The organism is Paraburkholderia lycopersici (genome assembly GCF_900096975.1).
Lineage (GTDB): Bacteria > Pseudomonadota > Gammaproteobacteria > Burkholderiales > Burkholderiaceae > Paraburkholderia > Paraburkholderia lycopersici.
Genome location: NZ_FMYQ01000001.1, coordinates 1 through 115,343, shown reverse-complemented (window position 1 = coordinate 115,343; position 115,343 = coordinate 1). Strand labels below are relative to the sequence as shown.

The 115,343-nt window shown below is 65.2% G+C and carries 92 protein-coding genes and 2 pseudogenes; 46 read left to right on the top strand and 48 right to left on the bottom strand.

The window, feature by feature from the left end; translation table 11 throughout:
- Positions 1–313: 313 nt before the first annotated feature.
- Positions 314–991, bottom strand: a pseudogene (gene hda, locus BLU17_RS00465) (DnaA regulatory inactivator Hda); the annotation flags it as partial.
- Between the two features lie 279 nt (positions 992–1,270).
- On the opposite strand from hda, the gene purM reads away from it, so the two are divergent.
- The 3 genes from purM to BLU17_RS00450 all read left to right on the top strand — a co-directional run bounded on the left by purM (position 1,271) and on the right by BLU17_RS00450 (position 5,430).
- A complete protein-coding gene (purM, locus tag BLU17_RS00460; RefSeq protein WP_091993033.1) occupies positions 1,271–2,332 on the top strand; it encodes a phosphoribosylformylglycinamidine cyclo-ligase in 1,062 nt (353 codons plus the stop codon).
- A 459-nt stretch (positions 2,333–2,791) separates the two neighbouring features.
- Positions 2,792–3,181 carry a DUF2946 domain-containing protein gene (locus BLU17_RS00455; RefSeq protein WP_091993030.1) on the top strand — a complete coding sequence of 130 codons (390 nt, stop codon included), beginning with the start codon at positions 2,792–2,794 and terminating at the stop codon, positions 3,179–3,181.
- Positions 3,182–3,267: 86 nt separating this feature from the next.
- The gene (locus tag BLU17_RS00450) at positions 3,268–5,430 is read left to right on the top strand and encodes a TonB-dependent copper receptor (protein ID WP_091993028.1); all 2,163 of its coding nucleotides are present in this window, start codon (positions 3,268–3,270) and stop codon (positions 5,428–5,430) included.
- Positions 5,431–5,449: 19 nt separating this feature from the next.
- Here the strand turns inward: BLU17_RS00450 and kynA are convergent, their stop codons facing one another.
- The 3 genes from kynA to kynB all read right to left on the bottom strand — a co-directional run bounded on the left by kynA (position 5,450) and on the right by kynB (position 8,377).
- Positions 5,450–6,397 carry a tryptophan 2,3-dioxygenase gene (gene kynA / locus BLU17_RS00445; protein ID WP_091993026.1) on the bottom strand — a complete coding sequence of 316 codons (948 nt, stop codon included), beginning with the start codon at positions 6,395–6,397 and terminating at the stop codon, positions 5,450–5,452.
- A gap of 10 nt (positions 6,398–6,407) precedes the next feature.
- Entirely contained in the window at positions 6,408–7,658 is a 1,251-nt protein-coding gene (kynU, locus tag BLU17_RS00440; RefSeq protein ID WP_091993024.1) for a kynureninase, read from the bottom strand.
- Positions 7,659–7,729: 71 nt separating this feature from the next.
- Positions 7,730–8,377: an arylformamidase gene (gene kynB / locus BLU17_RS00435; RefSeq protein WP_091993022.1), complete on the bottom strand. Its 648-nt coding sequence runs from the start codon at positions 8,375–8,377 to the stop codon at positions 7,730–7,732.
- Between the two features lie 140 nt (positions 8,378–8,517).
- On the opposite strand from kynB, the gene BLU17_RS00430 reads away from it, so the two are divergent.
- Positions 8,518–9,024 (top strand): Lrp/AsnC family transcriptional regulator, encoded by a 507-nt coding sequence (locus BLU17_RS00430; protein ID WP_091993020.1) that lies wholly within the window; start codon positions 8,518–8,520, stop codon positions 9,022–9,024.
- Positions 9,025–9,076: 52 nt separating this feature from the next.
- Here BLU17_RS00430 and BLU17_RS00425 read toward each other — a convergent pair whose 3' ends face one another.
- Positions 9,077–9,589: a flavin reductase family protein gene (locus BLU17_RS00425; protein WP_091993017.1), complete on the bottom strand. Its 513-nt coding sequence runs from the start codon at positions 9,587–9,589 to the stop codon at positions 9,077–9,079.
- Positions 9,590–9,770: 181 nt separating this feature from the next.
- Between BLU17_RS00425 and msrA the strand changes: the two genes are divergently transcribed.
- Complete coding sequence (gene msrA, locus BLU17_RS00420; RefSeq protein ID WP_091993015.1) at positions 9,771–10,319, top strand: peptide-methionine (S)-S-oxide reductase MsrA; 549 nt, start codon at positions 9,771–9,773, stop codon at positions 10,317–10,319.
- A 33-nt stretch (positions 10,320–10,352) separates the two neighbouring features.
- Here the strand turns inward: msrA and BLU17_RS00415 are convergent, their stop codons facing one another.
- The 3 genes from BLU17_RS00415 to pdxH form a co-directional block, all read right to left on the bottom strand.
- Positions 10,353–11,771, bottom strand: a complete 1,419-nt coding sequence (locus BLU17_RS00415) for a DUF72 domain-containing protein (RefSeq protein ID WP_091993013.1) — start codon at positions 11,769–11,771, stop codon at positions 10,353–10,355.
- Positions 11,772–11,892: 121 nt separating this feature from the next.
- On the bottom strand, positions 11,893–13,107 hold the full coding sequence (locus BLU17_RS00410) for an SAM-dependent methyltransferase (protein ID WP_091993011.1): 1,215 nt from the start codon (positions 13,105–13,107) through the stop codon (positions 11,893–11,895).
- A gap of 220 nt (positions 13,108–13,327) precedes the next feature.
- Positions 13,328–13,963, bottom strand: coding sequence for a pyridoxamine 5'-phosphate oxidase (pdxH, locus tag BLU17_RS00405; protein ID WP_091993009.1), 636 nt, complete (start codon positions 13,961–13,963; stop codon positions 13,328–13,330).
- Positions 13,964–14,159: 196 nt separating this feature from the next.
- Between pdxH and tcdA the strand changes: the two genes are divergently transcribed.
- A complete protein-coding gene (tcdA, locus tag BLU17_RS00400; RefSeq protein WP_091993007.1) occupies positions 14,160–15,032 on the top strand; it encodes a tRNA cyclic N6-threonylcarbamoyladenosine(37) synthase TcdA in 873 nt (290 codons plus the stop codon).
- 130 nt (positions 15,033–15,162) lie between these two features.
- On the opposite strand, the gene BLU17_RS00395 is transcribed toward tcdA, so the two are convergent.
- The gene (locus BLU17_RS00395) at positions 15,163–15,897 is read right to left on the bottom strand and encodes a Crp/Fnr family transcriptional regulator (protein ID WP_091993005.1); all 735 of its coding nucleotides are present in this window, start codon (positions 15,895–15,897) and stop codon (positions 15,163–15,165) included.
- Positions 15,898–16,612: 715 nt separating this feature from the next.
- Here BLU17_RS00395 and BLU17_RS00390 point away from each other — a divergent pair.
- Positions 16,613–18,163, top strand: a complete 1,551-nt coding sequence (locus BLU17_RS00390) for a mannose-1-phosphate guanylyltransferase/mannose-6-phosphate isomerase (protein ID WP_091993004.1) — start codon at positions 16,613–16,615, stop codon at positions 18,161–18,163.
- A gap of 37 nt (positions 18,164–18,200) precedes the next feature.
- On the opposite strand, the gene trxA is transcribed toward BLU17_RS00390, so the two are convergent.
- A complete protein-coding gene (gene trxA, locus BLU17_RS00385) occupies positions 18,201–19,049 on the bottom strand; it encodes a thioredoxin (RefSeq protein WP_091993002.1) in 849 nt (282 codons plus the stop codon).
- Between the two features lie 55 nt (positions 19,050–19,104).
- The gene (locus BLU17_RS00380; RefSeq protein ID WP_091993000.1) at positions 19,105–19,998 is read right to left on the bottom strand and encodes a pirin family protein; all 894 of its coding nucleotides are present in this window, start codon (positions 19,996–19,998) and stop codon (positions 19,105–19,107) included.
- A gap of 196 nt (positions 19,999–20,194) precedes the next feature.
- Here BLU17_RS00380 and BLU17_RS00375 point away from each other — a divergent pair, with 196 nt between their 5' ends.
- Positions 20,195–21,091: an EamA family transporter gene (locus BLU17_RS00375; RefSeq protein WP_091992998.1), complete on the top strand. Its 897-nt coding sequence runs from the start codon at positions 20,195–20,197 to the stop codon at positions 21,089–21,091.
- Between the two features lie 79 nt (positions 21,092–21,170).
- On the opposite strand, the gene BLU17_RS00370 is transcribed toward BLU17_RS00375, so the two are convergent.
- Together BLU17_RS00370 and tsaE are read right to left on the bottom strand one after the other, a co-directional pair.
- On the bottom strand, positions 21,171–22,778 hold the full coding sequence (locus tag BLU17_RS00370) for an N-acetylmuramoyl-L-alanine amidase (protein WP_091992996.1): 1,608 nt from the start codon (positions 22,776–22,778) through the stop codon (positions 21,171–21,173).
- The gene (tsaE, locus tag BLU17_RS00365) at positions 22,760–23,347 is read right to left on the bottom strand and encodes a tRNA (adenosine(37)-N6)-threonylcarbamoyltransferase complex ATPase subunit type 1 TsaE (protein WP_091992994.1); all 588 of its coding nucleotides are present in this window, start codon (positions 23,345–23,347) and stop codon (positions 22,760–22,762) included. Before tsaE ends, BLU17_RS00370 begins: the two co-directional genes overlap by 19 nt.
- 167 nt (positions 23,348–23,514) lie before the next feature.
- On the opposite strand from tsaE, the gene queG reads away from it, so the two are divergent.
- The 6 genes from queG (at position 23,515) to BLU17_RS00335 (ending at position 29,714) form a co-directional block, all read left to right on the top strand.
- On the top strand, positions 23,515–24,759 hold the full coding sequence (queG, locus tag BLU17_RS00360) for a tRNA epoxyqueuosine(34) reductase QueG (protein WP_091992992.1): 1,245 nt from the start codon (positions 23,515–23,517) through the stop codon (positions 24,757–24,759).
- 121 nt (positions 24,760–24,880) lie between these two features.
- Positions 24,881–25,366 carry a methylated-DNA--[protein]-cysteine S-methyltransferase gene (locus BLU17_RS00355; protein ID WP_091994131.1) on the top strand — a complete coding sequence of 162 codons (486 nt, stop codon included), beginning with the start codon at positions 24,881–24,883 and terminating at the stop codon, positions 25,364–25,366.
- Positions 25,367–25,376: 10 nt separating this feature from the next.
- Positions 25,377–26,357 (top strand): site-specific tyrosine recombinase XerD, encoded by a 981-nt coding sequence (xerD, locus tag BLU17_RS00350; protein ID WP_425434048.1) that lies wholly within the window; start codon positions 25,377–25,379, stop codon positions 26,355–26,357.
- A 55-nt stretch (positions 26,358–26,412) separates the two neighbouring features.
- Positions 26,413–26,904 carry a Cys-tRNA(Pro) deacylase gene (gene ybaK, locus BLU17_RS00345; protein WP_091992990.1) on the top strand — a complete coding sequence of 164 codons (492 nt, stop codon included), beginning with the start codon at positions 26,413–26,415 and terminating at the stop codon, positions 26,902–26,904.
- Between the two features lie 168 nt (positions 26,905–27,072).
- Positions 27,073–27,693, top strand: a complete 621-nt coding sequence (gene plsY, locus BLU17_RS00340) for a glycerol-3-phosphate 1-O-acyltransferase PlsY (RefSeq protein ID WP_091992988.1) — start codon at positions 27,073–27,075, stop codon at positions 27,691–27,693.
- 221 nt (positions 27,694–27,914) lie between these two features.
- On the top strand, positions 27,915–29,714 hold the full coding sequence (locus BLU17_RS00335) for a methyl-accepting chemotaxis protein (RefSeq protein ID WP_091992986.1): 1,800 nt from the start codon (positions 27,915–27,917) through the stop codon (positions 29,712–29,714).
- Between the two features lie 180 nt (positions 29,715–29,894).
- Here BLU17_RS00335 and BLU17_RS00330 read toward each other — a convergent pair whose 3' ends face one another.
- Positions 29,895–30,380, bottom strand: coding sequence for a YajQ family cyclic di-GMP-binding protein (locus tag BLU17_RS00330; protein WP_091992984.1), 486 nt, complete (start codon positions 30,378–30,380; stop codon positions 29,895–29,897).
- Positions 30,381–30,640: 260 nt separating this feature from the next.
- Here BLU17_RS00330 and murB point away from each other — a divergent pair, with 260 nt between their 5' ends.
- Complete coding sequence (murB, locus tag BLU17_RS00325; RefSeq protein WP_091992981.1) at positions 30,641–31,696, top strand: UDP-N-acetylmuramate dehydrogenase; 1,056 nt, start codon at positions 30,641–30,643, stop codon at positions 31,694–31,696.
- Positions 31,697–31,747: 51 nt separating this feature from the next.
- On the opposite strand, the gene BLU17_RS00320 is transcribed toward murB, so the two are convergent.
- On the bottom strand, positions 31,748–32,575 hold the full coding sequence (locus tag BLU17_RS00320; protein ID WP_091992979.1) for an EAL domain-containing protein: 828 nt from the start codon (positions 32,573–32,575) through the stop codon (positions 31,748–31,750).
- Between the two features lie 252 nt (positions 32,576–32,827).
- On the opposite strand from BLU17_RS00320, the gene hmgA reads away from it, so the two are divergent.
- Complete coding sequence (gene hmgA, locus BLU17_RS00315) at positions 32,828–34,177, top strand: homogentisate 1,2-dioxygenase (protein WP_091992976.1); 1,350 nt, start codon at positions 32,828–32,830, stop codon at positions 34,175–34,177.
- The gene (fahA, locus tag BLU17_RS00310) at positions 34,174–35,502 is read left to right on the top strand and encodes a fumarylacetoacetase (protein WP_176928875.1); all 1,329 of its coding nucleotides are present in this window, start codon (positions 34,174–34,176) and stop codon (positions 35,500–35,502) included. The genes hmgA and fahA overlap by 4 nt, the downstream gene beginning before the upstream one ends.
- A 77-nt stretch (positions 35,503–35,579) precedes the next feature.
- Here fahA and BLU17_RS00305 read toward each other — a convergent pair whose 3' ends face one another.
- The 4 genes from BLU17_RS00305 to BLU17_RS00290 form a co-directional block, all read right to left on the bottom strand.
- Entirely contained in the window at positions 35,580–36,737 is a 1,158-nt protein-coding gene (locus BLU17_RS00305; RefSeq protein ID WP_091992972.1) for an MFS transporter, read from the bottom strand.
- A 137-nt stretch (positions 36,738–36,874) separates the two neighbouring features.
- Entirely contained in the window at positions 36,875–38,059 is a 1,185-nt protein-coding gene (locus tag BLU17_RS00300) for an MFS transporter (RefSeq protein ID WP_091992970.1), read from the bottom strand.
- Between the two features lie 64 nt (positions 38,060–38,123).
- Positions 38,124–38,573, bottom strand: coding sequence for a hypothetical protein (locus BLU17_RS00295; RefSeq protein WP_143189147.1), 450 nt, complete (start codon positions 38,571–38,573; stop codon positions 38,124–38,126).
- Positions 38,551–39,351, bottom strand: a complete 801-nt coding sequence (locus BLU17_RS00290; RefSeq protein ID WP_091994126.1) for a crotonase/enoyl-CoA hydratase family protein — start codon at positions 39,349–39,351, stop codon at positions 38,551–38,553. The genes BLU17_RS00295 and BLU17_RS00290 overlap by 23 nt, the downstream gene beginning before the upstream one ends.
- Positions 39,352–39,470: 119 nt before the next feature.
- On the opposite strand from BLU17_RS00290, the gene BLU17_RS00285 reads away from it, so the two are divergent.
- Positions 39,471–40,001 carry a plasmid fertility inhibition factor family protein gene (locus BLU17_RS00285; protein WP_091992965.1) on the top strand — a complete coding sequence of 177 codons (531 nt, stop codon included), beginning with the start codon at positions 39,471–39,473 and terminating at the stop codon, positions 39,999–40,001.
- Positions 40,002–40,064: 63 nt separating this feature from the next.
- Here the strand turns inward: BLU17_RS00285 and BLU17_RS00280 are convergent, their stop codons facing one another.
- From BLU17_RS00280 to BLU17_RS00275, 3 genes are all read right to left on the bottom strand, one after another.
- Positions 40,065–41,072, bottom strand: a complete 1,008-nt coding sequence (locus tag BLU17_RS00280; RefSeq protein WP_091992962.1) for a LysR family transcriptional regulator — start codon at positions 41,070–41,072, stop codon at positions 40,065–40,067.
- 290 nt (positions 41,073–41,362) lie between these two features.
- Entirely contained in the window at positions 41,363–41,545 is a 183-nt protein-coding gene (locus BLU17_RS32975) for a hypothetical protein (RefSeq protein WP_176928873.1), read from the bottom strand.
- Between the two features lie 295 nt (positions 41,546–41,840).
- Entirely contained in the window at positions 41,841–43,076 is a 1,236-nt protein-coding gene (locus tag BLU17_RS00275; RefSeq protein WP_091992960.1) for an MFS transporter, read from the bottom strand.
- Positions 43,077–43,552: 476 nt separating this feature from the next.
- On the opposite strand from BLU17_RS00275, the gene xdhA reads away from it, so the two are divergent.
- The 3 genes from xdhA to xdhC are packed head-to-tail and all read left to right on the top strand — an operon-like array spanning position 43,553 to position 48,073.
- Entirely contained in the window at positions 43,553–45,082 is a 1,530-nt protein-coding gene (gene xdhA / locus BLU17_RS00270) for a xanthine dehydrogenase small subunit (protein WP_091992958.1), read from the top strand.
- A gap of 40 nt (positions 45,083–45,122) precedes the next feature.
- Entirely contained in the window at positions 45,123–47,489 is a 2,367-nt protein-coding gene (gene xdhB, locus BLU17_RS00265) for a xanthine dehydrogenase molybdopterin binding subunit (protein ID WP_091992955.1), read from the top strand.
- Positions 47,486–48,073 carry a xanthine dehydrogenase accessory protein XdhC gene (xdhC, locus tag BLU17_RS00260; RefSeq protein WP_091992953.1) on the top strand — a complete coding sequence of 196 codons (588 nt, stop codon included), beginning with the start codon at positions 47,486–47,488 and terminating at the stop codon, positions 48,071–48,073. The genes xdhB and xdhC overlap by 4 nt, the downstream gene beginning before the upstream one ends.
- A gap of 101 nt (positions 48,074–48,174) precedes the next feature.
- Here xdhC and BLU17_RS00255 read toward each other — a convergent pair whose 3' ends face one another.
- The 3 genes from BLU17_RS00255 to BLU17_RS00245 form a co-directional block, all read right to left on the bottom strand.
- The gene (locus BLU17_RS00255) at positions 48,175–49,197 is read right to left on the bottom strand and encodes a LysR family transcriptional regulator (protein ID WP_091992950.1); all 1,023 of its coding nucleotides are present in this window, start codon (positions 49,195–49,197) and stop codon (positions 48,175–48,177) included.
- Between the two features lie 155 nt (positions 49,198–49,352).
- Positions 49,353–50,006 carry a 2-hydroxychromene-2-carboxylate isomerase gene (locus BLU17_RS00250; protein ID WP_091992947.1) on the bottom strand — a complete coding sequence of 218 codons (654 nt, stop codon included), beginning with the start codon at positions 50,004–50,006 and terminating at the stop codon, positions 49,353–49,355.
- 80 nt (positions 50,007–50,086) lie between these two features.
- A complete protein-coding gene (locus tag BLU17_RS00245) occupies positions 50,087–51,565 on the bottom strand; it encodes a TAXI family TRAP transporter solute-binding subunit (protein ID WP_091992944.1) in 1,479 nt (492 codons plus the stop codon).
- Between the two features lie 472 nt (positions 51,566–52,037).
- Here BLU17_RS00245 and BLU17_RS00240 point away from each other — a divergent pair, with 472 nt between their 5' ends.
- A complete protein-coding gene (locus BLU17_RS00240; protein ID WP_091992941.1) occupies positions 52,038–52,388 on the top strand; it encodes a BON domain-containing protein in 351 nt (116 codons plus the stop codon).
- Positions 52,389–52,735: 347 nt separating this feature from the next.
- Complete coding sequence (locus BLU17_RS00235; RefSeq protein WP_091992939.1) at positions 52,736–52,996, top strand: hypothetical protein; 261 nt, start codon at positions 52,736–52,738, stop codon at positions 52,994–52,996.
- A gap of 26 nt (positions 52,997–53,022) precedes the next feature.
- On the opposite strand, the gene BLU17_RS00230 is transcribed toward BLU17_RS00235, so the two are convergent.
- Complete coding sequence (locus BLU17_RS00230; protein WP_091992937.1) at positions 53,023–53,811, bottom strand: sulfite exporter TauE/SafE family protein; 789 nt, start codon at positions 53,809–53,811, stop codon at positions 53,023–53,025.
- A 307-nt stretch (positions 53,812–54,118) separates the two neighbouring features.
- Here BLU17_RS00230 and rarD point away from each other — a divergent pair, with 307 nt between their 5' ends.
- Positions 54,119–55,006: an EamA family transporter RarD gene (rarD, locus tag BLU17_RS00225; protein ID WP_091992935.1), complete on the top strand. Its 888-nt coding sequence runs from the start codon at positions 54,119–54,121 to the stop codon at positions 55,004–55,006.
- Between the two features lie 157 nt (positions 55,007–55,163).
- On the top strand, positions 55,164–55,544 hold the full coding sequence (locus tag BLU17_RS00220; protein ID WP_091992933.1) for a DUF5594 family protein: 381 nt from the start codon (positions 55,164–55,166) through the stop codon (positions 55,542–55,544).
- A 67-nt stretch (positions 55,545–55,611) separates the two neighbouring features.
- Here the strand turns inward: BLU17_RS00220 and BLU17_RS00215 are convergent, their stop codons facing one another.
- The 4 genes from BLU17_RS00215 to BLU17_RS00200 form a co-directional block, all read right to left on the bottom strand.
- Positions 55,612–56,034: a YeeE/YedE family protein gene (locus BLU17_RS00215; RefSeq protein WP_091992930.1), complete on the bottom strand. Its 423-nt coding sequence runs from the start codon at positions 56,032–56,034 to the stop codon at positions 55,612–55,614.
- A gap of 1 nt (position 56,035) precedes the next feature.
- Positions 56,036–56,470, bottom strand: coding sequence for a YeeE/YedE family protein (locus tag BLU17_RS00210; RefSeq protein ID WP_091992927.1), 435 nt, complete (start codon positions 56,468–56,470; stop codon positions 56,036–56,038).
- Positions 56,467–56,811, bottom strand: coding sequence for an ArsR/SmtB family transcription factor (locus tag BLU17_RS00205; RefSeq protein WP_091992925.1), 345 nt, complete (start codon positions 56,809–56,811; stop codon positions 56,467–56,469). Before BLU17_RS00205 ends, BLU17_RS00210 begins: the two co-directional genes overlap by 4 nt.
- A 164-nt stretch (positions 56,812–56,975) precedes the next feature.
- Entirely contained in the window at positions 56,976–58,079 is a 1,104-nt protein-coding gene (locus BLU17_RS00200; protein WP_091992923.1) for an acyltransferase family protein, read from the bottom strand.
- Positions 58,080–58,359: 280 nt separating this feature from the next.
- On the opposite strand from BLU17_RS00200, the gene BLU17_RS00195 reads away from it, so the two are divergent.
- Positions 58,360–59,328 carry a quinone oxidoreductase family protein gene (locus tag BLU17_RS00195; RefSeq protein ID WP_091992920.1) on the top strand — a complete coding sequence of 323 codons (969 nt, stop codon included), beginning with the start codon at positions 58,360–58,362 and terminating at the stop codon, positions 59,326–59,328.
- Between the two features lie 28 nt (positions 59,329–59,356).
- Positions 59,357–59,533, top strand: a complete 177-nt coding sequence (locus tag BLU17_RS00190) for a DUF1427 family protein (RefSeq protein WP_091992918.1) — start codon at positions 59,357–59,359, stop codon at positions 59,531–59,533.
- A 60-nt stretch (positions 59,534–59,593) separates the two neighbouring features.
- On the opposite strand, the gene BLU17_RS00185 is transcribed toward BLU17_RS00190, so the two are convergent.
- On the bottom strand, positions 59,594–60,049 hold the full coding sequence (locus BLU17_RS00185; RefSeq protein WP_091992915.1) for a host attachment protein: 456 nt from the start codon (positions 60,047–60,049) through the stop codon (positions 59,594–59,596).
- Between the two features lie 304 nt (positions 60,050–60,353).
- Between BLU17_RS00185 and BLU17_RS00180 the strand changes: the two genes are divergently transcribed.
- Positions 60,354–61,028, top strand: coding sequence for a pyridoxamine 5'-phosphate oxidase family protein (locus BLU17_RS00180; protein WP_091992913.1), 675 nt, complete (start codon positions 60,354–60,356; stop codon positions 61,026–61,028).
- Positions 61,029–61,053: 25 nt separating this feature from the next.
- On the opposite strand, the gene BLU17_RS00175 is transcribed toward BLU17_RS00180, so the two are convergent.
- From BLU17_RS00175 to BLU17_RS00165, 3 genes are all read right to left on the bottom strand, one after another.
- Positions 61,054–61,188, bottom strand: coding sequence for an entericidin A/B family lipoprotein (locus BLU17_RS00175; protein WP_091992910.1), 135 nt, complete (start codon positions 61,186–61,188; stop codon positions 61,054–61,056).
- 211 nt (positions 61,189–61,399) lie between these two features.
- On the bottom strand, positions 61,400–62,503 hold the full coding sequence (locus BLU17_RS00170) for an MraY family glycosyltransferase (protein ID WP_091992908.1): 1,104 nt from the start codon (positions 62,501–62,503) through the stop codon (positions 61,400–61,402).
- A gap of 79 nt (positions 62,504–62,582) precedes the next feature.
- Positions 62,583–63,866: a glycoside hydrolase 5 family protein gene (locus BLU17_RS00165; protein WP_245746673.1), complete on the bottom strand. Its 1,284-nt coding sequence runs from the start codon at positions 63,864–63,866 to the stop codon at positions 62,583–62,585.
- Positions 63,867–64,533: 667 nt separating this feature from the next.
- On the opposite strand from BLU17_RS00165, the gene BLU17_RS00160 reads away from it, so the two are divergent.
- From BLU17_RS00160 to BLU17_RS00105, 12 genes are all read left to right on the top strand, one after another.
- Positions 64,534–65,598: a sugar transferase gene (locus BLU17_RS00160; RefSeq protein ID WP_091992904.1), complete on the top strand. Its 1,065-nt coding sequence runs from the start codon at positions 64,534–64,536 to the stop codon at positions 65,596–65,598.
- 228 nt (positions 65,599–65,826) lie between these two features.
- Positions 65,827–66,948 carry a polysaccharide biosynthesis/export family protein gene (locus BLU17_RS00155; protein ID WP_425434051.1) on the top strand — a complete coding sequence of 374 codons (1,122 nt, stop codon included), beginning with the start codon at positions 65,827–65,829 and terminating at the stop codon, positions 66,946–66,948.
- 7 nt (positions 66,949–66,955) lie between these two features.
- Positions 66,956–69,244 (top strand): GNVR domain-containing protein, encoded by a 2,289-nt coding sequence (locus BLU17_RS00150; RefSeq protein ID WP_245746672.1) that lies wholly within the window; start codon positions 66,956–66,958, stop codon positions 69,242–69,244.
- 262 nt (positions 69,245–69,506) lie between these two features.
- Positions 69,507–70,340 carry a methyltransferase, TIGR04325 family gene (locus tag BLU17_RS00145; RefSeq protein ID WP_176928871.1) on the top strand — a complete coding sequence of 278 codons (834 nt, stop codon included), beginning with the start codon at positions 69,507–69,509 and terminating at the stop codon, positions 70,338–70,340.
- A 267-nt stretch (positions 70,341–70,607) separates the two neighbouring features.
- Complete coding sequence (locus BLU17_RS00140; RefSeq protein WP_091992894.1) at positions 70,608–71,711, top strand: glycosyltransferase family 4 protein; 1,104 nt, start codon at positions 70,608–70,610, stop codon at positions 71,709–71,711.
- Positions 71,699–72,916 (top strand): glycosyltransferase family 4 protein, encoded by a 1,218-nt coding sequence (locus BLU17_RS00135; protein ID WP_091992891.1) that lies wholly within the window; start codon positions 71,699–71,701, stop codon positions 72,914–72,916. Before BLU17_RS00140 ends, BLU17_RS00135 begins: the two co-directional genes overlap by 13 nt.
- A gap of 92 nt (positions 72,917–73,008) precedes the next feature.
- Positions 73,009–74,382, top strand: a complete 1,374-nt coding sequence (locus BLU17_RS00130) for a hypothetical protein (RefSeq protein WP_245746671.1) — start codon at positions 73,009–73,011, stop codon at positions 74,380–74,382.
- Complete coding sequence (locus BLU17_RS00125) at positions 74,375–75,673, top strand: lipopolysaccharide biosynthesis protein (protein ID WP_091992889.1); 1,299 nt, start codon at positions 74,375–74,377, stop codon at positions 75,671–75,673. The genes BLU17_RS00130 and BLU17_RS00125 overlap by 8 nt, the downstream gene beginning before the upstream one ends.
- 130 nt (positions 75,674–75,803) lie before the next feature.
- A complete protein-coding gene (locus BLU17_RS00120) occupies positions 75,804–76,700 on the top strand; it encodes a glycosyltransferase family 2 protein (RefSeq protein ID WP_091994121.1) in 897 nt (298 codons plus the stop codon).
- A gap of 180 nt (positions 76,701–76,880) precedes the next feature.
- On the top strand, positions 76,881–77,975 hold the full coding sequence (locus BLU17_RS00115; RefSeq protein WP_143189146.1) for an acyltransferase family protein: 1,095 nt from the start codon (positions 76,881–76,883) through the stop codon (positions 77,973–77,975).
- 146 nt (positions 77,976–78,121) lie between these two features.
- A complete protein-coding gene (locus tag BLU17_RS00110) occupies positions 78,122–79,213 on the top strand; it encodes a glycosyltransferase family 4 protein (RefSeq protein WP_091992884.1) in 1,092 nt (363 codons plus the stop codon).
- A 33-nt stretch (positions 79,214–79,246) separates the two neighbouring features.
- On the top strand, positions 79,247–80,323 hold the full coding sequence (locus BLU17_RS00105) for a glycosyltransferase (RefSeq protein WP_091992882.1): 1,077 nt from the start codon (positions 79,247–79,249) through the stop codon (positions 80,321–80,323).
- A gap of 55 nt (positions 80,324–80,378) precedes the next feature.
- Here BLU17_RS00105 and BLU17_RS00100 read toward each other — a convergent pair whose 3' ends face one another.
- The 8 genes from BLU17_RS00100 to BLU17_RS00065 form a co-directional block, all read right to left on the bottom strand.
- The gene (locus BLU17_RS00100; RefSeq protein WP_091992879.1) at positions 80,379–82,145 is read right to left on the bottom strand and encodes a hypothetical protein; all 1,767 of its coding nucleotides are present in this window, start codon (positions 82,143–82,145) and stop codon (positions 80,379–80,381) included.
- A 340-nt stretch (positions 82,146–82,485) separates the two neighbouring features.
- The gene (locus tag BLU17_RS00095) at positions 82,486–82,959 is read right to left on the bottom strand and encodes a GtrA family protein (protein ID WP_091992876.1); all 474 of its coding nucleotides are present in this window, start codon (positions 82,957–82,959) and stop codon (positions 82,486–82,488) included.
- Positions 82,952–84,034, bottom strand: coding sequence for a glycosyltransferase family 2 protein (locus BLU17_RS00090; protein WP_091992873.1), 1,083 nt, complete (start codon positions 84,032–84,034; stop codon positions 82,952–82,954). Before BLU17_RS00090 ends, BLU17_RS00095 begins: the two co-directional genes overlap by 8 nt.
- A gap of 92 nt (positions 84,035–84,126) precedes the next feature.
- Positions 84,127–85,113, bottom strand: a complete 987-nt coding sequence (locus BLU17_RS00085) for a cupin-like domain-containing protein (RefSeq protein ID WP_091992871.1) — start codon at positions 85,111–85,113, stop codon at positions 84,127–84,129.
- A 40-nt stretch (positions 85,114–85,153) separates the two neighbouring features.
- Positions 85,154–86,431, bottom strand: coding sequence for an SGNH/GDSL hydrolase family protein (locus BLU17_RS00080; protein WP_245746670.1), 1,278 nt, complete (start codon positions 86,429–86,431; stop codon positions 85,154–85,156).
- A gap of 56 nt (positions 86,432–86,487) precedes the next feature.
- A complete protein-coding gene (locus tag BLU17_RS00075; RefSeq protein ID WP_091992867.1) occupies positions 86,488–88,839 on the bottom strand; it encodes a condensation domain-containing protein in 2,352 nt (783 codons plus the stop codon).
- 3 nt (positions 88,840–88,842) lie between these two features.
- Entirely contained in the window at positions 88,843–98,805 is a 9,963-nt protein-coding gene (locus tag BLU17_RS00070; protein ID WP_091992865.1) for a hybrid non-ribosomal peptide synthetase/type I polyketide synthase, read from the bottom strand.
- Between the two features lie 411 nt (positions 98,806–99,216).
- The gene (locus tag BLU17_RS00065) at positions 99,217–100,026 is read right to left on the bottom strand and encodes a 4'-phosphopantetheinyl transferase family protein (RefSeq protein WP_245746669.1); all 810 of its coding nucleotides are present in this window, start codon (positions 100,024–100,026) and stop codon (positions 99,217–99,219) included.
- A 625-nt stretch (positions 100,027–100,651) separates the two neighbouring features.
- Between BLU17_RS00065 and BLU17_RS00060 the strand changes: the two genes are divergently transcribed.
- Together BLU17_RS00060 and BLU17_RS00055 are read left to right on the top strand one after the other, a co-directional pair.
- Complete coding sequence (locus BLU17_RS00060) at positions 100,652–101,590, top strand: glycosyltransferase family 2 protein (RefSeq protein ID WP_091992861.1); 939 nt, start codon at positions 100,652–100,654, stop codon at positions 101,588–101,590.
- A 336-nt stretch (positions 101,591–101,926) separates the two neighbouring features.
- Positions 101,927–103,798 (top strand): HAD-IIIC family phosphatase, encoded by a 1,872-nt coding sequence (locus tag BLU17_RS00055; protein WP_176928869.1) that lies wholly within the window; start codon positions 101,927–101,929, stop codon positions 103,796–103,798.
- A gap of 65 nt (positions 103,799–103,863) precedes the next feature.
- Here BLU17_RS00055 and BLU17_RS00050 read toward each other — a convergent pair whose 3' ends face one another.
- The 5 genes from BLU17_RS00050 to BLU17_RS00030 all read right to left on the bottom strand — a co-directional run bounded on the left by BLU17_RS00050 (position 103,864) and on the right by BLU17_RS00030 (position 109,202).
- Positions 103,864–105,036 (bottom strand): hypothetical protein, encoded by a 1,173-nt coding sequence (locus BLU17_RS00050; RefSeq protein ID WP_091992856.1) that lies wholly within the window; start codon positions 105,034–105,036, stop codon positions 103,864–103,866.
- A gap of 100 nt (positions 105,037–105,136) precedes the next feature.
- Positions 105,137–106,567 (bottom strand): UbiA family prenyltransferase, encoded by a 1,431-nt coding sequence (locus BLU17_RS00045; RefSeq protein ID WP_425434047.1) that lies wholly within the window; start codon positions 106,565–106,567, stop codon positions 105,137–105,139.
- A gap of 150 nt (positions 106,568–106,717) precedes the next feature.
- Positions 106,718–107,143: a GtrA family protein gene (locus BLU17_RS00040; protein WP_176928867.1), complete on the bottom strand. Its 426-nt coding sequence runs from the start codon at positions 107,141–107,143 to the stop codon at positions 106,718–106,720.
- A complete protein-coding gene (locus tag BLU17_RS00035; protein WP_091992850.1) occupies positions 107,140–107,883 on the bottom strand; it encodes an SDR family oxidoreductase in 744 nt (247 codons plus the stop codon). The genes BLU17_RS00040 and BLU17_RS00035 overlap by 4 nt, the downstream gene beginning before the upstream one ends.
- Positions 107,883–109,202, bottom strand: coding sequence for an FAD-binding oxidoreductase (locus BLU17_RS00030; protein ID WP_091992848.1), 1,320 nt, complete (start codon positions 109,200–109,202; stop codon positions 107,883–107,885). The genes BLU17_RS00035 and BLU17_RS00030 overlap by 1 nt, the downstream gene beginning before the upstream one ends.
- 728 nt (positions 109,203–109,930) lie before the next feature.
- Between BLU17_RS00030 and BLU17_RS00025 the strand changes: the two genes are divergently transcribed.
- From BLU17_RS00025 to BLU17_RS00010, 4 genes are all read left to right on the top strand, one after another.
- The gene (locus BLU17_RS00025) at positions 109,931–111,724 is read left to right on the top strand and encodes a CHASE2 domain-containing protein (protein ID WP_176928863.1); all 1,794 of its coding nucleotides are present in this window, start codon (positions 109,931–109,933) and stop codon (positions 111,722–111,724) included.
- On the top strand, positions 111,721–112,116 hold the full coding sequence (locus BLU17_RS00020) for a hypothetical protein (protein WP_091992843.1): 396 nt from the start codon (positions 111,721–111,723) through the stop codon (positions 112,114–112,116). The genes BLU17_RS00025 and BLU17_RS00020 overlap by 4 nt, the downstream gene beginning before the upstream one ends.
- Positions 112,113–113,777, top strand: coding sequence for a M48 family metallopeptidase (locus tag BLU17_RS00015; RefSeq protein ID WP_091992841.1), 1,665 nt, complete (start codon positions 112,113–112,115; stop codon positions 113,775–113,777). Before BLU17_RS00020 ends, BLU17_RS00015 begins: the two co-directional genes overlap by 4 nt.
- Before the next feature lie 778 nt (positions 113,778–114,555).
- On the top strand, positions 114,556–115,035 hold the full coding sequence (locus tag BLU17_RS00010) for a hypothetical protein (RefSeq protein ID WP_143189145.1): 480 nt from the start codon (positions 114,556–114,558) through the stop codon (positions 115,033–115,035).
- Between the two features lie 102 nt (positions 115,036–115,137).
- On the opposite strand, the pseudogene sdhB reads toward BLU17_RS00010, so the two are convergent.
- Positions 115,138–115,343: pseudogene (gene sdhB / locus BLU17_RS00005) on the bottom strand (succinate dehydrogenase iron-sulfur subunit); the annotation flags it as partial.

Here is a 115,343-nt window from a genome sequence, read left to right as displayed (position 1 = left end):
CATTGTCGGTCGGTTTGGAGAACGGCGCGGACACCCCCGTGCGCGCCTGCAAGGCGGGCGCTTTCGGCGCCTCGTAAGGTTGGGCGGCGTCCGACCCGGCGGCAGGGCCTTCGGGCGCGCCGGCGGCAGGCGCGGGCGGATCGTCGCGCTCGACGGGCTGCGTTTGCGCTGCGTTGCCGCCGCCCTGATCTTCGGCTGGGCCGCCTCGCGTGGCCGGTTCGCCCGCATGGTCCGTTGCCGCTGGTTCTTCGCCGGATCGCCCGTCGTCCGCGGCCATCGTGCTCGCTGCGCTCACCAGATCGCCCACGCCGTTTGCAAGCATCGTGCGCAGCAGCGGCAGCGTCACCGCGCGCTTTTGCTCGAGCGAGAAGCGGTCGAGCGCGTCGAGCAGGCCCATGAGGCTCGGCATGTCGCGGCGGAAATGCGTGAGCAGATAGGCCGGCACGTCGTCGGCGAGCGCAATGCCGCGCTCGCGCGCCGCGAGCTTGAGGATGGCGGCCTTGCCTTCGTCGGAAAGCGGCGCGAGATGGAACACGAGGCCCCAGCCGAGGCGCGTGCGCAGGTCCTCGCGCACGGCGAGGCCCATGGGCGGCGCGTTGCCCGTCGCCACGAGCGCGCAGCCGGGGTAGGCGCGCACCTCGTTGAAGAGGTTGAAGAGCGCGATTTGCTGCGCGCCCGAGAGCGAATCGCAGTCGTCGATCGCGTAGATCGTCACGCGCGGATCGAACGTGAATGCGGCCAGTGCGCTTTGCGGCCCCAGATACCGCACATGGCCCGGCGGTGCTTCATGGGCCAGCGCCTGCAGCAGATGGCTGCGCCCGTTGCCGGGCTCCCCCCAGACATAGAACGTGCGATCGGCGATCGGGCCCGCCATGAGCGCCGCGTCCAGACCGCGCAGGCGTGCGACCAGCTCGGCATTGGCGCCGATATGGAAGTTGTCGAAAGTCGATGGCGGCGGGGTGCCGAGATCGAGCGTTAGCTGTCGCTGCACGGTGTATCAGGACGGAATCAGTTCTGGTAGCGCGCGCCCGCGAGATCACGGCGGGCATCACCGGGCCGCAGCCGCCGCCCGACGCCGGGGGCGAGCGCGTTCGCGGCCCACATGGGAGCCCGGCGCGGGTACGGCATGACAACGGGTGTGTTCTGCGACAAAACTCGGTTTCCGGTTGGGGGGCGGAGGCGTGCGCGTGCCAAATCTCGCTCCGGGCGCGGCGGCGGGGCGCCGTCAATCGGTTAAAATCGCATTTTACCGACCTTCTGGCGCTTCCCCATGAATCAACCGAAATCCGGCCCCGCTAATCAGGACCAAGGCCTCTCCTACCGCGACGCAGGCGTGGACATCGACGCGGGCGACGCGCTCGTCGATCGCATCAAGCCCTTTGCGAAGAAGACCCTGCGCGACGGCGTGATGGGCGGCATCGGCGGATTCGGCGCACTGTTCGAAGTGCCGAAGAAGTACAAGGAGCCGGTGCTCGTGTCGGGCACGGACGGCGTGGGCACCAAGCTGCGCCTCGCGTTTCATCTGAACAAACACGACACGGTCGGCCAGGATCTCGTCGCGATGAGCGTGAACGACATTCTCGTGCAAGGCGCCGAGCCGCTGTTCTTCCTCGACTATTTCGCCTGCGGCAAGCTCGACGTCGACACGGCGGCCACCGTCGTGAAGGGCATCGCGCAGGGCTGCGAACTGGCCGGCTGCGCGCTGATCGGCGGCGAGACGGCCGAAATGCCGGGCATGTACCCCGACGGCGAATACGACCTGGCCGGCTTCGCGGTGGGCGCGGTCGAGAAGAGCAAGATCATCGACGGCAGCACGATCGCCCCGGGCGACGTGGTGCTGGGCCTCGCGTCGAGCGGCATCCACTCGAACGGCTTCTCGCTCGTGCGCAAGATCATCGAGCGCGCGCAGCCCGATCTCGCCGCCGACTTCGACGGCCGCTCGCTGGCCGACGCGCTGATGGCGCCCACGCGCATCTACGTGAAGCCGCTCCTGAAGCTCATGGAGCAGATCACGGTGAAGGGCATGGCGCACATCACGGGCGGCGGCCTTGTCGAGAACATTCCGCGCGTGCTGCGCGAAGGCCTGACGGCCGAGCTGAACCACGCGGCATGGCCGCTGCCGCCGCTCTTCTCGTGGCTGCAGAAGCACGGCGGCGTGGCCGATGCGGAAATGCACCGCGTGTTCAACTGCGGGATCGGCATGGCCGTGGTCGTGGCGGCCGATCAGGCGGACGCGGCTGCGTCGCTGCTGGCGGCGGCGGGCGAGCAGGTATGGAAGATCGGCGTGGTGCGCGAGAGCAAGGAAGGCGAAGCGCAGACCGTGGTGGTTTAAGGGGTAGCCCGAAAGGCGGTCGTCCGCACGGTTGACGACCGCGCGACATCGGGCGGCAGCTTGCATGCTGCCCGCCCGCTTCAAGGGGGAGACCCCCACAAGAACCCGGCATATCGCGTGGCCCTCCCTGGCCACCGCCATCGTCTGCTCCCGCTTCGTCGAGGACTCGTCGTATTAGCGGCTCTAATTGCCGCCGTCATCAAGCAACACGCCGCGCGGGTCTCGAAAGGACGAATCGGAGTCTCGCGCGACCCGGTAGATCGCGACGCGCTCGCGGCGCCCGGGATGCAGGGATGCAAATCGTCTGGGGCGATGGGCAGTTGACTTGCATCAATATTACAAACCCATACGGTTTCGTTTCGTTTTCGGGCGCGCCAGAATGGCCGCGCTCGTGCGAGCCACTGAGCGTCCATCTCGTCTTTCCACCTGCCGCTGCACCCGGAATCCGTTCGTCATCTGATGTCCCGTCGCTCGAACCGTCTCACTGCCTGGCTGGGAATCCTCGCGATCCTGCTGGCCGTGTTCGCGCCGCTCGGGTCGCAACTGGCCGAGCGGGCCGCGCAGACCTCGCTGTCCGCCGAAGCCCTGTGCAGCGCCGCCGGACACGACGCGGCGCTTGCGCCCGGCAACGGGCATGCCGATGCGTTCGCGAGCCGTCTTGCCGCGCATCTCGATGCGTGCGGCTATTGCGGGTTGCTTGCGCATCTGCCGGCGCTCGGCTCCACGCCGCCTGCCGTGGCCGCAGGACCGTTCGGCCCGGATCTGCACGCACCGCAGCCACTGCCCGATCGCGTGCGGCGCGTGCGCTACCTGCGCCACCCATCGCGCGCACCCCCTCTCGACGCCTGATCGCGCCTCCTTTTTTCAGCTGATCGTCAAAGCTTCTCCGCTCGAACGCCTCGCGCCGCGCGGAGGGGCGCTATTGGGTTCGTCAGATGCTTATTTACATCGCTTTCTTGCGTGCGGCGCGGGTGCGCGCCGCCGTCGCTTCCCGTTTTCCGTTTCCTTCGCGCATCGCTCAGGCGGCGCTGTTCGCGCTCGCGTCGGGCGCAGCCATCTGCACTTCCATTGCGGCTCGCGCGGCCGAACCCGCCGGCGGCGACGCCGCCGATACCACCAGTGCCACCGCTGCCGCCAGCGTCATGCTGCCGACCGTGGAAGTCGTCGCGAGCCCGCTCGCGAACTCCCTGGTCTCGGTCACGGACCCGAAGACGCCGCGCCAACCCATGCCCGCGAGCGATGGCGCCGATTACCTGAAAACGGTCCCAGGCTTCACGGCGATCCGCAGCGGCGGCACCAACGGCGATCCCGTCCTGCGGGGGATGTTCGGCTCGCGCGTCAACCTGCTCGCGAACGGCGCGCCGACCCAGGGCGCGTGCCCAGCCCGCATGGACGCCCCCACCTCCTATGTGGCGCCGGAGAGCTACGACAAGGTGACCGTCATCAAGGGGCCACAGACGGTGCTCTACGGTCCGGGCGCTTCGGCGGGCACGGTGCTGTTCGAGCGCGACACGCCCCGCTTCGACACGACGGGCGCGCGCGTGGACGCGAGCGTGATGGGCGGGTCGAACGGACGCAACGACGAGAATCTCGAACTCGCTGCCGGAACGCCCGACGTCTATGCGCGCGTGAACGCGAACAAGTCGCACGCCCAGGACTACACCGACGGCAATGGCAAGCGCGTGCCGTCGGCGTGGGGCAAGTGGAACGCGGACGTCGCGCTCGGCGCGATACCCGATGCCGACACGAAGCTCGAACTCACCGCCGGCACCGGCAACGGCGATGCGCGCTACGCAGGCCGCGGCATGGATGGCGTGCGTTTCAGGCGCGACAGCGTGGGCTTGCGCTTCGAGAAGAAGAACATCGGCGAAGTCTTCAAACGCATCGAAGCCCAGGTGTTTTACAACGAAGCCGATCATCGTATGGATAACTACACATTGCGCACGCCGGCTACGGGGAGCATGCCGATGGCCTCCGACGTGCGACGCCGCACGGTGGGAGGGCGCGTGGCGGCCACCTTCGAACCGGGCGACCGGCTGCAATGGGTGGTGGGCATGGACGCCCAATCGAATGGGCTCGACTCGCGTTCGGCCATGGGGCTGCAGAGCCCGTCGTCGTTGCCGTGGTCGGCGTCCGCGACCTTGAGCGACTATGGCCTCTTCAGCGAGCTGACCTGGGACGCCACCGATCGACAACGCGTGGTTGCGGGGGCGCGTATCGATCGCGCGGCCGCAACCGACGAACGCGCGAGCATGAGCGGCTCGATGGGACTGATGCCGATGCCGAACCCGACCCACGACGACACGCGCGCCCGCGTGCTGCCGGGCGGTTTCGTGCGCTACGAGCAGACGCTGCGTGCGTTGCCGCTGACGTGGTATGCGGGGCTTGGTCATGTCGAACGCTTTCCCGACTATTGGGAACTCTTTTCGCCGACGCGCGGGCCGGCGGGCGCGACGAACGCGTTCACCGGCGTCGAGCCCGAGAAGACGACGCAACTCGATATCGGCGCACATTACCGCGGCGGCTCAGTGGATGCGTGGCTCTCGGCGTATGCGGGCTATGTCGACGACTTCATTCTCTTCACCTATGGAAGCGGAGCGAACGCGAATGCCTCGCAGGCCACCAATGTCAACGCGCAGATCATGGGCGGGGAACTCGGCGCGACGTGGCGGCCGCGGCCGGGCTGGAAGCTCGGTGTTTCGGCGGCGTATGCGTGGGGGCGCAACGTGGACACCGGTCAGCCTCTGCCGCAGATTCCGCCGCTCGATGTGCGCCTGAGCGCCGACTATGCGTGGCGTGGCTGGTCGGCGGGCGGGTTGTGGCGTCTCGTTGCGCCCCAGCGCCGGTACGCGCTGCACGAAGGCAATGTGGTGGGCCAGGACTTCGGGCCGAGCGCCGGGTTCGCTGTGGTTTCGGTCCATGCGCAATACGACGTCGACAAGCATACGCAGCTCTCGCTCGGCATCGACAACCTGTTCGACAAGGCCTATAGCGAGCATCTGAATCTCGCGGGCAATGCCGGGTTCGGCTATCCGGGCGGCACGCCGCTGATGGAGCCAGGACGGACGGTTTGGGGGCGCGTGCGCTTCAGGATGTGAGCACTGTTGCGCGCTTGCGTTACAGCACCGTCCGCACGTGCCAAAGCTCCGGGAACAGCACGACATCGAGCATCTTGCGCAGATAAGGCGCGCCGTTCGTGCCGCCCGTACCCTGCTTGAAGCCGATGATCCGCTCGACCGTCGTCACGTGGCGGAAGCGCCATTGGCGGAACGCGTCTTCGAGATCGACGAGCTCTTCGGCCATCTCGTACAGATCCCAGTGCTCCGAAGGATTGCGATATACCTCGAGCCACGCCGCCTCGACGCTCGCATCGTGGGCGGTGGGCTGCGTCCAGTCGCGCGCGAGGCGCTCGGGCGCGATCGCGAAGCCGCGCCGCGCGAGCAGGCGAATCACTTCGTCGTAGAACGAGGGCGCCTCCAGCGTCGCCTTCACTTGCCCGAAAATCTCGGGCCGGTGCTCGTGCGGCTTGAGCATCTGCTCGTTCTTGTTGCCGAGCAGGAACTCGATCTGCCGGTACTGATACGACTGGAAACCCGAGGACGCGCCCAGATACGGCCGCATCGCCGTGTACTCGGAAGGCGTGAGCGTCGAGAGCACGTTCCACGCCTGCACGAGCTGCTCCATGATGCGCGAGACGCGCGCGAGCTGCTTGAACGCGGCCGGCAGCGCGTCGCGGTGCACGTTGGCGAGCGCCGCGCGCAGCTCGTAGAGCGCGAGCTTCATCCACAGCTCGCTCGTTTGATGCTGCACGATGAACAGCATTTCGTTGTGATCGGGCGAGAGCGGATGCTGTGCGTTGAGCACGGAATCGAGCGCGAGGTAGTCGCCGTAGCTCATCGACTTCGAGAAGTCGAGCTGCGCGTCGTGCCAGCCTTCGCCTTTGGACGATACCGCCTGCGCCTGTTCGGCGGACGCCGCGCCGTGGCCGAACGGGCATCCGCCGCGCGCCGGGCCGGCGGTTTCGCCCGCGTCGGGCATACCCGGGACCTGCATGTGATCGTTCATCTGCCGCTCCTCAGGTTACCGCGCCGCGTTCGGCGAATTCGGGCTTGCGCCAGGACCCGGTGGCGAGCACGTCGCGCAGCGTCTCCACGGCATCCCATACGTCGACGTAGCGCAGATACAGCGGCGTGAAGCCGAAGCGCAGCACGCGCGGTTCGCGATAGTCGCCGATCACGCCTCGCGCGATCAGCGCCTGCATCACCTCGTAGCCGTGCGGATGCTCGAAGCTCACATGCGAGCCGCGCTGCGCGTGCTCGCGCGGCGTGACGAGCGTGAGACCGTATTCCTTGCAGCGTGTTTCGACGAGCTCGATGAAGAGGTCGGTCAGCGCGAGCGACTTGCGGCGGATGGCCTGCATGTCGGTTTGCAGGAACACGTCGAGACCGCACTCGACGAGCGCCATCGAAATGACAGGCTGGGTGCCGCAGAGAAAACGGCCGATGCCGTCGTCGGGGCGGTATTCGGGGTTCATCTCGAATGGCTTCTTGTGGCCCCACCAGCCCGAAAGCGGCTGCGAGAACGCATTCTGGTGGCGTTTCGGAACCCAGACGAAACCGGGCGAGCCCGGACCGCCGTTCAGGTACTTGTAGGTGCAGCCCACGGCGTAGTCGGCGTTCGCGCCGTTCAGGTCGACCGGCACGGCGCCCGCGGAATGCGCGAGATCCCACAGCGCGAGCGCGCCCTGCGCGTGAATGTGCGCGGTGAGCGCGCGCATGTCGTGCATCTCGCCGCTGCGGTAGTTCACGTGCGTGATCATCGCGACGGCCACGTCCTCGCGGATCGCCGCACGAAGCCCGGAAGGGTCATCGACGAGGCGCAGCTCGTAGCCGCGGTCGAGCTGCTCGATGAGCCCTTGCGCGATATACAGGTCGCTCGGGAAGTTCGAGCGCTCGGAGACGATCACGCGGCGCTTCGGATCGCGCGCGTTCTGCACGCGCAGCGCGGCGGAGAGCGCCTTGAACAGGTTGATCGAGATGGTGTCGGTGACGACGACTTCGTCGTCGGCCGCGCCGATCAGCTTCGCGAGCTTGTTGCCGAGGCGCCGCGGCATGGCGAACCAGCCCGAGCTGTTCCAGCTGCGGATGAGGCCTTCGCCCCATTCGGCGCCGATCACGGCCTGTGCGCGCGCGGCCGAGGCCGCGGGCGGCACGCCGAGCGAGTTGCCGTCGAGATAGATGGTTTCTGCCGCGAGCGTGAATTGCTCGCGCAGGGCGGCGAGCGGATCGGCGCGATCGGCTGCCAGGGCTTCGTTGCGGTTGTTCATATGCGTGGTTTCGTTGCTGGGCGGATTCAGGCGGACAAGCGGATCAAGCGGATCAAGCGGGAACGGATGTTTCAGCCGGCTGCGGCTGCGGACGGCAGCGCGCGCAGGACGGCGCGCACGGGGCTTGCGTCGAGCGTCGCGAACTTCAGCGGCAGTGCGATCAGTTCGTAGTCGCCTGGCGCGATTGCGTCGAGCACGACGCCTTCGAGTATCGCCATGCGATGCGCGCGGATGCGGCAATGCGCGTCCATCGTCTTCGATTCCTGCGGGTCGAGCGAGGGCGTGTCGATGCCGACGAGCCGCACGCCGTGCGCGGCGAGCAGGTCGACGGTTTGCGGCGCGACGGCGCAAAACGCGCTGTCCCAGCGGTCCTGCGGCGCGTGAGCATAGGTGCGCAGCAGCACGCGCGGCGGGATGCCTTGCAACGCGCTTTCCACATGCCTTGGCAGCACGAGCGGCGCGGCGCCCATGCAATGAATCACGCGGCACGCGCCGATATACGCGTCGAGCGGCACCGCGCCGATCGGCGCGCCTTCGGCGTCGTAGTGCAGCGGGGCGTCGGTGTGCGCGCCCGTGTGTGGCGAAAGTGTCACACGCGCGACGTTGACCGGCGAGCCGGCCTCCATGCGCCAGACGCGCTCGACGCCAACGGGCGTATCGCCCGGCCAGACGGGCGTTTCGGGATGGATCGGCGGTGAAATGTCCCAGATTGGTCTCATGTCAAAAGCGCGTCGTTTCTGCGTTGTCTCCTGTTGCTTCGAATGATAGGCAACCCCGCGCGAAATGTGCTTGCAAAAAAACGCCGCAAACTTCGGTTGTTGGCACATAATTTGTTACAAAACGGGAATGGAGACCAAATATGAACGCAATCTCGCTTGATGCTACCGATTGCCGTATTCTCGCCGTGCTGCAGAACGAGGGACGGATCAGCAATCTCGATCTGGCGGAGCGCATTTCGCTCTCGCCATCGGCGTGCCTGCGCCGTTTGCGGCTGCTCGAGGAGCAGGGCGTGGTGGAGCGATACCGCGCCAGCCTGAACCGGGAGATTCTCGGTTTCGAGATGGAGGCGTTCGTGCAGGTGTCGATGCGCAACGACCAGGAGAGCTGGCACGAGCGCTTCGTGACGGCGCTGCGCGACTGGCCGGAAGTGGTGGGGGCGTATGTGGTGACGGGCGAGACGCACTACCTGCTGCGCGTGCTCGCGCACAACCTCAAGCACTACTCGGACTTCGTGCTCAACAAGCTGTACAAGGCGCCGGGCGTGATGGACATCCGCTCGAACATCGTGCTCACGACGCTCAAGGTGGAGGCGGGCCTGCCCGTGGACCTGATCGCGCAGCGCGAGCCGAAAAGCACGCAGGCGTAGGGGCGCGCGAAAGGCGGCGTTTCACCGCGTAAGAAACTTTCGAGCGACGGTATCAGAGCGACTGGAGCTGGTGGAACGCGCCGCCGTGGAAGACGAGCGGCGAAGCGTTCTCGCCGTCCTCGCGCACGCCGCAGCGCTCCACTTCGCCGACGAAAATGACGTGGTCGCCTTCGTCGTAGCGGCTGCGGTTGTGGCACTCGAACCATGCGATCGCGCCGTTCAGCACGGGCATGCCGGTGTCGCCGGCCGCGTGCGAGACGCCCTCGAAGCGGTCGCCCTTCACGGTGGCGAAGCGCTTGCACAGGTCGAGCTGCGACGCGGCGAGCACATTGATCACATAATGGCTGTTCGAGCGGAATACGGGCATCGACGCCGAGCGCGTGGCAAGGCTCCACAGCACGAGCGGCGGACTGAGCGAGACCGAGTTGAACGAACTGGCCGTGATGCCGATGAGCTGGCCGTCGGGCGCGCGCGTTGTGATCACGGTCACGCCGGTGGCGAACTGGCCGAGCGCGCGGCGGAATGCGGCGGCGTCGAAATTGGGCGGGCTGGCGCGGCGGGTCATCGGCGCACGCCCTCACAGGCCAGGCGCGCGCGGGCGGCGGGAGCAGGGGTCGGGATCAACGTCATGTGGAAAATCGGCGAATTGTCACAATTTTAGCGGAAGCGGCGGATGGCGGGTCGCGCCGGCCGCCGCGCAGTCATTTCGTGGTCACTTCGCGGTCACGATCAAAGGAGCGAACAGCATGAGTCAGACAGTCGAAACGGCCACTCTCGGCGGCGGATGCTTCTGGTGCCTGGAGGCGGTGTATCTGCGCGTGGACGGCGTGGAGGCGGTGGAGTCGGGCTACGCGGGCGGCCACGTTGCGAACCCGGGCTACGAGCAGGTCTGCGACGGCGACACGGGCCACGCCGAGGTCGTGAACGTGCAGTTCGATCCCGCCAGGATCAGCTACCGCGAGATTCTCGACATCTTCTTCGCGATTCACGATCCCACCCAGCTGAACCGCCAGGGCAACGACGTCGGCACGCAGTATCGTTCGGTGATCTTTACGCACTCCGCGGCGCAGCGCGAGACGGCGGAACAGGCGATTCGCGAACTGGCCGCCGAGGGCGTGTACGACGGCAAGATCGTCACCGAGGTGCTGCCGCTCGACGGCAACTATTTTCCCGCCGAGGCGTATCACCAGAACTACTTCGCGCAGCATCCGAACCAGGGCTACTGCTCGTTCGTGGTTGCGCCGAAGGTCGCGAAGTTCCGGCAGAAGTTTGCGCACCGGCTCAAGGCGGAATAAGCGCCACGGGCGGCGCGGTTGCCGCTTCGCGCATCAGCGGTCTTTTTGTGCTTCTTGCCGCGCGCCGGGCGCGTGTTCATGCGCCGCGGCCCGCGCGGGGGACGTTTCTTCCGCCGCCGTTTCCCCGCGTAGCCGTTCCATCTCGTCCGCAATCGCCCGTGCGAGCTTCGCGCAGGTGAGCGGCGCCGACCCCTCCGCCTTGTTGTTCGTCGTAATCAGCACGGGCTGGCCCGCTATCGCATAGCGCGCGGCCAGTTCCGCGAGCGTGATGCGCGTGTGCGGGTCTTCGTCCACGAGCTTGTCGAACGGCTCGTAGCGCGCCTTCGCCTGCTCGTACTTGAAGCCGCTATGCAGGCTCCAGCGCACGATCAACGGGCCGGCCGGCGTTTCGCCGTCCATGAGCGCGAGCGCCGCGGCCTGGCGCAGCGGGTCCGGCATGCGCGCGTGCAGGCCCACGCAGTAGCGCACGCCCGCGGCGCGCAGCATGCGCACGAAGCGCGGCGTGAGGAGGATGGCGTCGCGGATTTCCACGGCGTAGCAGGGGCCGTCGCCGTCGTGGGCGGGCGCGGGCAGCGGCGGCAGCGCGGCGAGAAACGCGGAAAGCCGCTCGACGAAAGCCGCCGGATCGGCCAGAAGCGCATCGGGCAGCGGCGGAAACTGGAACACCAGCGCGCCCGCTTTCGTGCCGAGACCGGCGAGGCAAGGCTCGACGAACTCGCGCGCCGCAAGCTCGGCATTGAGAAAGCACGGGTTCGCCGAAACGGGCTCGCCGCGATCGCCGCGCACGCTGGCGTCGGTGACGAGCGCCGGCGCCTTGACGATGAAGCGGAAGTGGTCGGGCACCTGCTGCGCGTAACGCAGGTAGTCGGTGACGGTGAGCGGCGCGTAGAACGACCGGTCGATGCTCACCGAGCGCAGCAGCGGATGCGCGCCATAGGCAGAGAGGCCGTCGCGGGCGAGCTTCGACTGGTTGTAGTCGTCGCCGTAGACGATGCCGCGCCAACCCGGAAACGACCACGACGAGGTGCCGAGACGCACGCCCGCAGGCAGCGCGGCGGCAAGGTCGAGCGTGTCCTGCGTCGCCACGGCGGGCAGCACGCCGCGGCCGCGGCGCTTGGGCTTGTCGGCGGCGGCGGCGGGTTTCGAGGGCTTTGCGTGCGTCGCGCGGTCGCCGGACTGCCGCTCTGCGCCCTTCGCGTGCGGTTCGATTCCGGCGTCTTCATTGTCTGTCGCGCGCGCGGGACGTTTTGCTGCGGGCTTCGGCGCGGGCGCCGTGAAGCCGAACAGGTCGGGCTGCGGTTCGCCACGGGCTTCGGTCTTCGGCGCGTGGCGGCGCGTTGCCTGGTGCGCCGCGTCGCGGGCGGGATCGTACGGCGCTGCGCCGGGGGCGTCGCCGGACGGAGCGCCCGGGATGCCGCCAAACAGGTCGTGGCCGTCGTCGCGTTCGTTCATGCAGTTGCGTCGTGATGGCGGTCGTGGGGCGAAGCCGCTCGCATGACAGGCAAGCGCACGCGCGACTGCGGGTGGCAGCCGATTCGCTGGCGGCGCGGCGAACTCCGCACCGCCGCCTGCGTCAGAGCGGCTTCTCGTACATGTACCGGCGCGACCACGGCAGCGTTTTCGCGCTGCGGCCGGCCTTGCGGCAGACGATCTGGAAGATCGACACGTCGTCGTGCTCGAACGCGTACGCGCAACCCGCCAGATACACGCGCCAGATACGGAACTTCTCGTCGGCGACGAGCTTTTTCGCTTCCTCGGCGCGCGCCTCGAAATTCTCCGCCCAGATATCGAGCGTGTGCGCATAGTGACGGCGCAGGCTCTCCACGTCAACCGCTTCCAGGCCGCCGCGCTGCGCCGCTTCGAGCGCGAGGCCGATGTGCGGCAGTTCGCCGTCGGGGAAGACGTAGCGGTCGATGAACTCGCCGCCGCCGAGCGCGGTTTCGCCCGAATCGGCGTCCGACGAGGTGATGCCGTGGTTCAGGGCGACGCCGTCGTCGGCGAGCAGATCGTGCACCTTGCGGAAGTACAGCGGCAGATTCTTGCGCCCGACGTGCTCGAACATGCCCACGCTCGTGATGCGGTCGAACTGGCCCCGCACGTCGCGATAGTCCTGCAGGCGGATCTCGATGCGATCTTCGAGGCCCGCGGCTTTCACGCGCGCGGTGGCGAGATCGAACTGGTTCTGCGAGAGCGTCACGCCCACGCAGCGCGCGCCGAACTTCTGCGCCGCGCGCAGCACGAGCGCGCCCCAGCCGCAGCCGATGTCGAGCAGCGTCTGGCCTTCCTTCAACTGGATTTTCGTGAGGATGTGGTCGATTTTCTTGAGCTGCGCCGTGGCGAGGTCTTCGTCGCCGTTTTCGAAGTACGCGCACGAATAGACCATGTTCTCGTCGAGCCAGAGCTTGTAGAACTCGTTCGAGACGTCGTAGTGATACTGGACGGCCTGCTTGTCCGTGGACTTCGAATGCGTGAAATAGCGGCGCACGCGTGCAAGCTTGCTAGCGCTCGTCACGGTATTGCGCGCGAGCGAGTAGCTGATGTTGATGATGTCGGCGAGCTTGCCCTCGATGTCGATCTTGCCTTTCACATAGGCTTCGCCGAGGTTGTCGAGGCTCGGCTCCAGCAGGAGCGGCAGCGCCGACGCGCTATTGACCTTCAGCGTGATCCGCGGCGCGGCGAAATGGCCGAAATCGTATTGCTGCCCGCTCCATAGTACGAGGCGGGCGGGCAGGTTGGCCCTGGAGCGCACTTCTTCTGCCCACTGTGCGAGTTTCTTCTCCCAGAACATGCTTTTCTCTCCGTGTCAGATGAACGATGACTGCCCAACGACAAAGCGAATTGCGATGCGTGATGCCGGCGCGAAGCGGCGCGGCAAAAACGGGGTGACGCGGATGATGCAGACGAAGCAGGCGAGGCGGATACAGCAGGGAAGTGCAGGCAAGCGCGGTGAAACGGAAAGCGCGCTTCGCGCGGGCATCGGGGGCGACGCCCGCGAAGCGCGCATGCGCTCAGGGGGCGAGCCGCTCGATGCGCCACGCCGCACCGCTGCGCACGTAGCGGACGCGGTCATGCAGCCGTGACGGCCGGCCCTGCCAGAACTCGATGGCGTCCGGCACGACGCGGTAGCCGCCCCAGTGCGGCGGCCGCGGCGGCGCATCGCCATATTGCGCGGCGACTTCGCGCTCGCGCGCTTCGAGCGTCTCGCGGTTCGCGATCACGGCGCTCTGCTCCGACACCCACGCGCCGATGCGCGAGCCGAGCGGGCGCGAGTTGAAATACGCGTCGCTTTCCTCGGCGCTCGTGAGTTCGACCTTGCCTTCGATGCGCACCTGGCGCTCGAGCTCGATCCAGTAAAAGAGCAGCGCCGCGTGCGGATTGGCGGCCAGTTCGCGGCCCTTGCGGCTCTCGTAGTTCGTGAAGAACACGAAGCCGCGCTCGTCAACGCCCTTGATGAGCAGGATGCGCGCGGCGGGCCGCCCTTGCGCGTCGACGGTCGCCACCGTCATGGCGTTGGGCTCGGGCAGCTTTGCGTCGAGCGCCTGGGCAAACCAGGTCTGGAACTGGCGGATCGGATCGGGATCGACGTCGGCGACGTCGAGCGAGCCAAGCGAGTAGTTCTTGCGGAGATCGGCGAGGGTTGTCATCTTTTAGGCAGACGCTTCAGTGCGGACAAGTATATCGAAGAGGCGGCGATCGGGCGGCGATCAGGCCGCGATCAAGCGGCCAAGCGCGGGAGACGCGGCGCGGCACCCGGCTTCGTCCTGCGCGATCAGGCAAAATACGGGTCTTGCGAGGACCGTGACAGCAGCGAAACCGGTCCGCTTACGATTGCCTACCGTCATGTCCAGTACCCCGATTTCCCCTGCCGCCGGCTCCGTCGATCTTACCGCGAGCCCCGCCGCCGATGTTGCCGACCGGGCGCGCCGTTTCGGCGGAATCGCGCGGCTTTATGGCGCACCCGCGCTCGATGCGTTCGAGCGCGCCCACGTTGCCGTGATCGGCATCGGCGGCGTCGGTTCGTGGGTCGCCGAGGCGCTCGCGCGCAGCGCGATCGGCAAGCTCACGCTCATCGACCTCGACAACGTGGCCGAGAGCAACACCAACCGCCAGATCCATGCGCTCGACGGCAACTACGGCAAGCCGAAGGTCGAGGCCATGGCCGAGCGCATCAAGCTCATCGATCCTGCCTGCGAGGTGCGCCTCGTCGAGGATTTCGTGGAGCCGTCGAACTTCGACGCGCTGCTGGGCGGCGGCTTCGATTACGTGATCGACGCCATCGACAGCGTGCGCACCAAGACCGCGCTGATCGCCTGGTGCGTCGAGCATCGCGTGCCGCTCGTCACGGTGGGCGGCGCGGGCGGCCAGCTCGATCCCACGCGCATTCGCATCGACGATCTCGCGCTCACGATCCAGGACCCGCTGCTTTCCAGGGTGCGCAGCCAGTTGCGCAAGCTGCATGGCTTTCCGCGCGGGCCGAAGGCGAAATTCAAGGTGAGCGCCGTCTATTCGGACGAGCCGCTCATTTACCCGGAAGCGGCCGTGTGCGATATCGACGCCGAGGCCGAGCACGTCACCACGTCGCCGGGGCACCATGGGCCAGTGGGGCTCAACTGCGCGGGTTTCGGTTCGAGCGTGTGCGTGACGGCGAGCTTCGGCTTCGCGGCGGCATCTCACGTCCTGCGCGCGATCGCTCATCGCGCCGAGGTCCGCTGAAGCCCGATGCGACCGCGGCCCGTGGCGGTCTCGTTCGCGTCCTCTATCGACGCAAGCGGGCCGGCGCGCCGGACAACGCACGCTTCGGGCAGCGCCCGAAGCGCCCGGCCGAACCGGCCCGCATGCCGGCTTATTCGACGGTTTCCGCTTCGCGCAGGCGCGGCAGCAGGCGGTCGAATTCGCGGCGCACGAGACCGTAGCATTCGCACGCGCGCGCTTCGAGGCGCTGGCGATCGAGCACGCGAATCTTGCCGCGGCTGTGATGGATCAGCCCTTCGTCGTGCAGCTTGCCGGCGGCTTCGGTAATGCCTTCGCGGCGCACGCCGAGCATGTCGGCGATCAACTGCTGCGTCACGCTCAGATCGTTCGACTCGACGCGGTCCACTTCGATCAGCAGCCATCGGCACAACTGCTTGCTCAGCGAGTGGTGGCGGTTGCACGCGGCCGTCTGCGCAACCTGCGTGAGCAACGCGTGCATGTACAGCAGCATGAGGCGGCGCAGCAGGTCGGAGCGCGCGAACTGCTGCCTGAGCGCCTGCGCGCTCATGCGGTAGGCGAAGCCCGAGCATTGCACCTGCACGCGGTTGGGCATCGTTTCGCCACCGGTCAGCACGGGCACGCCGGTCATGCCCTCGCGGCCCACGGCTGCGATTTCCACCGAGCTGCCGTCTTCCATTGTCGAGAGCATCGAGATGATGGCCGTCGTCGGGAAATACACGTGATGAATGCGCTGGCCGCAATCGCAAAGCAGTTGTTCGGTGCGCAGATGAACGAGCTCGAGATGCGGCGCCATGGCTTGCCATTCGTGCGACGGCAGTGCGCCCAGCAGATGGTTGCCGTGCAGATCGGATTGAAGGGTCAACATGATCGGTCCTCGTGCGAAGCAGCGTGTGCCGCCTCCTGTTTTTTTCTGATTCCGGTCGACGAACTTGTTGTTATCGCCGTTGCCCGTGCGGCTCTGTGTTCGTCGTGCCGGCCCCATCGCCCCCATTGGCGTTTTCGACTGTCGGTATCCACGCCTGGGTGGCGCACTCTCCTTAGCAGGGCTTGTGCCAGGAAGAGCGAAAGCGAGAACGCTCGCGGCTGTGCGCGGCGCGGGCCATTTCGGCTGGGACGCAGTGCCGTATTATTGTTTCAGTTTTGTACAGCATCCCCGTGGCCGCGCTTGTGAAGCCGCTGAAATTTGACGTCGGCAACACGTTGATTCATTTGACTATTCAGGCCGTGCGCGCGGGTATTCCGAAATGAGTCCTCGCTGAAACATCGCCGGGCTGGCGTCCCGGGTGCGTTGCGCGCGCGCCTTCGAAGCGGCGCGGTTTTGATTCAGTGCCGTTGCGGGTCCGCCGCCGGCTTCGCAAAAACGTTCGGATGTGAAACATGGCGACGCGAGGCCCGCGCGACGCTTCGTGCGCTGCCGCACACAACGGCGGCCGGGCCTCGCGGCCCGATCGGAAACGGCATGCGTCGCGTGCGATCAATGTGGGTGCGCGTACAGATTCGGGCGCCCCGTCTTGCTCAAATGTTCCCCCATGCGCGACCGATAACGAGAGCACGCGCGTTTTCCGCGGGGAGCGACTTGCATGAACCACGACATGACACCCGCCGGCCTGATGGCCGTGGCCAACGAAAGCGAAGCCGAACTCATCGTTCAGCCCATCGTGCTCGCGGGCGGTTCCGGCACGCGGCTCTGGCCGCTTTCGCGCGAACACTGTCCCAAGCAGTTGATCGATCTGCTCGATGGCGAGTCGCTGCTCGAGGCGACCGTGCGGCGCCTCGACGGCGTGTTCCGGCATGCGGCCGGCGCGGCGCTGCCCGAAGCGGGCAAAGCGCTACACAAGGCGGTGCGCAAGGCGGCGCCGCTCGTCGTCAGCAGCGAGGATCTGCGCCATCTGACCGCTGACCGCCTCGGACGCAGCGGCATGGCCGCCCGCTTCGTGCTGGAGCCGCTCTCGCGCAACACGGCGCCCGCGCTCACGGCCGCGGCGCTCGCCGTGCGCGGCGACGCCGATCCCGTGCTCGTCGCAATGCCCGCCGACCACCTGATCGCCGATGGCGGCGCGTTCGCCGCCGCGCTCGAAGAGGCCGTGACGCATGCGGCGCGTGGCGCCATCGTCACGCTCGGCGTGCCGCCGCAGCGCGCCGAAACGGGGTACGGCTATATCGGCGCCGGCTTGCCGCTCGGCAGCAGCGGGGCGCGCAGCATCGAGCATTTCGTCGAGAAGCCCGATGCGGAGCGTGCAGCAGGCTATGTCGCATCGGGCGATTACCTCTGGAACAGCGGGATTTTCGTTGTGCGCGCATCGGTCTGGCTCGCGGCGATCGCGCACAGCCGGCCGCTCATCGCGGCGCAATGCGCGGCGGCGTTCGAAGCGGCCGCCGTCGACACCGACGGCACCGTGCATCTGAACCGCGATGCGCTCGCCGCCTGTCCGTCCGATTCGATCGACTATGCGGTGATGGAATCGGTCGGGGTCAACGCGCGGCTCGCGGGCGTGGTCGTGCCGCTGCGCTCGGGCTGGTCCGACGTCGGCGCGTGGGACGCCTTGTGGCAGGTTTCGAAGAAGGACGAGAACGGCAACGTCGCGCGCGGGCCCGTGCTGTTCGAGCACGCGACGGACACCTTCGCGCATTCGGACGGCCGGCTCGTCGCCTGCGTGGGCGTGCAGGGCGTGGTGGTGGTCGAGACGGCGGACGCCGTGCTCGTCGCCGCGAAGGAGCGCGTGCAGGACGTCAAGGCCGTGGTCAGCAGGCTGAAGGCGCAGCACAGCGAGGTGACGCGCCAGCACCGGCGCGTGGAGCGCCCGTGGGGCTGGTACGACTCGATCGATCAGGGCGAGCGCTTTCAGGTCAAGCGCATCGTCGTGAAGCCGGGCGGGCGCCTGTCGCTGCAGATGCATCACCATCGCGCCGAGCACTGGACCGTGGTGCGTGGGACCGCGCGCGTCACGCGCGGCGACGAAGTGCTGCTGCTCTCCGAGAACGAATCGACCTATATCCCGCTCGGCATGACGCACCGGCTCGATAATCCGGGCAAGACGGCGCTCGAGATCATCGAGGTGCAGTCGGGCTGCTATCTGGGCGAGGACGACATCGTGCGCTTCGACGATCAGTACGGCCGCGTCGAGGCGTGACGGCGACGAACAGGACGCCGTGCGGCTGCGCGGCGTCTCAGTTCAATGCCGCGCTCAGCTTGCGCCGCCATTCGCTCACGAGCTGCGGCTGATGCGCCGCGAGGTCGAACACCGAAAGCATGGTCTTGCGGCCCACGTCGTCGCGGAAGCTTCTGTCGCGCTTGACGATCTCCAGCAGGTGCTCGAGCGCGCCCGCATATTTGCGCCGCGCGATCAGCGCGTTCGCCAGATCGAAGCGCGCTTCGAGATCGGCGGGGTTGGCGGCCACCTGGGTTTCGAGCGCGTCGGTGGGCGGCAGGTCGGCGGCGGCGTCGAGCGCGTCGAGGCGCGTCTTGAGGGCGTTGAAGCGCGCGTCGATGCCCTGCGTGGTCTTCGGCGAAAGCAGATCGACTTCCTTGTGCGCCTCGTCGGAGCGGTTGTCGGCGAGCAGCATCTCGATCAGGTCCATGCGCACTTCGTCGTTGCCCGGATCGAACGCGAGCGCGGCCTGCAGCGCTTCGTAGGCTTCGTCGCGGCGGCCTTCGGCCAGCGCTTCCTGGGCGGCGCGGCGCGCGGCGTCGGCGCCGTCGGGAATCAGGCCGTCCAGGAACTGGCGCAACTGGCCTTCGGGCAGCACGCCGACGAACTGATCGACCGCCTGGCGGTCCGCGAACGCCACGACGTGCGGAATGCTGCGCACGCCGAAGTGCGCGGCGAGCTCCTGGTTCTCGTCGACGTTGACCTTCACGAGCTTCCATTTGCCCGCATACTCCGCTTCGAGCTTTTCGAGCATCGGCCCGAGCGTCTTGCAAGGGCCGCACCAGGGCGCCCAGAAGTCGACCAGCACCGGCGCGAGCGCCGACGCTTCGATCACGTCTTTTTCGAAAGTGGCGAGAGTGGTGTCCATTGCGTCCTCGTTGAGAAATCCGTTATGCCGCTAGTTGGGGACGAAACGCGCCGGTTCAATCGGCTGCGGGGCGCGGCTTCTTCTCCGGCAGCGCAATCCATTCCGTTTCGCCGGGCACGTGCCCCATTTCCTGGCGCGTCCAGGCTGCCTTCGCGGCTTCGATCTTCTCGCGCGAGCTTGCCACGAAATTCCATTCGATGAAGCGCTCGCCCTTGAGCCTCTCCCCGCCGAGCAGCATCACGCGTGCCCCGTTGGCGCTCGACAGCGTGACGGTTTCGTCCGGCACCAGCACGGCCATCGTGTGCTGTTCGAGCGGCGTGCCGTCGATCGCGAGATCGCCTTCCACGAGGTAGACGCCGCGCTCCTCGTGTTCCGCGTCGAGCGCGAATGCGCTGCCCGGCGCGAAGTCGGCGGCCACGTAGAGCGTGCCCGAAAAGGTTTCGACGGGCGAAGTCGCGCCGAACGCCGTGCCCGCGATCACGCGCATCGCGACGCCGTTGCGCTCGACTTCGGGCAGCGTCGCGGCGGCGTGGTGGAAGAACGACGGCTGCGTGTCTTCGTGATCGAGCGGCAGCGCGACCCACGTCTGGATGCCGTGCATGGTGTGGCCCGTGGCGCGGTCTTCGTCGGGCGTGCGTTCCGAGTGGACGATGCCGCGGCCGGCCGTCATCCAGTTCACGTCGCCGGGCACGATTTTCTGCGTCGAGCCAATGCTGTCGCGATGCATGAGCGCGCCGTCGAAGAGATAGGTGACGGTGGCGAGACCGATATGCGGATGCGGGCGCACATCGACGCCGGAGCTCGGCGCGAGCGTGGCGGGGCCCATATGGTCGAAGAAGATGAACGGGCCCACGAGGCGCGCCGCGAGCGCGGGCAGCACGCGCCGCACGTAGAGATTGCCGATGTCGCGTTGGTGAGGCTTGAGAACCGCTTTGATCGATGAGGACATGGACGCTTCCTTGATGACTCGTACGGCGCGTGGTCGCGGCGAAATCGGCGCGCCGGCAGGCCGCGCGCGGCTGGCGCCCATTCTAACCCCCGCCCCGACGGCGTGCGGCTTACGCGCGGGCCGCCCGGCGCGCCGCCCGGCGAGGCGGTAAGATTCCGATTCGACAAAAAAAGTTTGACCAAAAGAGGAGCAGGAGATGTCGCCGAAGGACTTGTTGCTCGCGCTCGTGGTGGTGCTCGCGTGGGGCGTGAATTTCGTGGTGATCAAGGTGGGGCTGCATGGCGTGCCGCCGCTCCTGCTCGGCGCGCTGCGCTTCATGCTGGCGGCGTTTCCGGCCGTGCTGTTCGTGAAACGCCCGCAGATGCCGCTGCGCTGGCTCCTCGCTTACGGCGCGACGATTTCGCTCGGGCAGTTCGCGTTCCTCTTCACGGCGATGTACGTGGGCATGCCCGCGGGTCTTGCGTCGGTCGTGCTGCAGGCGCAGGCGTTTTTCACGCTCGGCTTCGCGGCGTTCTTTCTGCGCGAGCGCTTTCACGCGCAGAACGTGATCGGTCTGCTGATCGCCGCGGGCGGCCTCGCGCTGATCGGCGTGCAGTCGATGGCGGGCGGCGCGCAGGGTATGACGCTTGCCGGCTTCGTGCTGACGCTGTGCGCCGCCTGCATGTGGGCGCTCGGCAACATCGTCACGAAGAAGGTGGGCAAGGTGGATCTCGTCGGCCTCGTGGTGTGGGCGAGCCTCGTGCCGCCGCTGCCGTTTCTCGCGCTTTCGTACTGGATGGAAGGCCCGCAGCGCATCGAGCAGGCGCTCTCGGGCATCGGTGCGGCGTCGGTGGGCGCCATCGTCTATCTGGCGTTCGTCGCGACGCTCGTTGGCTACAGCCTCTGGAGCCGCCTGCTCTCGAAGTATCCCGCAAGCCAGGTTGCGCCGTTTTCGCTGCTCGTGCCCATCGTCGGGCTGGCCTCGGCCTCGCTGCTGCTCGGCGAGCGGCTCACGTCCGCCGAGATCGGCGGCGCCGTGCTCGTGATGGGCGGCCTTGTCGTCAACGTGTTCGGCGGCTGGGTCAGGCAGCGCCTGGGCGTCGTGCGCCCGTAAGCCGTCCGCTCCATAAGACAACGCCGCGCGAGCCCGTGGGCGTGCGCGGCGTGTCCGGTTTGCGCCGGGCGGCCGGCGTTCAGGTCATGCGGCTCTTCGCGAGCGGCGGATTGGCCGCGAAATAGCGCTTGATGCCCTTGAGAATTGCGTTCGCCATCTTGTCGCGATAGGCGTCGTCGTTGAGCCTCGTCTCTTCCTCGGGATTGCTGATGAACGCCGTCTCCACGAGGATCGACGGGATGTCGGGGGCCTTGAGCACAGCGAAGCCCGCCTGCTCGACCGAGCCCTTGTGCAGCTTGTTGATCTCGCCGACTTCGTTGAGCACGAAGCCGCCGTAGCGCAGCGAATCGCGGATCTGCGCCGTCGTGGACATGTCGAAGAGCGCGCGGTTCACGGCGGCGTCGGCCGTCTGCACGCTGATGCCGCCAATCTGGTCCGACGAGTTCTCCTTGGTCGCCATCCAGCGCGCCGCGGCGCTCGAGGCGCCGTGCTCCGAAAGCGCGAACACCGACGAACCGCGCGCGGCCGGCGTAGTGAACGCGTCGGCGTGTATCGACACGAAGAGGTCCGCGCCCACGCGCCGCGCCTTCTGCACGCGCACGTTCAGCGGCACGAAAAAGTCGGCGTCGCGCGTCATCATCGCGCGCATGTTGGGCTGGGCGTCGATCTTCGCGCGCAGCTTCTTCGCGATGTCGAGCGCGACGTGTTTCTCGTACGTGCCCGCGCTGCCGATCGCGCCCGGGTCCTCGCCGCCGTGGCCCGGATCGATCGCGACGGTCAGGAGGCGCGTGGTGCCGCCCTTGCCGGACCTGGGCGCGGTGAAGCCGTAGTTGTCGTCGTCTGCGTTGCCGTTGTCGCTGTCATTGCCGTTGTCGTTCTTGCCGTCGTTTTTGTTGTCGCTTTTGTTGTCGTTACGCTGCGCCACGACGGGCGGCTTCGGCGCGGCAGGCTTGCCCGCACGCGCCGCGATCCCGGCCGGCGGCACCGGCGGCGCAGGACGCGGCGCGCTGGGCGACGGGCCCGCGTCGTTCTGCGCGTAGCGCTCGAAGAACGCGTCGCTGTTGTCGTGCGCGGGCGGCGTGTTGGGCCCCGCGAGCGTCGAAGGCGTGGCAGGCGGCACGCTGTTCTTCATCGCCTCGTGCGCGTCGAGCTGCTGCTGCTTGCGCTCGGTCTGCGCGAGCAGGTCCATGAGCGGGTCGGGCGCCACGGCGGGATAGAGGTCGAACACGAGCCGGTATCGGTACGAGCCCACCGGCTGCAGCGTGAACACCTGCGGCTTCACCGAGCCCTTGAGGTCGAACACCATGCGCACGACGTGCGGCTGGTACTGCCCGACGCGCACGGCCTGGATCTGCGGGTCGTTCGGCGTGATCTTGGAGACGAGGTTCTTGAGCGCGTCGTCGAGATCGAGTCCGTTCAGATCGACCACGAGCCGGTCGGGGCCCTGCAGCATTTGCTGCGAGTTCGCGAGCGGCTGGTCCGATTCGATGGTGACGCGCGTGTAGTCGCGCGCGGGCCACACGCGCACGCCGATCACCGAAGTGGCCCACGCGAGGCGCGGCACGGCAAGACCGAGCACGAGCGTGGAGGCGCCCGCCTTCAGGATCTGCCGGCGACGCCAGTTGTGCGTGGCGGTCGCGGCCGATTCGATCGAGCGGAACGGTTTGATTAACATCTTTCTAGACATGCCTTTCCTGATGCGCTGTATGCGTATGCGGTGAGCACGCGGCCTTCGCCGCTTGCATCGGGCTCGAGCGAGAACACGAGATCGGGCACGCCGAGGAGGCCGCCCGCGCGTTGCGGCCATTCGACGAGGCATACCGCGCCTTGCGCGAAATATTCGCGAAAGCCCGAGTCGGCCCATTCGGCCGGATCGCTGAAACGGTACAGATCGAAGTGATAGAGCTGGAGTTCCCCGTGCTTCGCGTCGCGGGCCGCTACCGTGTACGGCTCGACGAGCGTGTAAGTGGGGCTGCGCACGCGGCCCGTGTGGCCGAGTGCGCGCAATGCGGCGCGCACGAGCGAGGTCTTGCCCGCGCCGAGGTCGCCGTGCAGTTGCACGTGCAGGCCATGAAAAGGCGGCGCGCCGTGAACCTGCGCGCCGCTCGCGCGCAGCGCATCGAGCGCCTGCGCGAAGCGTGCGCCGAAGGCGTCGGTGGCGGCGGCATCTGCGAGATCGAAACGGCGCTCGAGAAGAACGTCTGCCGATGGATCGAGCGGAAGCGGCGCGTGGTCGTGAGCGGGCGTGTCGGGCATTCTCGTAAAATGACGTAATGAACCCCACGCATTCCCCGTCCAACTCCGCGCAGGCTTTGCGCGCGTCTTCGGAGGCGCTCGACCTCGCGTCCGCTCAGGCGCGTACTCAGGCGCGTGCTCAGGCACCTGCGCCGCGAGATTCGTCTGCGCCTGCTGCCGGGCAGGCCATGCCGCTCGACGAGGCGGCGCTCGCCGCGCTCGCGGCGCGCATCCGGACGTGGGGGCGCGAGCTGGGGTTCGGTGCGATCGGTATCAGCGACACCGACCTTTCCCATGCCGAGGCGGGCCTCGCCGCGTGGCTCGAAGCGGGCTGCCACGGCGAGATGGATTATATGGCCAAACATGGGATGAAACGCGCGCGGCCCGCAGAGCTTGTGGCCGGCACGCGACGCGTAATCACGGCGCGCATGGCCTATTTGCCCCTCGGCACGCTCGCGCCGAATGCGGCGGGAAAGACGCGCGAAAGTGCTTCGCAAGGCGGCCCGGATGGCGGTGACGGCGCTGGCACGAACGTCGCACGCGAAAGCGTCCACGCCGACTGGCGCTTGCGCGAGCACGCGCGCCTGGCCGACCCGCATGCGGCGGTCGTGTCGATCTACGCGCGCGGCCGCGACTATCACAAAGTGTTGCGCGCGCGCCTGCAGCAGCTCGCCGGGCGTATCGAGGCCGAGATCGGCCAGTTTGGCTTTCGCGTGTTTACCGACTCCGCGCCCGTGCTCGAAGTCGAACTCGCGCAGAATGCGGGCGTGGGCTGGCGCGGCAAGCACACGCTGCTCCTGCAGCGCGACGCGGGCTCGCTCTTCTTTCTCGGCGAAATCTACGTGGACGTGCCGCTGCCCACCGACGCCGACGACCCCGCCAGCGCCGCACCCGAAACGCCGGGCGCCCATTGCGGCAGTTGCGCGCGTTGCATCGACGCGTGCCCGACGGGCGCGATCACCGGGCCGTACCGCGTGGATGCGCGCCGCTGCATTTCCTATCTGACGATCGAGCTCAAGGGCAGCATTCCCCTGGAGTTGCGCGAGCTGATCGGCAATCGTGTGTATGGCTGCGACGACTGCCAGCTCGTCTGTCCGTGGAACAAGTTTGCCCAGGCCGCGCCCGTCGCCGACTTCGACGTGCGCCACGGGCTCGATTGCGCGAGCCTCGTCGACCTGTTCGGCTGGAGCTCGGCGCAGTTCGACGAACGCATGCAGGGCAGCGCGATACGGCGCATCGGTTACGAGAGCTGGTCGCGCAACATCGCGGTCGCGATGGGCAATGCGCTGCGCGCGACGCGTGAAGACGCGGGCAATGCCGGCGATGTCGCCGATGTTGCGCGCGAAGCCATCGTGAACGCGCTGCGCGCGCGTGAGCGCGACGAGTCGGCGCTCGTGCGCGAGCACGTGCGCTGGGCGCTCGAAGCGGCCTGAAGCGGCCTGAAGCGGCGGCGAACTGATGACGGCGGAGGCAAGCATGACCGATGACGCGCTGGCAATCGCGCGCGCGACGCGGCACCATGTCGGGCAACGTTCGCGCACGAGGGAGGCAACGATGTTCAACGCAGTGATCGATGCACCGTTCGGCAAGGTCGGCATCCGCACCGGCGGGCAAGCGGTGCGCGAAATCGTTTATCTGCCTGGGCACGCGGCGCGCGTCGAGCCCGATTGCGAACTCGCTTCGCGCGCGGTTGAACAGATCGAACGGTATTTCGAAAGCGCGGACGCGGCCTTCGACCTGCCGCTCGCCTTGCTCGGCACGCCGTTCCAGCAGCGCGTGTGGGACGGCATCCGCGCGATCGAGGCGGGCGACATGCTCACGTACGGCGAGCTCGCGAGGCGAATCGGCAGCGTCAGCGCGCGCGCCGTGGGCCAGGCGTGCGGCGACAATCCATTCCCGATCGTGATTCCATGCCATCGCGTGGTGTCGGCGAGCGGCATCGGCGGCTTTGCACATCACGGCGGCGACGGCTTCTTTCGCGACGTGAAGCGCTGGCTGCTCGCACACGAATGCTCCTCGAACCGGTTTCAACTGCGCTAACACGATGACGATGACGATGACGACAAATCCGCCGCCGCTCGTGGCGAACGAGGCCACCGAAGAGGGGGAGCACGCCCTCGAACCCGCCGCGGCCGAAGCGCTCGCGGCAAGCCTCGCCGCCATCGACACGTTCTGCGACGCGATGTGGCTCGAGCACGGCCTCTCGCGCAATACACTCGACGCATACCGGCGCGACCTGCGGCTCTTCGCGCAATGGCTCGCGCGCGAGCGCGCCAACGCGCTCGACACGACCCACGAAGACGATTTGCTCGCCTACAGCGCGCGCCGCAAGGACGACAAATCGACCTCGGCGAACCGCCGCCTGTCGGTGTTTCGCCGCTATTACGGCTGGGCGCTGCGCGAGCAGCGCGTGCAGTCGGACCCGACCGTGCGCATCCGCTCGGCGAAGCAGCCGCCGCGCTTTCCGTCCACGTTGAGCGAGGCGCAGGTCGAGGCGCTGCTCGGCGCGCCCGACGTCGCCACGCCGCTCGGCCTGCGCGATCGCACGATGCTCGAGCTGATGTACGCGAGCGGCCTGCGCGTGACCGAACTCGTCACGCTCAAGACGGTCGAGGTGGGCTTGAACGAGGGCGTCGTGCGCGTGCTCGGCAAGGGGTCCAAGGAGCGTCTGATTCCGTTCGGCGAAGAGGCGCACGCGTGGATCGGGCGTTACCTGCGCGAGTCGCGGCCCGCGCTGCTCGGCGCGCGCACGGCCGACGCGCTCTTCGTGACCGCGCGCGCCGAAGGCATGACGCGCCAGCAGTTCTGGCACATCATCAAGCGCCATGCGGCGGCCGCGGGCGTGCACGCGCCGCTCTCGCCGCACACGATGCGCCATGCGTTCGCCACGCACCTGCTCAATCACGGCGCCGATCTGCGCGTCGTGCAGCTTCTGCTCGGCCATAGCGACATCTCCACCACGCAGATCTATACGCACGTCGCGCGCGAGCGGCTGCGGCTTCTGCACGCGAAGCACCATCCGCGCGGCTGAAGTTTGCGCGGTCGGCCGGCACGGTCGTTGCAGGCTGCGCGATTACAATGCCCGGATGAGCAAAACGAAACATGTATCGGAAACGCCCGCCACGCAAATGCTGCGCCGCGCGGGCGTCGCGTTCGGCGAGCATCCCTACGGGTACGTCGAGCATGGCGGCACGGCCGAATCCGCGCGCCAGCTCGGCGTGGACGAGCATCGCGTGGTCAAGACGCTCGTGATGGAGGACGAGCACGCGAGGCCGCTCATCGTTCTCATGCACGGCGACCGCAAGGTGTCGACGAAAAACCTTGCACGGCAGATCGGCGCGAAGCGTGTCGAGCCGTGCAAGCCCGAAGTCGCGAACCGCCATTCGGGCTATCTGGTGGGCGGCACGTCGCCGTTCGGCACGAAGAAGACCATGCCCGTCTACGTCGAATCGACCATACTCGAGCTCGACGAAATCTGGCTCAACGGAGGACGGCGCGGCTATCTGGTGAGCCTCGCGCCCTCGGTGCTCACGTCGCTGCTCGGCGCGAAACCGGTCCAATGCGCGAGCGTCGACTGACGCGCGGGCCGCGCCTTGCGGGCGTTGCCCGTTGCTTCCCTGATTTACCCTGGTTTGCGACCGGCGCGCGGGCAGCGAGCGCCCGCGCTTCGGTAAAATGAGCGCCGTCGCGCGTCGCCGGGCGAACCAGCCCGGCGCGCATCGTTCCACCTCCTCCGGGTTTCGTGCATGTACAACCTGTTCGTCGCCGTTCTTGCCTATCTGATCGGCTCGGTTTCGTTTGCCGTGATCGTGAGCGCCTTCATGGGCCTCGACGATCCGCGCTCCTACGGCTCCGGCAATCCCGGCGCGACCAACGTGCTGCGCAGCGGCAACAAGAAGGCCGCGATCCTCACGCTGATCGGCGACGCGTTCAAGGGCTGGCTGGCCGTCTGGCTCGTCGCGCACTTCGGCCCGCGCTACGGGCTCGGCGATGCGGCCATCGCGCTCGCCGCGCTCGCCGTGTTCCTCGGCCACCTGTATCCCGCGTTTTTCCGCTTCAAGGGCGGCAAGGGCGTCGCCACGGCGGCCGGCGTGCTGCTCGCCGTGAATCCGGTCCTCGGCGCCGCCACGCTCGCGACCTGGCTCATCGTCGCGTTCTTCACGCGCTACTCGTCGCTCGCCGCGCTGGCGGCCGCCGTGTTCGCGCCGCTCTACTACGTGTTCATGTTCGGCCCACGCGTCGTCGCACTCGCCATTCTCGCCATGAGCGGGCTGCTGTTCTGGCGGCATCGCGCGAACATCGCCAAGCTCATCGCCGGCAAGGAGAGTCGCATCGGCGAGAAGAAGGCCGCTGGGGCGGGCAAGTAAAGGCGATTTGAGCCGCGGCGGCACCCACTGTGCTGCCGCTCGCCGTTCCTCCGATTATTCCCCTGATAAATCGCTCATCGCCGGGCATCTTCCGGCAAGTAGCGACTCAGGGCGCTTTTTCTGCGTGCGCGCCCTTAAGACCGCCGTGCGACCTGCCGTAAACCCTGATAGTTCCAGATCGGTTTTCGCAGGTTCCTCCTCTACCCACACGGCTTTCCTCCATGTTCTCTACCATCCGCGCGCGCATCGTCGCGCTTTGTGTGGTCATCGTCGTGTCCGCGCTCGCCGCGAATACCGCGCTCGACTACTTCGTCGCCGACTCGCACAACACGGAGTCGATCGACGGCATGCTCACGGCGCTCGAAGACAGCCATGCGCAAGGCGTCACCGACTGGGTCGCGGCGCACGTGAGAATGATCGATTCGCTGCAGGACGCCGTGCTCGGACCCGATCCCATGCCGGCGCTCAAGCAGATCGCGACGGCGGGCGGCTTCACGAACGTCTACGTGGGCTACGCGGACAAGACCTCGAAGTTCTCGGACCCCACCGGCATTCCGCCCGACTACGACCCGACCGTGCGCCCCTGGTACAAGCAGGCCGTGGCGGCCGGCAAGGCCGTCGTCACGCCGCCTTACGTGGACATCGGCTCCGGCAAGCTCGTAGTGGCGTTCGCGGAGCCCGTGATTCGCGACGGCGCGGTGAAGGGCGTGATCTCCGGCGACGTGGCGATGGACAGCGTGATCGCCAACGTCCGCTCGATTCATCCCACGTCCGCGAGCTTCGGCATGCTCGTGGACGCGAGCGGCGCGATCGTCGCGCATCCGGACCCGAAGCTCACGCTCAAGCCCGTGTCGGAACTCGCCCCCGCGCTGGCCGGCGATCGCCTGAACGCGCTGTTCTCGGCCAGCGCGCCGCTGGAGGTGGACGTAAACGGCGACACCAAGCTGATGCGCGCGCAAACGATTCCGGGCACCGACTGGCGCGTGGTCGTGGCTCTCGACCGTCATGATGCGACGGCGGCCATGCGCTCGCTTCTCACGGCGTCGCTCGTGGCGCTCGTGGTGATCGGCGTCGCGGCCGCGGCGATCGCGGCGGGCGCGACCGGCGTGTCGTTCCAGCGCCTTTCGCGCGTGCGCGACGCGATGGACGCGATCAGCACCGGCGAGGGCGATCTCACGAAGCGGCTGCCCGCCGAGGGCAACGACGAGGTCGCGCAGATCGCGCGCTCGTTCAACGCGTTCATGGACAAGCTGCGCGACGTGATGCGCCAGATCCGCGACGCGAGCGAATCGGTGCGCACGGCGAGCGACGAGATCGCGTCGGGCAACGTGGATCTGTCGGGACGGACCGAATCGGCCGCGGCGAGCCTCGAAGAGACGGCCGCCTCGATGGAGCAGATCACGGCGACGGTCGCGCAGTCGGCGAACGCGGCGCAGCAGGCCGACGTGACGGCGGCAACGGCTTCGCAGGCGGCTTCGCGCGGGGGCACGGTGATCGGCGACGTCGTGCACACGATGGGCGACATCGAGCAGGCTTCGGTCAAGATCGCGGACATCATCGGCGTGATCGACGGCATTGCGTTCCAGACCAACATTCTCGCGTTGAACGCGGCCGTGGAAGCGGCGCGCGCGGGCGAGCAGGGCCGCGGCTTCGCGGTGGTGGCGGGCGAGGTGCGCAGCCTCGCGCAGCGCAGCGCCCAGGCGGCGCGCGAGATCAAGGCGCTGATCGAATCGACGGTTTCGAGCGTGAGTTCGGGCTCGCAGCTCGTGCGCCACGCGGGCGCCACGATGGACGAGATCGTCGCGAATGTCTCGAACGTGACGACCATCATCTCCGAGGTGACGCACGCGGCCGACGAGCAGACGCGCGGCATCCAGGAGGTGAACCGCGCGGTGAGCCAGCTCGACGAGATGGTTCAGCAGAACGCGGCGCTCGTCGAGCAGTCGACGGCGGCGGCGGCGGCGTTGCGCGGTCAGGCAGCCAGTCTCGCCAATGCGGTGGGGCGGTTCAGGCTGGATTGATGCTGGAGAGGGCGATTCGCACCGCCCGATCGAAACCGGGCCCGTGAATCTCGAAACGCTGCCGGACACCGACGAGGTGCCGGCGTTGCCGGTAGTGACGGCGGACGAGGCGGGAGAAAAGCGGGTGTGAAGCAGAGGGCGTGAAGCAGCGGGGCGGTGCGGGCCGCCCCGCGGGATGCGTCAATCGCGGAAGTTGTTGAAGTCGAGCGGCGTATCGGTCACGTCCTTGCGCAGCAAGGCGATCACGCTTTGCAGGTCGTCGCGCTTGGCGCCCGTCACGCGCACCGCGTCGCCCTGAATGCTCGCCTGCACCTTGATCTTGCTGTCCTTGACGAGCTTCACGATTTTCTTCGCGAGGTCGCCCGACACGCCCTTCTTCACGGTGATGACCTGCTTGACCTTGTCGCCGCCGATCTTCTCGATCTTTCCGTAGTCGAGGAAGCGCACGTCCACATTGCGTTTGGCCATTTTCGAGACCAGCACGTCCTTCACCTGGCCGAGCTTGAAGTCGTCGTCGGCGAACGCGGTCAGTTCGCGCTCCTTCTGCTCGACGCGCGAATCCGAGCCCTTGAAGTCGAAGCGCGTGGAGATTTCCTTGTTGGATTGCTCCACGGCGTTCTTTACTTCGATCATGTTGGCTTCGCAGACGACGTCAAACGATGGCATTGCTTTCTCCCAAAAGTGCGAGCGGCGAACGGCGGCGCGACGGCGGCACAAAGCGCTGCGCAATCGATGCGCCCGCATGCCATGCCCGATTTCCGGCGGCGGTTCGCGCACTCGCTATAATCACGGACCGACGCCATTCTACCGGCGCCGTTGCGTTTGCCCAAGGCTGCCTGCGGCGCGGCCCGGCGTCCACTGGCTCCCCTGGCGGTTTGCCCGGCCTTTTTCCATCTGCTTTGCTGTCCGTGTTCCGTTCCTCTCCGATGCCCGTCCTCCAAACGTCCGTCGATTCGTCTCCCGTGTGGTTCGCCGCCGGCTATCCGCTGCGCGCGCACAACACGTTCGGCTTCGACGTGCGCGCGCGCTACGCGTGCCGGGTCGAGAGCGAGGCCGATCTTGCCGCCGCCGTGCGCGACCCGCGCGCGCAGGGCTTGCGCACGCTCGTGCTGGGCGGCGGCAGCAACGTCGTGCTCACGCGCGACTTCGACGGTCTCGTGCTGCTCATGGCGCTCGCCGGCAAGCGCGTCGCGCACGAGGACGGGCAGGCGTGGTACGTGGAGGCGGCCGCGGGTGAGAACTGGCACGAATTCGTGGCCTGGACGCTCGAAGCGGGCATGCCGGGCCTCGAGAACCTGGCGCTGATTCCGGGCACGGTGGGCGCGGCGCCCATCCAGAACATCGGCGCCTACGGGCTCGAGATGGCCGAGCGCTGCGTCGCGGTGCGCGCGATCGAAATGGCCACGGGCGCGCCTGTCGAATTCGATGCGCAAGCCTGCCGGTTCGGCTATCGCGACAGTTTCTTCAAGCGCGAAGGGCGCGAGCGTTTCGTCGTTACCTCGGTTGTCTTCCGTCTGCCGAAGGTGTGGCAGCCCAACGCGGGCTATGCCGATCTCGCGCGCGAACTCGCGCAGCGCAACGCCGGCGACTCGCCGCGCGCGCGCGCCGTGTTCGACGCGGTGGTGGCGGTGCGGCGCGCGAAACTGCCCGACCCGCTCGAACTCGGCAACGCGGGCAGTTTCTTCAAGAATCCCGTGATCGACGCGCCGCAGTTCGATTCGCTCGTCGCGCGCGAGCCGCAGATCGTTTCGTACCACCAGGCCGACGGGCGCGTGAAGCTCGCGGCGGGCTGGATGATCGACCGCTGCGGCTGGAAGGGCCGCGCGCTGCGCGCGGCGGCCGTGCACGAGCGTCAGGCGCTCGTGCTCGTCAATCGCGGCGGGGCGACCGGCGCGGACATCCTCGAACTCGCGCAGGCCATCCAGCGCGACGTGCTCGCGCGCTTCGGCGTGGCGCTGGAGCAGGAACCCGTCAGCCTCTAGGCACCAGGCTGCGAGCCGAGGCGCGCAGCCACGCCTGCGCCCTCACGACTCTCAAACCACCTTGTCCTGGGCCGCGAACACCGGCCCCTGCACGAAGCGCACGTCGTACTGCTGCAACTGCTCGAACTGCGCCGCATCCACCACGCGATTGAAGATGAGCGGAATGCGCAGCCGCGCCGCATAACTCACGAGCGGCTTCACCATCGAATCGCGCAGCGCCGAAGTCGCATCCATCTTCACGAAGTCGGGCCGCGCCATGTCCGACACCGAGAGAATCTGCCCGGCATTGGGCAGGTTGCCGGCCACCTTGAACCCATACCGCTGATAGCTCTTCGTGAGATAGCCGAGAAACGTGCGGTGCGCGACCGCAGCCGACGGCAGTTCGATCACGATGCGCCCGGGATTGAGCCCGAACGATACCAGCACGTTCGAAAAATGCCGTCCGTGGTCGTACTTCACGCTCTTCAGAAGCCGTTCGTGCACGCGCAGGAAGAGCAGGCCGTGCTGCTGGCCGCCCAGAAAGTTGATCGCATGAAGCGCGCGCACCATGCGGTCGAGCGCGACGAGTTCGGGATCGTCGAGCGCGTCGCCGAACGGGTCGCAAGGCGCGATCTGGCCGTCCTGTTCGCGCAGCGTCACCGCCTGATAGCCAAGCTCGTCGCCGAAGCGCGCGGCCGCCGCGATGTCGGCCGCGAGCGACTGGGCGCCGCTGTGCACGCTGATGTCGTAGATCGGCTCGTAGGCGCTCAATAGCTCGATGCCGCGCCGCTTCGCCACGGCTTCCTTGTCGTGCGCACCGCGGCCCATCGCGAGATGCTCGCCAAGAAACGGATGGTCGGCGGAGCGAGCGACGAGCTCGGGAATGGTCGGAGCGATCATGATGATGTGGCGGAGCGGGGATGAATGGCGCGAGCCCGGACTGAGGGCCGCATGACCCGATGGTAGCAGCCCGCAGCCGCGCCGGATGGTCTGATTGGTCATAACGTTATCGGCCGTGCGCGGCCGTTCTGGAGGCCATGGGTCGTGGGTCATGCGCCAGGGTATACACGTAATTTCACTAATCGTAATTCGTTTTACCATCCGTAAATCGCGTGGCGATATGTCACGGCCCGAGAACGTGGAGAGACAGCAATGAATGCACCCTTGCGCCACCCGACTGAAGTCCAGCACGGCTACATGAGCGGTTTCGCCAACGAATTCGCGACCGAGGCGCTGCCGGGCGCGCTGCCCGAGGCGCAGAACTCGCCGCAGCGCTGCGCCTACGGCCTCTATGCCGAGCAGCTTTCGGGCACGGCGTTCACCGCGCCGCGCTCGCACAACCGCCGCACCTGGTTCTATCGGATTCGTCCTGGTGCCGTGCATCAGCCGTTCACGCCGCTCGCGTCGAACATGAGCCGCAACGGCGCACCGCGCCTCGTCGCCGATTTCGGCGATGTGCCGCCCACGCCGCCCAACCAGTTGCGCTGGGACGCGTTGCCCATGCCGACCGAGCCCACGGATTTCATCGACGGCTGGGTGACGATGTCGGGCAACGGCTCGGCGGCCTCGATGAGCGGCTGTGCGATTCATCTGTACGCGGCGAACCGCCCGATGGTGGACCGCTTCTTCTTCAATACCGACGGCGAGCTGCTGGTCGTCCCGCAGCAGGGGCGTCTTTCGATCCGCACCGAGATGGGCCGGCTCGACGTCGAGCCGTTCGAGATCGTCGTGATTCCGCGCGGCGTGTGCTTCACGGTGGATCTGCCCGATGGCGAAGCGCGCGGCTACATCTGCGAGAACTTCGGCGCGCTGCTGCGCCTGCCCGACCTTGGCGTGATCGGCTCGAACGGGCTTGCGAATCCGCGCGATTTCCTCACGCCCGTCGCCGCCTATGAGGATCGCGAAGGCCAGTTCGAGCTCGTCACGAAGCTCAATGGCCAGCTCTGGCGTGCCGACATCGGCCACTCGCCGCTCGACGTGGTGGCGTGGCACGGCAACTACGCGCCCTACAAGTACGACCTGCGCCGCTTCAACACGATCGGCTCCATCAGCTACGACCACCCCGATCCGTCGATCTTCCTCGTGCTGCATTCGCCCACCGATACGCCGGGCGTCGATTCGATCGACTTCGTGATCTTCCCGCCGCGCTGGCTCGCGGCCGAGAACACGTTCCGTCCGCCCTGGTATCACCGCAACGTGGCGAGCGAGTTCATGGGCCTCGTGCACGGCGTGTACGACGCCAAGGCCGAAGGTTTCGTGCCGGGCGGCGCGAGCCTGCACAACTGCATGTCGGGCCACGGCCCCGACGCCGAGACCTTCGAGAAGGCCTCGAACGCCGACACGACGAAGCCGCACAAGGTCGGCGACACGATGGCGTTCATGTTCGAAACCCGCACGCTGATCCGCCCGACGCGCTACGCGCTCGAAACGAGCCAGTTGCAGGCGCATTACTACGAGTGCTGGCAAGGCCTCACGAAGTACTTCAATCCGGAGAAGCGATGAGCAGCACCATGACGGACGAACTCAAGGCGACGCTCGATTCCGCGCGCAAGAGCTGGATCGGGTCCGCGAACGACGCGCAGTGCGATTTCCCGATCCAGAACCTGCCGTTCGGCGTGTTTTCGAGCGATCGCGCAGGCGACCCGGGCTCCGCGAACGCGCGCGTGGGCGTGGCGATCGGCGACCTCGTGGCCGATCTGGCGGTGCTGCACGAAGCCGGGCTGCTGCGCCTGCCCGTCAACGCGCGGCAGGACGTGTTCGCGCGCCCGGCGCTGAACGATTTCATCGCGCTCGGCCGCGACGCGTGGCGCAGCGTGCGCGTGCAGCTTTCGTCGCTGTTCGCGCGCGAAACGGCCACGCTGCGCGACGACACGGCGCTGCGCGAACGCGCCTTCGTGAAGCTCGCCGATGCGAGGCTGCATCTGCCGGTGCAGATTCCCGGTTACACGGACTTCTACTCGTCGAAGGAACATGCGACGAACGTCGGATCGATGTTTCGTGATCCGAAGAATGCGCTGCTGCCGAACTGGTCCGAAATGCCGATCGGTTATAACGGCCGCGCTTCGTCGGTGGTGGTGAGCGGTACGCCGGTGCGCCGGCCGAATGGCCAGTTGAAGCTGCCCGACCAGGAGCGTCCGGTGTTCGGCGCGTGCCGCAAGCTCGATATCGAGCTGGAAACGGGTTTCGTCGTCGGGCGCGGCAATGCGCTCGGCGAGCCGATTGCGTGTGAGGACGCCGAGGATCACATTTTCGGCATGGTGCTGCTCAACGACTGGAGCGCGCGCGACATCCAGCAGTGGGAATACGTGCCGCTCGGGCCGTTCAACGCGAAGACCTTCGCCACGACGATTTCGCCGTGGGTCGTGACGCTCGACGCGCTGGAGCCGTTCCGCGTCGCCCAGCCCGCGCAGGAGCCGCAGCCGCTCGAATACCTGCGTCACGAGGGCCATCACGCGTTCGACGTTGCGCTCGAGGTGCGGCTGCGTCCCGAAGGCGCACAAGAGGCGACGACCATCGCGCGCACGAATTTCCGCCACATGTACTGGTCGATGGCGCAGCAGCTCGCGCATCACACCGTGGCGGGCTGCAATACGCGCGTGGGCGACCTGATGGGCTCGGGCACGATCTCGGGTCCGACGCCTGACTCGTTCGGCAGCCTGCTCGAACTCACGTGGAACGCGAAGCATCCGCTCGAACTGAAGAGCGGCGGCACGCGCGGCTTCATCGAAGACGGTGACGAACTCGCCCTGGCGGGCTGGTGCCAGGGCGATGGCTATCGCGTGGGCTTCGGCACGTGTGTCGGCAAGATCCTGCCGGCGCTGAAGTAGCAGTACTTCCAGGCGCGAAACAGAGCGGCCGATGCGCTTCGAACGCGCATCGGCTGTTTTTCGCCGGCGATGCGCCGCTATGCGCGCGCTCGCGCGAGCCCGTGCGAGCGCTCCCAGCGCAGCGCGCCGAGAAACACGAGCGCGCTCGCGAACAGCACCCACAGCATCGCGTCGCGCCCGGCGTGCTCCATCAACGCGCCCGTGATAATCGGGCCGCCGAAGCTCGCGGCGCTCCACGAGGCGCTCACGAGCGCGCTCGCGGACACGAGCGCGACGCCCTGGAAACGCTCGCCGCACGCGACGATCGCCAGCGTATAGATCGAGCCCGCCGCCGCGCCCAGCACGAAGAGAAGCGGCCAGCGCAGCCACGGCATATCGACGGCCAGCGGCAGAAGCGGCAGCAGCACCGCGACGGTTATGCCCATGAGCGCGTGCACGCGCTCGCGGCCGAGCCGGTCGGCGAGCCAGCCGATGGGGAACTGCATGGTCGTGTCGCCGAGCAGCACGGCCGAGGCGAACAGCACGGCCACTTCGCTGTCGATGCCGTGGCCCATGGCGAAGAGCGGCAGCAACGAAAGCGCGAGCGTGTCGAACAGCGCGAAAAACCCGGTGGCGACGACGAGCGCCGGCATTTTCGGCAGCACGTGGCGCCAACTGCCGTGCGGCTCGTGCAGGTCGGTTTGCTGCGGATTCGAGCGGATCGCGGCGAGCATCGGCAACGCGACGAGAAAGATCGCGCCGCAGATCGCGAAGCGCCACGCCGTATGGCCGGCGATCTGGCTCACGAGCACCGGGCCCGACATCTGGAACAGCGTGAACGTGGTCGCGTAGATGCCGACCACGCGGCCGCGGTTCGAGTCGTCGGCGAGTTCGTTGACCCACGCTTCGCCGATCGTGAAGAGCAGCATGAGCGCCGCGCCGCACAGCATGCGCAGCAGCGCCCAGAGCCACAGGTTGGCGCTCGTCTGCATCAGCGCGGTCGCGATGGCCACGGTCAGCACCGAGCCCACGATCACCTGGCGCGAGCCGAAGCGCGTGGAAATCCATGCCGTGAGCGGCACGACGGCGAGGCCGCCGAGCGCTTGCGCAGCCGTGAGCAGGCCGACGATGGCGGTGCCGTAGCCGGCGTCGGTGAGGGCGAGGGCGGTGAGCGGGAGTGTTGCGCCAGAACCGAGGCCGACCACGGCCACGCTCAGGATCAGCGCGAGGAAGTCGCGGGTGAGGACGGTTTTCATCGGGCGCAATGCTACTACGGGCCCGCGAAAAACGTGGCGCCGCCGCGCTTCGCGTCGAGTTGGCGTCTCCCGAGGCGCCGCGGCGGCGCCTCGGTGTCAGTGCGATGCAGGCGCTTTCGGGCCTGCATCGATTCGCGTCACGCGCAGGATGTCGGCCCCGCCACCGATACGCGCCGTCGCGCGCGCCGGTCGATCTGCGCCGACACGAGCGTGAGCGCGAGCGCCGCGAAGGCCGTCGCCACGCCCACCCAAGGCAGCGCCGTGAGCGGCGCGCCCGCGCTGATCGCCACGCCGCCAATCCACGCGCCGCCCGCGTTGCCGAGATTGAACGCGCCCTGGTTGAGCGTGGAGGCGAGGTTGGGCGCGTGGCTCGCGCGGTCGACGATCAGTATCTGCAACGGCGGCACGATCGCGAACGCGAGAATGCCCCAGACGAAGATCGTCGCCATGGCCGCGATCGGGTCGTGCATCGTCAGCGAGAACGCGGCGAGCACCACGGCGATCGAGGCGAGGAACGTGAGCAGCGAGCGCATGAGCTTCCAGTCGGCGAGCTTGCCGCCCAGCGTGCTGCCCACGGTGAGCCCGAGGCCGAACAACAGCAGCACGAACGTGACTTCGTGCGGCGAGAAGCCGGTCACGTCTTCGAGAATCGGCGTGATATAGGTGAACACCGCGAAAAGACTCGCCGAGGCCAGCACGCTCATGCCGAGCACCATGAGCACCTGCGGATTCTTCAGCACGCCGAACTCATGCACGAGGCTCGCCTTCTGCATCTCGATCTTTGCGGGCAGGCACACCTGCAGCGCCGCAGCCGCCAGGATGCCGATGCCCGTGACGGCCCAGAAGGTCGTGCGCCAGCCGGCGATCTGGCCGAGCGCGGTGCCGAGCGGCACGCCCAGCACGTTGGCGAGCGTGAGGCCCGTGAACATCAGCGCGATGGCCTGCGCGCGCCGGTTCGGCGCGACGAGCCCGGCCGCGACGACCGAGCCGATGCCGAAGAACGCGCCATGGCAGAACGCCGTGACGATGCGCGCGGCCATGAGGATCGAGTAGTTCGGCGCGAGCGCGCACAGCAGGTTGCCGACGATGAAGATGCCGATCAGCCGCATGAGCGCCTGCTTGCGCGGCACGTTGGCGATGGCGATGGCGACGATGGGCGCGCCGATCGTCACGCCGAGCGCGTAGGCCGAGACCAGCATGCCCGCCGCCGGAATCGAGACGCTCAGGTCGCGCGCGACGTCGGGCAGCAGACCCATGATCACGAATTCGGTGGTACCGATACCAAACGCGGCGACGGCAAGGGCGAGAAGGGGCAGGGGCATGGCGTGTGGCTGGCGCAGGAGGGCGACCGGTGCACGCACGCGGTCATTGTTATTAAGTCTTAAGTCAACGCGGAATTGTACTGAAACCTGACGCAACGCATGCGGCACGCTTTTCGTGCGCTGCCGGAAAGCAACAGTTTCGCGTACGCCGCGTCGCTCTTTGGCCAATGTTGAATGCCCTCGCGAATTTCGACGCGAGCAACCTGACTTGATGCCGAGGCTTTGCCAGCTCGCGCGCCCGGCCATCGTCGGGCGCGATAAGGCCGTGCGCGACCGTCGATCCGTAGTAGTTCGAAGGGCCCGTGTAGCCGAGCGCGACCTCGAAGTACGCGCGGCTGCGCACGAAGTCCTCGCCGTCGATGAGGGCGGCGGCGCGGATCAATTTCAATGGGGCGGATCGTGCGCGCGTGCCGCGAGTTCGTTGCGAGCGCGCCGGCTTGACAGCCGGCTGGTACGCGCGTTTCGCCCGGCTGACTAACCGTTGAAGGATTTCAAGGGTCCAACGGTTCGCCATGACGGCCCTCGCCTGCCGCGAAGCGCGCGGCGTGCGCGAGCCCTTCGTCGAACACCGCGCGATAGCCGAGCGCCCCTTCGCGGCGCAGCGCATCGGCGATATCGGGCAGCACGCTGTTTTCCAGTGCGGAGCGGCGGTCCGCGAGCAGCGCGGCCTGCGGCAGCGCGGCCAGTTGTGCGGCGAGCGCTTCGGCCGCCTCGCGCGCCTTGCCCCTGCCGACCACGCGATTCGCGAGGCCGAATGCGAGCGCTTCCTGCGCATCGACAGCGCGCCCCGTGAGAATCAGATCGAGCGCGCGCGACAGACCGATCAGCCGCGGCAGGCGAATCGTGCCGCCGTCGATGAGCGGTACGCCCACGCGCCGGCAGAACACGCCGAGCACCGCATCTTCCTCGACCACGCGCATATCGCAGAGCAAAGCCAGTTCGAGCCCGCCCGCAACGGCATGGCCCGACACCGCCGCGATCATGGGCTTGCCGGGCGTCATGCGCGTGGGACCGAGCGGACCTGGGCCGCTGCCGTCGGCGTGGATCTCGTTGCGCCGTTCGGGGTCGGCGAGCGCCGCGAGGTCCGCGCCCGCGCAGAACGTCCCGCCCGCGCCGTACAGCACGCCCGCGAGCCATGCGGAATGGCTTTCGAAGCGCGTAAAGGCTGCAACGAGCGCATTCGCCGTGGGCCTGTCGATGGCATTGCGCCGTGCCGGCCGGTCGAGCACGATAGTTGCTACATGTTCTTGCGCTTCGATGCGCACGTGCTCGCCAAAGATTTCGATGGTCATGTGCGTCTCCTCGATGCGGCCTGCATTCGTCATAAAAATTTCATGGTCCGTCCGTAGCTTAGGCCGGTTTCAATTTCGTGAATCGCGTTTCCACCCCCGCACGCATGCAATCGATGTCCATGTCCAGCCTCAAATCCGTTTGGGATTCCTCGCCGTCTCCTGCCTCTGGACCCTTGTGGACCATTCCGTTGACCGGTCACGACACCTACGATCACGTGCGCCTGAAGCGCGTATTCACCACCGACGGCACGCGCCATGAAGTCGTGATCGTCGATCTGCACAAGCTGCTTGTCTGTGCCGACCGCGACGACACCGATTACGTGCTCAAGCCCGTCGACGACTGGCATAGCGGCAAGGTGCGCGGCATTCGCGAATTTCTCGACCCCGACAACGAGCGCGTGCCGCAAATGCCCTACGTGACGATTTGCAAACGTCGCGCGGCGGGGCTCGCAGGGTGGCTCGGTCTCGCGCACGAAGGCGTGGTTGCGTTTCGCAACGGCCAGCATCGCGCACGCTACCTCGCCTGGGCGGGAGCGTCGTGGCTGCCGGTGGAAGTACACGAACGCGAAGCGGTGCTGCTGCGCGAGCTATGCGGCGCCGCAGACATGGGCGTGTTCGGCTCGCTCGACGGCGGCGTGCCCCGGTTCTGATGCGCGTACCGCACCTTCGCTAGCCGTCGGGCGCTTGCCGTGCGGCTGCGGCGCGGCCGCGGTTCAACTCCCGCTCATCGCGCGCAGGGCGGCGCTGCCCGTGACGACGTTCAGCGGCCGGATGGACGCGCTGGCCGACGGCGACGTCGGATTCGCCGCGGCGCGTGCGTCGCCCGCATTTTCGAAATGCACCACCGTGTAGTCGACGAAGCAGCGCGTCTTTGCGGGCAGATACCGGCGGCTCGGATAGACGATCGACATGCGCGCATCGGGATCGTCGATCTCATAGTCGGGCAGGAGCCTGCGCAACGTGCCGGCGGCGAAGTCGTCGGCCACGAGCGATGCGGGCACGATCGCCACGCCCATGCCGGCCAGCGCCGCGAGCCGCACCATCAGCATGTTGTTGACGGCGTAGCCCGGTTGCAGCGTGACGTGTTGCGCGCGCTCGCCGGGCCGTGCGAACTGCCACGTCGCGCTGCGTGCCTCGGGCGGCAGCGCGACCGCCGCATAGTGCGCGAGCTGCGCGGGCGTGTGCGGCTCGCCATGCTCGGCGAGCCATCCGGGTGAGGCGCAGGGCACGAAGGTCGTGGTGCCGAGCGCGTGCGCCACGAACTCGCCGTTGCGCGCGGGCACGGCGCCGACGATACCCACGTCGAAGCCGTCTTCCACGAAATCGACGTGCCGCTCGGCAAGCGTGAGGCGCACGCTCACGCGTGGATAAAGGCGCCGGTAGCCGTCGATGAGCGGCGTGAGCGAGGCGGGCGACAGCGCGCCCGTGGCCACCACGCGCAGCGTGCCGCTCGGCTCGCTTTCCGTATGCGTGACGCTGCTCTCCAGATGATCGAGTTCTTCGAGCACGCAGCGGCAGCCTTCCAGATAACGCAGGCCCGCCTCGGTGAGCGCGAGATTACGCGTGGTGCGGTTGATGAGACGCGTGTTCAGGTGGGCCTCGAGCATCGCAACCGAGCGCGTGACGAGTGCGTTGGACACGTCGAGTTGCTGTGCCGCGCGACGAAAGCTCTGTGTTTCCGCAACCCTGACGAAGACGCGCATGGCGTGTATCTGGTTCATGTCTAACCCCGCATGCTCAATGCATGGACCGGTTGAGGGACACTGCAACTGCCGAAGACGAGAGAAACGAAGTGAAATGCGCAGCGAATCACGGCGTCGATAATCTGACAAAAATAATATTGACGGTGGTTGACAATTACAATGCCTATCTTGTCGGGAGGCAGCATTTCTCTTTTGTAAAATATTCAATACTCATCCGGCATGAGAATTGAATGACGAAATATTGCGCTGCCTTTTTTGCATTCAAACCGGTGTATCACGGATTGCGGAAATCGAATCCGTTGCGTGTCTCAGGGTTTGTCATGAACCGCGCCCGTTTTCAGCAGGTTGCGAGTCGCCGCGGTCTGCGAATCCGTCGGGACTGCATACGTCGCGCATGAGCGCGCATGGTGATTTTGTTGCTGCACGAAAGCAATGCTGCGAATTGGATGAATAAAGAAGCGCATTGGCCGTGCATGTTTTTTAATGTGCATTCGGGCTCATTTTCGAGCCGGTTTCCGATCTGACTAAAACGTAAATCGTCAGACCAGAATGATCGTCGAATTGCTGAAGTCGCAACCCGCAATTGCCCTGTTCGCGAGCATGGCGCCCGACCTGGGAACCCGACCTGAGTACATCGCTTTCCCGCTCTTCATCCGCTGCGGCGCTATTACGCGGCGACCAGCGAAAGCCTCGTTCCGAACGCGTCAGGAAGGGAAGTCGGGGGAGGCCGCATCCCGGCGCTCGAAGTCCGGGCCGCATCCGGCGGGGTATGCCGGGTGCGGTTTTTTATTCGGCCGTTTGCGTGGAGGCCGTGCTTGCGCTTTGCGCCGCATGCGAGCGCACGCTCTTGCGATGGAGCGAAACGGACAGCGCCACGGCGGCGGCGGCCGCGATCGCCGCGAACAGAAACACCGATCCATACCCGAACAGATTCGCGACGTAGCCCGCGAGCGGGCCGGTAATGCCGAGCGAGAGATCGAGGAACACCGAGTAGGCCGAGAGCGCCGCGCCGCGGCTTGCGGGCGGCACGAGGCCGACCGCCTCGACGCCGAGCGCCGGGAACACGAGCGCGAAGCCGAACCCCGTGAGCGCCGCGCCCGCGAGCGCGACTTGCGGCGTCGGGGCGAGCCACAGCAGCAGCAGGCCCGCGCACTCGAACGAGAACGAAACGATGGCCACGCGAAAGCCGCCGAAGCGCTTGATGGTGTTCGCGAACAGCAGCCGCGCGCCGATGAACATCAGGCCGAACAGCGTGAGCGTGAAGGCCGCGTTGGGCCAGTGGCGCGCCGCGTAGAACAGCGTGATGAACGTGGCGATGGAGCCGAAGCCCGCCGAGCCTAGCGCGAGGCCGAGACCGTGCGGCAGCACGCGCATGAACACGCTGCGGTACGACATGCGCTCGCCGTGCACGACCGGCACCGGCGCGATCGGGCGCGCGAGCCAGAATCCGAGCGCGGCCAGCGCGATCACCGAAACGCCCAGCATCCAGAAGCCGAGGTAATGCGCCATCTCCACGCCGAGCGGCGCGCCGATCGCGAGCGCGCCGTAAGTGGCGATGCCGTTCCACGAGATCACCTTGGCGTTGTGCGAGGTGCCCACGCGGCCGATGCCCCAGAGAATCGCGCCCGTGCCGCACAGGCTTTCGCCGCAGCCGAGCAGGAGGCGGCTCACCACCAGCAGCGAGAGCGAGAGGCCAGGCCAGTGATCGACGAGCGTGCCGAGCAGCAGCAGCACGCCGCTCGCGCCGCAGATCGTCAAGCCGATGGTCACGGTTTTCTTGGGGCCGAGCGTGTCCGCCGAACGCCCCGCGAGCGCGCGCGAACAGAGCGTGGCGATGTATTGCACGCTGATCGCCGCGCCCGCGACCACGGTGCTGAAACCGAGGTCGTTGTGCACGTACCCCGGCAGCACGGCGAGCGGAACGCCGATCGTCAGATAGCAGAGGAAGGTGAAAAAGACGACCGGAATGATCTGCAGGGTCGTCGATGCGGCGTTGCGCGGAGGCGCCAAGTCAGCGGACATGGGGAAAACGCGGATGGATGACGGCGGAAAAGGCGCAATTGTCCCATGGAACCGGTTCTTACGCAGAAACTGAAAAGCAGTTCCGATGAGTGGACGCGCTGCTTTTCGCGCTCGGGCCGGGGCTGGTGGCGACATGCCATCAACGCGGGAAATCGCGGCAATTGCTGGATATTGGGGGCATTTGCATGGCGAACCGCGATTCCGCGCGAACGTCCGTGCTGCGTCGTCCGCCTTTTAACCTGCGAATCGCCATACGGAGATGTCGCAATCTCACGGATAGCGAATGGAATCGCGCGATCGAGACATCCCGACATAAGCGCGGCCGCACCGCAGCACGCCGATCTATCGATCTGGCGATATATCCCCCATGCTCCTGCGCCTATGGGTTGCCAATATTGGCGGTGATAGCTTTCAAACCGTCCACCCGAGCGCGGCACACGCCTTTCGCGAGCCGCATCCACGACGAGCCAGACATCATGAGCCAGCCGATCCGCTTTTACCATCGCAACGCGATCCGCGAAGTCAGCGACGCGGGCGTGACCCGCACCGTCCTCCAGTACCTGCGCGAAGACGCGCGCTGCACCGGCACCAAGGAAGGCTGCGCCGAAGGCGACTGCGGCGCCTGCACGGTCGTGGTGGGCGAGCGCACCGAGGCGGGCGGCGTGAGCTTCAAGGCCGTCAATGCCTGCATCCAGTTCCTGCCGACGCTCGACGGCAAGGCGCTCTTCACCGTCGAAGACCTGCGCCAGCCCGACGGCTCGCTGCACCCCGTGCAGCAAGCCATGGTCGATTGCCACGGCTCGCAATGCGGCTTCTGCACGCCCGGTTTCGTCATGTCGATGTGGGCGCTTTACGAGAAGCACGGCCACGAGCATGCCGGGCGAGCTTGCGCGGGGAAGGGCGTCCGCAGCGTGCCGTCGCGCGACGAAATCGCCAACGCGCTCACGGGGAACCTGTGCCGCTGCACGGGCTACCGGCCGATCCTCGACGCCGCCGGGCAGATGTTCAAGGCCGACGCGCCGAAGCAGCCCATCGACGTACACGCGCTCGCGCAAACGCTCGCCACGCTCGAGCGCAAGGACACCTTCCACTACGAGTATCGCGGCCAGCGTTACGACGCGCCGCGCACCGTCGAGGCGCTCGCCGCGATCAAGGCCGCGCGCCCGGACACGCGCATTCTCGCGGGCAGCACCGACATCGGCCTGTGGGTCACCAAGCAGATGCGCGAGCCTGGCGACATCGTCTACGTGGGCCAGATCGACGCAATGCGCAATATCGACGTGAGCGACGCATGGATCGCGATCGGCGCGGCCGTTACGGTCGAGCGCGCGTATGCCGAACTCGCGAAGCACTACCCGGAACTCGAAGAGATGTGGCGGCGCTTCGCCTCGCTGCCCATCCGCAACGCGGGCACGATAGGCGGCAACGTGGCGAACGGCTCGCCCATCGGCGACTCGATGCCGGGGCTGATCGCGCTCGGCGCGCGCGTGGTGCTGCGCGGCGGCGAGACCGAGCGCGAGATGCCGCTCGAAGACCTCTACCTCGCGTACCAGAAGAAGGACATGGCCGAGCACGAATTCGTGCTCGCGCTCAAGGTGCCCACGCGCGTGGGCACGCGCGCGAATCTGCGTTTTCGCACGTACAAGATTTCGAAGCGCTTCGACTCGGACATCTCGGCCGTGTGCGCCGCCTTCGCCTATATCGCCGACGGCGACGTGATTCGCGAGCCGCGCATCGCGTTCGGCGGCATGGCCGCCACGCCGAAGCGCGCGACCCACGCCGAAGGCGTGCTCGCCGACGCGCAATGGCACGAAGCCACGGCGCAGGCGGCGATGATCGCGCTCGGCAACGACTACGCGCCGCTATCCGACATGCGTGCGACGAGCGACTACCGCCTCGAAGCCGCGAAGAACACGCTGTACCGTTTCTGGCTCGAAACGCGTGCGCACAATCCGCTCGCGCCGCAGGCGCTCAACGTGCGCAACGTGGCCGCGGAAACCGCTTGAGACAGTCGGGAAACGGAAGAGACATACGGAGAACGAAGCAATGAACCAGCAAGCCGAACCGTTCCTCGACGAACTGAAGGCGCGCGAGCCCTTTGCGCAGGTGCATGTATCGCGTCCGCACGAATCGGCGCATCTGCACGTGAGCGGACGCGCCACCTACACCGACGACATTCCCGTCGTGGCGGGCACGCTGCACGCGGCGCTCGGGCTTTCGCAGAAGGCGCACGCGCGCATCGTCGCGATGGATCTCGCGAAGGTGCGCGCCACGCCGGGCGTCGTGGCCGTGCTCACCGCCGGGGACATTCCGGGCGTGAACGACTGCGGTCCGATCATCCACGACGATCCGGTGCTCGCCGACGGCCTCGTGCAGTATGTGGGCCAGCCCATGTTCATCGTGGTGGCGACTTCGCATGACGCGGCGCGTCTTGCCGCGCGCCGCGCCGACGTGCAGTACGAGGAACTGCCCGCCGTGCTCACGGCGCAGCAGGCGCGCGCCGCCCGGCAGTCGGTGCTGCCGCCCATGAAGCTCGCGCGCGGCGAGGCGTCCACGCGCGCCGCGCGCGCGCCGTATCGTCATGAGGGCGAGATGACGCTGGGGGGCCAGGAGCAGTTCTACCTGGAAGGCCAGATCGCCTACGCGGTACCGAAGGACGACGACGGCATGCACGTGTGGTGCTCCACGCAGCACCCGAGCGAAATGCAGCACCTCGTCGCGCACGTGCTCGGCGTCGCTTCGCACAACGTGCTCGTCGAATGCCGGCGCATGGGCGGCGGCTTCGGCGGCAAGGAATCGCAGTCGGGGCTCTTTGCGTGCTGCGCCGCGCTCGCCGCATGGAAGCTCCTGTGCCCCGTGAAGCTGCGCCCCGACCGCGACGACGACATGATGGTCACCGGCAAGCGCCACGACTTCCATTACACATATGAAGTGGGCTACGACGACGACGGCACGATCGAAGGCGTCTCGGTCGACATGACCTCGCGCTGCGGCTTTTCCGCGGACCTCTCGGGGCCGGTGATGACGCGCGCCGTCTGCCACTTCGACAACGCGTACTGGCTGCCCGATGTTTCGATCTCCGGCTTCTGCGGCAAGACCAACACGCAGTCGAACACGGCGTTTCGCGGCTTCGGCGGCCCGCAGGGCGCGTTCGCGATCGAGTACATCATGGACGACGTGGCGCGCTCGCTCGGCCTCGATTCGCTAGACGTGCGCCGTCGCAATCTCTATGGCAAGACGCACAACAACGAGACGCCCTACGGCCAGATGATCGAGGACAACGTCATTCACGAGCTGATCGACGAGCTCGTGGAGACGAGCGGCTACCGCGCGCGGCGCGCCGCGATCCGCGAATTCAATTCGAAGAACGAAGTACTCAGAAAGGGCATTGCGCTCACGCCGGTCAAGTTCGGCATTGCGTTCAACGTCACGCATTTCAACCAGGCGGGCGCGCTCGTCCACATCTATACCGATGGCTCGGTGCTCGTGAACCACGGCGGCACCGAGATGGGCCAGGGCCTCAACACGAAGGTCGCGCAAGTCGTGGCGCACGAGCTCGGCATCGACTTCGGCCGCGTGCGCGTGACGGCCACCGACACGAGCAAGGTCGCGAACACCTCGGCCACGGCGGCATCGACCGGCAGCGACCTGAACGGCAAGGCCGCGCAGGACGCCGCGCGCCAGCTGCGCGAGCGCCTCGCGGCGCTTGCCGCGACCGTGTACGGCAAGGGCGAAGTCAACGCCGCCGGGGTGCGTTTTGCCAACGACTGCGTGATCGTGGGCGAAGAGATCGTGCCGTTCGGGACGCTGGTCACCCAGGCCTATCTCGCGCGCGTGCAACTCTGGTCGGACGGTTTCTACGCCACGCCCAAGCTGTACTGGGATCAGGCCACGCTGCGGGGCCGCCCGTTCTACTACTACTCGTATGGCGCGGCGGTGTCGGAAGTCGTGATCGACACGCTCACGGGCGAAATGCGCGTGCTGCGCGCCGACGCACTGCACGACGTGGGCGCCTCGCTGAATCCCGCGCTCGACGTGGGACAGGTCGAAGGCGGCTTCATTCAGGGCATGGGCTGGCTCACGACGGAAGAACTCTGGTGGAAGCCGGACGGCAAGCTCATGACGCATGCGCCCTCCACCTACAAGATCCCGACCGTCAACGACACGCCCGCCGAATTCAACGTGCGCCTCTTCAGGAACCGCAACGTGGAGGACAGCATCCATCGCTCGAAGGCCGTGGGCGAGCCGCCGCTCTTGCTGCCGTTTTCGGTGTTTTTCGCGATTCGCGACGCCGTGGCGAGCGTGGCCGACTATCGCTTCAATCCGCCGATGAACGCGCCGGCCACCGCCGAGGAAATCCTGAAGGGTGTGCGCGCGGTGCGGGCGATGGCGCGCGCGGGGAGCGCGAAATGAATCGGCATCCGAATCATTGCGTGCGCCTCGACGAAACCGGGCGCGTCGTCGTCGGGCGGCGCGGCACACCGGTTCCGCACTACGGGCCCATGCACATCGTGCTGTTCGGCGCGGGCCACGTGGGCCACGCGCTCGTCACGCTGCTCGGCATGCTGCCGTGCGTCGTGCAGTGGGTGGACGAGCGCGACGAGCTGTTCCCCGACGAGGTGCCCGCCAACGTCCAGATCGAGGCGACGGACACGCCAGCCGCGATCGTCGACGCTGCGCCTGCGGGCGCATATTTCATCGTAATGACGCACAATCACGCGCTCGATTTCGCGCTGACCGGGCGCATCATGCGCCGGCGCGATTTCGCGTGGTTCGGGCTGATCGGCTCGAAAACGAAGCGTGCGAAGTTCGAGCGGCAGCTCGTGGAGCGCGGCGTGGCAAAGGAGCGTCTTGCGGAGATGACTTGCCCGATCGGCGTGGCGGGCATCGTCGACAAGGCGCCTTCGTCGATCGCGGTGGCGGTGGCCGCGCAGTTGATGCAACTGCGCGTGCCGCAGGCCGTGAGCGTGGAAACCGCCGCGCCGGCGCAGGCTTGAGGATCGATTCAGGGCAACGAAACGGGCGCCGAGGTGAACTGAGCGCCCGTTTCGTTGGAGCGTGATCTGACTCAGTGGCCTGCTGCGCCCCCGTAGGCGGTTCACGCCGCTTCGACCGGCGGCACCGCTGTTTTATGCCCGCCCGCGCCTGCGGCCTTCTTCGCCCGGGTCCCGGTGCCCGAACGTTTCGTACCGTGTTCGGCAGTCAGCGTTTGCGACACCTCGTCGATCAACGTGCGCAGCCAGCTCACATCGCTGGGCCGGTCAGGCTGCGGATGCCACATCTGATAGCAGCGAATCCGCGGAAACGCGAACGGCGTCTCCACGACGGCAATCGGCAGCAGCTTCGCGTAATGCTGCGCGAAGCGCTGCGTCGTCGTGAAGATCAAATCCGATTGCAGCAAGACCTGAGGCACGAGCCCGAAATAAGGTAGCGTCGCGACGATACGGCGCTCGGCGTGCGCCTTCGCGAAGCCGATATCGATCGCGTTCGCGTGTGCGCCCGTATAGGGCGTGGGCGCGAGATGCGGCGCCGCGAGGTACGCCTCGCGCGTGAGTTCGCGGCGCGCGAGTGGATGATCCGCGCGCATCATGCAGACGACCTTGTCGGAGAACAGGTCGCTGCGCGCGAAACGCGCCTCGGGCTTCGGCCAGTTGCCGATCACGATGTCGAGTTCGCCCGCGTCCAGCGCGCCGTGGTGGTCGAGCGTGGGCGAGAGCGAGAGGATTTCGAGCCGCGCCGCCGGCGCCGTCTCGCGAAAGCGCGCGATGAGCGTCGGCATGAAGAAGTCGTTGAGGTAGTCGGGGGCGGCGAGGCGGAACGTGCGTTTCGAGCGCGCCGGGTCGAAGTCGCCGTGCGGCGTGGCCACGAATTCGACCTCGCGCAGAACGCGCTGCGCATGTTGCAGCAGCGACTCGCCATACTCGGTCGGCACCATGCCGGCCTTGCCGCGCACGAGGACCGGGTCGCCCAGGATCTCGCGCAGCCGCCGCAGCGCCGTGCTGATGGCGGGCTGGGTCTGGTTCAGGCGCAGCGCGGCCTGCGTGACGCTGCGCTCGACCAGCAGCGTGCGCAGCACGCGCACCAGCCAGATGTCGAGGGTGAGGGCGTTGTGGTCGTCCATGGGCGTGGCGGGCAAAGGCGCGTACGCGCGGGGCGCGCACGGACTCAGCCATAACCATAAGCCGCCGCGCGCGCCGCCGCCATAGGGTGCGCGGTATGGCGGGGATCAGGGGTGCGCTTCGCGGGCCTGCCTGTCGCCGCCCCGTTGCCGCCCCGTCACTCCGTGACGGGCTTTGCGAGCCCCGAAGGCAGCGAGCTGATGCGCCTCACTTCGCGCGAGTCGAGCCAGTTCGGGCTACGCGCGCAGTAGAGCACCATCGGCAGGGCGTCCTCGCCCCAGAAGAGCTGCCTGTTCATCCAGAACGTCGGCACGCCGAACACGCCCATCGCGATGGCGTCGTTGGTGTTGCGGCGCAACTGCGCGCGCACGGCTTCTTCTTCGATCAGCGACTCGCCGTGCGGAATGCCCACGCGCTCGCAAAGCTGCTCGAAGCCTTCCTCGCTCGACGGGTCGCGCCCCTCGCGCCAGATGAAGCGGAAAATCTCGCGCACGCACGCGAAGTCGCCGCCGGCCGCGATGGCGAGCAGCATCGGCTTGATCGAGTCGAACGGATGCGCGGGCGGCATCTTGAAGGGAATACCGAGCTGTTCCGCACGAAAAAGCGCATGACGGTAGGTGAAGACCCGCTTGGCCGGAATCTGGGCGCTGAGCGGCTGACCCCAGTGGCGATACAGCTCGGCGAGCAGCACGGGCGTCGGGACGAAGTCGAAGCCGGGCCACTTCTCGTGCTGTTCCAGCAACAGATACGAGAACGGCGACACGAAGTCGTAGAACCAGGCCGGCTGGTTGGCGTCGATGCCGTCGATCATGCTGTTCCTCCGCGTTTCTCGCTTTATGCGGGCCGTTCTTCGAGCGGCCCGTCTTCAGGTTCAAATTGCTTGCTGCGGCGCTAGTGCGTGCGCTCGCCGGTGTTGGTGCTGCCGTTTTCATCCGCGTGGGGCGCTTCCCCGCCCGTGGCCCCCGCCGCCCCCGCGTCTTCGCTTGCGCTGTCGGGCGCGGCTGCCTCTTCGGCATCCTGCCCGCTCGGCGCTTCACGCGCCAGCGCGAGCCGCTCGCGCACGAAGCCGATGTGCTCGCGCAGCACGTAGAACTGGTCCGCGTAGGCGAGCGGCATTTTCATGCCGTTCACCGATTCCTCGATCGCGTCGAGCTGGCGCACGAGCGCGCGGCGCTCGGCCGGCGAGTTGTCGGCCAGCGCGGCGCGCTCGAGGGAAATGAGCGAGCCATACCAGCGGTAGATGCGCGATTTTACCCGCCAGGCGTAAAGCGACGGAACGATCCGCAGACCTGGAATCAGCACGACGATGATCGGCACGAGCAGCACGACGAGCCGGTCGGCGAGGCTCGCGACCCAGAAGGGCAGTACGCGGTAGAGGAAGCTCTTGCCCGACTTGTAGTAGCGCGCGGCGTCGTCGCTGATCGGGAAGTCCTGGGCGCGCGGCGCCGGGAACTCGCCCGCGCGCTGCAGGAGCGACGAGCGGCCGTGCACTTCCTTGGCCGCTTCGATCAGCAGGTCGGAGAGCGCCGGATGCAGCGAGTCGCGCGCGACCAGCTCGACCGTGGGCGCGATGAAGTGCAGCGGCGCGGCGGGCAGGTTGCGCCCGAAGTCGAACGCGCCCATCGGGATCGTGATGGCCGTGAGGTACGGAAAGCGGCGCGCGTAGGCGTCGGCCTGGACGAAGTCGAAGAAGCGTATGCCCGGCATGCGCATGAGGCGCCCCATCACGGGCGGCTGCGCGGAGTCGCCCGCGAGAATGGCGACGTCGATCTTGCCTTCCACGAGTGCGCGCGCGGCGTCGTCGCCGGAGAGCGGCAGCAGCTTCGTCGGGCCGCCCGGCTCGATGCCGTTCGCCTTGAGCAGCGTGAGCGCCAGTTCGCGCGTGCCGCTGCCCTCGGCGCCGATGGCGACGCGCTGGCCTTCGAACTGCGAAAGCCGCGTGGCGACGGGGCCGTGATAGAACACGACGAGCGGCACATAGGCCACGCTGCCGAGCGAAACGAGGCCGCCGGGCACCTTGCTCGCGAGGCCGTCCTGCACGAACGCCACGTCGACGTGCGCGTCCGGGTCGGCGAGGCGATGCAGGTTCTGCGCCGAACCCTCCGATTCGAGCACGGTCAGCGTAATGTTGTTGCGCGCGAGGATGGCCTTGTACTGCTGCGCGGCGTTCCAGTAGGTGCTGCCCTTGGGTCCCGCGCTCATGGTGAGCGTGTTGGGCGGAGCGGGCTGGATGAGGCGCACCGCGAGCCAGATGGCCGCCACGCTGATGAGCAGGATGGGGCCGAACGAGACTGCCAGGTCGCGCCACGAGATCGCCACGAAACGCGCGACGAGACGGGGAGGAGATTTGCGGCCGGTGCGAGACTTCATCGGGGTGGGGCGGGCCTCGGTGGTTCGTGGGTGGGTCCGGACTGGATCGGGCGCGCGTCGCGCGTGCTCCGTGCGCCGATGGTACATGAGATTCGACGCCGCAGCGGCGTGCCCGAATGCGGGGCGGCGCATGCTGCGCGCACGCCACGGGCCGCTGCGCTAAACTCTTTGCGCTTGCGGTGCCGCCAGGCTAAATTGTGGTTCGCCGGCCGCGCCTGGCAAGCCGCATCGGCTCCTCCCGGGGCGGCACTCGCGCGAGCATCGAGCCATAACGAACAAGCAACGGGCGCAGACCCTACCGGGCGGACATAGTCGCTCCTTCATCCTTGCCTCTCGTATCGCGTCAAGACCTTGGCGGCGCCTGCGCGCACGTTGCGCGCCGTTGCTGCCATCGGTAGTTGTAACGAAGCCGTCGACCTGCAAGGGAGACGGTCCTATTCCAGGCAACAACGCGAAGACACAAGGAGAAAACATGAAATCGGTCGCTATTCTGAAGATGCTGGGCGCGGCACTGTGCCTGACGGTGGCTTGCGGGGTGTCCTACGCTCAGGACAATTCGGCGAGCGCGCCCGCTGCTACCACGGCCGCTCCGGCTACTTCGGCCAGGAAGGTCGACCGCAAGCTCGGCTATTCGGTGCGCAAGGCGCTCTCGAAGACGCAGGGCGTCGACGTGTCGAACATCACCGTGCGCTCGCGCGGCGGTGCGGTCACGCTGACCGGCACGGTGCCGGATCAGGGGCAGATCGACAAGGCCGGCCAGGCCGCGCAAGGCGTGGCGGGCGTGAAATCGGTGTCGAACAAGCTGACGGTCATGCAGCAATAAACGCTGCGCGCCCCCCGTCGGGGACGCACTGGCAGGCAGCAAAAAGCCCCGGCCTTCATTGGCCGGGGCTTTTTTTTGCGCGTCTTCGCGACTGGCGTCGCGCCGCCGGGCGTGCGCGGTCTTTTTTGCCGTTTCCCGTCGCTCGATGCACTCGCCGGTTCGTGCGCGAGGCGCGTCAGCCCGCCATATATTCGCCCGCCGGCGACATACGATTCCGGCGATGTTGCAGTGCGTGGTTTACGTGTCGTTTGACACACAGTTTTCTCGCCGTTGGGGGTATACCGTGAGTTATCGCGCGCCTTCCCGAGGTCGAGCGCGGCCTCTTCGCTGGAAAGCAGGAAATCGCCATGACCATTCATACGTATACCGACTTGCCGCTCGTCGATCGCGCGGCGTTCGAGCTGGCCTGTGCGCGGCACGGCTTCGCCCCCCTTCACTTCGACATTCGCGGTGAAGCCGACCCGAACGACCCCGAGCATGGCGACATGCTGATCGTGCGCCGTGGTGCGTGGGCGCAGGCGTACCGGATCGATGCGCGCGGCCAGTGGCTGCGCCAGTTCGAGGTCGACCTCAACGGGAAATTCTTCCGCCAGGCGCCGCACTCCTGAACGCGTCCGTTGCCCGCGCGGCGCGCTCAGGCGAGCACGAGCCGCACGCCGACGAGCGTGAGCGTCGCGGCGAGCAGCACGCGCAGCAACTTTTCGGGTGCTTTCGACGAGAGCAGGCTGCCGATCGCGATGCCGGGCAGCGAGCCGCACAGCAGCGAGAGCAGCATGTGCCAGTCGATCGAGCCGAGCAGCCAGTGACCGGCGCCCGCGAGCAGCGTGAGCGGCACCGCATGCGCGACGTCGGAGCCGACGATGCGCACCGTGGGCAGCGCCGGGTAGAGCAGCAGCAGCACGGTCACGCCGATGGCGCCCGCGCCCACCGAGGTGAGCGAAACGAGCGCGCCGAGTACGGCGCCCGTGAGAATCGTGAAGAGCAGCGTGCGCGCCTCGCCCGGACCGTGGCGGTGGCGCGAGGCGAACGCGGCGAGCTGCGGGCGGAAGGTGAGCGCCACGGCCGTGATGAGGAGCGCCGCGCCCAGCACGGCCTGGATCAGATGCCCCGCGCGCGGCGTGTCTATGCCGTAGCGATGCAGCAGGATCAGCGTGACGGTCGCGGCGGGCACGCTGCCGGCCGCGAGCCGAAACGTCACGCGCCAGTCCACCGAACCCTTGAGCCCGTGTACGAGCGTGCCTGCCGACTTGGTCGCGGCCGCATAGAGCAGGTCGGTGCCGACCGCGGTGGCCGGATGCACGCCGAACAGCAGGACGAGGATCGGCGTCATCAGCGAGCCGCCGCCCACGCCGGTCAGGCCGACCAGAAAGCCGACGAACAGGCCGGACAGCGAATACAGCAGATCGATATGGGGTAAGGACATCGCGCGCGAGGAGGCCGGTTTCGGGGCTCTATGGAGCGTTAGGGGCTTCGCCGCCATTCGAACGGGCGGGCGACGCGCGCCGTAAGCGGCGCGTCAGGCTGGACAACGGCCAAGGCGGGCGGCGAAAATCCGTTATTGTCGCAAAACCGGCGGCTCGGCGCAGGGTTGGAACGCAAACGGGCGTGTTCCCGTCGCCTTTCAATTGATTTCGAGCGAATTGATTTCGAGCGGCTAGCTGCATGTCTCGTGTCGCAGCGCGCCCGGGGCGCGGCGTTTCGCAGGGGCGCCGCCATAACCACAATCCAATATGAATCCCGGCATCTCCTACGCGTTCGCCGCCTTCGTTCTCTGGGGGCTCTTTCCCATCTACTTCAAGACGCTGCATCAGATTCCCGCGCTCGAAATGCTCGCGCACCGCATGGCGTGGTCGCTCGTCTTCGTGGTGGGCGTGCTCGTCGTGCGACGCCACTGGCGCTGGCTTGGGCCCACGCTGCGCGACCGGCGTCTGCTCGGGCGCTTTGTCGCGAGCGCCGTGCTGCTTTCGGCCAACTGGGGCATCTACATCTGGGCCGTCAATGCGGGGCACATCGTCGAGGCGAGCCTCGGCTACTTCATCAATCCGCTCATCAACGTGCTGTTCGGCTATGCGTTCCTGCGCGAACGGCTGCGTGCGCTGCAGTGGGCGGCCGTGGCGCTGGCCGCCGCGGGCGTCGTGTGGCTCACCTGGCAGAACGGCGCGCCGCCCTGGATCAGCCTCGCGCTCGCCGCGACCTTCGGCGGCTATGGACTCTTGCGAAAGACCGCGCAGCTCGGCGCGCTCGAAGGCCTCGCGCTCGAAACCGTCCTGCTGTTTCCCGTGGCGATGGTTTATCTGATAGTCGTGGGTCTCGCGGGCGAGAGCCACTTCACGCATGCCCCGCGCGCGCTGCAACTGCTGCTCGCCGCCTCCGGGCCAATCACGGCCATTCCGTTGCTGCTGTTCGGTGCGGCGGCGCGGCGCATTCCGCTCTCGATGCTCGGCCTCATCCAGTACGTCACGCCCACGCTGCAACTGCTTACCGGCGTGCTCATCTACGACGAGCCGTTCGGCGCGGTGCGCGCGGTGGGCTACAGCGCGATCTGGGCGGCGCTCGCGCTGTATTCGCTCGAAGGCGTGCGCAGCCTCGTGGCCGCACGGGAGCGCGGCGCGCTGTGAGCGGCGGCGCGGCGCGCGGCGCTCGGGTATCGCGACGGCGTCGGGGCCTTCACGCATTGGCTGATGCGCCGACCGCGCGGTAGGATGCCGGGACGACGCGCTGCGGCGGCCGGAAGCGCCGTTGCACGCAGCCAACCCTTCGTGGAGTGTCCCGCGCATGAGCATCGAAGCCGTCCACCGGTTCGAGGAAGAATTCGCGCCGCGCATCGCGGCGAGGCTGGCGAGCCAGTTCGGCCCTTCCGTGCACGTCGACGTCGTGCCGAACGAAGGGCACGGCCATCCCACGCGCGTGCGCCTGCGCGGTCTCGCGACCGAGCATCGTCATCCGTATTCGTATCCGCTGAACCTCTCGCTCACCTGGGACATCGAGGAAATCGAGCGCCTCATGGAGCCCGGTGGCGAAGCGCGCTTCGAGCACTATCTCGAAGCGACGGTGCGCAAGATGACGTCGTGGGAATCGGCGCGCGCCGTCGACTTTTCGTCGCGCACGCAGAGCGAGCCCGAAGTGCTGATCGGCGGCCTCGATTTCGAGGGCTGAACGCGCGGCCGCGTTGGCCCTTCAGTTCGCTGGACACCGGGCGGCCGGGTCGGCGCGCATCAGCGCATCAGCGTGACGGCGACCGGCGCTCGAGCACCGCGTAAATCGCCATGCCCGCGAGCATGGCCGCGACGAAGAGCCAGGCGCGCGGCTCGCCGCTACCCGCGGCAACGAGCGCGGGGCCCGGGCAGAAACCCGCGAGACCCCAGCCCGCGCCGAACAGCAAGGCGCCGCCGACCAGCCGTCCATCGATGCGCCGGGCCGTGGGCAGTTGCATGGGCGCGCCGCCGAAGCTCTGCCGGCGCGAGCGCGCAAGCCGGAAAGCGGGCGCGGCGAGCGCGATCGCGCCGGCCATCACGAAGGCGAGCGAAGGGTCCCATTGTCCGGCGAGGTCGAGAAAACCGAGCACCTTGGCCGGGTTGGCCATTCCCGAGACGATCAGGCCGAGACCGAACAGCAGACCGCAAGCGAATGCGCTGAGTTTGCGCATTTCAGCCTCCGATGAGGTGGCGGGCGACGAACACGGTCGCGAAGCCCGCGGCCATGAACACGCCCGTGGCGGCGAACGAGCGCCGTGAGCCGCGCGCGATCCCGCACACGCCGTGGCCGCTCGTGCAGCCCGAGCCGTAGCGCGTGCCGAGCCCGACGAGCAGGCCGGCGGCGGCGAGCGTGAGCGCGGAAGCGTCGATATGGATGGCTGGCAGCGTCGCGCGCAACCGCCACAGGAGCGGTGCCGCGAGAAGCCCCGCGACGAACGCGAAATTGACGCCGCGCTCGCCGCCCGAGCCGGGCAGCAGTCCTCCGAGCAGGCCGCTGATCCCCGCGATACGGCCGTTGACGAGCACGAAGAGCGCGGCCGCCGCGCCGATCATGAGTCCTCCCGCGAACGAGGCCCAAGGTGTGAAGTGGGCGAGATCGAGGCTCATGCCGGAGTCGCCGGGTGTGACTTGAGCCGGCCGCAATAGAGGCTCGAAAGCGTCTGCATGACCTGGGTGACCTCGGGGCTCGCGAGGCGGTAGTAAATGTACTTGCCTTCGCGGCGCGTCTCGACAAGGCCTTCCTCGCGCAGCTTGCCGAGATGCTGCGAGAGGCTTGGCTGATGCACGCCTACCAGGTCTTCGAGCTCCCCCACATTGCGCTCGCCTTCGGTGAGCTGGCAGAGCAGCAGGAGGCGGTCTTCGTGGGCGAGCGCCTTGAGCAGCGCACAGCATTTTTCGGCGGATTCGCGCAGGGTCGCGAGTGCTTCGGGAGTCAGTGGTAAGTTCATCGTGGCCCCGTTAGACGGGCTGAAACGGCGATGCGGCACATTATACTTTGCCGAAAAACATTATATGAATTGATAAGGTGTGATCGTGCCGAAGCCGGCGGCGGCGAGCGCCAGCGGAAGAGCGCGCTCACCGCCTCGAAACGATGGGAGCCGGGCTGCGCGGGTCAGGCCGTGTCCCGGTTGGCCGGCACGTCGCCGGCCGGCTCTTCGTCGACGGCGAGGCGCGTGGGGTTCGAGCCGGCCATCCCCGATTCGCGCGACCGTACGGCGGGCGCCGACTGCAGCAGCCGTCGCGCGCGCCTGTACATCGGCCAGTCGACGAACTGATAGAGCGCGCCACCCATCGCGGTCGCCACGACGATGATGACCGCCACCCCGACCGGCGCGGCGGGGTGGAAGTCGTCGATGGCATTCGGCAGGAGTTTGCGCGCGGCTTCGACACAGTATGGATGGCTCAGATAGATGGCATAGCTGGCGTTGCCGACGAATATCGCGGTGCGGGTCAACAGGCCCGCGTCCATCGCCGATTCGAGACTCAGGCTGCTGACAATCAGCAGGAATGCCGGAGCGCCGTAGTAGAGCAACGGTGCGTGCGACAGGCCATGCCAGTTGACGTAGGCCATCCACGTATAGGCGGATGCCGCCATGCCGCCCGCAAGCAATGGATTGATTCGGATGCCGAAATTCCAGAGCCGGTAGATCAGGAAGCCGAGCGGGAACTCCAGTACGCGCTGATTCGAATAGAAGTCGGCCATCACGCCGTGCGAACCCGACGCCTTCGCCGCGCAAAAGATCACGAAAATCAACGCCGACGCCAACAGTAACCGGCGCCGGCGCATGAGCGCCATCGAGACGGCCGTGACGGCATAAAACAGCATTTCGTAGTTCAGCGTCCAGCCGACGAACAACATCGGGAAGATCTGGCCGCTTTCCTTGCGATAGGGAATGAAAAGCAGCGACTTCAGCAGGTTTCCGAAGTTGGCCGTCGTCGAGTTGAACAGGTCGGGCGCGGCGAGGGCTCCGGCGAATACGCCGAGCGTCAGCAGCCAGTAAAGCGGCACGAGGCGGGCGATGCGGTCCGCGAGAAAGCGCCTCGCGGTCAACGCGGGGTTGTCGGTCACGAGTGCGATGACGAAACCGCTGATTACGAAAAAAATATCGACGCCGAATTCGCCGAACGTGTGTCCGGTCGGCGTCATGACGTGAAAAAAGACAACCGTTGCGGCCGCGACTGCGCGCAGCACGGTAAGGGACTGTAGTTTTTGCATGTCTGGGGGGCGCGGTCTGCGCGTTCGCCAATGCCGCCGGCGGAGAGGATGCGCTGCGTATCGCGCGTATTCTGACATTGCCGGGCGGGGAGCAAGTTCGCACTTTTGTGGGTGAGCGCACACAATCCGGCAATTAGTCAAAACATCGCCTTGTCCGAAATTCGAAAGTCTTTGTCCACCTGACCGGCCGCCGCCGATCTACATTGGCTCCCGGTTCGATGCCGCGCCTGGCGCTTCTGATCGAGCGGCCGCGCGAAACCTGATTTCATGGAGTGAAGCGATGAAAGCCATCCAGTTCAAGTCCTTCGGCAAGCCCGAGGTGCTCGAGTACGTCGATCTGCCGACGCCTGTGCCCGGTGCCGATAGCGCGCTCGTGCAGGTGATGAGCGCCTCGGTCAACCCGAGCGACGTGAAGAACGTATCGGGCCATTTCGAACACAGCGTGCCGCCGCGCGTGCCGGGCCGCGACTTCAGCGGCGTAGTGGCGGCGGGGCCGCAGGCATGGCTCGGCGCCGAAGTCTGGGGCACGGGCGGTGACATCGGTTTCACGCGCGACGGCACGCACGCCGAATTCATCGAGGTGCCCGTGGCCGCGCTCGCGCGCAAACCCGCGGCGCTCTCGCATGCGCAGGCCGCGTCGATCGGCGTGAACTTCGTGGTGGCGTGGCTCGGCACCGTCGATTACGCGCGCCTCGCCGAAGGCGAGACGATTGCCGTGATCGGCGTGTCGGGCGGCGTGGGCGGCGCGGTCACGCAGATCGCCAAGGCCCGCGGCGCGCGCGTGATCGGCGTGGGCCGCGAGGCGCCGCTCGCCGGGTCGCCGGCCGCGCGCCTCGTCGACACCTTCGTGCCGATGGACGAGCACGCCGCCGAACGCGTGCGCGAACTCACGGGCGGCGCAGGCGTGGACGTGGTCTACGACGCCGTGGGAGGCGTGGCGTTCGAGCTGGCGCTCTCGCTGGCGAAGCGGCGCGGCCGGGTGGTCGAAATCAGCGCCACGGGCAAGCGGCGCGTGGAGTTCGACCTGATCGACTTCTATCACAACGAGACGCAGCTTCTCGGCGCCGACAGCGCGAAGCTCGGCGTGGCGGAATCCGCGCCGCTCATGCGCGCGATTGCCGAGGCGTTCGATGCGGGCCGCTTCGAAGCGCCCGTCGTGGCCGCGCACTTTCCGCTCGCTCGGGCGCGCGAAGCCTACGAAGCGGTCGCGGCCGGCACGCCCGGGCGCGTCGTGATCGACATGGCCTGAGCGCCGGATGAACGCACGGGAGACGAGGATGAAGGGCTATCTGGTGTCGTTCGCGGTCGGCGCGCTCGCGGGGCTGCTTTACAACGTGCTGCAGGTGAAGTCGCCCGCGCCGCCGACCATCGCGCTCGTCGGCCTGCTCGGCATGCTGGCGGGCGAGAACGCGATCGGCATCGTGCGCGCGTGCGTTGCGCATCTCGCGGGATGAGCGGGACGGCTCGTTCACCTCGCCGCACGCGAAATGTGCACGAGCCGCGGGCCGCGCGCTTCAACCTTCGGCGCGCACCAGCCGCTCGGGCAAATGCGTGCGCAGCGCCCGCGCGTCGAGCAGCGCGAGATCCTTGTCGAGTTCGAGCGTGACGAGGCCGCGCGTTTGCGCGTCCATGGCCTTGCGCAGCGTGCCGAGAAACGCGGGCGGCGCGGCCAGCACGAGCGTTCCGTAGCGCGCGTCGTTGCGCGCCTTCGTGAGCATCTGCGCGATTTCGGTCGCGAACACGGTCGCTTCGTGTTCGTGCTGGCTCGTGTCAGGATCGGTTGCGCTGCGGCCGGGCCCGGCGCGCTCCGTGGTGCGTCCCGGCTTGTCCGTCACGAGGACATCGTCCTGCACGCGCCCTTGCGGATGCAGCAGCGTCTCGATTTCGTCGATGGCGCCCAACGGGCTTTCGGTGGCGAAAATGCGCGCGGTCACACGGTTGGCGACGACAATCCAGATCGTTTTCGACATGTTCGACTCCCTGCCATGGCGCCCGGCGCAAGCGGCCGCCGGGCGGTTGAGTGGACTCGCGCCACGCGGCGTGAATCAAAAGGGTAGCGCGATCAGCGCGATCGCGGCGCTCGGCGCGTGAAGATGCCGCCGCCGCGAGGTCTTTCGCGTGCGCGCGAGGCGCGAAAGTCCCGGCGCAGCGAACTGCGTGCCTGCCCGGCTTTTTTGCCTCTCGAAATCCGGGAGGATGGTTCTCGTTGACGGCGGATTCTATTTTTCGCCGTAAGGGCCTAACCTGTCGATTCCGAATCTCAAGGAGTCCGACATGGGGCCGACCGCCGCTCACGGTCATCGTTATCCCAGCGATATCGCCTTCACGCCGACGGTCAAGGCGATGCAGGCGCGCCTGGGTTCCCGCGAACTCTATGCGCGCATGGAGCGCGATCGCGGCTGGGGCGTGAGCCTTACGCCCGAGATCGCGGCGTTCATCGAAGCGCAGACGAGCGTCTTCCTCGGCACGGCGAACGCCGAAGGGCAGCCATACATTCAGCATCGCGGCGGCCCGGCCGGCTTCCTGCACGTGGTGGACGAGCATACGCTCGCGTTCGCCGATTTCATCGGCAACCAGCAATACATCACGCTCGGCAATCTGGCCGATAACGCGAAGGCATATCTTTTTCTGATCGACTATGCGCGGCGCCGGCGCGTGAAGATCTGGGGCCACGCGCGCGTGGTGGAAGACGCGGAGCTCATCGCGGAACTCATGCCCGCCGGTTACAAGGCGCGCGCAGAACGGGCGATCGTGTTCACCGTGCGCGCGTGGGACATGAACTGCCCGCAGCACATTCCGCAGCGTTTCGAAGCGGCGGACGTGAGGTCGGCGCTCGACGAACGTGACGCTCGCATTCGCGAACTGGAGGCAGCCGCGGCGCAGCACGAAGCGCGGGTGCGCGAACTGCAAGCGCAAGTCGCGCGGCTGCGCGAAAGCGCTTCGCCTTGAACCGTCGCGGGCGTGGCCGCTCTGCTTATTTGGCCTTTTCCGCCGAATTGGTGATGGCCTGGCCGCCCCTCGATATGTCCTCGCCAGCGCCTGCGATGGTATTGCAGGCGGCGAGCGTCACGGCGACCAGTGCAAGCGCAAACGCGAAATAACGGCTCATATCGGCTCTCTCCCTGAATCGAATGACTTGAACGATGCGTGCCGGCGGCGCGGGTCGTACCGCGGCGACAGGGCTCAACGGGCTGGGCATCGATCCGGCCTTGAGCCCGCGGGGCGGGCACGTGGCGTGCGCACAGCCGCCGTTCGATTCTACGCGCGAAGCGGGGACACATGCGCCGTCGCCGCGCGCGCCGGCATGCATGCGACGCGCGTCAGCGCCGATGCGTCTTGCGCACGACGAGCCACTTTGGGGAGCGAAAACGCACGATGCTCACGTAAAGCCACACATAGGTGAGCGCAAACACCACGACGAAGCAGAACAGATGCACCGTGTGCCGCCAGAACAGCGTGGCGGGAATCACGGCGATCAGGCAGAGCAGCCACAGGTATGGCGAGGTGAGCGAATTGCGCCGCGTGAGTTCGCGCGCGGTGCGCGAGCCGACGACCCAGCGCATGAGGCGCTTGTAGACGAGCATGTGCAGATGCACGCCGTCGGGAATGCCGGGCGACATGCCGCGCACGAACTTCTTCCGGTAGATCGAGAAACAGGTCTCGAAGATCGGATACATGAAGAGCAGCACCGGATACCAGGCCGACACCTCGCGATTGCGCATGACGAGCAGGATCGACAGTTCGGCGAGCATGAAGCCGATGAAATACGCGCCGCCGTCGCCGAGGAAGATCAGGCCGGCCGGAAAATTCCACATGAAAAAGCCCAGCACCGCGCCCATCATGATGAACGACGCCGAGAGCACGACCGGGTCGTGCACCTGGAAGGCCACATAGGCGAGCGAGGCGAACATCATGAACGCAACCATCGAAGCGAGGCCGTTGAAGCCGTCGATGATGTTGATCGCGTTGGCGAGCGCCGCGACCGCGAGCACGGTGATGGCGAACGAAATCGCGGCGTAGGAGAGCAGGAAATCGAGCGGCGGCACGCTGATGCGCGTGACCGCGATGCCGAGGAACCAATAGGCGAGCGCGGCGGCGGCCATTGTGCAGATGAGGCGCGCAAGCGGCGAAACGCGCTTGGTGAGGTCTTCGATGAGGCCTGACGCGAACGCGGGCAGGCCGCACGCGACGATGCCCAGTATGCCGCCCGAAACGGCCGGATAGGCCCCGTGCAATTGCGCGGCCGCCACGATGAGCCCGGCGAGAATGCCAGTGCCGCCTATGCGCGGTACGGGCCGCGCGTGAAATTTCTGCACGCCCGCGAGGTCCGAGTCGACGGAGAATCTTTCATGCAGATGCGCGTAGCGCACGATCAGCAGCGTGACCAGCAGGGAGACGAGAAATCCGAGCGCGAAGCTAAGCATGAACGGTGAACGCGGGGCGAGAGCAGTTTGGATCCGCGATTATACAAAGGCGGACAGGCCCAACGCGCTCGAGCCCTGCTCAGCTTCCCGGCGTATCCGCGATCTCGATCAGAATGACGTGGTCGGGCACCTCCACCGAAAGCTGGCGCACGTCGCGATGGCTTTCTACCGGCTGCGCCGAAGCGAGCGGATCGTACAGGTCCACATGCTTCGCTTTTCCGCCAAAGTCGAGACCGACGCGGGCCGGGGGGCTAGTGAGCGGCGTTCCCGTCGCCCGGTTCCAGATCAGCGTCTCGTTCCATAGCGCCAGTACGAAGCGACCGTCCTTCTTCTGCAGCAGCAGGCTGTTCGCCGAAGCCGGCATGTCGGAGAGCGTATAGGCGAGCGTGCCGCGCGCCGCGGCGCTTGCGCGTCGTGCGGTGTTGGCGTTCAGGATCGACGTGAGATTGCGGATTGCGTAGGCCACCGGCTTGGGGCTGTTGTCGTTGCGAAAGAGCCCGTAATGCATTTCGTCGTTGTTGTGCTGCGGATCGGGTTTTTCGTCGAGCAGCTCGTAGACGTAGAGGCGTTTCACACCTGCCGCCACCGCATCCATATAGCCGTTGAGAACGCCTTTGGCCTGGGTCGGCTCGTCGACGCCCAGCATGTACCAGCCCGCCTGCGGCAGAGAGAAGTAGCCAAATTCGGTGATGACGAGCGGCAACTGAAAACGCTGGCCGAGATGGATTGCCGCAAGCATCCATTTGTCGCCGTTCGCGTTCCACAGCGGTTGTTCGCCGTTTTGCGGGTAGACGTGCTGATTCGCGTAATCGGCCGAATCCGTGCGCGTCTCGACCAGCTTGGGGTCGTAGCCGGTCGCGTCGTACACGGGCACGCCCGCGAGCTCCGGCATGCCGTGAACGCGTGCGTAGAGGTCGCGCTGCACGGCGAGCCCGGCCGCGCCGCCGGTCAGGCCGTGGTAGCTGACCGGAAAATTATTGATTTCGTTGGGCCCTTCGATGGCCGCGACGCTGCCCGGCACGGCCGCGTTCAGCTTCGCCGCCTGCCCGACCGACTTCTCGAAGTCGGCGCCCGTCAGGAAGTTGAATTTGACGCCGCGTTGCGCGAGATAGACATAGCTCGAGAACGGGATGGACGCGCCCGGCGCGTAGTCGCGAACGTGGTGGATGCCGAGCCATGCCATATCGTCGGCGACGTTGCGCACGTTGACGTACGCACCGTCGGTGTAGCTGACGTGGGTCACGACGGCGAGCGTCTGGAGGAACGCGTCGGCGGGCATGGCATGCACGGCGTCGCCCGCCTGCACCGCTGCTGCGCATGCGAGCGCGCAGATGCCTGTCGCGAGGTTTTCAACGGCGCGCATGCCAGACCACCGGCACGGTTTCGCGCGGCTCGCGCGCCGAGAACCGGCGGTACAGGCGGGCAGCGTATGGGCAGTGGCCACGGCATGCTTCACGGCGTATTCCTCGGGTGAGACGGTTGCCGGTCACCGAATACGCTCGCCTTGCCCCATGCCGGCGTTTCGATGGGCTTACCCGCGTTGGCGGCGCAGTCGGAAACCATTTTGCCGCGCTGTTGCATCCGTCGTGTGTGCGACGGCGAACGGATAAGCATTCGGCAGAAGATTAGATTCGGGCTATCACAGATACCATGCACGCACAACGAAAGTGTGCGCGAAAGCGTACGGTGTCCACGATAAATAATAAGGAATCCGTCATATCAATTTTCCGGGCGTTGAGAGACATTGCTGCGCTATGTGCGATCGCGCACATAGCGTGGCGCTCGCATGTGGCTTGCAGCGCGGCTCACCCGTGGCGCGGATCGCGAGCCGGCGACGATCACAAACCGTTGGTGGGATTGCGCACGGTTCCCCCGTTGCGCACGCCGTAATGTGTTGCCGTGGCTTATCGGGGCGGGCGGCACGAACGTATCGATCGCCCGAAGCGGGGAGATCCGTGCGTTCGCCGGTGGCGGACGACCGCGCGCGCCCACGAACGTCTGACGAACACGACACGCACTGGGGCAGGGACATGTCAGAGCTAACGCAACGTACGGTCGATATCGTGCTGATCGTGCTCGGCGCCATATGCGCCGTACACCTCAATCTGAATTCCGCGCAGATGGGCCAGGTGCATCATCCCGATCCCACGCTCGTGGCGTTTTGCGCGGCGCTTGCGTTATCGGTGTTTCCCGCTTGCGGAACGTATGGTTCGCGCGGCAGCCGCTCGCTTTTCAGCGTGGCGGGCCGCACGGCATTCGCCTGGCTCGCGGTGCAGCTCTGCGGACTCGTGCTGCTTTATGCGATTCATCACGATCATCTGCTGGCGTTGCCGTGGTTCATGTACTGGACGCTGACGACGGGTATCTCGCTGCTGCTCTCGCACACACTGTTCTTCTCGGAATTCAGCGTGCTGCGTCTTACGCGTGCGTGGTGGCGCCGGGAGCCGCTCGAGGTCGGTTCGCGCAGCACGGTTCGCAGCGCCGTAGCCGGGCATGTCTTGAAGCGCATGTTCGACATCGTGGCGGCAGCGAGCGCGATCGTGGTGCTCTCACCGCTGCTCGTCATGCTCGCGCTGCTGGTCAAGCGCGATGGCGGGCCGGCGTTCTACGGCCATACGCGTGTAGGCCGTCACGGAAAGAAATTTCGTTGTCTTAAGTTCAGATCAATGGTGGTTAACTCGGAGCAGGTTCTCAAGGATCTGCTCGAGCGCGATCCTGAAGCACGCGCCGAATGGGAGCGCGAATTCAAGCTCAAGAATGACGTGCGCGTGACGCGGATTGGCCACTTTCTGCGGCGCACGAGTCTCGACGAACTGCCGCAGCTTTGGAACGTCCTGCGCGGCCAGATGAGCTTTGTCGGTCCGCGCCCGATCATCGACAAGGAACTGGAGCGCTACGGCGAGGCCAGCAAGTATTACCTGATGGCGACGCCTGGCATCACAGGCCTGTGGCAGGTGAGCGGGCGCAACGATATCGACTACGCGACGCGCGTATCGCTCGACGTTTCCTATGTGGAGAACTGGACCTTCCGCAAAGACATCGGAATTCTGTTCAAGACGTTTTTCGTCGTGATTCGCGGTACGGGCGCGTATTGAGTAGAAGAAGGCGCAGAAAAGGGAGAGGGCAGCAGCGGCGGGCATTTCGGGTATCCGGGCCACATCGCATGACCTGGAACACGGGAAACGGGATTGGGGGTATTTGCAATGGGACTGAACGCGATGGAATCGACCGAGGCGGCGTCCGGGCGTCTCGTGTGGAATTTCGGCGTGGCGGGAGCGCTGCGCCGCGGAGCCGCGTGTGCAGCGTGGCTGGCGCTCGCGGCGATGGGCGGCTGCGCCCTCGCGCCGGGCATGACGTACGACACGCCGAAAGGCGGCGCAGTGACGAATTCGGGCGCCGCTGCCGCAACCGGGGCGCAGGTGCCGGACAGCGTGGTGGCCAAGGGATTTGCAGGCGCGCCGTCCGGCTCGCTCGTGGAGATCACGCGGGAACTCGTGGACAAAGAGGCTGCGGCGCGGCCCAAGGGCATTCCCGCCGACGTGGAAAAGCTGTTTGCCAAGGCCACTCCGTATCAAATCGGCCCCGGCGACATTCTCAGCATCGTGGTTTGGGATCATCCCGAGCTCAATCTGCCTGCGGGGGGCGGCGGTGGAGACGGTCCATCGGGAGCCAGTTCGGTTGCGTCCGGCTACACCGTCGATACCAACGGATTTATTCAGTATGCCTATATTGGTCCGCTGAAAGTTGCCGGTCTTTCGGAGATGGGCGTGCGTGACATTCTCGCGGAAAAGCTCGCGAAATACGTGCGTCAGCCGCAGGTCACCGTGCGCATCGAGACATACCGCAGCAAGCGTGTGTATCTCGACGGCGAGGTCAAGACGCCGGGCGTGCAGGTGCTCAACGACAGGCCGATGACGTTGCCCGAGGCGATCAACCGCGCTGGCGGCTTTACCAGCAATGCCGACCGGTCGCATGTTGCCGTGACGCGCGGCGACACCACCGTGGACATCGACATGCCGGCGATGATCCGCAAGGGCTTCAATCCGGACCGGATCATCTTGGGCGACGGCGACCTCGTGCGTATCTTTGCGCAGACGGACAGCAAGGTTTTCGTCGTCGGCGAGGTCGAGCATCCCGGCGGCGTGACGTTCAACAACGGGCATATGACGCTCAACGAGGCGCTCGGCAACGCGGGCGGGATCAGCCAGGCGTCGGGCGATGCGTCGCAGGTTTACGTCGTGCGTGGACGCGATACCAGCCAGCCGGTTGTGTTTCATCTCGACGCCAGCAGTGCCGCCGCGATGGCCACGGCCGATTCGTTCGACCTCAAGCCCAACGATGTCGTGTTCGTCGATACGTCTTCTCTCGTGAAGTGGAGCCGTGTCATCAGCCTGATTTTGCCGACTACGCAGGCGGCGGCGACCAGCCGCGCGATTGGATACTGATGCTCACATGAACACGAACCGTGGCAGTCGACCTGCTCGCTACCGAGAGGACAAGATGAACCATCGCGACTACCTGCTTGAAGGACCTGTGGAGACGATCATGCCGATCGCTCCCGACGGCGGACATATGGGCAATCTGCTCGATACGCTGTATGCGGGCCGCAAGACGATCCTGATCGTCACGATTATCTTTACGCTCGTGGGCTGCGTTTATGCGCTGCTGGCGGCGCCCGTATATCAATCGGACATGCTCATTCAGGTGGAGGAGAGCCCGAATGCCGCGAAATCGGCGCTGGCCGATCTTTCCCAGTTCGCGGTCAAGACCCAGGCATCGGCGGAAATGGAGGTCTTGCGTTCGCGGATGGTCGTGTCGTCCGCCGTGAATGCGACGAAGCTCTATATCAAGGCGACGCCGCGTTATTTTCCCGTGGTGGGCCGCTGGGCCGCGCGACATCTGAGCCTGGGCCGCTGGTCGGGATGGGGCGGTTACGCATGGGGCGACGAGGCGATCGAGGTGACGCAATTCGACGTGCCGGCGCGCCTGCAAGGCAGACCGTTCGTCTTGACCTATCAGGGCGACGGGGCCTATACGCTCGAAGGCGGCGGCGTCACGCTCGAAGGGCGTGTGGGGGAACCGCTGCACGCGCCGACCGTGGGCGGCGCAATCGATCTCCTCGTGGACAAGATCGATGCGCAGCGGGGCACGATTTTCAACGTTATGCGCCTCTCCGAACTGAGCGCGATCCAGGCGTTGCAGGCAGCGATCGCAATTACGGAAAAAGGTAAGGAATCCGACGTTATCGGCGTTTCGCTGGACGGCGAAGACCCGGTTCTCACCAGTACCATTCTCAACGCGATCGGCAACGAATACATCCGGCAGAACGCTCAGCGAACGCAGGAAGAAGCCCAGAAGCAGATTGCCTTCCTCGACCAGCAACTGCCGCTGCTCAAGGCCCAGCTCGAGAAGGCCGAGAACGAGTACAACATGTTCCGCTCGCAGCACGGCGCCGTGAATCTGGATGCCGAAGCATCGGCGCTGCTGCAGAGCTCGGCGCTGGCGCAGCAGCGTATCGCCGATCTGCAACAGCAGCGCGCGCAGGCGATGGCCCGTTTCACCGACGACAATCCGGCCCTGGTCGCCATCAACGGGCAACTGGCCGAAGCAGAAAAGGCGCTGGAACATCTGTCCGGGCAGACTCGCGCGCTGCCGCCGGTGGAGCAGCAGGTCGTGCGCCTGCAGCGGGAAGTGACCGTCGATACGAACATCTACACGAATCTTCTGAACAGCCGCGAGCAACTGCGTCTGCTCAAGGCTGGCCGCGTGTCGAACGTGCGCATGATCGACGCGGCGGTGCCGCCCGAAGGCCCGATCCGGCCCAAGCGCTCGGTCATCGTGATCGCGGCGTTGTTCACGGGGTTGTTTGCCGGCGCTGCGCTCGTGCTGTTGCGTCACCGGCTCAAGCGCGGCGTTTCCGTGGTGGACGAGATCGAAGCGGGCACGGGGCTGGCTGTCTTTGCGGCCGTGCCGCGCAGCCGCATCCAGCATGGGCTCAGGCGTCGCTTGCCGCACGGTGCGCCGGGCGCGAACACGGTGCTTGCGCACACGGCGTTGTTCGATCCGGCGGTCGAGAGCCTGCGCAGTTTTCGCAGCGCGCTCGAGCATTCGCTGGAGGATTCCGCCAATCGTGTCGTGCTGCTGGCGGGGCCGACGCCGATGGTGGGCAAGTCGTTCGTCTCGGTCAATCTGGCGGCCGTGTTCGGTGCGTCGGGCAAGCGTGTGCTGCTGATCGACGCGGATCTGCGGCGAGGCTCGCTGAACCAGCACATGGCGGTGTCGAGCACGCCGGGCGTGACCGACATCGTCGAACTCCGTCATGGCTATGACCAGGTGGTGCATCGCGAGGTGATGCCGGGCGTCGACTTCGTCGCGACCGGAGGCTATGTGACCAATGCCAGCGAGTTGCTGCGCGAAGGCACTTTCAAGGACTTCGTGGACTGGGCCAACGGGACATATGACCTCGTGCTGATCGATGCGCCGCCCGTTTTGCCGGTGGCGGACGCCGGGATCATCGGCAAGCTGGCGGGGACCGTGTTCGTGATCGCGCGCCAGGGCGCCACGAGCGTGGCCGATATACGCGAGTCCGTGCGTCGCTTCGAACAGGTCGGCGTACCGATTCGCGGTGTGATCTTCAACGACATGACGTCGCGGCCAGGACGCTATGGCAACGAGTATGCGGCGTATGGTTATTCGAGCCACGGCTTTGCCAGGGACACGGGCAGAGCCAGGGCCGAATAGCCGGTTATTGCCGCGAGCCGTCTGTTCCGGCAGCAGGTCTTCCCGGTCTTCCGGATATCGGCAGCCAGAGTCGGCCGGGCGATCGTCGAAGCGACGTCAAGCGTACACGTGTCCGGTTCGCGGGCTATGGCAAGCCGCGTTCCGGGCCACGGGCCCGACTCGCCATTTCCTTTATACCTTTCAAGCGCGCCGGCGCCGTCATCTGCGCTCGTTTCATTGATGACTGCGTTAGCGAATTTCGATGTTGGGTGGGAGCACGTTGATGCAAGCACGAACCAGGCTACGCGACATTCAAATCGTCTCGACGGCGAAGATTTTCCGCGCTTTCGGCAAGAGCAGCTATGGCGGCCGGTTGATAGAAGGCGCCGGACGCACGCGAGCGGGAGCCACGACATTGGGATGGATGCTGGGATACAGACGTAGCTTCCGGACGCTCGGCGAAGCCGAAAAGGCCGTCAAGCCATACGGCAAAGGCGGACACGAGAGCACCGCCAACGTGGACCTGCATATCAGTTTCTCGGCCAGGCTGAGCGACTATGCGGCGTTCTATTACCTCCGCGATCGGGTGCATCGCATTCAGAAGGTATTTGATCTGGGTGGCAATGTCGGCAATCTCTATTATTGCTATAGAGACTATTTGCCTCTGCGGGACGACGTAAGCTGGACGGTTTTCGATTTACCGGACACCATTTCGCGCGGGCAAGCGCTCGCAAGCGTCAGGAACGTAAAGAATCTCCAGTTTACTGACGATTTCAGCCAGATCGATGGGGCGGATTTATTTATTGCCAGTGGATCGCTTCACTATTTCGACAAGTCGCTGCCGGAAATATTGGAGCGTGTCGAGCGACTTCCCAAATACATATTGATCAACCGAACTCCGCTGACCGAGGGGCCGGATTTCGCGATCGTTCAGGATGGAGGGCACATTCGCGTCGCCTGCATGCTCTACAACCGCTCGAAACTCATTGCCGACCTCAAGCGTCTGGGCTACCAGGTGGCGGGTGAATGGCAGTCGCCTGATTTCCGGCTTCCCGTACTGGATCGACCATCCTCTAGCGTAGGCGCCTTTACGGGGCTATGGCTCGAACTCGCGTAGCCCGATCGCTTCTTCAGCGCGGCACTACGGTCTGTTGACCGGCTTATCCGGCGGGCCTCGCAGGCTGCGCCCGATTCGAGCGGTGGGCGGCTGTTGTCCCGCTCAATCGGCATCCGATGGACCCGGGCCCTGCCGGCATGCGCGACTTGGCGCGGCATGAGCGACGCCGAACATTCGCCGGAAAGAAGACCCGCCACACTGCAAGACATATCAATTGCATGGCGTGGCCCTTTGAATCCGGCCATAAGCGAAGCCCTGGACCCTGTGATGAAACACGTGCATGCCCCTAATCTGATGATTAACGGCCGCTTCCTCGGTCGCCGGGCGACGGGTGTCGATCGCTTTGCGTTCGAGACTCTCCGGGCGCTCGATCAATTGATCGAGCTGCGCGATCCGCGCGTCGCCGGATTGCGGACCGAGATCATCGTGCCCGAAGCGCTGGCCGCTTTGCCGAATCCGTTTCGACACGTTGGTCTGCGAGCGAGCGGAAAAGGCGGCGGCCTGCGTTGGGAGCAATTCGCGTTGCCGCAAGCTGCACGCGGTCGGTTATTACTCAACCTGTGCAACTCCGGGCCGTTGTTGTATCGCCGCCAGATCACGGTGCTGCACGACGCCGCGCCCGCGCGCGTGCCTGAGAGCTACAGCCGCTCCTTTGTTGCCTGGTATCGTCTGATGGCGCCGCGCATCGGCCGCGTGTCGCAGCGCGTGATTACCGTTTCCGAATTCTCGCGGCGCGAATTGTCCGCGGCTTACCGGATTCCGCCGGGAAAAATCGGCGTCGTGCCGGAGAGCGGCGAGCACATGTTGCGCGTGCAACAGGATGAGGGTGGCGTAGCGATCGCATTGAACCAGCGTCCATTCGTGCTGGCGGTGGGAAGCCTCAACCGGCACAAGAACTTCCAGCTCGTGGCCGATGCCGCGCGTCTTATCGGCGACGCGCAATTCGACATCGTAGTGGTGGGCGGCGGCGATGCGCGGGTATACGGAACGGGCCAGGACGCGCTGCCCGCGTTCGTGAAGCATCTCGGCTACGTGAGCGACGGCGAGCTGGCGGCCCTGTATCGGCGTGCAGCGTGCTTCGTTTATCCGTCGCGTTACGAGGGATTCGGGCTGCCGCCGGTCGAGGCGCTCGCGCTTGGCTGTCCCGTCGTCGCTTCGCGGTTGCCGGCCGTGCAGGAGGCTTGCGGCGACGCCGTGCTCTACACCTCGCCGGACGACCCTGCGGAGCTGGCGCGCTTGCTCGAGCGCATCACAAGCGATCGAGCGTTGCGCGCGAGTTTGCGCGAGCGGGGCCGCGCGCGGACTGCCGAACTCACCTGGTGCGCAACCGCCACCAGGTTGATCGAGGAGATCTCGCCGTGGCTAATGTGACGCTTGCCTCGAACCTCACCAACGACACGCGCCGTTTCGGCCGCGTCGCGCTCGTGCATGAGTGGCTCGTTACCTACGCGGGGTCGGAGAAAGTGGTGGAGCAGATTCTTCAGCTCTTTCCACAGGCCGATCTCTACAGCGTCGTCGACTTTTTCCCGGAGTCGCAACGCGGTGTGCTGGGCGGCAGACATGCCAGGACGTCGTTCATTCAGCATCTGCCGCGGGCGCGCAAATCGTTTCGCAGCTACCTTCCGCTCATGCCGCTGGCGATCGAGCAATTCGATCTCTCGTCCTATGATCTCGTGATTTCTTCGAGTCACGCGGTAGCCAAGGGCATTTTGACGGGACCGCACCAGGTGCACGTCAGTTACGTCCATTCACCGATTCGCTATGCGTGGGATCTGCAGCATCAGTATCTGTGCGAAGCCGGGTTGCAGCGCGGAATGAAAAGCTGGATCGTGCGTGCGTTGCTTCACTACATGCGTATCTGGGACCAGCGCACGGCGCATGGCGTGGATGCCTTTGTCGCCAATTCCGCCTTTGTGGGGCGGCGCATTCGCAAGGCCTACGGCAGCGAGGCCACCGTGGTCTACCCGCCCGTCGATGTCGAGCGGTTCGAGTTGTGCGACCAGCATGAAGACTTTTATTTGATTGCCTCGCGCATGGTGCCGTACAAGCGGATACCGCTCATCGTCGAGGCATTTGCCGCGATGCCGTCGCGGCGTCTCGTGGTGATCGGCGACGGCGCCGACTTCGCGCGGGTCAAGGCATGCGCGACACCCAACGTAACGTTGCTCGGCTATCAGCCCGACGAGGTGCTGGTGGACCACATGCAGCGGGCGCGGGCGTTCGTCGTCGCCGCGGAAGAGGACTTCGGCATCTCGGTGGTCGAGGCGCAGGCGTGCGGCACGCCGGTCATCGCGCTGGGGCGCGGGGGATCGCGGGAGATCGTGGTGGATTCGCCGGACCCCGAGCGTGGCACGGGGCTTTTCTTCGGCGAGCAGAGCGTGGAATCGATCGTCGACGCGGTGGAGCGCTTCGAGCGGCAGCCGCCGCTCAAACCGGAAGTCTGCCGTCGCAATGCCATGCGCTTTACGGAAGAACGATTCAAGCAGGAGTTCCTCGGCGTCGTGGAGCGCGCGATGGATGCCGATAAGGGGTTTGCCGACATGCCGGCCGTGGTCCGGCGCTGGCACTCGGCCTGAGTTGGCGCGATAACGAGATCGTTCACGCGCGAATGATTGCGTGAACGGATTAGGGGTTTCGGCAAGTGGAACTGACCATATTTGGAATCGTCGTGTTCGTCACCGGACTGGCGGCGCTTTATGCGTCGTATCGCAGTGCGATTTACGGCATGGCGGTCTTTTCGCTGTTTGGATGTACGCTCGCGCTCGGGTTGGGCGGCATCGGCATTTTGCCCGCCCAGCTCTTTCTCGCGTTCTTCGCGCTTAGGGCGTTCAATCTCGCGGGCGGGAAAGGGCTTGCCGACGCGGTCGCGCAGGACAAGCCCGGCTTCTGGCTGCTCTGCACCTGCCTGTGGGGCGTCGCTGGCGCCATCCTGCTGCCGCGTGTGCTGCGCGGTGCGACGCTCGTGTTTCCCGTCGACCGCAGCAGTCAGTTCATCATATTGCAACCGCTTGGCCCGGTCTCCGGCAATCTGTCCCAGACGATCTATTGCATCAGCGACGTCGTGGTGTATTGCTCCATGTATGCGTTCCTGAAATATCGTGGCGTGTACCGGACGCTCGCCAACGCCATCTTTTTGCTTGCGTCTCTCGACGCGCTTGCCGGCGTGATCGATATCTTCGCGCACGCTGCGGGCATTGACATGCTCTCGGTCGTCAAGACGGCGCAGTTCGCCGACCTGACCGGCGAGGAAATGGGCGGACTGGTTCGCATCAGCGGCACGTTCAGCGAAACTTCCGGGTTTTCGGCCTTTACGCTTCCGCTCTTTGTCTTTTGCCTGAATCTCTGGCTTGTCGGCTATCGTCCGAAGCTGGCCGGTCCGCTTGCGCTCACAACGGGCGTTCTCCTGTTGCTGTCGACTTCGGGAACCGCTTATGTCGGGCTTGGAGCATATCAGTTCGTACTGCTGGTCAGCCGGCCTGGCCTCATCTCGTGTGTCGCTGCCGTACGCAAGCGGCGCATGTGGGTTATTTCGTCGTGCGCTGGCTTGCTGGGCGCACTCTACGTGATCGTCTTTCTGCCGGGGGTGGTGAACGCGCTTGGGGATTTCGTCGACGCGGCGATACTGAGCAAGGCGGGTAGCGACTCCGGCGTTGAACGAATGGGGTGGAATGCTCAGGGTATAACGAACTTTTTCGATACCTACGGAATAGGTGTTGGCCTGGGCAGCATTCGTGCGTCGAGCTTTCTGGTGGTGCTGCTGGGAAGCCTCGGTGTCGTGGGTGTGGTTTGCTATGGGTCGTTCCTCGGCAAGACTTTGCTGTTACCGGTGCCGGCCCATTACCCCTTTACGGAGCGGGCCGTCTGTTATGCGGCACGGCACGCCATGATCTCGACGCTGATCGTCGCTTCGGCCTCGCTTAGCGTCTTCGAGCTTGGTACATGTTTCTACATATTTGCGGCCGCAGCGGGCGCACTCTCGCAGCGTGTGCCGCGACGTGTGCCCGCACGCGGAGGCTGGGTTGCCAGGGGGGCTCATGAATAAAGTTCAGGCATCGTTGTCGAAGATCGAGTTGCTTGCGGTGTATTTTTCGTACGTAGTGCGGTACATCTATCCACTCATTCTGGTTCCTTATTACGGAAGGGTGCTCGGTTCCAGCGGTTACGCCGTGGTGCTGGCGGGGATGTCGTTGTCCAGTACCATCTGGCTGTGCGTCGACTTCGGTTTTTCCACCATCGGCGGACGGGACATCGTCCATACCGAAAGCACCGGCGAGCGCGATGCGATTTTTCGGAATCAGGTCACGGCCCGGCTGTTGTTGTGCATTCCGGGCGTCATCATCGGCGCAATTGCGGCTTGCAGGTCGGAAATCATTTCGAGTGTTGCTGGTGTGAGCTTTTTTGTCGTCGTCGGGGGGCTGCTGAACGCCTTCAACCTTGGCTGGTATTTCACCAGCACGGGACGCCCGAGGACGAGCGTCATGATCGAAATGCTGGGGCTCCTGCTTTCGCTCACGCTGCTGTTTTCCTTCATTCGCAAGCCGGCCGATATCGACCGGGTTTTCCCGGTGATTTTCGCTTCCAACCTGGCCCAGACGGCGCTGGCCTATTGGCTCGTTAGAAAGGAATACACCGGGGTTATTGCGCCACTGCGCGCGGCTGTCAATCTTGTCAAGCGATCGTCGACTATCTTCATCTACAGCGGGACGGCGGTATTGGTCCTCGCCGCGTCCACCTACATTTTGTCGCTGTTGGCCTCGCCCTCGGATGTGAGCGCCTTCGGTCTCTCGGAGCGTCTGGTTTCCGCCGCGTTGAGCATCATGGCGCCGGCGTCCCAGATCCTGGCGCCGAAAGTCATGTATCTCGTTACCCGCAACGAGGCGCGAGCCAATCTCATTGCCCGGCGGACATTCGCTATTTTCTTTCTGGGAGCGATAGCGGGTGTGATCGTTACGGAATTGTTTTCCGAATGGATCATACCCCTGCTATTCGGACCGGAATTCCGTCACGCTATTCCAATTCTCAATATCATGATTCTCGTCGTGCCGCTTGCCGTTTGCACGCGCGTATTGGGCATGTATTTCCTGATTCCCCGCAAGCTCGAGAAACTACTTGCGTGGAGCGGCGTGGTTGGCGCGGTGGTGAATCTGGCGGCGGCCATTCCCCTTGCCAGTTACTGGGGCGCCGCAGGCATGGTGATGGCGCGATTGCTGGCGGAGGGTTCTCTGGTGGCCATGCTTGTCATCGGAAGCTGGCGTGCGGGACTGATCAGGGAGATTCTCGGCGTCGGCGAAGGGTTCTCATGGCAGACGCGATTCGGCAGATGGCTCGAATAACCCTGGTTGACCAATAGTCGGCCAGGGTGCGTGCGGTAGGCAGCAGTGCGATGGCCGATGTCCCGATACCGTGTGCTTCACAAAGGTGACGGATTCGAGCTCCCGTTCGCGAGTAACCATGGTGACGCAAATGAGCCTGCCTTCCTTTAGAAAACAACCGAGAATCTGTGTGATCTTTCCCACGCGTGGCCGCGCCGGGATTCTCGAACAGGTCGTCGCCTTCGTCGATCTGCAAACGGTAAAACCGGATCTGATCATCATCTCCTGCGTATCGGACGAGGACGTAGGCGATCTGTCAGGCCGACCCGGAATGATCGTGATCAAAGGGCGACCCGGCCTCACGGCTCAACGCAATCACGCGCTGGACCATGTGCCGGACGATTTCGACGTCGTGATTTTTCTGGACGACGACTTTCTGATGCATGGCGCGTGGATCTCGGAGGTCCTCAAGGCCCTGGACAGCGATCCGGCCATTGCCTGTGTTACGGGAACAGTCGTCGCGGACGGTATCCACGGGCCAGGTTATTCCTTTGAAGAAGGGCGGGCCATCGTGGCCCAAACCGTCGATCTCCCGGAAAGGTTGATCGTTGCGCCGACCGGGGGTCCCTACGGATGCAACATGGCGTTTCGCGCCAGCAGCATCGCCGGCCTTCGCTTTGATGAGCGCCTCGTTCTTTACGGCTGGCAGGAAGACCGTGACTTCGGCGGCCAGATCTGGAATCGGGGCGGGCTCGTCGTTCGAATCAATACGGCGCTTGGCGTACACCTTGGGGTCAAGCGGGGCAGGGTGTCCGGATGCAGACTCGGCTATTCGCAGGTCATCAATCCGCTTTATCTGGTGAAAAAGAGGACGATGCCTTTACGTCCTGCGCTCGATCATGTCATGCGTAATGTGGCGAGCAACATGGTGCGAAGCGTGGTGCCGGAGCCCTGGATAGACCGGCGCGGGCGTCTGATTGGCAATCTGATCGGCCTCTGGGATTTTTTTCGAGGAAGGCTGACGCCCGAGCGACCCGAAAGACTATAAAGCTGCCACGCGCGGAGGCTGTCTGGCCGCCGGTCCACGCCATGCGAGGCTGCACGATGCTGAATAGCAGGGCCTCGAAGCGACCGGCGTCGCGGCCTGAGCGTGCGCAATGCGCAAGCGGGCCGGGGCGCGCCTAATTGCGCCGTGCGCTATGTAGACGCCCATGACGGCGTGTTCGCGATGAACAAACACTCTCATTTGGCGGTGCCTGATTGCTTGCGCGGCGTTGCAGCGATATCGGTGTTGCTCTTTCATCTGAACCACTGGCTTGGAATCCCATGGCTGGCTTCCAACGCGGGCATTGCGGTGGACTTCTTCTTCGGCCTCTCGGGCTATGTCCTGTGCGTGGCCTACCGTGGCCGATTCGAGCGAGGGATGAGCGGTGCGCTTTTCGCGCGCATCAGGCTCATACGGCTGTTGCCGATGATCGTGATCGGAACCCTCCTGAGCGCGTCGTATCTGGCGACCCGATCTGTTCTGCTTCACGATATCGACATCCATCCGGGCTGGCTCGCGGCCGCCACGCTTCTCGGCATGTCGTGCATTCCGACGTTCGGCGCTCCGCATACGATCGGAGGGCCCCAGGTGTTTCCGCTCAACGGCCCCGAATACACGTTATTTCTCGAACTGGTCGTGAACCTCTTCTGGATGGTCACGCGCCGATTCGACGGGCTGGCGTTCGCATTCATCGTGACGCTCGCCGGTTATTCCCTTACGGCGGTATTCGGCATGGGAGGTGACACGCCGGGCACTTTCTTAACGGGCTTTCCCCGCGTATTCGGCGCTTACTATCTGGGCGTCCTGCTTTATTACGGTGATGGGAAATTCGGGGTGCTCTCATGGAAGATCTGGAAATCACTGTTTCTTCCTGCATCCATCGCGACTCTGGTGATGATGGCGTGGCCCGCGCAGGTCCCCTTCCTCGCGCAGTGGCTGTGGGCTGCAGCCGTGATGCCTTTGCTGATCCTCGGCGGATCGTCGATTACGCTCACCGGGCCTGCACTGACGGTTGCCCTCGTATTGGGCGAGCTGTCGTATCCGGTTTACGCGTTGCACTACCCTACGTTCGTCTGGCTCAACGGGATTTATCAGCAGTCGATGCACAGGAAGGATCCTGTTCTGGAGGCTGCCTTGTTCCTGCCCATAATCCTGCTGACCAGTTATCTCATCATGCGTTTCGTCGATACCCCAGTCCGCTCCTGGCTCGTTTCCCGTTTTGGCCGGCCGACTGTCAAAGCGGTTCTCGACACCACGGCGGCCGATACGACTGTTTGAGCACGCGCGCATGAGCCCCTCCTGATAAGTACGCGTTTGCGTGCGGTAGCCAGCAGTGCCGCGCTTGCGCGGCCGATAGCATACCCGTCGGAGAAAGCCGCATTGTCCCGCGTAAGGATGGCAACGGCATTGCGTGTGGGGGAGCCATGAAGACGATAGCATTCAACGGCAAGTTCTTTGGGGCCGCGCCGACGGGCGTGCACAAGGTTGCCGAGCAACTCGTTGCCGCGATTGACGCGCTGATCGCCGGGCAAGCCGGCAACGGCCTCGATTGCGCCCTCGTAGTCCGAGACCGCGTCGAGATTCCGTCTTACCGCAATATTTCGTGTGTTCGCGAGAGTCGCTGGGCTCGCAAGATGCACCGGATCGCCTGGGAGCAATGCTATCTTCCGCTTGCTCGCAGAAGGGATTTCATTCTCAATCTCTGCAATCTTGGGCCGCTGTTTCATCGGGATTCGGCGACGATGATACACGACGCCCAGGTGTATTCGGCGCCGGAATCCTATTCGCTTCCTTTTCGGCTTTGGTACAAGTCTCTTTACTTTTTCATCGGCAAACGGCACAGGATCATCTTTACCGTGTCGGAGTTTTCCAAAAGCGAGCTGGTGCGCTATGGCATTGCCGATCCCGACAAGATCGTCGTCGTCCACAACGGCTGCGATCATGTTCTGCAGGTCCAGCCCGACGCGCGGCAGCTTGCTACGTTGAGGCTGAAACCGCGGCGGTATGTTCTCGCGCTCGCGAACACGCAGAAACACAAGAACATCGGCATTCTGCTCAAGGCCTTTGCCGGCGCACAGTTAGGCGATGTCGAACTCGTGCTGTTCGGCGGCGCGACTCGAGCTGACTTCGAAGGTCACGGGCACGTCGTGCCTCCCAATGTCCGATTCACCGGCCGGATTGCCGATGCCGAACTCGTCGGGCTGATGGCCAACGCCGGCGCGCTTGCCTTTCCTTCGCTGACGGAAGGCTTCGGTTTGCCGCCGCTCGAGGCGATGGCGCTCGGCTGCCCCGTCGTAGCGGCGCCTTGTGGTGCGCTTCCGGAGGTTTGCGGGAAGGCCGTGCTTTATGCGGATCCTTTCGACCCGGACGCCTGGAGTTCGAATATTCTTGCAGTGCTCAACGACGAAGCAGTGCGGCAATCCCTGATATTCGCCGGACTCGGGCAGGCTGGCGGCTTCACCTGGAAACAGGCGGCGCGCAGCCTGTTCGAGACCGTGAGAGCCGTGACCGGTTGATCTCCTTAAAGAAAGCGATATTGGGGGCGAGCAATGTCTATTAATGTCGATTTCTCGTTGGCGCTCAATGATCGAACCGGCAAGCTTTTCTTGGGGAAGGATATTATTTCGTCGCTCGGCGGCAGGGTGACGAGGGTTCACTACGGACGACTTCACGAATTTCCCCACAATGATTTGATGCGCCGGATCGCGGGCCGCCTGACCCACAAGGAAACCATTGCGAGAGTGCATCGCTCCCGGCTGGTTTCATGGTTGCCGGCAATTCGCGATCCACGCCCTACGCTGCATCTCGACCCGCTCAGCGTCGTGCGCCATCGCCTGGAGGCGCGGGACATCGTGCTTTGCCACGACGTCGGTCCGATCACCCATCCCCAGTACTTCGCGGCGGGCGTGGACGATCTGTACCTTCAGGCGTATGACCAGATCCGGCGCATGAAGCCTCACATGGTATTCGTCAGCAAGACGTCCCAGAGCGAATTTCACAAGCTGTACGGTTACGATTACGCGTCGTCGAACGTCATCTACATTCCAACCCGTTTGGGGATCAAGGAAGGAGAGGGGCACCCGGTGGATGGCATTTCGTGCCGTTTTCTCTTGACGGTGGGGAGTATCGGCGACCGTAAGAACCAGGCTCGTTGTATCGAGGCCTTCGCGGCGAGCGGGCTGGCGGATGAGGGGTGGCAGTATGTCATCGCTGGCGGGCCGGAGCCCGGCGCGGTTGCCGTCGTCGAACTCGCCAGGCGAACGCCGGGAGTCGTGTTGCCTGGATATACGACAGACGACGCGCTGCGCTGGCTCTATCGCAATGCATCCGGTTTCGTGCTGATGAGCCTTCTGGAAGGATTCGGGATGCCAGTCATCGAGGCGATAGAGCACGATTTGCCATGCCTCGTTTCCGGTTCGAGCATTTTGACGGAAGTCGGGGGAGAGGCCATGCTCGACGCCGATCCCCTCGATCTGCAGGCGATCGCATCCGGTATGCGATCGCTAGCCGACATGTCGGGTGAGGAACGCATTCGGCGAATGTCACAAGCCCGTGCGCATCTGCGGATCTTTGCGCGGGAACCCATACTCGCTAGCTGGAGAGAGCTGGTCGAGAGGATTGGGTGAGCGCTCAAGTCGCGCCGGATACGATGCCGGGGACCGGACGTCTGCGTTCCTTGCGCTATTTGGCCGTATCGGCAAACCTATAAAGCCACGCGGATGTTCCCTTCAGTTGCACCCAGCCAGGATCGGACGGCGTTTTCGGCATCGTTAGCGACACGACCGCTCGTGCGCCGCTTCGGGAGAACGCCTTCATCACCTGGTCACGCTGCTGCGGCGTAAGCTGCGTCCAGAACATTTCGCTAAAATCCGGCCAGAGGATTTCGTCCTTACGGTCGAAGCGGTTGCGATCCTGGGGCTCGATACGGTACGGGAGACCGCCGAACTCGGCGACGATGCGCAAGCGTGACACATAGGCCCAACTGACCCTGACAGTCGGAGCGGTATCGCGGATAACGGCCACCGCGTCGCCGGGCCGTAACCCCGAGGCAGTAAGCGCATTGGCGAGCCGCCATCGCGGGTCGTCGTGAAAGTCCGCGCGGTGAATCGCTGCCTCGACCGAAGGCGCATCGGTAACCGCAAGTTCTGCGACGGCACCTGCGCCATAGATCATGACGAGAGCCGTGGCGAGCATGCGACGGGAAGGCAGCGTCACGTCTATTAACGGCGCCCAGGACAGAAGCGCCACGATCATGATGAACGCACTGAGATAGCGCTCTTCGACGTGGACGAGAAAATATGTGCCAAAGCCTCCCACGGTCGGCAACAGCAATGGCCAGGTGCGGATCGTTATTCTGGCCAGCGACGCGCGCCATGACCGGTTGACGAGGATGGGCAAGAAAGCCACGGCAACCGCGAGTACGATCGGGTGCTGCCTGATTATCTGCTGCAAGCTCCACAACGACCGGCCCATGGCTATTAATTCGAGCTTCAGGCTGAAGAATGACCGGAAGCCTTTGTACCAGTAAGCGACGTCGTTATAGGGCGGGTAGGTCGTGTGGAAAGGCGTTCCAAAGCCGAACGCCGGCAAGCCCGCTACAAGCTGACTGGTTGGATGGATGGGCCGGCCGAACTGCTCCGGTCCGCCTTGCCAATTGGTAAGGTGAGGCAGCTCGTTCACGTGCCAGGGGACATTCAACGCGCCGGAGGCGCCCAGGGTCAATTCGCCATAGGACCATGAGATCCCGGCGACATAGGTGGCAAAGAAAAGCCCGAAGACGCCCGTGGCCACGCCGAATGGCCGCCACAAGCCGCCCCTCGCGCAGCAATAGATGAAAAGGGTGAGAATGAACAGGCAAGAAAACGGAGTGAATACTCCTTTCACCCAAATACCGAGACCCAGTACCAGACCGAGCAACGTCGCTGTCACTATGTCCCGCCGCCGGATTAGCGATAGAAGCAGACTCGAGCCAAGCAGAAAGCCCGTGGTCACGAGCAAGTCCGGGCACACTGCCGAAACCGGGTCAAGCGCCAGGCCGGCGCCAAGAAAAACGCAAACCCCGATCCAGATCGTAAATGGATGCAGGGCCAGCGCAAGCGAACCAGGCCAATACAGCGCGAGGGCATTGCGGATCAGACCACGCCATGATGCATAGGCGAGCAGATAGATCATCCAGTTCACGACCGTTATCGCGTACCACTCGCCTTCCGGCGTGGGGGCGGCCAGCGCCCGCCCCGCGGCAACCAATGCGGGATATCCAGGGTTCCAGAAGGGGTTGAAAATTTCTCGCCAATCGATGTGCGTGACGGCCCAACTGACATTCAGATAGGATATCCAGTCGCCATAATATTGCGTCCGCCCATAAATTCCCTCGACCATCCCGAGTATGCCGATGACGATCCAGGAAAGGACGAGATGTATATTCGCCAGCGGCCATTTTATTGCCATTTAGCACCCCCACGTTTACAGCCGGAAAAACCGTAGCTCAGGGAATCAGCCCGCCCTGTGGTCCGATCGGCAAGAGGGGCCATCAACTGCCATTAACTGCGCTTAACGCCCCATACCGGTCGAGGTATTGGCGCCGGCGCGTCCGTCGCGGCACATGACGTTCGAACGCCTCGCATGTCCCCGCACAGGCAGGTCACGCGACGAATGTAGCGGGCGAGCGCTAACCGCTCTGTGCGTTGGACAACGCCTTTTATCGAACGGGATACGCGTGGCCGCACGAGGATTCGAGGCGGGGCTTCCGGCTCAGGCGCTAGTTTGCGTTCCGATCGAGCGGCAGCGTTCAGGACGGCGATGCGTCGCCGGACGACGGGACCTTGGTGCCCTGGGTGGCGATGGACGCGCCGGAGGCCGCCGCAGAGCCGCGCTCCTGTTCATTGAACGTCCACATCGAGTTGAGCAGATAGGTCAAGCCGAGAACGAGGGCGGTCGTAACCAGTTGTGCAATCAGATAGTTCAACCCAAGGCTGTTCACGAAGAACTTCATGCACACGCCGTTCGTCAGCACGCCGAGCAAGGCGATAATGGCAAACTTCGGCGCCGTCGACAGAGGATTGCTGTTGCTACGGAACGTGATCCGGCGGTTGAGACCGTAGTTGACGATTGCGCCGACACTCGCCCCGGCCATCGAACTGAGGGCCGGAGAAGCCCAGCCCGTGCGAACCATCGCAATCAGAACCGCATACTGCGCGGCGGTACCCATTGCGCCGACGCCCGCATAGACCGCGAATCTTCGCGCCGCTCGCAGATCAGGCATCGTTGGCGCCCGCAGATTGGTAGCGGCTGCGGATCAGGTAAACCGGCCGGTTCTTCGACTCGTAGTAGATGCGGCCGATGTATTCGCCGAGTACGCCTATTCCGATCAGTTGCACGCCGCCGAGCAGGAGGACGGCCGAGATCAGTGAAGCGTAGCCGGGCACGGCGACGCCTTGAATCAGGGTTCGCACGATGAGGAACGATGCATACAGAAATGCGCCCAGCGCCACGAAGCTGCCGACGTACGTCCACACGCGAAGCGGCAGCGTGCTGAAACTGGTGAAGCCCTCGAGAGCGAAGTTCCACAGTTTCCAGCCGGAAAACTTCGACCTGCCGGCGAGGCGAGGCTCGCGCACGTAATCGACGACTGCGGTCCGGTAGCCCACCCAGGCGAACAGGCCCTTCATGAAGCGGCGTGTTTCGGGGAGCTGTTTGAGCGCGTCCACGACCTCTCTTGTAATCAAACGGAAATCGCCCACGTTTTCCGGGATTTTCGTATCGCACATCGAATTGTGTATCCGGTAGAAAATCGCCGCGGTCTGGCGCTTCAGGAAGGAGTCCGTGAGTCGGCTGACGCGTTTGGCGACCACGACATCATAGCCTTCCCGCCATTTCTCCACCAGTAACGGAATTATTCCGGGCGGGTCCTGCAGGTCGGCATCGAAAGGGATCACAATGGCGCCGCGAGCTTCGTCGAGGCCTGCCGACAGCGCGGCTTCCTTGCCGAAATTGCGCGTCAGATCGATTACGCGAATGCGGCTATCTTCTTTCGACATGCCTATGAGCATGCGCAGCGTGCCATCGCGGCTGCCGTCGTTGACGCAGACGATTTCGAACCGGGTTCCGTCGATCGTTTCGAGCACGGGAATGACCGCGCTGAAAAATGCCCCGATCATCTCCTCTTCGTTATAGAACGGCACGACGAGCGAGAGGAGGCAGGGTTGGCCAATCTCGGCGGCCTCTGCCGGCGAAGGATTGGACCGGGCGGTCGTGTCGCGCGCTGCTGCCGGCGAGGCTGGCGCTTCCCTCAGAAGCGTTTCCGGAACCAGAAAGTGAGGGCGGGCGACATAGTTCATGTTTACCTCGCGAAGATGCCGCAGTTGACTCGCTCGCCATGACCGCGAGGCCTGTTACGCGCGACAGGAATCGATGCCGGCAGGTTATCGGTTCAGCGTTTGACCAGCCGCCGGACGGCATTCAGCGGTGATTTCAATCTCGTCACCGGCGCGTGGACGACATCGGAGAACGTCTTCGGATTGCGGTGTTCCAGCGTCGAGATGACTTTTCTTTTCAAGCTGTCGCGCAGCGGCGAAACGCCTGGCGGCAACGGCTTCAGGCCCATCATGCGCAAAACGTAATTGGCCTGATAAACCCTCGCGCGTTCCTCGATGGATTTCATGCAGTAATTGATGCTGATACTCACCGAGATATTGTCGTCGTTCTTGACCCAGTGCGGCGCCAACGACGGATGATGCACCACTTCTCCCGGCGAGAGCCGAAAGATGGTCCCGCGATTCTGCATTTCACGGCGATAGCGCGCAGCTTCGAAGTTGCCAGCGTAGTAACGTTCGACCTCCTGGTCCGGCACCAGCTCGCGGTCGGTCGCAGGGAAGAGACATACGTCCTTCGAGCCCTGCAACTGGAAGAGGAAGTTGGTTTCGTGATCGATATGGAAGGGCGTCGAGACGTTCGGCGACGTGATTAACAGGGTCATCGTGACGAGGGTCATGTCCGTGCGCAGCGGGAAATCGGACAACTCCTCGAGCTCGGACGTAATCGTATCGAGGACGTGAGCATAATCGGCGTCATAAAGCTGCGCCTGAGTCAGCTTGATCCACGAGTCGTTTTCGCCGACGCGCGAAAATGCCTCGGTCAGACGCTTGCTATGCGGCATGGCGCTGAACTTCGTATCGAGCGAGCCATTCTTGAAGTTAATGGCGCAGACATTGCCATTTTTTTCGAGCATCCGCTGCGCGACTTCGACGATTCTGGGAATCTCGAACAAGCCGCTCTGATGCAATATGTGATTGAACTTGAATGGACGAAGATTGAAGTTGTCTTTGAATTCCGGATTGCAAGCGTGCAGAATCCTGTCGTCTGCGTTCAGTTGGCGTGACGGATCGGCCAACACCGTAGCATCGCTAGTCACAGACATGGCACACCTTCGTAGGTTGGAGGACACTGCCTGCAGGCTACTAGCGCGCCTGTTGGCCAGATGTGCGTTGACGAACATCCACGGCGAATTCGGCGTTTACCCGCAATGGACCGGCCGGCTTGATCCGTTCGTGGCTGGACGCCGATGTCATGTCGGCGGCTTCGAAGCTTGGCCGCAGAAAGTCGACGACTTCGGCGTCCGTGACCGGCTTGACATGCAACGCGAACGCGGCATTCAGCGAAGCGACGAGGTGCTGCGCCCAAAGCGTATTCCACACCACGCCGGCATGACTGTCTGCAAGAACGGCGTTGTGCGGATCGTCGCCGGAAGTATTGGTGATTGCCCAGCCCGGCGAGAGACGCACCGTCCTGTAAGCCGGGCGGCCTTGATCGTCGCGTTCGCCCCAAAGGCTTCTGAACCATGCGCGATAGTCGAGAAAGTAGACATGGCGATCGGCCGCGGCAAGCTTGCGCAAGCCAGTGTTGAAGCGGTCGATGCCGGCGTCGATATTGGCTATCTCGCTGGCCGATTGCCAGCTGCCGAACTCGCCCGACCAATCCGCGTTGCTGCCCACCCCCACGAGTACGACATAGGTATCCGGGTGATTCTTGCGGATCAGCGCGACGGCTTCACCGATCGACTTGATGCAGGCGTCGACCAGGGCCGTGGGGCGCGGAGCATGTCGATCGCGGGACAGTTCGTCGAGCACGTCGTGGCCGCCGACGTCGTTGCCGCCGATCTGGATCAGTACGATGCCGCCTCTCCACGCCTCGGGTTCCGTGTCCATCAAATCGACGAGACGAATGGCCTGGCGCTCCGATTGCCCCATCAACTGGCCGCAGGTCGCGCCGCTGATCGCGAAGTTGTAGCGGTAGTCGTCCTTGGGCGGCGTGCGCGCGAGAGAGCCGAAAGCCTCGCCGACAAGCGCGCGATATTTGCCGGTTCCCCACGCCCCCCATTTGCCGGGATCGAGCTGGTCTCCGCGCAACTGGGCCAGGACCTCGGTCCACTGCCAGGTAGTCGCGCGCCGCTGGCCTCCTCGCATGCCCGGATCTCCCAGCATCAGCGTGTCATGGTAGGACTGGCTGTCGGAATCGCCGAGCACGGCAAATCGTATCGGTCCGGATGGCCGTTCCGCCGCGGCCGCGACGGCGGCGGGCGGGCGGCGAAAGAGACCGGGAACGGCCAGTCTGGCAAAAAGGCCGGCCACGGTCAGTACACCGAAAAGTGCGACCAGCAGGACTTTACGCGAACGGGACATAGGCCATTTACCCTGTCGTGACGCCTTTGACGCCCGGTCCTCGAGGCGCGACTCCATCCATGCCATGCATGACGGCGCTAACGCACATGTCACGCATGGTCACGGCAATGGCGTCAGGCGCTGGCGTGTTTTAGGGAAGCTGCGGGAGCGTCTTGCTCGCCCTTGGCCGCTACGTTGCAATCCGTTTCTATTTGCGCGAGGCGATCGTGCAACTGCTTGCCCATGACGGCGGCGCCGGCCGACCGGAACATCTGGTTGTGCATGCCCGGAACGGCGGTGACCACCAGCTTGTCCGCGGCCACTTCGTTCCATCCCATGTCCCACGCGAACAGCCGTCCCTTGAGCGCCTGGTCGCTGCGGAACAGCTGAACGTCGCCGTCATAGCGCGCCGCGCGATACCGCGACTGCTGATCGCGCAGATAGCCGATCTGTCGACCGTACCAGAGGTTGTCGTCGATCTTCCCGGCAATCCTGTCCGCCGAGCCATCTTTCTTGAGCAGTCCGAACTTGAGCGCCAGCTTGGTGAGGCGGAGCCAGCGAACGGTCCGAAACTGCTGGAGGAAGTCGATCATGGACATCTCGCCCCGCCTCGCCAGCCGGAAGTCGCGCGGAATGTCGGTCATGCGCACCTGCAGCTTGCGCAATAGCCGGTCATGCCAGGGCATCGACTCGCGATAGCCGGGGGCCCAGGAATCGTTGAGGATGACCAGCTCCACCGTTTCGCCCTCGCGCCGGAGCTGATGCGCCGCCTCCAGCGCCATCGCCCCCAGCACGCAGTGCCCCATGAGGATATAGGGGCCGCCTGGCCGCACGAGTCTGATGAGCCGCACGGCGTCTGCGGCGATGTCCTCGAAGGCACGCAGCGGGAACTCGCGCCGAAGCCCTTTCGGCACCATGGGAATATCGATGATGGGCCGTTCGGTGCCGAGCTGCTGAGCCAGTTCGTAGAACACCGCGATATTGTTGAGCGCGATGATCGGCGTGCCCGGCGCATCCTCGTTGAATCGCACGACGTTGCGGGCTTGCGCCTCCAGTTCGGCCTGGCTCAGGAAGCCGCTGGCGCCGGCGCCTCCTGCGATTTTCGCCGTGCCTTGCGCGGCTGCGTGCGCGAGCGACGGCTGCGCCGTGACGTCGACGGTTTCCAGCACCTCGCGCCACCTGACCAGATGCCGGTCGATCGTCTCGACGTCGTAGAGCTCCGTATCGCCCTCGCACGAGATGCGCCAGCCTTCCGGACGCCGCACCATGAAGAAGTTGAGGTCGTAGAGCGCGCCCGCGTTGAAGGAGGGCGAGGTCGTCGCGGCGAAGTCCTGGCGGCGAACCTCGTCGCCCATGCCGACGAAGCTCTGTTGCAGGGCGAAATTGACCGAGCACAGCGGCGGCCGGCTCGTGTCGGGCACTTCGCCCGCCATCTCCATCATGTCTTCGAACGGGAGGTGGAGATGTTCGAGGGCGTCGCCGAGCTTGGCGCCGCACTGCGCCGTGACGGAGGCGAGGGTGCTGCCCGGCGCGACGTCGAGGCGAAGAATCACCGTGTTGATGAGCGGCCCGATCACTCCCTCGAGTTCCTGCTGATCCCGCACCGACATCTGCGTGCCCATGGCGACCCGGGTCTGACCGGTAGCCGCTTGCAGCGCCATCGCGAGGCCGGCCGCCGCGACGCTGAAGAGCGTCACGCCTTGCGCCTTGGCGGCCGCGATCAGACGCTCGCTCAGCGCGCCCGGCAACAGGATGGAGCGGATGACGCCCTGGAAGCCGCGCTGCGGCGGCCTGCCACGGTCGCCGGGAACGTCGAAGCGGCGGAACTCGTGGAGCTCCCGGCGCCAGTGGGCGCGAGCGCGATCGAGCGCCCCGCTCGCAAGGAACTCTCCCTTCCACAGCGCGTAGTCGCCGTGATGAAGGTCGACGTCAGGGTAATCGGGATCGTGACCGGCCCGCAACGCGGCAAGCCCTTCCACGAGTTCGCGCACGAGGATCGCGAAGGACCAGCCGTCCATGACGAGCGAATGGAAGGTCAGTTGCAGTTCCCCTTGCGTGCCCGACCGCGGCAACCACACGGCCCGGAAGAACGAAGGCGACGACAGCTCGAAAGGCGTGCGGGCCTGCTGGCCGCCGACGCGCCCGGCCTCGTCAAGGGCGGCCTGTTCCTCGAATCCGGTGAGGTCGATCACTTCGAGCCGGAAGGGGGCGTGGCTCCAGACCTGCTGGCGCAGCCCCGCACCCGTCATCACGAAGCCGGTGCGCAAGATCTCGTGGCGCGCGACCAGTTCGCCGAGCACCTGCTCGATGCTCGCGGCAGTGAGCGGCCCCGACAATTGCAGCCGGAAGGCGATGTTGAGCGCCGAAGCCTTGGGCGACGCCTTCTGCTCGTGCCAGAACCGCACCTGGCAGGCGGTCGCCGGGAACAGCACATAGCCGGCTTCGATCTCGTGAGTCGCGGCGACATTCAGGGCGATCCCGTTCATCGCTCACACTCCCTCCGCAACGCGGCGCTTGAAGTTGAGAATCGACGGCCTCGCGACCGCTGGAGCCTGCATCGTCCGGGCGTCGTCGAGGCTCGCGGCCAGCTCGGCAATCGTGACGTTCTTCATGAGCTGACGCGCATCCACGCCCAGCCCGCGCTCGTTCATCCGCGCGACGATGCGAAAGAGCTGGAGGCTGTCCGCGCCGAGGCTGAAGAACTGCTGATCGACGCCAACCTGCTGGAGACCGAGCACGTCCGCCCAGATCGCGGCGATCGTGGCCTGGGTCGCCGTCATCGCCGCAGGCTCGCTCGTCACGGGGTCGCTCGCCGCAGCAGGCGCGGCCGCCGCCGGTTCGTTCGCGGCGGGCTCGGCCGCAGCGGGCTCCGCGGGCATGGGGGCCTGCGCGACCACCTTGAGCGCGGCATGCGGCTGGCGCACGGGCACGGCCACCATTTCCGGCGTGGGCATGGGCAGCGCCTTGCGATCGAGCTTGCCGTTGCTGGTCTGCGGCAGCGCGTCGAGCGTCATCCACAGGGTCGGCACCATGTAGGCCGGCAGCAGCCCGGCAACATGCGCCGAGATCGCGGCGTGGTCGGGCTTGTCGAAGGCGGCGCCGACGACGTAGCCCACGAGGCGGGGATTGCCGCTCACGGTTTGCAGCGCGACGGCGGCCGCGGCGACGCCGGGCGCCTTGCGCAGGGCGGTTTCGATTTCCTCGATCTCGATGCGGAAACCGCGCAGCTTGATCTGCTGGTCGCGCCGGCCGAGATGCTGGAGCGAGCCATCGGCAAGCCGCTTTGCGAGGTCGCCGGTGCGGTAGAGCCGGCAAGGCGCCGCGCCCTCGATGGCGATCGTCCTGAAGGCGGCGTCGGTGAGATCGGGGCGGTTGAAATAGCCCTTCGCGAGGCCTTCGCCGCCAATCCACAGTTCGCCGGCGACGCCTTCCGGCGCCAGATGCAGATCGTCGGTCAGCACGTGCAGCTGCGTGTTGGCGAGGGGCGCGCCGATGACCACGGGCCCGTTGGCCGCGACACGCGAGGCGGAAGACCAGATCGTCGTCTCGGTCGGGCCGTAGAGGTTCCAGACTTCCGCGCCGGTCGCGAGCAGGTCGTCGGCGAGATCGCGCGGCAGCGGCTCGCCGCCGCAAAGGATCTTGAAGCCCTTCGGCGCCTTGAAGCCCGCCTCCAGCAGCATGCGCCAGAGCGACGGCGTCGCCTGCAGCACGGTGGTCGCTTCCTCCTTCAGCCGGGTCACCAGTTCGAAGCCGGTGCGCACCTCCGCATGGCCGGCGACGAAGGTCTGCCCGCCGGCGATCAGCGGCAGGAACAGCTCGAGGCCCGAGATATCGAAGGAGAACGTCGTCACCGCGACGATGCGGTCCCGGACCGTGAAGCCCGGCGCGTGCGCCATCGACAGCAGGAAATTGCCCAGCGCGCGATGGCCGATCTCCACGCCCTTGGGCTGGCCCGTCGAGCCCGAGGTGAAGATCACGTAGGCCGAGTCCGCATCCGGTACGGCCGGCAACGTCACGCCCTCGTCGTCGTCTTCCGCGAGGAGCGACTCGATTTCGAGCACGCGATGCGCGCCCGGTTCCAGCACCGTGCGGCTGCCCTCGTCGCTCAGGATGGCGGCAATGCCGGCGCTGTCCAGGATCTGGCGCAGGCGCGCCGGCGGCATCGTCATGTCGAGCGGCACGTAGGCGCAACCGGCCCGCCACACGCCGATCATGGCGGCCACGGTCAGCGCGGTGCGCTCCATCGCGATGGCGACGCGTCCGTGCGGCTCGATGCCCGCGGCCACGAGCCTGCGCGCGATCTGGCTCGCGAGCGCGTCGAGTTCGCCATAGGTCAGGCTCGTCGACGCGTCCGACACGGCCGTCGTATCGGGGGCCTGCCAGGCCTGCGCGGCGATCATCGCGGGGGCAGTGAGCGAGAGGTCGTAGCCGCGCTGCGAGGCGTTCAGTTCGTCGCGCAGGTGGCGGATCGCCTCCGCGTTCAACAGCGGCAGCGCCGCGACCGGCGTTTCGGCGTCGCGCGCGATCGCCGCGAGCAACGTCTCGTAGTAGCCGAGCCAGCGCTGGATCGTCGTTTCGTCGTAGACGTCGGTGTTGAAGTCGCAATCGAGACGCAGGCCCTGCGCCGATTCGATCACGTTCAGGAACAGATCGAAGTTGCTGTAGGCCTTCGCGTTCGGCGTGAAGCGCGTGGTCACGCCGGCCATGTCGAGTTCGCCGTCGACCTTTTCCAGATTGAACTGCAGATCGGTGAGCGGAAGCCGGTTGAAATCGCGCTTGATGCCGAGATCGCGCACCAGCGCGCCGTAGGTGTAGTTCTGCCGGTCGCCCGCGTCGTAGAGGTGATCGCGCACCGCTTTCATGTGCGTGGCGAAAGGCTTCTCGCGGTCGAACTTCACGCGCAGGGGCAGGAAGTTGACGCAGTGCCCGACCAGCAGCGCTTCGCCGGCCTGGGACTGGCCCGCCATCGGCGCGGCGATGACGACATCGTCATTGCCGGTGAGGCGGCCGAACAACACCTGGGCGGCGCCGAACAGGGTGGCGAACAGCGAGCAGCCCTGCTTCGACGAGGCGCTCTTGACCTGCTTGAGCAGATCGATGTCCACATGGCGGGTGGTCGACGCGCCGTTGAAGCTCTTGATCCCGGGGCGCGGGCGGTCGCCTGGCAAATCGGGCTGCGGCGCGGGCTCGCGATGGAGGTTCATCCAGAACTCGCGCGTTTCCTTGTCGACGCCGGCTTCGTCCTGCGCCCTGGCGAAGGCGAGGAAGCTCTGCACTTCGTCGAGTTCGGGCTGCTTGCCCGACACCTGCGCCGCATAGAGCGCAGCCAGATCGCGCAGGATGATGTTGATCGACCAGCCGTCGCAGACGATGTGATGGGCCGTGAACACGAAGGCCCGTCGCTGGGCGTCGAGGCGCACCAGCGCGGCGCGCGCAAGCGGCGCGCGCGTGAGATCGAAGGCCTCGCGCGCTTCGCCGTCGACGATGGCCTTGAGTTCGCCGTCCGGATCCGCGTGGCCGGAGAGGTCGATCGACACGAGCGGCACGCTCGTCGCCGCGTCCGCGTACATCGTGTCGCCGACGCGCGAGAAGTGAACGCGCAACGCGTCGTGGCGGGCCACGGTCGCCGCGAAGGCGCGCTCGAACGCGGCCTCGTTCAGGTTGCCCATGAGGTCGAGCGTGAAGGACTCGTTGAACGCGAGCGATGCTTCGTCGCCTTGCTGAGCCGACATCCAGATCTCTTTCTGCGGTTCGGTGAGCGGCGACTGCGTGAGTTGCTCCGGTTCGGCCTGCGGTTCGGCCTGCGGCGCTGCAGCGGCGGCGCCCGGCGAGCCGCCGAGAATGCCGACGCTCTGCAGCGCGGCGACGCTTTCGACGAACGCGTCGCCGATCCGGCGGATGTCCTCGTCCGAATGGCTCGTCGTCAGGAAGCAGGGGAAGCCTTCCATGATATGGATGCCGAGATAGCGCATGTAGGCATAGAAGAGGCTGCCGAGCCGGTCTTCGCCCGCAAAGCTGATGTAGAACCAGCTCGAGAAGGATTCCGCCCGCGTGGCGATGCCGACTTTCTCCAGGTGAGCGTTGATGCGCTGCACGAGGCCTTCCATGCGCGCGCCGAGCGATTCCTGCAGCGCCGGGCCGGCTTCCTTCAGGTGCAGGAGCACGGCCTTCATCGCGGCCAGCACCACGGGATGGCGCACGAACGTACCTGCGAAGAAGGTCGGCGGGACTTCGGGAACCGAGGCGTCGCCGAATTGCCACTGGCCGCCGTCGAGCGCATCCATGTACTGGGCGCTGCCCGCGAGCACGCCGACGGGCAGGCCGCCGCCGACCACCTTGCCGTAGGTCGCCATGTCGCCCTTGATGCCCCAATAGCCTTGCATGCCGGCCGGATGGACGCGAAAGCCCGTGACGACCTCGTCGACGATCAGGGCGGAGTCGTTGGCCGCGGTCACGTCGCGCAATTGCTGCACGAATTCCTTCGGCCGCAGATTGGGGTGGCGCGACTGCACGGGCTCGATCAGCACGGCGGCGATGTCGTCGATGTTGGCCTTGATCCACTCGAGGCTCTCGGACCTTGCGTAGGGCAGCACGACCATGTTGCCCACCGAGCTTTGCGGAATGCCGGGGGCGAGCGGGAAAGCGCGCGGCACGCCCGCCTCGCTGCCCGGCTTGACGAGGACCTCGTCGAACTGGCCGTGATAGTCGCCGTCGAAGCAGACGACCTTTTCCTTGCCCGTCACCGTGCGCGCGAGGCGCATGGCCGCCATCACGGCTTCCGAACCCGTGTTGCAGAAGGTGACGCGCTGATGCCCGGTCATCTCGGCGAACATCTGGGCGACCTCGCCCGCAAGCGGGGACTGCGGTCCGATGGCGAAGCCTTCCTCCAGTTGCGCGTTGACCGCCGCGACCACGAAATCCGGCGTATGGCCGAACGCGGTCTGACCGTAGCCGTTGACCAGATCGATGTATTCGTTGCCGTCCACGTCCCAGATCTTCGAGCCCTTTGAGCGCTGGGCGACGATGGGATAGACGAGCTCCTTCCATTCCTCGCGGAAGCCGCTGGCGGTGCGCGGATCGGCGAGCACGGGCCGATACGACTGCGTGCGCGCCTTGGAGGCGGCCGTTTTGGCCGAGTAGCGCGCCGCCAGATCGGCGATGAACGCCGTCTGGGCATCGGTCATCTGCGCCGAGGTCGCGGCGCCGGGCTTGTAGGCGGTGAAGCGCGTCGGCCGGTTGTCCTCGAACTTGATCTCGGGGCCGGCGGCGGCGCGCGCCGGGGCCTGAGCTGCCGCCTGAATTGCTGCGACAGGAGCCGGAGCGGGCGCCGCAACGGCCTGGACCGCCGCGGCCGGCTGCTGGACCGTCGCCGGCGCGCCTTGAAGCACTTCGAGCTGACGCGTCATCAGCGATTGCATGGCGGCGATCTGGTCGCGGATCACCGACTGGATGTCGCCCGTGACGGGAACCGCAGCCACGCCGGATGCAACCGGCGCCGCAACGGTTGCCGCCGTGGCCGCGACCGGCGCCGCAGGTGCGACAGGTGCGACAGGCGCGACAGGTGCGGCAACGGCGGCCGGCTGTTCCGGATCGGGCGGCAGCGCGCCATCGAGGAACCCGGCCAGCGCGGGCAGCGTCGGATAGTCGCTCATGATCTGCCGGAAGCTGATCGTGACGTCGTAGCGGCGGCGAAGCTGCCGGGAGACTTGTCCCATGAACAGCGAGTCATATCCGAGATCCCAGAAGGTCACGTCCGGGTTGGACGTATCCGGCGCCTCGCCGGACATCTCGGCAAGCAGTGACGCCAGTTCGGCAATGAGACGCGGTTTGCGGTCGATTTGGACGGTTTGGGCCATGGCGGTCTGAGGAATGTCGGTTATGGCTTCGGACGGGGCCGGCGCGGCAATCGCCGCTGCGACGGTCGTCGGCTGGCGTGAAGAGGCGGGTGCCGGGGCGTCGATCCAGTGCCGTTCCGGCTCGAAGGGATAGGTCGGCAACGATATGCGGCGGGCGGCTTCGGGCTGGACGGCTTTCCACGTCGGCGTGACGCCGTTCAGCCACAGCCGCCCGGTCGCCTCGGCGAGGATGGCGAGCTCGCGCTCGCGCATCGCGAAGTCGGGCATCGAGGCGATCGCGGCCTGGTAACGGTCTTTCGGCAGCCCCTGGGTGGCGAAGGTCGAGAGCGTCCGGCCGGGGCCGATTTCGAGCAGAAGCGGCTTGCCTTCCGCCGTCGCCGTCGCCAGCGCGTCGCTGAAGCGCACCACGTTGCGGCAATGGCTCGCCCAGTAGTGTCCCGTCACGGGCTGATCCATTGCCGCCCATTGCCCGGTCACCGAGGACACGTAAGGAATCGCCGGCCGCGCAAAGGAAAGGCTGTCGGCGACCTTGGCGAGATCCTCGACGACGCCCGCCATCATGCGCGAGTGGAAGGCATGCGACGTGTGCAGACGCCGGTGCTCGACATCGCGCGTCTTCAGCATGGCCTCGAACGCTTCGATGGCCGGGAACGGGCCGGCCACGACGCTGAGCGACGGCGCGTTGATGGCGGCGAGATCCACGCCGTCGGGCAGCATCGGCGCGAGCTCGGCTTCGGACAGGCGCACGACCAGCATCGCGCCCGGTTCGGCCGACTGCATGAGCGCGCCGCGCCGGGCGATCAGGGACAGCGCGTCTTCGAAGGAGACCGCCTCGGCCACGCAGGCCGCGACCAGTTCGCCGATGCTGTGGCCGATCATGGCCGCCGGCTTGATGCCGCGCGAGATCCACAACTGCGCCAGCGCATATTCGACGAGGAACAGGGCGGGCTGCGCGTAGATCGTCGAGCGGATCGGGTGCGGGGCGTCGTCGTCTTGCGCGACCTCGCCGAACATCAGCGTGCGGATGTCGAGTCCGACGTGCGGAGCCAGTGCCTCGGCGCCCTTGTCGATCCACTGGCGATACACGGGCTCGGTGCGATAGAGCGCTTCGCCCATGCCCGGATACTGGGCGCCCTGGCCCGGAAACATGAAGACGACCGCGGGCGCGGCCAGCGGCGCCTGGGCTTCGATTGCGCCCTTCTGGAGCCTGGCCTGGGCCTGCTCGCGGCTGTCGGCGACGACGACGGCACGGTGCGCGAATTCGCGCCGGCCCGTTTGCAGCGTCGCGGCCACGTCGGCGAGCGAGACGTCCGGATGGGCGGCGAGATGCCCGGCGAGATTGGCCTTCGCGCGTTCGAGCGCGGCCGCGCTCCTTGCCGAGAGCGGCAATATCTGCAGCCCCTGTGCCGGTGCGCTCGCGCTGTCGCGTGCGGGCGCCTCCTCCAGCACCATGTGGACGTTCGTCCCGCCCACGCCGAGCGAACTCACGCCGGCGCGGCGCGGCGCCGGGCCCCCGGCCCACGCACGCGCGGCGGCGTTGAAGAAGAAGGGGCTGCCGGCCGGCTCGATGCCGGGGTTGGGCGAACGGAAATGCGTGAGCGGCGGCAACGTGCGGTTGTGCAGCGCGAGGGCCGCCGCGATGAGCCCTGTCACACCCGCGGCCGCGTCGAGGTGTCCGACATTGGCCTTCGCCGAGCCGAGCGCGCAGAACTGGCCGCTTTCCACACCGCCGAGGCGAAACGCCTGCACGAGGCCCGCGAATTCGATGGGGTCGCCGAGCGGCGTCGCCGTACCGTGCGTCTCGATATAGCCGATGGTGGCGGGATCGATGCCGGCTTCGGCGTGCGCGCCGGCAATGGCGCGGGCCTGGGCGTCGACGCTCGGCGCGGTGAAACCGACCTTGTCGGAGCCGTCGTTGTTGATGCCGACGCCGCGAATCACGGCATAGACCGGGTCCTCGTCGGCGATCGCGTCTTCGAGGCGCTTGAGCAGCACGACGCCTGCGCCGCTGCCGAACACCGTGCCTTTCGCGTCGGCATCGAACGGGCGGCACACGCCGTCGGGCGCGCCCATCCCGCCTTCCTCGTAAAAATAGCCGCGCTTCTGCGGGAAGGTGACCGACACGCCGCCGGCCAGCGCCATGTCGCAGCGTCCCGACCGAAGGTTCTCCACCGCGAGGGCCGTCGCGGTCAGCGAGGTGGAGCAGGCCGTCTGCACCGAAACGGCGGGCCCGGTGAGGCCGAGCTTGTAGGCCGTGCGCGTGGCGACGAAATCGCCGGCCCCGACCAGTTTCTGATACTCGCCGATCTGGAACTGGCTCGTGAATTCGTCGATGACGCCGCGATCGGAAAGGATGTGCTTGAGGAAGTACGTGTTCATCGAGGTGCCCGCGAACACCCCGACGGGACCGCCGATCGTCGCCGGGTCGTATCCGGCATCTTCGAACGCCTCCCACGCGATCTCGAGGAAGAGGCGCTGCTGCGGGTCGGTCAGCGCCGCCTCGCGCGCGAGCATGCCGAAAAAGCCCGCATCGAAGCGGTCGACGTCGGCGACGATCGGCCGGGCCTTGACATAGCGCGCTTCGCGGCGAGCGTCCTCGTCGAAGCTGTCTTCCAGCTCCGCGATGTCGAAATGCGTGACGCAGTCGCGGCCCGCGAGAATGTTGGCCCAGAACTCCCGGACGTTGCGCGCGCCGGGAAACCGTCCGGCCATGCCGACGACCGCTATCGCCGCGCCTTGCGCGCCGCGGCGGCGCCGGACCGCGTCGTCCTTCGTCGCCCCGAGCGTCGCGCGCAAATGCGCGGCCAGCGCTTCGACATTGGGGTGGCGGAACAGATCCACGAGCGCCACTCTCGCGGACACGTCGCGCGCGATGATGGCGTGCGCGCGCATCAGATCGAGCGAGCGCAATCCGAGGTCGAAGAAGTTCGAGCGGCGATCGACGGGATTGCCGAGAAGCCCCTCGAACACGGCCGCGAGCTTTTCGGCGAAGTCGTCGTCAACGGGTTGGGGCGTGACGGATGATTCGGACTGCGTACCGGACATGTCGAGTCCCGCAAGCAGGGCTTTGCGGTCGATCTTGCCGTTGGGCGTCAGCGGGAAGTCGGGCAGGACGCGCAGGTCAGACGGCAGCATGTAATCGGGCAAGGCAGCCTTCAGATAAGCGCGGATGCCGTCCAGGAACACGGCGGCATTCGGGGCGTCGGCCTTCACGAAGCCGGCAATGGCCTTGCCCCTGCGGCCTTCGAATGCGGCGACGGCCGCATCGGCGACGCCGGGCGCCACGCGCAGCGCATGTTCGATTTCGTCGAGCTCGATGCGCTTGCCGGCGATCTTGATCTGCCGGTCGTTGCGGCCCAGGAATTCGATGGCCCCGTCCGCGCGCCGGCGCACGAGGTCGCCGGTGCGATAGAGCCTGGCGCCGGGCGCGAAGACGTCGTCGACGAACTTCTCGGCCGTCAGTTCGGGACGGTTGAGGTAGCCGAGCGCAACGCCGTCGCCGCCCGCAACGAGTTCGCCGACTTCTCCCTCGCCGACGGGCGCGAGCTTGTCGTCGACGATGTACACGCGCGTGCCCGCGATGGCGTCGCCGATGGGAATGGCCTCGCCGTTCGCGAGCGCTTCGCCGCCGCGCGCAATGCGGTAGCAGCAGGTGAAGGTCGTGTTCTCGGTCGGCCCATAGCCGTTGATGATCTGCAGCCCGGGGTGTGCCTCCATGACCTTGCGCACGTGCACGGGCGACAGCACGTCCCCGCCGGTCAGCACTTCCTTCAGCGGAAGAAAGGCTTCCAGACGATAGTCGGCGAGCGCGTTGAAGAGGCCAGCCGTGAACCAGGCGCTCGTGACGCCAAGTCGCGCTATCCCGGAGGCTATCGTGTCGAGAGAAGGCTGGACCTCGTTGATGATGGCGGCGCAGCCGCCGTTCAGCAGCGGACCCCAGATTTCCAGCGTGCTCGCATCGAAGGCGAGCGGCGCGAGATTGAGGAAGCGCGTCTGCGGCGACAGGTCGGTGAAGCTTTGGCCCTGCACGAGGCGAACGATCGCGCGGTGCGGCACGATCACGCCCTTGGGCTTGCCGGTCGAGCCGGAGGTATACATGACGTAGGCCGGGTCGTTGCCGCCGCAAGCAACGAGCTCGGCGGGATTCGCGGCCTCCGACGAGGCCATGATCCCGGCGAGATCGACCAGTGCGCCGTTGAAGTCGCCAACGCTCGCGAGCGCGGCGCCTTCGGCGATGATGAGCCTGGGCGCGCAATCGGCGACGATGAATTCGAGCTGCGAGCGCGGATAGGCGGGATCGAGCGGCACATAGACGGCGCCCAGACGCAGGATCGCCAGCATCAGGGCCAGCGTGTCGCGGCCGCGCGGAACCATGATCGCGCAACGCTCGCCGCGCGCCAGTCCCATGTCGCTCAGGACGGCCGCAAGACGGGCGGAACGTTCGCCGAGGGTGGCGTAACGCTCTTCACCCGTGGCGTCAATCACAGCAAGATGATTGCCGAATTCGGCACATACGGCATCGAAGCGCGCTGCCACGCCAGGCACATGGTCGGTCCCGCCCGGCAAAACGCCTGAAAATCCATCTCTGTGAGACATTTGCCACTCCCCCAATGACTTTGATGAAGGCCTTGTACTGAGCCTCGCTGTGCGATGCGCGCAGTTGGCGCGCATCACGGCGGACGGTCACGGGAGGCGCAAGCAGCATGAGGCGATGCGCGCCCGACCCGTGCCTCGAGCGCGCAATTTGCTGTAAGAGGAACTTAATCTTCCGCGGGGCGCGTATCCGTTCGCCGTCGCACACATACGGTGTGCTGCAACAACACATCGCGCGCGGGTGCTCGGGCCCCCGGCGGATGAAGGGGACGCAGGCGCGTGCATTGCGGTACGGGCGCGCGAAAAGTCGCCTTGCGCGCTTTCGCGAAGCGCTCGTGTTCTTGGGGGGGATTTCCGGGTGGGGCGTCCGGGCCGATCGCGTTGCGACGCCGATGCGGACTGGCCAATCGTCGGTCAGTTCATCTCGACGATGGACCAGTCCGCGCGCCTTGCCGCTACCGCGCCCGCGCAGGCCTCGCCCGATGACAGCGCGCGTACGCGCCATTGCGCCGCTTCCCGCGTTTCGCCGCCGACGAAAAGCGGTGTTGTGTCGCCGTGGATCGACAGGTCGAACTCGAAATAAGTCGGTGGCCGGATAAAGCCGGTGCCGAGCGCCTTCAAACAGGCCTCTTTGCGCGCCCAGGTTTCGAAGAAGACAGGTTGCCGTTCCGCATCCGGCAATGCGCCGAATTGCGCCCGCTCCCGCGTGGAAAATACTTCGAGCGGCAGATTCTCCTCGATCGGCCGCACACGTTCTACGTCGATGCCGACTTCGAAACCGTTCGAGATCGCCAGCGCCGCCTTGTTTTCGCTGTGGCTGAGGTTGAAGCAGATCGTCCAGCCGGAAGGCTGGCTCAAACAGAATGGCTTGCCTTCCTGGCCATAGCCAAGCGCGACCGCTTGCGGGGATAAGGCGAGATAGCGGCTGAGCAGTTCCCTGAGTTCGCCTCGTCCCGCCACGAAGCGGCGCCGATGCCGTTCGAAACGGAATTTGCCCGCGCGTTCGCGCTCCTGCGCCGACAGCATCTCCCAGTACCGGTCGAAATCGCCAGCGCGGATATCGAGATCCCATTGCCAGACATGCACGTCTTGCGCGGAGGGCGGTGCAAGGAGGGGAGTGGACATGGGAAGCCTGGTTAGACTCGCAGTGGGACGTATTGATTCTACAGGGGGCAATCCCGGAGGAGCGGCGTATAGTCTTCCGCGATTTTCGTGGAAAGACATAGGCGCGCTTCCGGGCAAAAGCGGCCGGCATGCCAGAGGCTGGATCGATACAACCCGCATGGAATTGTTGGGCAACCCACGGAACGGTGCGGTGAACCCGGCCTACGATCGGTCACAGCGTGTCGCGCCTGCGTATGCGACGGCGGCGCGCGGCGTGCGTGCCCGGCACGACCGCAAGCATCTTGCGAGTCGTTCCTCGATGAGCGGAGGCGGCAATTGTTGAAGCAAGGCGTTGACGCAAAAGCACGCAGGGCTCTCCGAACGTAGCCAGCTAGCTGATTCCTCGCGATGCGAAGCGGCATTGGACGAATTCGCCGGCCCGTCGGTCGGCCCGGCTTTCAAAAGGCCATCGACTGTATCGATATTGAACTGCATCAGCTCCATCGTGCTCGACGAAAACTGCGCCGCCCTAACGCGGCAATGGAAAGCTTTTGTCGGAATGATTATTTTGAAATTGTAATATTAATTTTGTATTTCGTAAGCGATGAAAATAGATTTCGTAAGCGCTTCGATGTAGTTGGCAAGAAATCGGAAGGTTGCGTGTAATTCAAGCCCTGCCAGATCAATCTGGGTGGTTTTGCTCCATGTGCGAGGAAGCTGGCGAAATTCAGATTCGAGGTGTGGGATGGGGCGTGATTTTGACAATGACTATCATGTTAGTGTGATCATTCCACACTACAACAGCCTCGATTTACTCTGGGTGGCGATTGAGTCAATAGCCAGCCAAACCGTTGTGCCGTCGGAAATCATTGTCATAGATGACGCATCGGGATCGCACTTCGAATTGCCCGGTCGTTGTGGAGATGACATTGCATTACGCTTGATCCGCGAAACCGAGAATCGTGGAGCGGCGTGGTGTCGAAACAGGGGCATCGAAGAAGCCACCGGCGACCTGATCGCCTTTCTGGATGCCGATGACCGCTGGCTCCCCACCAAGCTCGAACGATGCATCGCCGCGTTCGGTCCCAAGCCTGCCGGGAACGAAGCGAAGGTCTTGTTCAGCAACGTCATGCTAACCGACGGAAGCCGGCGCATTTTGGGAAACCGCTTTCCCTACGATGGTCAATCGATGCTTGATTTCATTCTATTGGAGGGGGGCTATATCCAGACCTCGTCTATTATGATGTGGCGCCATCAGTATCCGTTGATCAGCTTCGACGGGTCTTTGCGTCGTCATCAGGACTGGGATTTCGCCATCAAGGCCGAAATGGCTGGCTGCACGTTCGTATATCTTCACGATGCTCTGGTGGAGTACTCCTTGAGTGCGGGCGCCACCAGAATATCGGGTTCGCCTAATTGCGAGCCAAGTCTCGTATTTTTTGAAAAATATAATAAATTGATGTCGAAAGGACACGTCTCATCGTTTATATTTAACGTCCTGATTTACAAGAATCTGGATATTTCCCTGAGACTCGGTATCGTCGAGAGAATAATATTTAGAGAGGTCGATATACCGAACAAGGGTTGGGTCTCGTTGTTTGCGAGGCTGGTCATCGGAAGAGGCGGCGTGAACCTGATGAAGCAGTTGAGACGGAAAATTCAGATTCGGGATTACTCGACCTGATTATCGGGGATCGTGCCGCGGATCTCCCGCCGCCGTTCCGCTGCGCCAGCCAGCGACGCTGGCGAGCGCGACACCTGTTTCGTTTCCTCCAATTCGACTCTTTGCCGCCAGAGTCTCTCGCCTGGCGCGGCATGGGCGGGCTCCTATCCAGCACTGATCAAGCTGTGTATGTCGGCGCACAGAGGGGGCAGTGACGCTCTGCTTTAATCGCAGGGCACATACCGGCCGTCAGGATAAAGCGAGCACGCTTCGCGAAACTCCGGCGCGCCGGACCGAATGCCGGCATGCGATTTGTATTTCCCTGCGGCGTCGAACGTTTTGATTCTGGGGTCACAGATGCGCCAATTTGTTCGCGATTTGTTTTACTCTTCTGTCGCTGATAAGCAGGTGAATTTGCCCCTGCCACCGACGTCGCTCGCAATCGGTTCGCGCAAGCTCAATATCCTGCTGCTTGGAACGTGTGCAGTCGATATGCTCGTCAAGCGAAGCGTGAATTCCGGGCACAATATTCGCCATATCCTGATGGGCTCAAAACGCCACACGCCCATTCCGGATGCAGCCCCGACAGATGACGTGGCCGTCGTGGGCCTCACCCTCCGGCATATTCTGAGCGAAGCGACGCAAACGCCCGAGCCGGTGGTCGACATGGCCTTCTCCAGGCTCCGCTCAGACGATGAGGCGCGAGCGCTCCTGGAAAGCGTCGGCGAATGCCTTCGGGAAAAGGTGGCGCAGATCGCCGCGAAGATAACGGCCGTTCCGCTTGTCTTCATGTCGTTCTTCGAGCCGAGCTTTAATTACGAAGGGGATCTCATCGACCCGTTCGGGCTGGGGTCGCCCGGAAATCTCGTTCGCGAGATCAACCGGCTTTTGTCCGACACGGTCCGCAAGACGAGCAACGGTTACTTTCTCGACGCCAACGAAATACTGAACTTCGTCGGTCGCCGGCATTTGCAGGACGATGTCCTGGCAAGCAGCTCGCACGCCTCGTTTATCAACGATTGGGATTTCAAGCTTGACTCGAACCGATTGAACGCGCCGAGAGCGCTCGGGAATGTCTTCACGTATGAGGTGGCGTCCCGCGAATATACGCTTGCACTTTTGTCGCGGATTGAAACGATAGTCAAGATCGTGGAGCAGCGAAACCCGGTGAAGCTGATTATCGTCGATCTCGACGACACCATGTGGCGCGGTATTGCGGCGGAAGGAGAGGGTCTGAGCATCGATGAGCGCATCGAAGGCTGGCCTGTCGGCCTCGCTGAAGCGCTGATGTTCTTCAAGAAGCGCGGCGGACTGTTGGCTATCTGCAGCAAGAATGAAGAAGCGCCTACCGTCGAAAGATTCAATGCTATCTGGCGCGGCGCCATCACCCTCGATGACTTTGCCTGCGTCCGCATAAACTGGAAGCCCAAGTCGCAGAACATCCTTGAGATCCTCAAGACGGTCAATTTGCTCCCGGGCAACTGTGTGTTCATAGACGACAACGATCGCGAGTTATCCGAGGTAAAGGCAGCGATTCCCGATATTCGCTGTCTGGGCGGCAATCATTACGACTGGCGGCGAATCATCCTGCGATCGGCCGAAACACAGGTCCCCGTCGTCACCGAAGAGTCCTCGCGACGCACGGAACTCGTGCGCGCAATTTCGCAGCGCGAAGCCAGTACCGATGGCGCGAGCGGTGTTTCGCGAGAGGCATGGCTCGCTTCGTTGCAGCTTCGTCAATCCTTCTTCCTGCTCAAATCCCCGGGCTCCAGACATTTTGACCGTGCCTTCGAGCTCGTCAACAAGACGAATCAGTTCAACACGACCGGGAAAAGGTGGGAACGATCGGAGTTCGAGAAATTTATAAGCAACGGCGGGTACTGTGTGGTTTCCTCTCTGCGGGACAGATTGATCGACAATGGAATCATTTCTGTTTGCCTGATCCGATGCGAGCACATCGTACAGGTCGTTCTGTCATGCCGCGTGTTTGGACTTGGCGCCGAACTGGGCGTGGGAGCAATCGCGACCCGGCTGGCGCTCAAGTCGCGTCCTGAGATCCGGGCCGATCTCGTCGATACTGGAAGAAACGCGACCTGCCACGATTATTTCGAGCGGATCGGGTTCTCCCAAACGGAAACGGGCTGGTTCTCGAGCGCCGCGAATGAGCTGCCGTCTTACATCGATATCGAGAACCTGGGTGCTTCGGATTTCCCCCCCGTGCGGATTTAGTGCTGCATCCCTTTGCGCGTCAGAGCACAGCACGGGGTCGATCAAAGGCAATCCAGATCGACGTATTACTTCCGCGACGGGACGCCAGCCGACGCCGTTGTCCAGGGGGCGTGCCTAGGCCATTGACAGGCGATTGCCGTAGCCAGCAAAACATACGTCGACAGGAAATAATAGGTTAAGGAATGCACTCGAATGCCAAACAGTGCATCGAGACATAGAGGCAGGATAGTCAGGAACGGGAAAAATATCAGAAATGATCCCGTCCAGCGTTCTCCTCGCGACGAGATGATCATCGACAAATAAAGACAAACTGAAAATACACTGAAATCGTACGACATCAATCTCGGGTTCAGCAGAATGAGAATCGCAAGGAAATAAAACAGCTCGCCGGTGGAACCGATCGCAAGCGAGATCCGGCCATGTCTGCGCCGAAGCAGCACGGATATCAGCACGATGACGAGCATCAGGAGCGCGTGAAGCAGGATTCCGATCTTTCCCATCCCGAACTTGCCTAATACGCCAAAAAGGGAAAGCCCTGCATCCCCTTGCCCGACGATCTGACTGTAAATGGCTCCTTGAAATCCCGCCCACAGTTGCGGATAAAGAACGGGCTGGGCTAGGTAGATGCCGGCAACCGACAGCATCACCGCAGCGAACGTGAAAAGCATCCGTTTGGGCAGGAAGAGATAGAGCAGCGCGTAAGCAAGGAAATAGGGCTTTATGGCCGAAAAAAATATGACCGCGAACGCGTGCGCAGTTGAGATATAGATAGCGTTCTTTCTGTACAGGAAATATGAAAGCGATACGAGGAGCAGGTGTGCGAAGACACTTATGTTCCCTGTCACGATCGAGGCAAAACCGGAGCCTCCGACCAGGAAGCCGAGAACGATGCAGGGCACCAGGCGGCGATACGGGACCAGCGATCGAAGATCAATGCAGACACAACCAATTCCTGCCGCCGAGGCGGCAATCAGGACGGCAAATGCCGCTCTGAAATGAACAATGGAAAATATCTTCAGGAAAAATGGCGGGTAGACGAAAGGAAAGTCACCCGCTGCACATGCATAAGGATCGAGGCCGCTAAAAAAGCAGTTCAATCCTTTCTCGTAGACTCGATAGTCCCAGAAATAGCCGGACGTTCCGTTGAATGCAAAAACCAACAGGAAGCAGGTGGCTGCGGATAAACTCCACAGGGACCATGCCTCGCCATCCTTACCCATCGCCGCATCTAGCTTCAAGCGAGCCTCCGTCCCGATTCATGATCGCCACGTACCATTGCAACGTAAAGAGCATCGGCGCGAGCCGTGGTCCCGCGCCGCCGCACTATCTCAGTGCCTATCAGATCGCAAGCAGCATGCTGAGGCCGCATAGCCCGAGCACAGCGAGACTCGCGCGATCCTTGAATGCGAACACGATCGGGTCGTCGTGCATCGTGCCGCGAAACGCGCACATCCAGATCCGGCTGACCCAGTAGAGCGTGAGCGCGAAGGTGGCCCACAGCGCCTGCGGATGCAGGTACAACGTCTTCATTTCGGGCGTGTTCAGATACAACGCGAGCACGAGCACGGCGAGATAGGCGGAAGCTGTGCCGAACGAACGCAGGATCGAAATGTCCTGCGTGATGTAGCCGCGGCCGGCGGCTTCCGTCTTGCCTTCGCGAAGAATCATGTCGAGCTCGACGTAGCGCTTCACCATCGCGAGCGAGAGAAAAATCGGCACGGAGAACAGAATCAGCCAGTACGACAGCGGGATGTCGGTCGCCGCGCCGCCGGCGATCACGCGCACCGTGTACAGGCACGCAAGCGTGAATACATCGACAAGGGTCATGCGCTTGAGCGCGAATGAGTAGGCGACGGTGGTCGCGAAATAGGCAGTCAGCACGACGCCGAATTTCCAGGGCAGGAGCGCCGCGAGGCCGCCGCCGCCGGCGAGCAGCGCAATGGTGAGCACGATGCCGAATTTCAGCGACAGGCCACCCGAGGCGAATGGCCGGCTGCGTTTGCGTGCGTGGCGCCGGTCGGCGTCGAGGTCGAGCATGTCGTTGAGCAGATACACCGACGAAGCGGCCAGGCTGAACGACAGAAATGCGATGCAGGCCGCGGCGACCGCCGAAAGGTCCGTGAAGCGATGCGCGGTGAGAAGCGGCACGAAGATCAGCACGTTCTTCACCCATTGGTGCACGCGCATTTCCTTGAGCACGAGCGGAACCAGCCGGCGCTTGTGCTCGAAAAAAATGGTGGCGGCGTTTGCCTTGCGCGCCGCGGCGGCAATGTGCCTGTCGCCTACCACGATCGCCTGGCGCGCCTCGCGCCACACCGGCAAGTCCGCTCGCGCGTCGCCGCAATAGTCGAAGCCGTGGGCGCCGAATTGCTCGACGAGCGCGCGCGCCTTGTTCTTTCCGAGCAGGTTGTTGCCGACCGTGCTCGCGACCACGCCGGTAAAGAGCCCAAAGTGCGCGGCAATCTGCGAGGCGAGACGCTGGTTCGTGGCCGTGCAGAGGTACAGTTCGCGCCCGCTCGAACGCTCGTCGCGCAGCCATGCGAGCAGTTCGGTGTTGTAGGGAAGGACGCCGACGTCGATGTTCACGCGCTGCGCAATCTGCTCCTTCAGGTAGGCGCGACCGCGCAGCGCCCAGACGAAGCAGAGGAAGAACGACAATGGGTTCTGCTTGACGAGCACGAAGAAGGCTTCGAACAGCAGGTCCGTGCGCGTGAGCGTTCCGTCCAGGTCCACGCAGAGCGGAACAGATTGAATTGCGGCAGTGGCCATGTTCATTCTCCGTGCCGGGACCGGAACAGGTGGGGCGCTTGCTGGCGCGCTGCATGGAGCGCGACGCGGGCGGCACGTGCACGGTCCGCGCTCCGGGAGGCCATCGTAACCACGGCGGCATGCGCGCTCTGTGCTGCAACGCACGCGCGCTCAGGCAAACACGAAGCGTTTGTCGAGGTGGTATTTCGTGACATAGCCGATCACCAGACCCAGTGCGCCACCCGCGAGGCGCGCGGTTTCGTCGTGAAAGAGCGCATCCGCGCCGAATTCCACGACCCAGAAGACGAGCGTCGTGCCGAGCCCCATGGCGACGTATAGCGCGAACGTGCGCACACCGTGTGCGACGCTGCGGTGCTCGTAGCGAAAGATCCAGGCCTTGTCGAGCAGGTATTTGACGACGAGTCCGACCCCCGTGCCCACGCAAACCGAAATGGGCACCGCATATGCGCCCTGGTACAGATGGAACGCCAGACTCTGGCTGCCGAGATTCGCGCCGATCGAGATGGCGGCGAACACCGCGTACCAGAAGACCAGTCGGGAGCGGCTCAGCACGACGCCCGCGGCCGGGCTGCTCATAGCGAAGTCCTCTTGAACACGAAGCCGGGCAGCGAGCGGATGACGAGCATGATCCCGGCCCAGAACCACGGCGTATAGATCGAATCCTTGCCGCGCTCCACCGCTCGCACGATGTCCGCCGCGACGCGTTCGGGCGAGGCGACGAGCGGGCCGGGCAGCGCAAGTCCGGCTGTCATCGGCGTGCTCACGAAACCCGGCTTGATCGTCAGAACTTTCACGTTCGATTTGAAGAGCCGCGCGCGCAGCCCTTCGCAGAAGGTCGTCACCGCCGCCTTGGCGGCGCCGTAGACGTAATTCGAAGGACGTCCGCGGTCACCCGCCACCGACGAGATAACAGCGATCGAACCGCGTTTCTGCGTCTCGAACAGGCCGGCGAGCAGCGTGAGCAGTGCGATCGTCGAGAGTGCGTTGACCGTGAATTCGCGCACTGCCGCCTGCGGATCGCGTTCGCACTCCGACTGGTCGGAAAGCGTGCCGTGCGCGAGCAGAACGATGTCGATGCGGCCCAGCTCGGCGACGGCCGCGTCGAGCAGGGCCCGGTGCTGTTCGAAATCGTTCACGTCGAGGACGAAGGTGCCGACACGGCCCGCGCCGCGCACTCGCAGGTCCTGGGCGACCGCGTCGAGCCGCATTGGGTGCCGGCCGGCCAGCATGAAGTTCGCGCCGCGCGCGACCCACTCGCGCGCGCAGGCCGCTGCGATGGCGGAGGAGCCGCCGACGATCAGAATGTTCTTGTCCATCACCGCGTTGTCCGTTGCCAGAAGCGCGACATCAAGGCCGGGTCGCGCAGTTGTTCGAGCGCCTGCCACGCTGGATAGGCGGCGCGAAAATCGGCGCCGCTCATGTGTGCGTCCTTGGCCGGATACTGGCGGCCGCCCGCTTCGCGCACGATCGCGTCGAGCCGCGCGAAGAGCGTGGCGCTGCGGGTGTCGTGTTGCGGGAAGTCGAGTGCGAGCGAGATCCCCTGCATCGGGAACGAAAGCAGTCCCGGGGAGGCGAGCGGGCCGCAGCGTTTGAGCACCGCGAGGAACGAGCCCGCATGGGTCGCGGCGATCGCGTCGAGGAAGGCGTGCAACGCGTCGCGGGCCGTAGCGTCGGGGACGACGAATTGATACTGCTGGAAGCCGCGCCGCCCATACAGGCGATTCCAGTTCTCGATGCTGTCGAGCGGATAGAAGTAGCTCGCGCAGTTGACCACGGCGGGACCCGCCTTTGCCGCCGCCCGGCGGTAGTAGAACTCGTTGAAGAGCTTCAACGTGTAGCGGTTCACGGGCGACCAGGGCGGGGCGAACGGCACGCGCCGCCGGCGCCGGCGCGGCATGTCGAAGCACCGGTCGGCGGCATGGTCCGCGCTGACATAGATGCCTCGGCCGAGCGAGGCGCCGCGCCCGAGGCAGTCGATCCACGCCACGCCGTATTCGTGCCGCGCGTCGTACTCGCGGGACAGCGAGAGGAATTCGTCGAGATTGCCGAACGCGATCGTCTGTGTGACGAGACGGCTCGACGCGACCGGCATCAGTTGCAGTTCGACCCATTCGACGATGCCCGTGAGCCCGAGGCCGCCGATCGTCGCGCGGTAGAGGTCCGCGTTCTCTTCGGGCGCGCATTCGAGCGGTTCGCGGTCGGAGCGCAGCAGCGAAAAGCGCCGCACGTGTCGGCCGAAGGTACCGCGCACGTGGTGGTTCTTGCCGTGCACGTCGTTGGCCACCGCGCCGCCGAGCGTGACGAATTGCGTACCGGGCGTGACCGGCAGCATCCAGCCGCGCGGCACCACGAGCGCGAGCACCGCGCCGAGCGTGACGCCCGCCTCGGCGCGCAGGACGCCTGTTTTCCAGTCGGCGGCGATGAAGCGGTCGAGTCCGCGCAGCATGAGAACGTGATCGGTGGCGGCAAGGCAACTGTCGCCATAGCTGCGCCCGTTGCCGAACGGCAATGTCGTGCCGAAGCGCTCGCCCGCCTCGCGGAGCGCGGGCTGTACGCGCTCGCGCCAGACGGGCTCGCGGCCGGTTTGTGGCGCGTACGGATAGTGGCCCCAGGAACTGAGCTTCGAGATGCTCATGATGTGCGATCGCCGGACAGTGTGGTTGACGATTGGCGCATGTTAGGCAGCCCGCCCCCGGACCACCGTTCGCCGGAGCACACAGTCCGCCTTCGGGCGCGGAGCGTGCCTACCGGCCGACGGCATTCCGGCTCACATGCGCTTTAGTCGAACGAGGTACGCACCGAAGGAAGCGCGCAGCGGCGCGCTGTATTTCTAACGCATCCGCAGGCGCTGCTGCGCGCCATGGCGGAACAAGCCTGCTATTTGTCGGATCTGGAAGTTTGCGATCGTGCGCGCGTAGTCCCGTGGGGATGCGCGGCTCTCGTATACCCTGGCAATCCGTGGGACCTGAAGCCGTCACGCCAACGATCGCGGGCCGCTCGTTGTTCCTGCAATGGGACTTCCGTTTGGAATGCGAGAGGCCGTCCGCGAGTCGCCGACCGCGCAACACAACGTCCGCAATGCACTTCGCGTGCGAAGTATTCGTCAGTTTTCCGATCGGTCGTTGTGCTTACAAACATTCGAACCCGGTTTGTTGATTACGCATTCGTACGAGGAATCTTCTCCGCATTCGATGACTGTTTGCACTACATATGACTTCATGTTGCCGGGGAACGCCGTATCGAAACATCCTGAAGAGCGCAGTCTTCCGCCGAGAAATCCCGCTGGTGTTTACCCCACGAAAATAGTCACTTGCTGCGATTTCGATTTCACTAAACTCAATACGTGAATCCAGTCCGATTGTCGTGGCGTCGTTCAAAGCCGGGGAGCATGCGGTGGCTCGGACCGTCTATAACGCGGAGAAACAACTCAGCACCTGGCTGCGACGCCCCAAGCCGCGCATCGCGGCGAGCATCGCGACGTCGTTTATATTCGGCATCGTGCTTGCGTTCCTTCTACCGCAACGTTTCACCGAGGACATCGTCGTCGACAAGTTCGCCCGACTCGCCGCGCCGGTGATAAGCGCGTTCTATCAGCCCGCCAGCCGGAATGAAATCACAGTCGTACTGATCGATCAAAACAGCGTGGGGAGCCGAAGATGGCCCCTTGGCTACGAGTACTACAGCGACTTGCTCCGAAAGATTTCGTTACGCTCGCCGAAGGCGATCTTTCTTGACATCGTGCTGGTTCACGGGGCTGACTCAGGACTCGATAGACTGAAGAAGACTATCGCCGCTCTGAGTAAAGAAACGACTGATCGCCGTCCCGTCAAAATCTTTCTTGCGGCCCTCAGAAGTGACGAGGGCTTGAGTATCAGCCCTGATTTCGACTCGCTGCCGGAAGAACAGGCAACGAAGGTCGCCGTCGAGTACGAGCCTGCCGGCGTCGATCACCTTGCCTGGACCTACCCGCTCCACTACAGGGTGGTTGGGCCGGCAGCGGGGCAGGCGCGCGGCGCCCCCGACCGCCGCACAAAAGCCATTGCGGCAGATGTGCCCAGCGCCGCCTTTGCGATCTACCGGGCGCTTTATGGCAAACCCCGGAACGGAGCGGGGGACGGGACGGCGGTGCCGTGGTCCATTGCGCTCACGTGGGGCTTGACGCCCTCCAGATCGGGGCCCAGGGGCTGGATCTACAACCCGACCCAGGAAGAGGAAAATGAGCTCGAGGAGCGTCACGGCATCGGCAAAACGATCCTGCGCAGGTTTGCATATTGGTTCGGGCTCACCGAAACACGAGAGCCCGGTGAAGGTGGCGGCGATACCGGCACGTACTGTTCCTCGATGGGCGAGACCCGCACGGCGTTGCTGGTGTGGCGTGCCGAGGTCCGCGCGCTCTTTCCCTCCGCCGGAATGCCGTTGTGCGCTTACCATCGCACGGTGATCGCCGGAGAGATGGACGACATGGAAGGCGCCGAACGGCGTGAGGCCTTCACGGACAAGATCGTGATGATCGGAACCGCGCTCGACGACGGCGGCGATTTCATCGTTTCACCGCTTCACGAGCGGCTTCCGGGCGTATATCTGCACGCCATGGCGCTCGACAATCTGATGACGTGGAATGGCAGCTACGTCGAAAACCGCGAACCCGCGCTCGGCTGGTCGCACGACAAATTGCTACTCGAGTGGGTGGCGATATTCGGCATGGTAGGAGTCTCCCTGCTGCATCTCCTGAAAAAGTTCTGGAAGCCCGGCTTCAGGCGAATGATCGAAGGACATGTGCACGATTGCGTGACGAGCCGCCGGCCGTTGCGCGTGAGACCCGCACCCGCTTCGGCCGTCAGGAAAACCGCGCTTCGCCGCGCGCGCCGGCACGCCGTGGCCCAGGAGCGGCTGGATGGAGTGCGGACGGTATTGCGCCGTCGTGGCGGCGGTCCGCCGTCGATATGGAGGCGCATGGCCTTCGCCGCTTCATGGAAGTTGCTCACGGGCTGCGTGGCGATTTGCCTCACGCTCGCGCTGCTGCTGCTCGGACAGAAGATCTTTCACGAGTCGTATCTCGCAGTCACGCATGTCGTTGCGTGTGCGATCACCGCTGAATGGTTTGAGTGGGGCGAAAAGTTCGTCGATTTTTTTACCGGCCATGAGGAGTCTGAATGATGAGAATCCAGTCTGTCGGAATCCGGCCTGGCTTGCGCGTAGCCGTGCTCGCATGCGGCGCGGCCGCCGCGCTGATGGGCGGCAACCTCCATGCCGCGTCCGAGGACGCCGGCCAGGAAGGTCAATCCCTGATGCTCGAATCGGATACGCCCGTGGCGCTGTATCAGACTGCCAACTCCCCGGCGGTGGTCATGACCGCGCCCGGAGACGCCTTCCCGCTGCGGGCGCAGAAGGCTGATAAACGCTACAGAGTGCATTACAACGGCGGCGTCTACTATGTGAATCCGCTCGATGTCAGCGTGCGGCAATCGGCGAAAGTCGTTTGCGCCAAGGCCCCTACCAAAACCCTGGCCAGCCGGTTCGGAGCGGGGTCGGACGAGTGCAACAAATGAACGGATACGGCCGCCGCTCTTTCTGTTCGGCTTGCGCGGGCCTGCTGCTGGGTGCGTGCGCCGACGTCAAGCTGCCCACCTCGTTCTCCGACCTCGGCGGCGGACAGACGAAGGGCCCAACGCTTGACAAGGTCGGCGAGCTTCCGCCGCCGCCTTCACGAAACTGGCCCGATGCGAAGGCGGACCTGGACACCGCGCGCGCCGACGGCTGGGGACTCGTATCGTCGCCGGACATGGAAAGCTATCTCAACGGCTTGCTCGCGACCATCAAGAAGACGGCGGGAACGCCCGGCTATCCAGGCTCGGTTCATTTGATCGGCGATCCGAGCCTCAACGCGAATTCCAGCGCAGGGGGCAACATTTTCGTGTCAATGGGCTGGATCCAGATGGCGGAGTCCGAGGACGAGATGTTCGCCATCCTGTCTCACGAGTTCGGCCACATCTATCTGAATCATCATGCGCTCTACGACGTGAAAACCGCTGGGGAAACCACGGCCACCGTGGTATCGGTCGCATGGTCGCTTGCGAACAAGACGCCGAATGCGCACGCGTGGAGCGGCATCGACAACATCGCCGTGATCGAAACGCTCGGCACGCGGGTCATGTTCCCGGCGTGGAAGCGCAGTATCGAAGAGCAGGCCGACCGCTTCGGCGCCACCATCAGCCTGCGCTGCGGCTATTCCTATGTGGACGGCTTCAAGACGTTCCTCGAACGCATCGCCAGTTACGATGAGCAAGCCAGGGCGAACCGGGCGAAGCTGCGCGACGAGCAGGCCAAGGTGGCCCGCGACAAGGCTACCCGCGACGCAGACGCCAGATCGCGCGCGCAGACCGTTCCGGGGCTCAATGCCGGCGCCGCGCAACTCGTCAGTGTCGGCGGCCTGAGCCAGGCGGTGGCGAGCTACGCATCGTCGAACGCGGACCTGACGGGACAGGTGTTCGATATCCAGTACGCACTGGAGAACGAGATCGCGGACCAGATGGAGAAGCTGCACGACGACCACGGCGACCCCAAAGCGCGTGAAGCGAGTCTGCGCGAACTCGTTCGGCCGATCGTCGGCAACAACATGCCTGACGCGCGCGTCGCGCCGTGGAATGCGGTGCGAAAGCGCAGTGTCGTGACGCAACAGATAACGCATTACTCGGCCATCGGCGACCTGCAAGGCGCGCAGGCGGGCGGGCAGTACGCGCAGGCGCTGCAACTGGCGCAGATGATCGCCTCCGGCGCGACGGCCGACGACGCGCTGCCGGTATTCCTGCTCGCCAACTCGATGTCGCTGGCGGGTTCGCGCCAGAGCGACGCGCAATTGCAGGTTCTGATGCGCAATCTGAACGCCCGCGAACGCTCGTGGCAAATCCAGACGACCGTTGCCAGCCGGATGGCCGCACGCGACCCGAACAAGAGCGAGTCATTTCTTCTCGGGCAGTTCGACTATTTCGGCAAGGCTTCGGTTGCGTGGCCCGGGTTGATCTCTTATTACCGTGAGCGGGGCAACCTTGCGCACGCGAAGGAACTCGCGCAGACATGTTCGACGCAGTACCTCGACATGGCGTCCGCATGCACGGCCGCCGCGACGCCGCCGCGCCAGAAAGAGGAGGAGCACGGCATCGGGCGTGCGAAGGAATTGCTCGAAAGGGTCCTGCCGAAGAACCTCTTTTAGTCGTCGAATGCACAGGGGACCGGAATCTGTCCGCAACGGCAGACAGTTCCGTATGCATCGGGCACGGATCGCGCCGTTGCGAATCATGCTGTCAATCGCCACATGACACTGCTTTCATGGGGCCGTTCATCGCTGCATGACCCGGTTTATCAGACGTGGTTATCGCTCTGTGCCCCGCAAACCTGGTCGTCGGCAGTCGCGCCGCGCCGACCGTAACCGGTGGCGTGACTTGCAGGGGGCGCGTCGGTGGTCGCGAACGGCAGCCATATGGTCGAAATGAAAAAGCCCCGGCGGGTTAGGCCGGGGCTTAGTGGCCGCCGCGCTTGCTCCTGGTAAGCCGCGGGCTCTGCGGGTTGGTTAGTCGAATCGGGCACTCACGCAGTAATCCCGGCGCGTTTGGGTCCATTAAAAATGGCGGGTTCCATTCGGTGCGCCAAACCACGGACATTATGGCCTGGACGAGCGTTGCAATCGTTCCGCTACGAGGAAGGGTGTCTTGGCAAATCGAAGGGTAACCTTGAAGCCTTCGCCTCCTTGACCTCGCCTCGATTTAAAACACGGCATAAACGGTGCGATCTTCTGCGGCGCGCCGCGTGCCGGCTTGCATCTATAACACGGCGTGTAATCGGGCAAGTTTTGCAGATCGATCATTGAGCGTTTTGAAACGCACCTTTCGCGCATCGATGGCGTTGTCTTACGTTGGCTTCTCTACAATACCGCTTAATTCGCGGAGCGTCCGGCGTTCCGGCTGTTCAGTTCGAGATCGGGGAGCTAGTGCATGGGCCACTCCAAAGCCAGAAAAGCAGGTCGCAAAGGAGCGAGCCGCAGCAAACTGCTACCGCTGCCCGCCTCCATGGTCCAGGCGATTTCACTTCAAAACCATCTTGCGCTCGAAGCGCTGCGCAGCCGGCTTGGCGAGAGTCTTCATGTCACGTTTCTTCTTCGCGCGGTCTATCTGACCTATCTCCTGTGCGACGTGAGCGAGTCGCGCTGGGAAATTCCTGTCCTCCATGAAGCGGAAGCCGCGCTTTGCCGATGCAATCAGCGGGAATTGGCCGATTCCGAAATCGACGCGCTGAAGATCGTGCTGACGCTGCATGACGGGCAGCTTCAATCCGTTTCCGTGCATCTCTATGAAACGGCATGCGCGCATCTTCTAAACTATCTGGTGAAGGGCGGGGAGCCGATCATTCCCGCTTCGACAGGCGATGTTCTTGTTAAGGAAGCCGAATTTTCGGAAACCGAATTTTCCGGTTGAATCTTAAAAAGGCTGCTTCGCCCTTGCCTTGTTAACTTGCCGTTGTGCAGTAAAAACGCCCCGACTGGATGAACCAGCCGGGGCGTTTTGACTTATTGCTCGTCAGACCGAGCGACGAACCATCAGTTCCTTGATCTTGCCGATCGCCTTGGTCGGGTTCAGGCCCTTCGGGCAAACGTCGACGCAGTTCATGATCGTGTGGCAACGGAACAAGCGGTACGGGTCCTCGAGGTTGTCGAGGCGCTCGCCGGTTGCTTCGTCGCGGCTGTCCGCGATGAAGCGGTAAGCCTGCAGCAGACCTGCCGGGC

Coding starts and splice junctions, on each gene's coding strand:
- purM (WP_091993033.1), top strand. CDS start 1,271: ATGAATCAACCGAAATCCGGCCCCGCTAATCAGGACCAAGGCCTCTCC.
- BLU17_RS00455 (WP_091993030.1), top strand. CDS start 2,792: ATGTCCCGTCGCTCGAACCGTCTCACTGCCTGGCTGGGAATCCTCGCG.
- BLU17_RS00450 (WP_091993028.1), top strand. CDS start 3,268: ATGCTTATTTACATCGCTTTCTTGCGTGCGGCGCGGGTGCGCGCCGCC.
- kynA (WP_091993026.1), bottom strand. CDS start 6,397: ATGAACGATCACATGCAGGTCCCGGGTATGCCCGACGCGGGCGAAACC.
- kynU (WP_091993024.1), bottom strand. CDS start 7,658: ATGAACAACCGCAACGAAGCCCTGGCAGCCGATCGCGCCGATCCGCTC.
- kynB (WP_091993022.1), bottom strand. CDS start 8,377: ATGAGACCAATCTGGGACATTTCACCGCCGATCCATCCCGAAACGCCC.
- BLU17_RS00430 (WP_091993020.1), top strand. CDS start 8,518: ATGAACGCAATCTCGCTTGATGCTACCGATTGCCGTATTCTCGCCGTG.
- BLU17_RS00425 (WP_091993017.1), bottom strand. CDS start 9,589: ATGACCCGCCGCGCCAGCCCGCCCAATTTCGACGCCGCCGCATTCCGC.
- msrA (WP_091993015.1), top strand. CDS start 9,771: ATGAGTCAGACAGTCGAAACGGCCACTCTCGGCGGCGGATGCTTCTGG.
- BLU17_RS00415 (WP_091993013.1), bottom strand. CDS start 11,771: ATGAACGAACGCGACGACGGCCACGACCTGTTTGGCGGCATCCCGGGC.
- BLU17_RS00410 (WP_091993011.1), bottom strand. CDS start 13,107: ATGTTCTGGGAGAAGAAACTCGCACAGTGGGCAGAAGAAGTGCGCTCC.
- pdxH (WP_091993009.1), bottom strand. CDS start 13,963: ATGACAACCCTCGCCGATCTCCGCAAGAACTACTCGCTTGGCTCGCTC.
- tcdA (WP_091993007.1), top strand. CDS start 14,160: ATGTCCAGTACCCCGATTTCCCCTGCCGCCGGCTCCGTCGATCTTACC.
- BLU17_RS00395 (WP_091993005.1), bottom strand. CDS start 15,897: ATGTTGACCCTTCAATCCGATCTGCACGGCAACCATCTGCTGGGCGCA.
- BLU17_RS00390 (WP_091993004.1), top strand. CDS start 16,613: ATGAACCACGACATGACACCCGCCGGCCTGATGGCCGTGGCCAACGAA.
- trxA (WP_091993002.1), bottom strand. CDS start 19,049: ATGGACACCACTCTCGCCACTTTCGAAAAAGACGTGATCGAAGCGTCG.
- BLU17_RS00380 (WP_091993000.1), bottom strand. CDS start 19,998: ATGTCCTCATCGATCAAAGCGGTTCTCAAGCCTCACCAACGCGACATC.
- BLU17_RS00375 (WP_091992998.1), top strand. CDS start 20,195: ATGTCGCCGAAGGACTTGTTGCTCGCGCTCGTGGTGGTGCTCGCGTGG.
- BLU17_RS00370 (WP_091992996.1), bottom strand. CDS start 22,778: ATGTCTAGAAAGATGTTAATCAAACCGTTCCGCTCGATCGAATCGGCC.
- tsaE (WP_091992994.1), bottom strand. CDS start 23,347: ATGCCCGACACGCCCGCTCACGACCACGCGCCGCTTCCGCTCGATCCA.
- queG (WP_091992992.1), top strand. CDS start 23,515: ATGCCGCTCGACGAGGCGGCGCTCGCCGCGCTCGCGGCGCGCATCCGG.
- BLU17_RS00355 (WP_091994131.1), top strand. CDS start 24,881: ATGTTCAACGCAGTGATCGATGCACCGTTCGGCAAGGTCGGCATCCGC.
- xerD (WP_425434048.1), top strand. CDS start 25,377: ATGACGATGACGACAAATCCGCCGCCGCTCGTGGCGAACGAGGCCACC.
- ybaK (WP_091992990.1), top strand. CDS start 26,413: ATGAGCAAAACGAAACATGTATCGGAAACGCCCGCCACGCAAATGCTG.
- plsY (WP_091992988.1), top strand. CDS start 27,073: ATGTACAACCTGTTCGTCGCCGTTCTTGCCTATCTGATCGGCTCGGTT.
- BLU17_RS00335 (WP_091992986.1), top strand. CDS start 27,915: ATGTTCTCTACCATCCGCGCGCGCATCGTCGCGCTTTGTGTGGTCATC.
- BLU17_RS00330 (WP_091992984.1), bottom strand. CDS start 30,380: ATGCCATCGTTTGACGTCGTCTGCGAAGCCAACATGATCGAAGTAAAG.
- murB (WP_091992981.1), top strand. CDS start 30,641: ATGCCCGTCCTCCAAACGTCCGTCGATTCGTCTCCCGTGTGGTTCGCC.
- BLU17_RS00320 (WP_091992979.1), bottom strand. CDS start 32,575: ATGATCGCTCCGACCATTCCCGAGCTCGTCGCTCGCTCCGCCGACCAT.
- hmgA (WP_091992976.1), top strand. CDS start 32,828: ATGAATGCACCCTTGCGCCACCCGACTGAAGTCCAGCACGGCTACATG.
- fahA (WP_176928875.1), top strand. CDS start 34,174: ATGAGCAGCACCATGACGGACGAACTCAAGGCGACGCTCGATTCCGCG.
- BLU17_RS00305 (WP_091992972.1), bottom strand. CDS start 36,737: ATGAAAACCGTCCTCACCCGCGACTTCCTCGCGCTGATCCTGAGCGTG.
- BLU17_RS00300 (WP_091992970.1), bottom strand. CDS start 38,059: ATGCCCCTGCCCCTTCTCGCCCTTGCCGTCGCCGCGTTTGGTATCGGT.
- BLU17_RS00295 (WP_143189147.1), bottom strand. CDS start 38,573: ATGGCGAACCGTTGGACCCTTGAAATCCTTCAACGGTTAGTCAGCCGG.
- BLU17_RS00290 (WP_091994126.1), bottom strand. CDS start 39,351: ATGACCATCGAAATCTTTGGCGAGCACGTGCGCATCGAAGCGCAAGAA.
- BLU17_RS00285 (WP_091992965.1), top strand. CDS start 39,471: ATGTCCAGCCTCAAATCCGTTTGGGATTCCTCGCCGTCTCCTGCCTCT.
- BLU17_RS00280 (WP_091992962.1), bottom strand. CDS start 41,072: ATGAACCAGATACACGCCATGCGCGTCTTCGTCAGGGTTGCGGAAACA.
- BLU17_RS32975 (WP_176928873.1), bottom strand. CDS start 41,545: ATGCACATTAAAAAACATGCACGGCCAATGCGCTTCTTTATTCATCCA.
- BLU17_RS00275 (WP_091992960.1), bottom strand. CDS start 43,076: ATGTCCGCTGACTTGGCGCCTCCGCGCAACGCCGCATCGACGACCCTG.
- xdhA (WP_091992958.1), top strand. CDS start 43,553: ATGAGCCAGCCGATCCGCTTTTACCATCGCAACGCGATCCGCGAAGTC.
- xdhB (WP_091992955.1), top strand. CDS start 45,123: ATGAACCAGCAAGCCGAACCGTTCCTCGACGAACTGAAGGCGCGCGAG.
- xdhC (WP_091992953.1), top strand. CDS start 47,486: ATGAATCGGCATCCGAATCATTGCGTGCGCCTCGACGAAACCGGGCGC.
- BLU17_RS00255 (WP_091992950.1), bottom strand. CDS start 49,197: ATGGACGACCACAACGCCCTCACCCTCGACATCTGGCTGGTGCGCGTG.
- BLU17_RS00250 (WP_091992947.1), bottom strand. CDS start 50,006: ATGATCGACGGCATCGACGCCAACCAGCCGGCCTGGTTCTACGACTTC.
- BLU17_RS00245 (WP_091992944.1), bottom strand. CDS start 51,565: ATGAAGTCTCGCACCGGCCGCAAATCTCCTCCCCGTCTCGTCGCGCGT.
- BLU17_RS00240 (WP_091992941.1), top strand. CDS start 52,038: ATGAAATCGGTCGCTATTCTGAAGATGCTGGGCGCGGCACTGTGCCTG.
- BLU17_RS00235 (WP_091992939.1), top strand. CDS start 52,736: ATGACCATTCATACGTATACCGACTTGCCGCTCGTCGATCGCGCGGCG.
- BLU17_RS00230 (WP_091992937.1), bottom strand. CDS start 53,811: ATGTCCTTACCCCATATCGATCTGCTGTATTCGCTGTCCGGCCTGTTC.
- rarD (WP_091992935.1), top strand. CDS start 54,119: ATGAATCCCGGCATCTCCTACGCGTTCGCCGCCTTCGTTCTCTGGGGG.
- BLU17_RS00220 (WP_091992933.1), top strand. CDS start 55,164: ATGAGCATCGAAGCCGTCCACCGGTTCGAGGAAGAATTCGCGCCGCGC.
- BLU17_RS00215 (WP_091992930.1), bottom strand. CDS start 56,034: ATGCGCAAACTCAGCGCATTCGCTTGCGGTCTGCTGTTCGGTCTCGGC.
- BLU17_RS00210 (WP_091992927.1), bottom strand. CDS start 56,470: ATGAGCCTCGATCTCGCCCACTTCACACCTTGGGCCTCGTTCGCGGGA.
- BLU17_RS00205 (WP_091992925.1), bottom strand. CDS start 56,811: ATGAACTTACCACTGACTCCCGAAGCACTCGCGACCCTGCGCGAATCC.
- BLU17_RS00200 (WP_091992923.1), bottom strand. CDS start 58,079: ATGCAAAAACTACAGTCCCTTACCGTGCTGCGCGCAGTCGCGGCCGCA.
- BLU17_RS00195 (WP_091992920.1), top strand. CDS start 58,360: ATGAAAGCCATCCAGTTCAAGTCCTTCGGCAAGCCCGAGGTGCTCGAG.
- BLU17_RS00190 (WP_091992918.1), top strand. CDS start 59,357: ATGAAGGGCTATCTGGTGTCGTTCGCGGTCGGCGCGCTCGCGGGGCTG.
- BLU17_RS00185 (WP_091992915.1), bottom strand. CDS start 60,049: ATGTCGAAAACGATCTGGATTGTCGTCGCCAACCGTGTGACCGCGCGC.
- BLU17_RS00180 (WP_091992913.1), top strand. CDS start 60,354: ATGGGGCCGACCGCCGCTCACGGTCATCGTTATCCCAGCGATATCGCC.
- BLU17_RS00175 (WP_091992910.1), bottom strand. CDS start 61,188: ATGAGCCGTTATTTCGCGTTTGCGCTTGCACTGGTCGCCGTGACGCTC.
- BLU17_RS00170 (WP_091992908.1), bottom strand. CDS start 62,503: ATGCTTAGCTTCGCGCTCGGATTTCTCGTCTCCCTGCTGGTCACGCTG.
- BLU17_RS00165 (WP_245746673.1), bottom strand. CDS start 63,866: ATGCGCGCCGTTGAAAACCTCGCGACAGGCATCTGCGCGCTCGCATGC.
- BLU17_RS00160 (WP_091992904.1), top strand. CDS start 64,534: ATGTCAGAGCTAACGCAACGTACGGTCGATATCGTGCTGATCGTGCTC.
- BLU17_RS00155 (WP_425434051.1), top strand. CDS start 65,827: ATGGGCGGCTGCGCCCTCGCGCCGGGCATGACGTACGACACGCCGAAA.
- BLU17_RS00150 (WP_245746672.1), top strand. CDS start 66,956: ATGAACACGAACCGTGGCAGTCGACCTGCTCGCTACCGAGAGGACAAG.
- BLU17_RS00145 (WP_176928871.1), top strand. CDS start 69,507: ATGCAAGCACGAACCAGGCTACGCGACATTCAAATCGTCTCGACGGCG.
- BLU17_RS00140 (WP_091992894.1), top strand. CDS start 70,608: ATGAAACACGTGCATGCCCCTAATCTGATGATTAACGGCCGCTTCCTC.
- BLU17_RS00125 (WP_091992889.1), top strand. CDS start 74,375: ATGAATAAAGTTCAGGCATCGTTGTCGAAGATCGAGTTGCTTGCGGTG.
- BLU17_RS00120 (WP_091994121.1), top strand. CDS start 75,804: ATGAGCCTGCCTTCCTTTAGAAAACAACCGAGAATCTGTGTGATCTTT.
- BLU17_RS00115 (WP_143189146.1), top strand. CDS start 76,881: ATGAACAAACACTCTCATTTGGCGGTGCCTGATTGCTTGCGCGGCGTT.
- BLU17_RS00110 (WP_091992884.1), top strand. CDS start 78,122: ATGAAGACGATAGCATTCAACGGCAAGTTCTTTGGGGCCGCGCCGACG.
- BLU17_RS00105 (WP_091992882.1), top strand. CDS start 79,247: ATGTCTATTAATGTCGATTTCTCGTTGGCGCTCAATGATCGAACCGGC.
- BLU17_RS00100 (WP_091992879.1), bottom strand. CDS start 82,145: ATGGCAATAAAATGGCCGCTGGCGAATATACATCTCGTCCTTTCCTGG.
- BLU17_RS00095 (WP_091992876.1), bottom strand. CDS start 82,959: ATGCCTGATCTGCGAGCGGCGCGAAGATTCGCGGTCTATGCGGGCGTC.
- BLU17_RS00090 (WP_091992873.1), bottom strand. CDS start 84,034: ATGAACTATGTCGCCCGCCCTCACTTTCTGGTTCCGGAAACGCTTCTG.
- BLU17_RS00085 (WP_091992871.1), bottom strand. CDS start 85,113: ATGTCTGTGACTAGCGATGCTACGGTGTTGGCCGATCCGTCACGCCAA.
- BLU17_RS00080 (WP_245746670.1), bottom strand. CDS start 86,431: ATGGAGTCGCGCCTCGAGGACCGGGCGTCAAAGGCGTCACGACAGGGT.
- BLU17_RS00075 (WP_091992867.1), bottom strand. CDS start 88,839: ATGAACGGGATCGCCCTGAATGTCGCCGCGACTCACGAGATCGAAGCC.
- BLU17_RS00070 (WP_091992865.1), bottom strand. CDS start 98,805: ATGTCTCACAGAGATGGATTTTCAGGCGTTTTGCCGGGCGGGACCGAC.
- BLU17_RS00065 (WP_245746669.1), bottom strand. CDS start 100,026: ATGTCTTTCCACGAAAATCGCGGAAGACTATACGCCGCTCCTCCGGGA.
- BLU17_RS00060 (WP_091992861.1), top strand. CDS start 100,652: ATGGGGCGTGATTTTGACAATGACTATCATGTTAGTGTGATCATTCCA.
- BLU17_RS00055 (WP_176928869.1), top strand. CDS start 101,927: ATGCGCCAATTTGTTCGCGATTTGTTTTACTCTTCTGTCGCTGATAAG.
- BLU17_RS00045 (WP_425434047.1), bottom strand. CDS start 106,567: ATGGCCACTGCCGCAATTCAATCTGTTCCGCTCTGCGTGGACCTGGAC.
- BLU17_RS00040 (WP_176928867.1), bottom strand. CDS start 107,143: ATGAGCAGCCCGGCCGCGGGCGTCGTGCTGAGCCGCTCCCGACTGGTC.
- BLU17_RS00035 (WP_091992850.1), bottom strand. CDS start 107,883: ATGGACAAGAACATTCTGATCGTCGGCGGCTCCTCCGCCATCGCAGCG.
- BLU17_RS00030 (WP_091992848.1), bottom strand. CDS start 109,202: ATGAGCATCTCGAAGCTCAGTTCCTGGGGCCACTATCCGTACGCGCCA.
- BLU17_RS00020 (WP_091992843.1), top strand. CDS start 111,721: ATGATGAGAATCCAGTCTGTCGGAATCCGGCCTGGCTTGCGCGTAGCC.
- BLU17_RS00015 (WP_091992841.1), top strand. CDS start 112,113: ATGAACGGATACGGCCGCCGCTCTTTCTGTTCGGCTTGCGCGGGCCTG.
- BLU17_RS00010 (WP_143189145.1), top strand. CDS start 114,556: ATGGGCCACTCCAAAGCCAGAAAAGCAGGTCGCAAAGGAGCGAGCCGC.